Raw genomic sequence first — 115,343 nt, forward strand, 5'->3', positions numbered from 1 at the left:
TCTCCCACTCACTATCGAGAGGGTGCTGCGTTGCTGCAGACCGCAAGACATTTTCGATCGTCCGCATGCGGATCTCGATGCCCTCGGCAAAGTCAGTGGATGGATGCGCGAGACGGAAGATATATTCGACCACGATCGTCACCGCTGCTGCGATAGCCACGGAGCCAGCCAACCATAGCGTGTTCTCCAGCCGCGAGTTTACGTTGACCAGGTGGTTGTCCCACACGCTGAGGGCACCAAGGATCGCGAATCCCAAAGGTGCAGCTGTTCCATAATCTGCAATGATCCGCAGCAGGAAAAAAGACGCGAACAGGCTGATCGCGACCCACAAGAAGTGGGTCAGCGGATTACCAATCACGACCGTGACGCTGAGGACAATGTAGAGTGTGCCAATGAGGAAAGCCATCGCTATCCGGAATCCGGAGCGGAGAGTTTCGACCGGACTCTCGCGGCTGATGATGAGGGTGAAGATCGCGCCCTGGAAGCCGCCGGGAATTTGAAAAGTCATCGTGATCAGCATCACGATGGTCGCCGAGACAGTCATTCGGGCGACGACCCAGCCTCTGCCTGGGTACGGAGAGAGTTCGGCTTTAAGGAAGTTCCAAAACCACGGGCTTCCCTGTTCGGCGGCGCGCGGGGATGCATCACCCAGGGCCGCCATCGCTATTTCGCCTTATCGTAGCCGCGGATCACCACCGCGGCAGATTCGCTGAGGCGAAAAGCTTCTGACTCAGGTGCCTTGATGCGGATACGCACTGGAAAACGTGTGGCCAAGTGTACCCAGTTCAACGACCGCTGCACGTCGGGCAGCCCGTTGGAGGTAAACGTTCCGATGAGTGTTGAATCGGGCTGCACACCGAAGCCAACGCTGTCGACGATACCGTCATACCTCACTCCTGGTCTCGATAGCACGTAGACATCCGCATGCATTCCGGGTTGGATGCGATGAAGCTGGGTCTCGCGGAAGTTCGCGATCACCCACCAGACGCGTGTATCAATCAGCGTGAAGATCTGCTGACCGGTGTGCGCGTAAGCGCCCTGGGAGATATTCAAATTGGTTACGCGCGCATCAAACGGCGAGTAGATTTTGCAGTTGTCGAGATTGTATTGGGCAGTGCGAATCGCGGAGGCACGACCTTCACGCTGGGCCGTGAGCGGATCGATGGTGAGCACGCTGTGTTGCGACTGTCCGAGTTGTGCGTGGCTTTGTTCAACCACGGCCTTGGCCTGCTCGTACTGTGCCTGGGCGGATTGCACCTGGGCTTCTGCCAGGGTTAGCTGCGCGTGCTGCTGGCTTACGGCTTGTTGTTTCGAGGTGACCGCAGTCTTCGCGAGGTCGACCTGATCTACGGTCACGAATTGCCTGGCCAGCAGCGGTTCAATGCGGTGATAGTTATTGGTGGTGTAGGTGAGCTCGGCGTTGGCGTTGTCGAGTGCTGCCTTGGCGCTGGCAACATTCGCCTTGGCTTCATTCACTGCCGACGCGGCGCGATCGACATTCGCCGCAGCGCTGTCAGTATTCGCCCGTGCGGCGCCTACGGCACTCACCTGCGAAGCAATGGTCCTGCGCTGATCGACGATCTGCCCCTCCAGCGTATTCAAATCGGAGGTGGTCTTCTGTAGCGCGTACTCATAAGGCCGGGGGTCGATCTCAAACAGCAGCTCGCCCTGTTTGATGAACGCGTTGTCCTGTACAACGAGCCGCGTAATAGGGCCGTCGACCTGGGGAGCGATCCCGATATAGTTTGCGAAGACTTCGGCGTCATCGGTCCGCGGGTACCGGTTGGTCTCCGCGATGAGCAACAATGCGCTGATCACCGCAGCCGCGATGATGGCGATGCTCACAATTCGGCCGAGACGCTTGGAGGGCAGAGTTGGATCGTCTTCGGGCATCGGTTCTCCTTTCAGAGTTAGCGGAAGAACAGCAGCCACAGGGCAAACGTAAATAATGCAGCCAGGCAGGTGTACACCACGAGCAGTGGCTTCAGTTGCTGCTCCAGTTTAATGCGAACAAAGAATAATCGGACGGCAATGGTGAGCAGGATTCCTATAACTCCGCATAGCATCCACGCAGGAAAGAACGAACCGAGGAGATTGAATGTGGGAGCGCGTGAGCATCCGGCAATCAGCAGTGTGGCTGCGGGCAAACTTGCGATCACGCATGCCCCAATTGTGCGTCGGGGAGTCGGGGAATTCAATTCTGGAGTTGCGCTACGGCCCTTTTGCATGATCAAGCAGGTCTCCCGTCTGAAAGGCTAAAGCGGCGACCCCAGTCAATAACTGGGTGCGGGCGCTTACGTCGGCGGTACGCGCCGCGGCCAGGGTACGTTGCGCGGAAACCACATCAATCTGGCTGCGAACGCCGAGGTCGTACGACTGTATAGCCGCATCGTAGGACTCGCTCGCTGCGGCTAACAGCGCGGCTGCCGCTTTCTGCTGACGGAGCGCGGTCCGCGCCGTAGAGTAGGCCGCCCAGACCTGGTTCTCCACCTGATCGCGGAGCGTATCCACGTTTGCAAGCGCCTGCTTTTGGTCGGCTTTCGCCTTCGCCAGTCGACTCTCGCGCGCGAACCCATCAAACAAGTTCCAGGTGAGGCTGAGTTTTGCATCCCAGGTCTCCTGGGTCGGGGAGTAAAGCCCGGGCCCGAGATTCTGCTGTGCATACATACGTGCGAGGCCGCCGTCGCCATTGAACCTCAACGTTGGCAAGTAGGCAGTCTTTGAGGCCTTGATCTCGGCTCCGGCAGCGCGAAGTTGCTCTACTTGCTGCATCAGGTCAGGACGCTGCGCCAAGGACCGATTGATCGACGTCTCTACTGTATCGGGAAGGTCCTGCGGGATCGTCAGATTCTGGATGCTCTCGACCTGGAAGTTGTTAAGAGGCGAAATGCCAAGCGCGGTCGCCAGGTCGCCGTGCGCGATCTCCGTTGCGCCGATCGCTGCCTGCAGATCATAGTCGGCCTGGGCGGCAGCGCTGCGGGCTTCGAGTACGTCCGGCAGGGTTGCCAGACCCTCGTGAAGCCTTGCTTCTGCTGCGCTCTGCACTGTCTGGGCATTCTTCAGATTGGCTTCCTGCGCATCCTCCTGGCCCTTGCTGTTGAGCATCCGGTAGTACGCTGCCATGACCTGAAAAATAATTCTCCGGTGGGCATCGTTGAACAGAAAGTTGGCCGCTAGAAGATTGCTTCGGCTGATAGCCACCTCCTGCAATCGCCGGCCAAAGTCAAAAATCGTATAGTCGACGACCAGAACAGGAGAGAATGTCCCGCTGGTTTGGCGATAGTATTCCGGAGAGAAAAAGAGTTGGCTACGGTTCGTATCAGCGAGGGCCACGGCAGCCAGAGTCGGGTAGAGACTTGCCTTCGAGATTCCCAGCTCGGCAGCGCGGGCTTTGGCATTCTCCCACGCAACACGCGTTTCTGGATTGTTCTGTTCGGCGACGTCTATCAAGTCAGGCAACGTGTAAATCTTCGATGGGTCTGGAATAAATGCCGGCGAATGTTGCGGCGGAACAACCGGCCGCATCTCTGGCGCTCCATTCCATGGCCGGTCCGGGACCGCCGGCGCCTGTTGACCAGCGGCGAGCAGCGAGGCAGAGAATGACATGACGAAGATGAAGACATATCCATGAAAATATTTCATTTTCTAAGCCACGCTGGTGCTTCGGATCGATCCCCTGCCGCACTCTCTGCATGTCTCGAAATCCTTGCACGGTGGAGCGCTCTTTGCAAACGCAAAATGGTACGTTCGCATGAGAGACGACAAACTCCCCGAAAAGTGATCATCACGATCGCGACGTTGGATGCGGACGTGATTTCAATGGAGACTACTCGCTCACGCATGGAGATACTGCAGGCCTTCCCAGGGCGTAAGGCACGACGGACGGCGTTTTCAGAAACAAAGACCTACGGTTATGTTGATTTCTTCGACTCAAGTGCAGCCCGGGTGCGGCCTATCGCGAATTCTCCATGCCACATAAACTCTTGGGGGAGGCCTGATGTTCAAAACACTTTGCTTGTTTCTCGCGCTTACGCCGTTGCATGCTGTTGCTCAACAGCTTGCGATCACTTTTGATGACCTGCCTGCCCATGGTCCCAAGCCAGCCTCCGTCTCTCGGCTTCAGATCGCCCAATCGATACTCGACACACTGAAACAGCAGCACATGCCTCCCGTCTACGGTTTCATCAATGGTGTTCGGACAGAAGAAGCTCCTGAGACGCTTGATGTCCTTCACGCATGGCGGGCCGCTGGTGAGCCCCTCGCGAATCACACCTGGTCGCATCCTAATTTCAATGACACCTCGTCTTCGCAGTTCATCGCCAACATCGAAGCCAATCAACCGCTTCTCCGCACTCTCATGCCCGCGGCTTCAGACGACTGGCGTTGGTTTCGGTATCCCTACCTGAACGAGGGGTGACACGCTGGAAAAGCATCGCGAGGTCCGCACCTGGCTCAAAGCCAACCACTATCGCGTGGCCGAAGTCACGATGGATTTCGAAGATTATGCTTGGAACGAACCTTATGCGCGGTGTGTAGCGAAGAACGATACAGCAGCTCTGCAACAGCTCCACGATACTTACCTTTCGACCGCTGACGAATTCATCACCTATTATCGTTCCCTGTCCAAGACGGTTTACGGCCGCGATGTTCCCATGGTCTTACTCATGCACATCGGTGCCTTCGACGCTCATATGCTCCCGGAGCTTCTCGCGCTTTATCGCGCCCGAGGGTTCACCTTCGTAAGCCTCCCCGAGGCGGCGGCCGATCCTATCTATACCGAAGATTCAGATATCGCGTATAAGAATGGCGACACACTCACAGAGCAACTGGCTTTCAAGCGCGGCATTGCCCGTCCGCAGCATGAAGCTAAACCCTTCGCTCTCTTGGAGGCCCTTTGCCGCTAGTACACCCGGTCAATAAGTAGTTCTTTGAAAGCGGTATTTCGGAGACTGAGGTTGGTCCAAGGTAGAGGATTCCAAAATTTCCAGAAAATCCGCTTTTCGGGAAAGTGCCGCTGCCCGCGTAAAGCAATGTCTGGTATCGTGCTGCCCATGCTTGCTGGCGCTCATCTACTCACCACATCGTACGAGCCTCTTGCACAAGCAAGAGAGGGCGCTCACTCTGCGAATGAGGAGCAGATCCCTTCCCTCTCCTTCGACTTCGCTGACGGTCAGCTGTGACAGGTCGCGGCGACTCCAAAGTAAGAGCCACCGCGAAGACGTTTGAGGGATTGCTTACTTAGAAAAGATGGTGTCGTTGGGGATTCGCTCGGCGTTGCGCTGAAAGCGGTGCTCGGCGCGTTTGGCGCTTTCCATGCCCAGACGGTCGAGGGCGGCCTGCTTATCCTTGGGCGTCACTACCGTTTCGGGCGAGTCGTCCTGCAGGTGATTGTGCGCGGGCGAGAACGAGTTCGTGCCCGAGTTGAGGTCTTGATTGAGTGCGGTATCTTCCTTCGCCATGACTTTCCTCGCTTTCGCTTACCAAACGTAGGAGCCGCCGACGAAGAGAAAGGTTGTCAACCTTCGAGTAACTTTTTGGGCAAAGGTCGCTATAGGCTTTGATAGTGGCGCATACGGGCAGACGGGTAGGTGGCTAGAACCTTGTCGAAGACAGCGTCCCAGGAGCAATGCTGCGCGTAGGTGCGTGCGGTTTGGCGCATGGCGGCGTGGGTGATGGGATTGGTGAGTACGTCGGCAATGGCGGCGGCGAAGTCTTCGTCGATCGCGATTCGGCCGGGAACTGTGGTGCGCGCGCACCGATCGCAGCAGGTTGGCGTCGCTGAGTGGAGGATGTGGGCCGGGCCTCCGTCGGGGGTGACGATGGCGGGAACGCCGCTGGCGAGGGCTTCGAGGACTACGTTGCCGAAGGTGTCGGTGTGGGAGGGGAAGATGAGGAGGTCCATGTTGGCGTAGGCGGCGGCGAGAGCTTCGTCGCGGAGGACGCCGGGGAGTTCAGCGTTGGGGAGGGCCGCGCGGAGGTGGGATTCTTCGGCACCGTGGCCGATGATGAGCCAGCGCGGCGTGATGCCGAGGGTGCGGAGCTGGGCGTCGACTTTAGGGAGCAGGGCTACATTTTTTTCTACGGAGAGGCGGCCTACGTAGCCGAGCACGATCTCCTTGTCGTCGAGGCAGCGCGTGCGGCGAGCTGGGGTGAAGAGGTTGGTGTCGACGCCGCGTTGCATAAGGTGGCAGGGGCGTTGGGTGGTGCGATGGAGCAGAGTGCACAGCGTTGGGTTGGGGGCGTAGAGGACCTGAGCTCGGCGATAGAGATGCGTGGCGATGTGGAGCGCTGACGCTTCAACTGCGCGCTCGATGTGCGTGCCGGCGTGGCCGAGGTGGCGGGAGAGCCAGCGCATGCGGCGGGCCGCGTACTCGTGCAGATTGGTGTGCCAGCTGGCAACGAGCGGGACGTTGAGCTGGTGGGCGAAGTAGGCTCCAAAGAGGCCGAGCTCGCTGGGGCCGGTGAGGTGGATGACATCGGGTCGGAAGGCACGGACCGTGGCGGAGATGAGGTCGGAGTAGCGGAAGAAGAGTGGGTCGAAGCTGAGGTCTTTTTCGACTTGCACGGCGAGTGGGCTGCGGCCTAGCTCTAGTGCTTCGACGCAGCCTTCGGGTGGGAGAACGCGCGTGGTCTGGCCGGCGCGGACGCAGAGCATGGGGATGTCGTGGCGACGCGCGTAGGCGGTGAAGTTGCGGCTGGTGTGCGCGACGCCGTTGACCTCGTGGAAACTGTCGGGGAAGTACGCGATGCGTGGAGGGGACGGCATCGTGGAGGATGCTAACAGGCGTGGATGAAAGGACGGAGAACTGCTGCGCGCAGGGCGAAGGGATCGTCCGTTGTCAGTTGTTAGTTCTCAGTTGTTAGTTCTTAGTTGAAGCTGCTGGCTACTTCCTGCTGGCTGCTTCGGGCCTGGTTTGGGCGATGTCGGGGCCGAGGAGTTCCTGGGCGCTGGCTTCGGGGGTGTCGGGGATGGGGGCTTCGGTGCGTGGCTGCTCGATGTCGAGGTGATTGCGGGTGAGGCCTTCTTTGAGGATGGCGAAGGCTTCTTCGGGGGTGTCGGCGAACTGGAAGAGGTCGAGGTCCTTGATGCCGATCGCTCCTTTGTCGGCGAGGAGCTCGAGGTTGACTACGTTCTTCCAGTAGGACGATCCGTAGATGACGATGGTGATGGGCTTCGAGAGCTTGTGGGTCTGGTCGAGGGTGAGGAGCTCGAACATTTCGTCGAGCGTGCCGAAGCCGCCGGGGAAGACGACGAGAGCCTTCGCGAGGTAGGCGAACCAATACTTGCGCATGAAGAAGTAGTGGAAGTTGAAGTTCAGCGCGGGGGTGATGTAGGGGTTGGGCTGCTGCTCGAACGGCAGCATGATGTTGAGGCCGATGGTTTTGCCACCAGCTTCCCAGGCGCCGCGGTTGGCCGCCTCCATGATGCCGGGGCCGCCGCCGGAGGTGATGACGAAGCGGTGGCGGCGGCCCGGTAGATTCTTCGACCACTCGGTCATCATGCGGGCGAGGGAGCGGGCATCTTCGTAGTAGCGAGCCATTTCTACGGCGGCTTCGGCGCGCTTGTGGCGGAGCTCGGAGGTTTCCTCGGGATCGCGCGCGGGCTGCTCGGACTCGGGCGCGGGGGCTACGGAGCCGGTGTTGTCGAGGAGCTCTAATTCGTGCGAGGCGACGTCGAGGGCGCGGAAGCGGGCGGAGCCGAAGAAGACGACGGTGTCCTGGATGCGCTCGCGGCGGAAGCGGGCCATGGGCTCGTTGTACTCGGCCAGGATACGGAGGGAGCGGCCGTCGGGGGAGTCGAGGAAGTTGGAGTTTTCGTAGGCGAGAGGCGCGGTGGGGAGAGGCGCGGGGGTGGGGTCAGGATTTTTTTCGGGGGGCATGGGATCGCTTTCGTCAGCCGCGGAAGTCGCGGTAGTGGAGGAGTTCACTGACGCCGATCCAGACGTCGAGCAGGCCGATGCCGGAGACGAGACCGCGCACCCAGCCTTTGTTGATGATGCTCTCGAGGGCGGGGTGGGCAAGCAGCCAGCCGTTTTGGTCCCAGTAGCGGGGCGACCAGGGAAGGACTGCGAGGAGTCCGCCAATGTAGAAGCAGAAGAGGACAAGGACGATGAGGCTCATGCGCTGCAGCCAGACGGGAGCGGGCGGAGGGGCGTGGGGGGCACGAGGATCGGAGGCATCGCGGGGAGGTTTCGCGGCTTCCATCAGTAGTGGGTCCTGGTGCGCTGCCATCGTCTGAGGTTATCAGGTGCTGCGCGCACGGCGATAGCGCGCTAGTGGCGGGCGGGGGCGGCGGGGTGCGGGGAGTGGAGGTCGTTGACGATCTGCGAGACGGGTTCGTCGGCGTTGTGCATGGCGAGGCCGAACTTCACGTCGTTGCCCTTGCCGCTGATGGAGACAGGGAGCTCGAGGCCGTGGCCGTGCTTCTTGAAGAGGGGATCGAAGGGGGTAAGCAGGACGGACTTCCAGCCGGTGAGCATCTGCGAGGCCATGGCGTCGGTGCTGATGCGGCCGAGGAACTGGTAGGCGCTGCCGTTAACCAAGTAGGCTCCATGGAGCTGGGCGGTGCCGCCGGGAACCTGGTAGTGGAGCGAGGGGACGAGCAGCAGCGCGTTGCCGAGCGAGAAGTCGACGGTCATCTCGGAGGCGACTTCGGGCTTGAGGTCGCTGCCGGCGGCTTTCGAATCGCCGGCATGGCCCTGGGCACGCATGCTGAGCGAGTCGATGCGGTCCTGGAGTTGGGCGTTGGTGAACTCGACGCCCTGGATGTGAACGGTGCCGGCGAGCTGAAGCTTCTGCACGACGCGCACATTGCCAGGCGGGATGTGGAGCTTGGCGTTGAGCGTGACGTTGCCGCGCATGATGGGTGGGCTGGACTTCATGGCGAGCTGAAGGAGATCTTCGATGCGGCCGCTGGGCATGTTGACCGTGAGACTGATGTCGTGACCCTTGCCGTGGATGTTGGCGACGGTGCCCTGCGCGGTGAAGTGCGAGTGTAGCAGCGTGGCGTTGACGGGCGCGAGGGTGGTATCGCCGTTGGTGGCGTCGACGTAGGCGTGGAAGGTGGTTTCGAGCGGGACGGGGTGGTCAGAGATATCGAGCGAGAAGTTGGGAACGTTGGCGGTACCGTCGACGGTGAGGTGGTCGAGGCGACCGTTGAAATCGCCTGTGGAGGAGAGGATTCCGCCGATGCCCTTGATGGTGTTGAGGTCGGCGTTGGTGAAGGTGTAGTGCCCGTCGACAGAGGTGGAGCGGGGGTCGTCACTATGCCATGGCCCGAAGTGGCCGGTGGCGTGGATGGCGCCGACGGGCTTGGGATTGATCAGGAAGGCGTCGTAGCGCATGGGCGAGCCAGCGCCAACGACGTCGGTGAGCTTCAGGTCCTGGATGGCGAAACTGAGCGGATCCTTTGCCGGGTTGGAGTTCTCGATGACGAGGTTGACGTTCTTGCAGAAGATCTTGGCGACAGTGATCTTGATGCGCGAATTGGACGCGGTGATGTGGGGCATGTGCGCCCCACTGTGCGGCGGGATGTGGAGGTCCATGCCATCGATGTCGACGCGGGCGATGTCAGCCTTGAGATGTAAGAGCGAGTGCAGCGAGGTGTGGAAGATGAAGTGGTTGACGCTGACCATGGGCGGCGCAGGGAGGCCCTGCTTCTGCTTAAGATCCGGCTGGGTGGGGCCAGCGAGATACAAGATGCGGAGGCCGCGGCCTTCGACCTTGAGGCCGGTGGCGACGGAGACGTCGAGGGAATCGAGCTCGACGGGCGAGTGGAAGCGGTTGCTCAGAGTGCTGACGACACTGCTGCGGAGCATGGGGCCGATGTGGTGGGCGACATACTCGGCTGTGATGACGAAGGCGATCAGGAACACGCCCAAGGCGATCGCGACGGCGGCTAGCCAGCGGTTACGCGTGCGATGTTGGCGGGGAGGCTCTGTTTCGCCGAGGGTCGTGCTTGTTTCTTGCAATTTACCGGCTCCAGTCTTGGATTCGATGCGGCGAAAGGGGGAAACGTCACCCGAAGAGTTGTCAGTTCTCCGTTCTCCGTTCTCAGTTTCGGCGGGGATGAGAAAATGGGGTGATGCTTCAATTAGCTGGCGCCGGCAAACGATACGGCCACAAACTCCTCTTCGAAGATGTTAACTGGCTGGTCACGCCCAATGAGCGCACTGGCCTGGTGGGCGGCAATGGTACGGGTAAGTCTACGCTGCTGAAGATCCTGGCTGGCTTAGAGACGCTGGACTACGGGCAGCGGACGCACATCAAGGGCATGACGCTGGGATACCTCCCGCAGGATGGGCTCGCGCTGTCGGGGCGGTCGGTGTTCGACGAGTGCTTGAGCGTGTTTGACGAGCTGCGCGACATGGAGGTCGAACAGGAACAGCTGACGCATGTGCTGAGCGATGCTGATCCGAAGTCTCGGGAGTATGCGGCGGCAGCCGATCGCTACTCGGAGATTGCAGAGCTGCTGCATCACCACGACATCTATACGCTGGACTCGCAGGTGGGTGCGGTGCTGGGTGGGTTGGGATTTACGAAGGAAGATTGGGCTCGGCGGACGGAAGAGTTCTCCGGCGGCTGGCAGATGCGGATTGCGCTGGCGAAGCTACTGCTGCAGAAGCCTTCGCTGTTGCTGCTGGATGAGCCTACGAATCATTTGGATCTGGAATCGCGCAACTGGCTTGAGGATTATCTGCACAACTACGAGAACGCGTTTGTGCTGATCTCGCATGATCGCTACTTTCTCGACGTAACGGTGAACAAGACCGTTGAAGTGTGGAACAAGCGGATGCATGTGTACCACGGCAACTATGAGAAATACCAGGTGCTGAAGGAAGAGCGGCGCACGCAGTTGATGAGCGCGTACAAGAATCAGCGCGATCGGATTGAGGCGCTGGAGACATTTATCAATCGGTTTCGTGCGCAGGCGACCAAGGCCAAGCAGGTGCAGTCGCGGATTAAAGAGCTGGAGAAGATTGAGCGCATCGAGGTGCCGGAGGAAGAGGCGACGATTCACTTCAGCTTCCCGCAGCCGCCGGCGAGTGGGCGCACGGTGATCGAGGTGAACAACCTGCGGAAGGTTTATCCGACTCCCGATGGCGGGACGAAGGTGGTGCTCGACGACGTGAGCTTTACGATTGAGCGCGGCGATCGCATTGCGCTTGTGGGCGCGAATGGCGCGGGTAAATCGACCATGATCCGCATGCTGAGCGGCCTGGAAGCGCCGACGAGTGGCAAGATTCGGCTGGGACATAATGTGCTGGCGGACTATTTTGCGCAGGATCAGTACAAGGTGCTGGATGGCTCGGCGCAGATGCTCGACGACATTACGGGCAGCAACCCGAAGGTGGATGTTGTGACGCTGCGGTCGCTGTTGGGATGCTTTATGTTCAGTGGCGATGATGTGTTCAAGACGCTGGGTGTGTTGAGCGGCGGCGAACGCAATCGGTATGCGATGGCGAAGATGCTGGTGAGCCCCGCGAATTTTCTGCTGCTGGATGAGCCGACGAATCATCTCGATCTGCGCGCGAAAGATGTGCTGCTGGAGGCGATTCGCGACTTCAGCGGGACCGTGCTGTTTGTGTCGCACGATCGCTACTTTATTGACGGGCTGGCTACGCGGGTGTTCGAGGTCGAAGATCGGCGCGTGCATATCTATCCAGGCAACTATGAGGATTATTTGTTCCGCAAGCAAGGTGGGATCCCGACCAATACGGCTGAGGCGCAGAAGATGCTGACGCACGATGCCGCGACCAATGCGAAGGTGGACGCAGCTACCGGGATGTTCAAGGTGGTGGCTGCGGCGAAGGTGAAGGCGGCGGTTGAGGCGGAGGAAAGTACGCATGCGGTTGAGGGATCGCTGACTGCGGTGACGCCGGTGCCCAAATCCAATGTGAAGCGGCTGAATCCTATCAAGCTGAAGCAGCTGGAGGATCGCGTCGCGGCAATTGAGGAAGAGCTGCCGGATTTGGAGACGCGAATTCAGGCGGCGGAACAACAGCAGGGAATCTTTACGACAGCCGAGGCGGCGCAGGCGGTGGCGGCGGAACTGGATGCGCTGCGCGAACAGCACGCGGCGCGCACTGCGGAGTGGGAAGACCTGGCGACGCAGCTTGAGGAGCAAAGCATCGCATGAGCGGCGGAGCGGAAGCACTCAGCCATAGCTAGTTCTGCATAAGATAGGTGCATGCGAATACTTGTGATCGGTGCGGGAGCGGTGGGTGGCTATTTTGGCGGGCGACTGGCGGCGGCTGGGCGCGATGTGACGTTCCTGGTGCGTGAGGGTCGGGCGGAGCAGTTGCGGCGGGCGGGGCTGCAGATCTTCGATGTGTACGGCGATGTGACGGTGCCGTCTGACTCGCTGAAGTTGCTGACGGCGGAAGAGCTGAAGGCGAGGCCGGGGACGTTCGATTTGATCCTGCTGAGCACGAAGGCGTACTCGTTGGAGAGCGCGATGGTGGACTTTGCGCCGGCGGTGGGGAGCGGGACGGCGATTCTGCCGCTGCTGAATGGGATGCGGCACCTGGATATGCTGGAGGCGCGGTTTGGGGCGGAGACGGTGCTGGGCGGCGCAACGTATATCTCGGCGGACATGGATGCGGAGGGCGGCGTGCACTCCATGACACGGCTGCATGATTTGAACTTTGGCGAACGCGACAAGGCTGTTACGGAGCGGGTGCAGGCGATTGAGGACACGCTGACGGGCGCGGGGTTCGAGGTACGGCTGCGCGAGGACATTGTGGCGACGATGTGGCAGAAGTGGGTGCTGCTGGCTTCGCTGGGCGCGATCACTTGCCTGATGCGGGGGTCGATTGGCGCGGTGGCAGCGGCGCCGGGTGGCGTGGAGACGGCGCAGGCGATCATTGCGGAGTGCGTGGCGATTGCGAGTGCGAATGGATACGCTCCTCAGGATGCGGCGGCGCAGGCGACGACGGCGCAGCGGCTGGAGGAGCCCGGGTCGTCGCTCACGGCGTCGATGTATCGGGACTTGCAGAAGGGCGCGCGGGTGGAGGCGGATCAGATTCTGGGCGATCTGCTGGAGCGCGGTCGGCGGCACGGTGTGGAAGCTCCGCTGCTGCGGGCGGCGTATGCACAGTTGAGCGTGTATTCGGCGTCATTGAAAAGCTAGCGGGAAATTTTGGCGATTTTTATTGCGTGTTGGTATGCATTCTGCGCGTGAGCTTCTGCGGGTTGGTGCTGGGTGCGGAGGGCGGAATGGAAGGTTGGGTGATAATCACCTATGGCTTCTCTTTGGACACCTACCAGTTGGTCTGATCGACTTGCAGAACTTGAAGCGCGCACGAGCCCGGCGAAGGATGCGCCGTTGCGCCGCGATGTGCGTTCCTTAGGAGCGTTGTTGGGGCAGGTGTTGCGGGAGCAGCCGGGGAATGCGCTGTTTGGTGCGGTCGAGAGCCTGCGGCGTACGGCGATTGCGCGGCGCGAGGCGGATGCTAAGCAGAATGTCGATGCGGCGCAGGGACATTTGCAGCGGGCACAGGCTCTAACGCACGAGGTGGCGGCGGATGCACGGACAGCCTTCTTTCTGGCGCGGGCGTTTGCGTTTTATTTTGAACTGATTAACTTAGCCGAGACAAACCATCGCAAGCGTAGGCGGCGATCGTCGTTGCTGGAAGCGGCGGCCGAGCCACAGCGCGGAAGTTTGCGAGGGACGCTGCGACGGTTGCGGGACGCAGGGTTCTCGCGCGAGATTACGCTGGCGCTGCTGGAGCAGATCTGCATCATTCCGGTATTCACGGCGCACCCAACAGAAGTCGCTCGGCGAAGTGTGATGTTCAAGCGGAGAAGCATCTCGGATTTGCTGGAGAAGCTGGATGGGATTCCGCTTCCAGTAACAGAACTGGATGAGCTTGAAGCTGCGCTGCTGGCGGAGGTTACGGCGCTGTGGCAGACCGACGATGTGCGCCACGCGCGGCCTACCGTCCGCGATGAAGTCCAGATGGGGCTGGACTATTACGACGCGTCACTGTTTGAGACGGTGCCGGTTTTGTATGCGGAGATGGCGAGTGCGCTGGACGCGGAGTTTCCGGGGACGGAGCCTACGCAGCTGGCGGATCTGCCGGTGGTGGTTCAGTTCGGGTCGTGGATTGGGGGCGATCGGGACGGCAATCCGTTTGTCACCGCGACGACTACGGCCGAGTCGATCGCGATGTCGCGCGAGGTCGTGCACGATTATTATGTGGCGCGGCTGACGGAGCTGTTTGAGCAGTTGGCGCCGTCGACGCGGCAGGCGCCGATTTCGTCTGCGCTGCACAACCGACTCGCGGGTTCCCTCGAGGAGCTCAAGGCGGCGGGGTATGCGATGGAATTTGTGGGCGACTTCCCTACCGAGGCGGTGCGGATGCAGATTGCGTGCATGACGCTGCGGCTGGGAGGAACGCCGGCGGTATCGATGCACAAGCATTTGGCGCTGCCGCTGGAGGCGACGCTGCCGCGGTATGAGACGGCGGCAGAGTTGCTGGAGGACTTGACGTTGCTGCATGAGTCGCTCGAGGAGAATCGCGGAAAGCGGCTGGCCGAGCGGTTTGTGGATCCACTGTTGCTGGCGGTGCGGACGTTTGGGCTACATCTGCAGACGCTGGATATTCGGCAGCACGCGAAGGTGGATGCGGCGGCGCTGCGGGAGTTGAAGGCTGGTGGAGAGGTGAGTGCACAGACGTCGGAGGTGATGTCGACCTTCCGTGCGATTGCGGAGTTGAAGAAGAATCTTCCGGCGACGATTGCACAGTACGTGGTGTCGGGCGCGACGGCGGTGGAGGATGCGCTGACGGTTGTGGAGCTGGCGCGGATGGGCGGCGTGAAGGTCGAAGGTGGAACGAGCGCGAGTGGGGAGCACGATCCGGGGCTGCAGCCGGTGCTGCTGTTTGAGTCGATCGAGGATCTGCGGAATGCGCCGGTGGTGTGTCGGGCGCTGTGGACGCACGAGGCGTACAAGCCGCTGCTGGAGGCGTGGGATGGGCGGCAGGAGATGATGCTTGGCTATTCCGATTCCAACAAAGATGGCGGGATGATTACGAGCACGTGGGAGATTTGGAAGGCGCATCGCGCGCTGCACGAGGTGGCTCGAGAGTGTGGCGTGACGCTACGGCTGTTCCATGGGCGCGGAGGCACGGTGGGACGCGGTGGCGGGCCAACACATGGAGCGATCTTTGCGCAGCCGCTGGATAGCTTTACCGGGCAGCTACGGATTACAGAACAGGGCGAAGTGCTGAACTGGAAGTACTCCGACGTTGTGCTGGCTGAGCGGAATTTGGAGTTGATGATTGCTGCGGCGCTGGATGCGCTGGCGCGTCCGAGTGTCAAGCCGGGTGTGAAGCCGGTGCTGACGGGAGAGATGCTGCCGGAGTGGGAGGCGGCGCTCGATGAGCTGTCGGCGACCTCGTTTGCGTTTTATACGAAGCATCTGATGGATGATCCTGAGGTGTTCACGTACTTTGAGCAGGCAACACCGGTGGCCGAGCTGGAGCATGCGCGGATTGGGTCGCGGCCGGCGAAGCGTGCGGACGCGAGTGCGTCGGGGAAGCCGGCGGCGAAGCGAAGCCTGGCAGATCTGCGGGCGATTCCCTGGGTGTTTGGGTGGATGCAATCGCGGCACGTGGTGCCGGCGTATTTTGGCGTGGGGTATGCGCTGGAACAGTATGCGGAGAAGCACGAGGGCGGCCTCGCGCTGCTGCAGGAGATGATGCTGGGGCAGCCGCTGTTCGTGGACATTATCAAGAATGTTGAGATCGCGATGGCGAAGGCGGACTTCGGGATTGCGAAGCAGTACTCGATGCTGGTGAAGGACGAGGGCCTGCGGGAGCGAGTGTTTACGACGCTGGAGACGGAGTTCAATCGCACGCGGCGGATGGTGCTGGCGGTGGCTCAGCAGACAGAGCTGCTGGAGAGCAACCAGGTGCTGGCGCGGTCGATCCGGCTGCGCAATCCATACGTTGATCCGATGAGTTTGTTGCAGCTTGAGTTGTTGCGACGGAAACGCGCGGGCGAGCAGGGCGAAGAGCTGGATCGGGCGGTTACGGCGACGATTAATGGGATCAGCGCGGGGCTGCGGAATACGGGCTGAGGGTGGTTGCCGGCGCTACTTCTTGAGCGCGTCCTGGTAGGCGCCAACGGTGCCTTGTCCTACGTCGAGCATGCCGCTGAGGTGGGCGATGACGCGGCGTGTGGTTGGTATCGCGTCCTTGGCTGCCTCGGGCGTTACCACACCATCTTTGCTGTGGTTCGCGAGGATGGGCAGAAGCTCGAGATAGTCGTCGAGGGCTTGCTCCTCCATGGTTTGAAGCAGAGCTTGCTCCTTGTAGGCGTCGGAGAAGCGCTCGACTTCTGCGTAGTCCATTAACGTAAGTGCGCCGGTGGAGTTGGCGGTACGCCAGGCGGCGTCCTGCATGGGCGATTCGCGGAAGATGAACTCTTTATCGTCGAGGACGCCGGGCTGTGATTGGGCACGGGCTTCAAGGGTTTGCAGGACGTGCATCATTTGATGGAGCTCAGTGGTAGCTTCCGGAGCGCCGTCGCGGATCTTGGTGAGGTTGTTCTGGATCTCGCCGCGGACGAGGGTCTCGGCTTCTTCGCGCTGATGACGATGGTGCAAGGCCTCGACGCCGGCTTCGAGACCGAGCGCGATAAGCAGACCGATGGTGATGGTGAAGAGGTGCAGGAAGAAGTCACGCGTGCCGTGAATTCCGTGTTCCGGGGGATGAACGTCCAGCATGCATCGGCTCCTGGGCTTTCCGCTAGATTAGCAGCGTGGGTACGGCGATCGGAAAGACCCAGGAGCGAGCGAGGTTAATTCGATGCAGCTTGCGGCGTGATCTTGATGGCTTTGTTGTTGGAGAAGACGATGACGAGGGGGTGGCCGTTGTTATCGAATTTGACGGCGCGGTTGCCGGTGTTGTCGGAGTTGGGGACGGTGACTTCACCGAGCGACATCATGGCCTGGTTCTCGCTCATACCGAGCACGGCCTGGTGCTGATCGATGGCAGACCACATGGAGGCAGGCCAGAAGCTGTAGAGCTTGTGGGGGTCTTCGTAGAAGAAGATGTTGTCGTTGATGAAGTTGTAGCCACCGTTATCGTAGTTGCCGACGGGAGTCGCATAGAGGGTGTTGGGGTCAGAGGATTTGGGCATTGTGAAGGCGAGCAGGACGTGGCGGTTGCCGGGAGCGATGCGGACGACGGCGAGACCGGTGGCCGGAGCCTTCTGCTCGAAGACACCTTTGATGAGCAAGGGCGTGGCGCCGAGGAGGGTGCCGACGGGGTGCGCGTAGTCGACGTGATTGCCTTTGTCGGCGTAGTAGTCGAGCTGGCCGCCGGCGCTGACCCAGACGGTCTGGCCGATGAGGGCGCGCTGGTCGGCGAGTGAGTCGGGGCGCTCTTTCTTGAGGAAGACATTGTCGTCGGGGTCGACTTTGATGTCGGCGTAGGGATCTTTTTTGACCGGTACGTCTTCGTGGTTGGCCTTGTAGATGAGGCCGATGCGCACGCCGATGGCGAGCACCATGAGTGCCGTTAGGCCGAGGCCAATCTTGAGTCCCTTTTGCATGAAATTCCTCCCTTCAGACAGATTAGCTTGGTCTGGAAAAGGTTGCGAGGGAGGGGCAGGAAATCGGCTATGATCGCGTGCATACCGAAAATGAGGTCCTGCCATGCGTGTGCTTCGCGTCCTTCTGCTCGCCCCGATGATTTTGATGATGCTGCCTGCACGAGGGCAGGTCGCCGTGAAGAGCCCGACGATGCTTTCGCCAGCCGTGACTCGGTATGTGAAGGTGCCGGCGGCGGAGTGGATCGTGCTGAAGAATGTTCGCGTGATTGATGGAACGGGCGCGCCTGCGATCGAGAAGACAGACGTGGTGATTCACAATGGCAAAATCGATTCGATTGGCGTGGCTGAGAAGATTGCGCCGGGAGCGACGGTGCTGGAGTTGAACGGGCACACGGTGTTTCCGGGACTGGTGGGGATGCACGACCACATGTACAACATCGCGCGGCCGAACCTAAATGCTGCGGGCAGCTCGGAGCCGCCGTTGATGGTGCCGCAGCTGGCGTTTTCGTCGACCCACTTGTACCTGGGGGCGGGCGTGACGATGCGCACTACCGGCTCAGTGGAGCCGTACACGGATTTGAACATGCGCGATGCGATCGATAAGGGAGAGATTCCGGGGCCGCATATGGATGTGACGGGTCCGTATCTGGAGGGGTCAAAGTCGGTGTTCATCCAGATGCACAAGCTGCGCGATGCAGAGGATGCGCGCGCGACGGTGGACTTCTGGGCGAAGCAAGGCGTGACCAGTTTCAAGGCGTATATGTTCATCACGCGCGCAGAGCTGAAAGCGGCCATCGACGAGGCCCACCGACATGGGATGAAGATTACTGGACATCTGTGCGCGGTGACGTATCCCGAAGCGGCAGAGTTGGGAATCGACAACCTGGAGCATGGTTTTTTTGTGAACACGCAGCTGGATCCGGGCAAGCAGCCGGATGAGTGCCCGAACACGGTGGGTAGTCCGACGCTGCAGAAGATGACAGCGGGCGGAGAGGAGGCGAAGGCGATGATCGACTTGTTGGTGAGCCATCACGTGGCGGTGACGTCGACGCTGCCGGTGATGGAGCCCGACGATGCGACACAGGTGCACATTCAGCCGCGGGTGCTGGAGACGATGGCGGTGCCGACGCGGGAGGCGTACCTGTACACACGCAATTTGGAGCTGATGCGGGCGGCCGCGAATCCTGAGATGGCAGCGCAGAGGGCTGCGATGTTCAAGAATGGAATGGCGCTGGAGCGGGAGTTTGTGGCGGCCGGCGGCCTGCTGATGGCAGGGCCTGATCCTACCGGCGATGGTGGCGTGCTTCCGGGATATGGCGATCAGCGCGAGGTGGAATTGTTGGTGGAGGCCGGCTTCACACCGCTTGAGGCGATCAAGATTGCGACGCTGAATGGAGCGACGTTCGAGGGCCTCGCGAATTCGATTGGCAGTATTGCGCCGGGCAAGAACGCAGATTTGGTGGTTGTAGGAGGCGACCCCAGCCGGAAGATTTCCGATATTGAGAATACGGAGATTGTGTTCAAGGATGGCGTGGGATTTGACTCGCAGAAGCTGCTGGAGTCGGCGAAGGGACGGTATGGGCAGTATTGAGTTCGTGTTGCGAAGAGAGTCCCAGAGGCTAAAGCCTCTTTTTGCGGGAGTCGGGATGTCCGGGCTAAAGCCCAGACCTATCTCAGAAGCAAGAACAACGACGCTAAAGCCAGGACCTGTCTCAGAAGCGGGAACGAAGACGCCAAAGCTCGGACCTAGCTCGGAAACGGGAACAAAGACAAAGACGCACGAGGGCTGGAGCCATGGTCTAGCTGACGGGCTCCATGCTGCTGAACTGTTTTTCTAGGGCGATGAGGCTTTCGGCGGTGAGGGTGTCGGCGTGGCGGAGCGCCGGGAAGAAGATGCTCCATGAGCCCGTGACGGCGACGCTGGCGATACCGCCGATGACCACGGCGCGGACCGCTCCCCACCAGTGGGCGGTGAGGCCGCTCTCATACTCGCCGACTTCGTTGGAGACGCCGATGAAGAGCCAGTTGATGCTGGAGACGCGACCGCGCATCTCGGGCGGGGTGGCGAGTTGCAGGATGCTGGAGCGGACGACGACCGAGATCATGTCCGAGGCGCCGATAAAGATGAGCGCAATGCAGCTGAGGACGATGTTGCGGCTGAGGCCGAAGATGATCGTCGCAACACCGAAGATGCCGACGCAGACGAGCATGATTTTTCCGGCGCGACGCTTGATCGGATAGACGAGCAGGGTGAGGGAGACGACGAGGGCTCCCAGTGAGGGCATGGCGCGCAGGAGGCCGAGGCCGTTCGCGCCGGAGTGCAGGATGTCCACCGCGAAGATGGGCATGAGTGAGGCGGCGCCGCCGAGCAGTACGGCGAAGAGGTCGAGCGAGATGGAACCGAGCAGAAGCCGCGTGCCGATGACGTAGCGCAGGCCAGCGAGCATGGTGTCGACGGTGAAGCCTTTCTTTTCGGCAGAGCCGCGTGGCTTGATCACGCTGAAGAAGCAGAGGAAGGAGAGGAGGCCGAAGAGGGTGAAGGCGTAGACCAGCGGCGCTCCGTTGAAGCTGGCGAAGCGGCCGCCGAAGAGGTGCGCTAGCGGTATGGTGAAGAGCAGGCCGCCGATCATGGGACCGGTCGCGTTGGCGATTTGGAAGATGGACGCGCCCCAGGTGACAGCATTGACGAAATGCTCCTTGGGAACAAGCGAGGGAACTAGCGCGCTGGCGGCGGGGCCACTGAAGCAGCGGCCGGCGCCGATGACGAAGAGGATCGCGTAGATGAGCCAGATGTTCTGCGAGTGATGCAGCGCGAGCCACAGCAGGGCGAAGGTGGCGATTGCCTGCACGGTGTAGCAGGTGAGGATGACGGTGCGGCGGTCATAGCGGTCGGCGATATGGCCGGCGGGCAGAACGAAGAAGATTCCGGGAAGGAAGAGTGCAAGGCCTGTGTAGCCAAGAGCTAACGCCGAGTGCGTGATCTGGTAGACCTGCCAGGCGACGCCCACGGATTGGGCTTCGGCGCCCATGATGCCCATAAGGCGGGCAGTGGAGTAGAAACGGAATTCGCGCGACTCCCATGCACTGGTGGCGCTGGGAGACGGCTGGGCGGCATCGCTCATCTCTTACTATGCTGACACAGTTGGGGCGGGCAGGTGTCAACGGCGGGAGAAGCGGAAGGAGCGCTAGCGCAAGTTCAACACGCGAAACTGTTTGCCGTCGGAGAGGGCGAGGCGCAGGGGGCGGGGTGGGCCTGCGGGAGGGACGGTGACTTCGGCCCAGAGTTCGTCACCGGGAGCTAGCGGGAAGGGCGCCTGCGCGTGCTCCGCGATGAAGAACTCAGTGAAACCGGAGAGGATCGCGGCCTCGCAGGGTTGACCGGCGGCGAGGGTGAGCGTAGTGGCGGGGGCGGGGTCCTTTGGGTCGGCGAGGACAGCGGATAGCTTGCCGTTCTTTGCGACGGGAAGAACGTTCCAGGTCTCGGCGCTAATGGGACCCCATCCGTGCAGGGTGTTGCCGAAAGTTTTCGTGGGCGCTGTGGGGGGAAGATTGCAGGCGTCGGCGCGGAGGGTCAGCGCGAGATAGCGGCCGCGGATGGGCTGGTTGGGATCGAACTGCACGGTGCGCGTCCAGACCTGAGGACAGGTGTGGCGTTCCCAGGCATACTTTGCCGCGATGCTGAGGACGAGCGCAAGCTGCACGGCGAGAACCATGAGGCCTTTGGTGCGGGTAGTCATGCGGTCACCTCGGGCGCGGTCATTTTGGAGAGGAGGTTGCGCCGAACGCGCTCCAGCAACCAGCCACCTAGGAGAAAGACGACGCCGAGGCCGATCAGGCCGAGTGAGCGGCCGAGCTTATCCATGAGGCTGGAGAAGTAGAACCAGCCGACAGTGATGGCGAAGACGGCGATGCCGTAGTTGGCGATGGCGCGAGAGGATTCGCGAACTCCCCAGGCGGCGAGGATGATCGCGACGAGGGCGACGAGAGCGTAGGCGAAGAGGCTGGGCTCGTCGTGCGTAAATGCCTGGCGCGAGAATTCGTTCTGATCGTGAACGGTGGTTTGCAGCCACGGGAGAGCGAAGACCATGACAAAGATCGCGAGGCCGGGGATGATGCTGCGGCGCTCCCACATCCAGCCAAGGGCAAGCATCACCAGCATGAAAGCGATGGCGCCGAAACGAAAACGGAATGGAAGCGTTGAGTGCGGTTGCAGCCACCCGTCGCGCCAGCCTTCGGTCAAGATCTCGGTGGTCACAATCAGCGCGATCGCGGAAACAGCAAAGAGCACACCGAAGACGGCCTGCTTACGCGAGTGCAGGAAGGCTGTGAGATAAACGATCGCTACCATGGCAATCATGCGCTCGAGATAGACATCCTGGCCGGCGTAGACGCTGGCGCGGTACGTCCACTCGGAGATAAGCCACGCCGGAGCGAGGAGCATGAAGCAGATCTGTTGAAACTGGTCGCGCAGCCACCACCAGCCGGCTGCCGCGCAGAGCGCCCACAGCAGGATGGCGGCGGGCCAGTGCTCCTGCATATTGAAAATCTGGCCGACCATCGCGATGGCCGCGCCGGCAGCGATGGTGCCGACGCCGTGCAGAGCGGTGGCCATGGCGGGAAATTTCTGTGCCGCGAAAATGGCTCCGAGGTGGAGGATGGTGAGCATGGCGACCACCAGGGCGAGGCGCTCGTTGGGCGAGACCTGGTCCCAATGCGCGGCGACGAAGAGTAACACGCCGGCGCTTAGAAGAATGCCGCCGAGGATCACGGCGATGAGGACCTGCCAGCGCTGGCCGCTTGGTTTTTCTTCGGCTTGCTCGAAGGCGCGAATTCGCTCGACGGTGGGCGCATCGATGAGGCCGGCCGAGCTCCATCGGGTTAGCTGCTGCTGCCAAGTCAACATGGTGATTTGCGGAAGTACATCACGCGGCGAGCAAACGCGCAACGAAAATCGGTGCTGGCTGCGCGGAATGGTTATCATGGCCAGAATGAGTGCACCGGATCGAGATACGCTGGGGAGTTTGTTGACGGAGGCGCGGAATCCTGCGAGTGAGCATTTGGATACGCTGCCGACGCTGGAGATGCTGGCGCTGATCAACGCCGAAGACGCGAAGGTTGCGGGCGCGGTGCAGGCGGAGTTGCCGGCGATTGCGAAGGCTGTCGATGCGATTGCGGAGCGGTTTCGGCGGGGCGGGCGGCTGTTTTATATCGGCGCGGGGACCAGTGGGCGGCTGGGGGTGCTGGACGCGAGTGAGTGTCCGCCTACGTTTTCTGTGAGCGCGGATCTGGTGCAGGGGTTGATTGCTGGCGGAGATTTGGCGCTGCGGCTGTCGAGTGAACATTCGGAGGATTCGCGTGAGGCGGGGGCGGGTGATCTTATGGCTGCCGGGTTCGCTGAAGGCGACACGCTCGTGGGCATTGCAGCCAGTGGGCGAACGCCGTATGTGCTGGGGGCGATGGAGTACGCGAAGAGCCTCGGCGCGCTGACGGTGGGGTTGAGTTGTGTGCCGGGATCGTTCGTCGCGAAAGCTGCGGACATTGCGATTACGCCGGCGACAGGGGCAGAGGTGCTGATGGGGAGCACGCGAATGAAGGCGGGGACGGCGACGAAGCTAGTGCTGAATATGTTGTCGACGGGCGTGATGGTGCGAACGGGCGCGACGTTTGGCAACCTGATGGTGAATATGCGGCCTACGAATGCCAAGCTGGTGGATCGCGCGGAGAGGATTATCGCTGTGGCGGTGGGCTGCGACGCGGGGACGGCGGCGCGATTGCTGGCGGAGTCGGGAAACGATGTGAAGGTGGCGATTGTGATGGGGAAGCTGGGCGTGGGGCGCGAGGTGGCTGTGGAGCGGCTGGCGAAGGCCGGAGGTATCCTCGCGGATGCGCTTGCTGCGAATAATTCATAAGGCCGTTCATGATGGAGCAACAAGCCGGGGTTAGGGTGGGGGGCATGCGAACCTACTTTTCCCAAACGTATCTGAGGGTGCTTGGACGCAGGGCGCTGCTTGGTTTGGCTTTCGTGGTGATTGCCAAGCTGGCTGTTGCGTAGCTCGCGCTGACAAGCGCCGCCGGCCACGGGAGCAGACGCTAGCTGAAGAGGGTGTGCTTGCGAGGCATCTCGATGCCTAGATGTTCGTAGGCGAGGCGGGTGGCGACGCGGCCGCGGGGGGTGCGGTCGAGGAAGCCGATCTGGATGAGGAAGGGTTCGTAGACTTCTTCGAGGGCGTCCTGCTCTTCGGCGAGGGCGGCGGCGAGGGTGTTGAGGCCTACGGGGCCACCATCATATTTCTCGATGATGGTGCGGAGCAGGCGGCGATCGAGCTCGTCGAATCCGTGGGCGTCGACTTCTAACATTTCCAGGGCAGCGACGGCGGTAGGGCGGTCGATCCTGCCGGCGGCGCGGACTTCGGCGAAGTCGCGGACACGGCGGAGCAGGCGGTTGGCGATGCGGGGTGTGCCGCGGGAGCGGACAGCGATTTCGGCGGCGCCGTCGCGGTCGATAGGGACGCCGAGAACTTCGGCAGAGCGTTCGACGACCCAGCGGAGTTCGTCGTCTGTGTAGAACTCCAGGCGGAGGAGGATGCCGAAGCGCGAGCGTAATGGTGAGGACAACAGGCCTGGACGCGTTGTTGCCGCGACGAAAGTGAAGGGGTCGATGCGCATGACGTGGGTGCGGGCCGATGGGCCGGTGCCGATCATGATGTCGAGCTGATAGTCCTCGAGGGCGGTGTAGAGCTTCTCTTCCATGACGGGCTGGAGTCGGTGAATCTCGTCGAGGAAGAGAACTTGTTTGGGCTTGAGGTTGGTGAGGATGGCGGCCATGTCGCCCTGGACCTGGAGGGCGGGGCCGGAGGTCTGCTGAAATCCCACGTCCAGTTCGTTAGCAATGATGGTGGCGAGCGTGGTTTTGCCGAGGCCGGGAGGTCCAAAGAGGAGGACGTGGTCGAGGGCCTCACCGCGCGACTTGGCGGCCTCGAGGGCGATGGCGAGCTGCTCCTTGGCTTTGGTTTGGCCGATGAATTCGGCGAGGCGCTTGGGGCGCAGTTTGAGCTCAACCGCATCATCGTCGTCGACGCGGCCGGCGGAGACCAGGCGGTCGGCCTCGGTGCTGCGGGGCGCGGTGGTGCCGAGGCCAATTTTTCGTTTTTGCTCGAAGTCCATCCTGAGGCGAGGATAAGGCGAAGCGGACGTTGAAGCAATCTGTGGAAGGAAGTGCGGGGAGTTTTCGTGGGGGCTGATACGAAAGGCGCGGCGAAGGCGAGGGTATCTTGCGAAGTTGCGGCGGCTAAAGGCGGGATGTGCGCGTCTATAGTGGGCATGCACCTTAACGCATTTGGATGGCGGCCGCTGAGGAACCGGATTCCGGGAGAGCTCATGTCCGTATCTTCACGATCGCATCTGGGGCTGGCGGCGGCGCTGCTGGCGGGCTCGATGAGTGGGGCTGCGCAGCAAAACGAGTCGCGGCAGGTTAGTCAGCCGACTTCCGCACCGCAGGCGGCGCAACCGGCAAATTCGTCCGTGCTGCATGCGCGCACCGGACCTCCGACTCGGACGATTCACCTGGATGTGGTGGTGACAAATAAGCCAGGGCAGCCGGTCGCGGGGCTGGAGCAAAAAGACTTTACGGTGATGGATGACAAGACGCAGCGCGAGATTACGTCGTTCGAGGCGGTCGATGAGCGGAAGCAGCCAGTGACGGCGATCCTCCTGATCGATGCAGTGAATACGGGGTATACCGAGATTTCGGAGGAGCGCATCGAGATCGACAAATTCTTAAGGGCCAATGGCGGGAAATTGGCGCTGCCGATATCGCTGGCGGTGTTCGGCGACCAGGGGATCAAGATGCAGGGGGGATATAGCCGCGATGGCAACGTGCTGGCGGACGCTTTGGCAAAGTACACGATCAGCCTGCGGGAGATTGGCCGGTCGGCGGGGTTCCAAGGAGCCGCGGAGCGCCTGAATGACTCGTTGAAGGCGATCCGAATCCTGGCGGCGTATATGTCGCAGCGACCGGGCCGGAAGATCATTTTGTGGGTGTCGCCGGGCTGGCCGCTGCTGTCCGGGCCGGGGGTGAACCTGACGGAGAATCAGCGGACCCAGATCTTCAACGAAATCACCTTCTTGTCCACGACCTTGCGCGAGGCGCAGACCTCGGTGTATGCGATCAACCCTTTGGGGGTTGGAGAATCAGTTGGCCAAGCATTTTATTATGAGCAATTTACAGCGCCCGCAAAGAAGCCGTCGGATGTAAATATGGGAAACCTGGCGGTGCAGGTGATCGCAAAGGAAACGGGTGGGCTGGTACTCAACAGCACCGGCGTTGCAGCGTTATTGGAGGAGTCGGTGGCGGATAACGTCGCATACTATCGGCTGTCGTTTGAGCCACCACCAACGGAGAAACGAGATGTGTATCACTCCTTGAAAGTGACGGTGGCGAAGCCAGGTCTAACTGTAGCCACCAGCACCGGCTACTATGCTGAGCCGTAAATTTTGGTTGCCTGGGACTGGGGCAATGGCTCAAAAAAACACCTGTGGCAAAAACAACATATGGCTTGCGTCTTGAGGCGAAGAAGTTGCGTCTCACTGATGCGTAACCGTTTTGTCATGTTGAACGAGCGGGGAAAGTTAGTGTGCGGGCCGGCGGGATGCTGCTCTGCGGTTGGTTAAGGGACGAACTCAAATTTTGGTCAGGGTGAGCGTCGACTCTCAGGCGCACACCGGATGGGAAGTCATTGATGAAGCGCCTGATTTCGATATGTCTTACGGTATTTTGCTGTGCCTGCCTGATGCTCGCAACGGAACGCCGTGCGATGGCCTATGTCGATCCAGGTTCGGGGCTGCTGGCGCTGCAGTCGATCGGATCCATACTGGCGGCGGCGGGATTTTTTATGAGACGGCGTATTATGGGGCTATTCAACAAAAAGAAGCCCCTTGCGAGCGCAGAGCCGCGCTTGGTTAATTCGCGTTTGGCGGGGCGGAAAGAAGATTCTCGTAACGCAGCATGACCAATGGGACGCCTACAGCCACATTCCGTGACCCCGCCGGATCTCTAAGACTGGAAGGCGATTTCGCCATCCGCACCATCCATCCTGAAGCCCGCGACCAGGTGATGGAGTTTGTCACTTCGCAGTTCTGTAACCAATTGCAGGACCGCGGGGACATGGTCGCCATCACGATTAAGGAAACGCCGGCGGGGCTGCAGCTGCTGCATCCGAGGGTTCCGGTGCCGACGTATCCGTGGGAGTGGACGCCTTCGCAGTGGCTGGCGGCCGCGGAATTGACGCTATCACTGTGCTCAGAGGCTCTCAACGAAGGTTGGGTTCTGAAGGATGCAACACCTCTGAATATTCTGTTTGTGGGTTCTCGGCCAGTGCTGGTGGACGTGCTGTCGTTTGAGCGGTGGGACCCGGCGCCGAAAGAATATCCCTCGCACATCTGGCTGGCGTATGGGCAGTATGTTCGCACGTTTTTGCTGCCGCTGTTGATGAACCGGCTGCTGAGTTGGCCGCTGGAACTATCGCTGTTCAAGCGCGATGGATATGAGCCGGTGGAACTGTATAAGGCGTTGAGCTGGCGGCAGCGGCTTTCGTCCGAGGCGTTCTGGCCGGTGACGCTGGCGGCTCGTTTGGACGCGAAGAGCGAGCAGAAACCGGCGGTAAAGACGCCACCGCAGCACAAGTCTCCAGAGCTGGCGCTGCATCTGCTGAGGCGGACGCTCGAGAATCTGCGCAAGCAGACGCGTCGAGCGATGCCGGAGTATGCAGGCTCGGAGTGGTCAAACTATACGGCGACGCTTACGCACTACTCGGCGCAGGAGAGCGCGCAGAAACTCGACTGGGTACGCAACGTGCTGGAGGAGCTGAAGCCGACGCGCGTGCTGGATATCGGAGCAAACACAGGAGTATTCAGCGCGCTCGCTGCGGAGCACGGAGCGCAAGTGGTTGCGTTGGAGCGCGATGCAGCGGCAGCCGAAAGCCTGTATCGGATGACCTGCAAGAGCCAGCTATCGATCCAGACAATTCATGCGGACCTGGCGCGGCCGACGCCGGCGGCGGGCTGGGAGAACCACGAGACCAGCAGCCTGCTTCACCGGCTGGAAGCGAAGTCAGACGTGGTGCTGATGCTGGCAGTAATCCATCATTTGATTTTGATGGAGCAGATTCCGATCAGCGCGATTCTGGATTTAGCGCACAAGCTGACGTCGCAAACCCTGGTGCTGGAATGGGTACCGGTGTCCGACCCGATGTACCAGAGCTTGATGCGCGGTCGGGACGCGCTGTACGGCTCACTGAGCGAAGCCGACCTGTTGACGGCGTGCGAAGGCCGCTTTCAAACGCTTCGCAGACAGCCCCTGGAGAATGGTCGTATTCTATTTCTCTTCGCAAAAGAATAATGGCGAGAGAGTAATTTAAACTAGCGCGCCATGGTTTGGGATAGAGCAGAGACACGCCTGGAGCCTTCGCGCACCGAGACATTGAAAAGGACAAGATGCTGAAGAAGCTCGGCCAGTGCCTCGGCCTCGCCTCCATGTTGCTGGTCACGAGCTACGGCGACTTGCTGGGCGGCGGATATGACGTCCGCATGCATGTGCCGTTTGGACTGCACGGAATCGCGTGGGCGCAGCTGACGGACATTGTTTTGCTGGGGCTGTTGTTGTTCGCGGTGATTGGCCCCCTCTCGCGCGCGCGGGCGTATCCGTGGGTGCAGTTGTTGCTGACCATCGCGGTGCCACCTTATCTGATCCTGCTCACACGCTCGGAGATTTCCCTTGCTGTGACCAAAAACCTGGTTCTGCTGCTTGCCATCGTCTGGACGGCATTTGTGCTGTTGCTGTGGATCAGGTTCAAGGACGCGTATGGCAAGCTGATGCGCGTGGGCGAGTTCGTTGCGGCTTTCTTTACGGTGTTCTGCCTTTGCAGCATTCTTCAATTGCTTTGGATTCTTCGATGGAAGCCTGGGCCGCACCAACAGACCGCGGGGTGGGCGACGACACAGCCGGCGCGCGAACATCCGCGACTGGTGTGGATTGTCTTTGACGAACTCTCGCATGACCAGGTGTATGAAGATCGCGCGGATGGCCTGGCGCTGCCGAACTTCGATGCCCTGCGCAATGAGAGCACGGTGTATACGGATGTGCAGCCGATCGGCGACCAGACGGTGAAGATCCTGCCGTCACTGCTTAGTGGCCATGTGATTGATCGTTTCAAGTTTACTTTCGACAATCGCTTGCGGGTGCATGATCGCGGCACGCACGGCTACACGCAGCTGACGGGGACGGAGACGGTGTTTGCGGATGCGCAGAAGAACGGTTGGCGCACGGCGGCGGTGGGCTGGTACAACCCGTACTGCAGTGTCTATGCGAATAGCATCGACGACTGTTACTGGATGAACCTCGACCGGATGGATGGCCCGATGGCGCAGGATGCGAGCTTCTGGAGCAACGTGTGGTCACCGCTGAAGCAGGCGGGACTGCAGATCGTGTGGCCCGCGCGCGCGGACGAGAATATCTGTACGTACGGGGTGCGGCAGCGGACGAAGACCTATGTGGATTTGGAAGAGCATGCCGCGCAGGTGCTAAAGAGCGACCAGGCTGACTTCATCTTTCTGCACCTGCCTGTACCGCATAGTCCGGCGATCTGGAACCGCGCGCGTGGTGACTATGCGCAGAGGTGCGGAGGTTCGTACCTCGACGGCCTGGCCCTGGCTGACCGGGAATTGGGGACCATCGAGGCGACGCTGAAGAGCTCCCCGCGCTGGAAGGATACGACGCTGATCGTGGAAGGCGACCACTCGTGGCGGCTATGGCTGTGGGACGATCAGCCGGGATGGACGGCTGAAGATCGCGAAGCGTCGCAGGCGGGATTTGATTCGCGGCCGGCGGTGATTGTGCATCATGCCGGCCAGACGCAGGCGAACGAGAACACCACGCCGTGGAGCCTGATCAACGTGCATGCGGTAGTTGAACAGGTGCTCCACGGCGGGGCGGGACGATAGCTGCTTTAGTACTTGAAACGATAGCGAAACTCCCCGTAGATCTGTCGCGGGTCGTTCCAGTGAAATCCGCCGAAGGTCAAGCTGTTATCCAAAAGTACGCGGACATTTGCCACATTCAGCGCGTTCACAGAGAGAGTGTATTTCTTCGCGAACGTCTTGCCGACGGCAAGATCGAAGGTGGTATGGCTGGGCAGATACGGTCCGGGATACTGCGCCTGCGGCGTTCCATATTGGCCGTTGACGAAACCCGATCCGTAATAGACATTGGTCGACGCGGTGACCTTTCCGGGAAGAATGCCGTCGAAGCCCACGTTCAACGTATTTCGCTGATCGTGGTCAACCGGTGCGAGTCCCGGCGGATCGAACGGACATGCCGACGTGACCGGAGCCGGACAGATGAGACCTCCCGTGATCGGCGACGTCGCTTGCGCAATCTGGTTGGCATACGCAAGATGGAACTGGCCATGATGGAAGACATCGGGAGAGTGCAGGTTCAGGCTCCATCCCTGGATCAGCGCATACGACCAGGTGATCGGCCAGAAGATATTCGACTCGCCAATGTTGTTGTGGTCCAGCCAGTTCTCCGCCCTAGTCTGATAGTTGTTGATGTTGAGAGTCCAGTTGCGGTACGGGATCGTTACGCCGTATTGCCATTGGATATCGCGCTCACCATGCAGAGGAGCGAACGCAAGATTCTGGCCGTTTGCCAGGTCGAGCAGAGGTCCGGTGGCCGTGACTAGAGGCGGCGCCTGATAGTAGTACCCATAGAAGCCGGTGAAGACCCAGTTCAGGCGCGGGATGCGAAGAGCAGCACCGAAACGTGGATCGGTGGCAGTCTCAGAGATCGTCGCGTTGAACTGCGTTGCGCGGAAGCCCGTGATCAACGTGAACCAGGGAGTGATCTTGAATTTGTCGTTTACGAATTCAGCGACGACACCGCCGTTGACAACGATCGAAGACGCCGGGACGTTGGGTGTACCGTCCGTGAACACATTGTTGAAGTAGTTGTATTGGTGCTGGCCAAACCCATAGAGGCCGGCCTGGAGATCGTTCTTCCAGAAGGTCCTATGGAGAGCGGCCTGCGTTCCCGCATAGCTCGCGTTCTGATCGACGGTCGAGATCACGGGAGTATCGTTTGGACCGCCCTGATAGTCGGCGCCGTTGTAGTGGTAGAAAGGCGAAACCGTGAGCAGGGTCTTTGGATCAAAGGTGTGGATCCACGAAAACGTGACATAGCCGTCGGGCTCACGCTCGGCGTCACGCAGGCCGCTCGATGGATAGACCTGGTTTCCGATTGAGTTGGGATCGGGGTCGATGGGGATCTGGTAATAATCCTGGCGCAACGACGTGACCACCCGATATTGATTTTTGGAATCAGGATTGAAGATGAACGACGCGAATCCGCCGTAGCCGTTCACCGCATCATGAACCACCTGCGGAATAGGGGTCTGGAGACCGTAGTTGCTGCGGTTCCCATTCAGGCTCGCATAGTAGGCAAAGCGCTGCGTGTGTCCTCCGCAACTAATTTGATCATCCGTCTGATAAAAATTTCCAGCCGTGATGACGAGGTCGCATTCCCTGTTGCGTTCGAAACCTGTTCGTGGCACAACGTTGAAGACGCCGTAGGTGCGATCCCCATAATCCGCGTCGTAGCTGCCGCTGTAGACCTCGAGCGTATCGATATCTCGAGGGGCGATCTGCGGGCCCAGGTTAGTGGCGATATTGGTGTTGGGAATCGGGACGCCATCGATCAGCCATTCGACCTGGTGGCCACCCATCATGTGCAGCATGTCGTGCGTCATGTACGTCGCAGGCACATAATCCGTGATCATTTCCATGCCGTTGGTGCGGTCTGCTCCCGGAGTTTGTTGAATATCTATGCGGCTCAACATCGTGGTGGGTGTAACGCTATCGGTCGACACCTGGCCCGAAGTTCCTGGCACCACCACGCTCTCGTTCATGCCCGCGATCGACAAGGGGAAATGGAGAACGGGGCTGGTGTCGGACTGAACCATGACGTCCTGGCTCATTTGCTGGAACCCGTTCGCTGAAACCGTGACGGTGTAATTTCCGATGGGCACGGAGGTGAAGACAAACTCGCCGTTCGCGTTGGTTTGCGCCGAGCGCGTGAACGCTGAGTTTTGCGCTTTCAGCGTAAGCTGAGCCCCCTGGATGGGGCGATGCTGTGGGTCGTGAACGATGCCCTGCACCGTGCCGAAGATGGAGGCCCATGCGAACGTGGCGGGAAGGAGGAACACAAAGAGACTGAGGAATAGGCGACGCGCGAGATGCGACCGTCGATGCAGCACAAAGGGGTACATGGAGATTTTCCTGGGTCACGCGAACGTAACGATTTGCGGCACTTAAGAGAGCACGGCGGAGACTCGCAGCTGCAGTACAGCAGGAGATTCGCGACGCGTACGAGTGCTAGGCGAGGACCGAGGGAGGGCCGCGTTTTTGGCGGGAGCGATCGAAGGAGATGCGGCGCAGGCACTCGGTTTGCGCAGCGGGTGAAGGCTCATGAAGCGAGAATGCGGCTTGCGTTGGAGCAGCGCCGAGGGTGAGGGTCTGCAGATGCGTCGCGCCGAGCGAGCGCTGGCGGTAGGGGCACTGCTGGGGCTTTGCGTTGATGCGAGTCGATCCGTCGGGTTCGTGCAAGAGCAGCGCGCGAGCTTCCGGAGACATCTCGCAGTGATGTTGTGCGCCGCGGCGGCAGCAGGCAGGCAGCGTTGATTGTCCCATCGCGCCGGTGGTGAGCGCGGGGGCAAAGCTGGGGAACAGGGTCGCCCAGAACAACAGGATGGATAAGAGGCGTCGCTGCATGGCCTACGAGTTTTATTTTCGCATGCCGGCGTTTCAGGGGTGCAATACGAGCAGGAGGCTGGCGTGTGGCGGGAGATCCGCGGAGGCGCCGCTCTGCACGCCTAGCTCCTTCCCTGCCCAGACGTCGTGGACGTTCCAGTGGTGATTGCCGAGTGTGGGGCTGAGATCCGCGAAGGTACCCCTCAAATTCATCGGGGCATCGCTGGTATTGAAGAGGGCAAGGGCGATCCGGCTACCGGGAAGGTCGGCCTGCCAGACGATGAAGTCTTCGCGTTTTAGAAGCTGAAAGCTCTTCGTTGCAATTTGATTAATTTCGATGAGATCGCGGTTGGTGAGCAGCGCGAGCGTGGGCTCGTCGAGCAGCGTGAGATTGGCGCCGACGATCAGCGGGCTGCGCGTGATGGACCACAAGGTCAGCTCGGTACGCTGCTCGTCGGAGGATAGATGCGAGGTGCGTGCCTTGCCCCAGCCGGGTTCGGGACGTAGCTCGCCGATGGGAAGCATGTCGGCGTCAGGCCAGTTGCCGGGTCGCGCGTACGGGGCCCACGCAGCGAGTCGGGCGAACTGGTCCTTCGTACCTTGCGGGAATGTCTTGCCCGGCGCGGCGGCCCATACATCCCACTCGTCATCAGCGATGCGCCACATGTTGGCGAGTCGCGCGACGTCTGATGCATGCGCGAGCGCGGTGGGGCCGGGCGAGAGGCTGAGTACGATGGGCCGGCCGGTCTTCTGGATCGCGCGATGAATCATCTCGATCTCATCCAGCTTGAAGGGGTGGTCGGCGATGCAATCAACCTTGAGCAGATCGACGCCCCAGGAGGCGTACTGGCGCAGCAGCGAGTCGTACCAAGCCTGGCCGGCAGCGTTGTCGCGAACACCCCAGTTGGTGGGATCCCAGGGGCAGGCATCCGTCAAATCAGCGGCGTCCTGCGCGTGAAAGCTGCTGCCTTCAATCGGCAGATTGCGTTCGACAGCCGCGCGCGGAATGCCGCGCACAATGTGGATGCCGAACTTGAGGCCTTGCGCGTGAACCCACGCGCCGAGAGCTGTGAAGCTGGTCGATTCGATCGTGGCTGAAAGTTTGTGCGTGGCATCAGCGGGGCTGGTTAGTGGGGTAGGCGAGCCCGGCGCGATGGCTGACGGAAAGCGCGCGGGGACGGGGACATAGCGGCCGTAGGGGTCGATGGCATAGTGCAGCTTGTCGGGGGCGGGACGGTCGCTGGGGTTCTCGAAGAACCAGCCTTCATCGATGACGGCGTAGTTCCAGCCGAAGGGAAGAAGCTTGTCGCGGAGCACGTCGACATTCGCGCGGAACTGGGGCTCGGTGATGGTGAGTCCGTAAGCGTCCCAGCTGTTCCATCCCATGGGTGGGGTGGGAGCTACGCTTGACTGCGGCTGCTGCGCTGCTGCGAGCATCGAGAACATTCCTGCAAATGCGATCCAACGGACGAAGAGCCTCATGGGGTCGACGATAGCATTTTGCGGGCACCGCGCGCATGTACCGTTAGGTGAGCTGGACCAGGACGGCGCTGAGTGCGGGCACGTAGCAGGAGAGTTGCGTGCCATTGAGCGTGAGCGAGTAGGACGTGCCCGGCTCGAAAGCGCCGTTGGTGGCAACCGTTGCGCCTTGGATGGTGATGCTGGAGAGCGCGGCCAGACTGGGCATGCTGGCGCCGGCGGAGAGCTGGGTCATCTGCTGCAGGGTTGCGCTGGACATGGCCTGCGGCAGAACGATGCTGAGGTCGAGGTTTTCCGTTTCATCCTTGTTGACCAGCAGAACGCTCATGCCGTCTGCGGTCTGGAGCGCATAGGCGGTCACGTTCAACATGCCAGCCGAGAGCTGCGTACTAAGCAGGCTTCCCGTGCCGGCCATGGCAGCGAGCAGTGCGCCATAGAAGACTGGCTGCGGTCCGAGGACGATGCCGTTATTGTCCGTAATAGCGGTGGCTGCTTGTTGGCCGCCGCACTGGAGGTTGACGCCAGCGGCGCCCGCGAGGGCAGTTTGAAAGATGGTGTCGATGACCCAGAGCGCGGATGCGTAGCTGTTGCTGACGCCCGGTGCGCCGCCGTCGTCGTAAGAGCTGAGCGCGTCGATGCGGAAGGGTACGTCGATGGATTGCGCGCCGTAGTGCAGCATCAGGAGTTCGGTGGAGAGCGCCGCGTCGGGGCTGACCAGGTCGTCGACGCTGGCATTGGATGCCGGACCGCGAGTGTGGTGCTGGGTGAGCAAGTTAATCTCGTCGCTGGTGACGTATTCGCCGAACGGCAGCGTCCAGGTGTCGAGATTGCTGCCGGCGGCGGGGCCGCAAAGGTGCGCGCCGGGCGTCACGGCGACGATGGCCGAGCGGTACTGCTGCCAGAGAGCCTCGAAGATCTCTACCGACCAATTATTGGGGTAGAAGCTGCTGCCGTAGGTTTCGCATTCGTTGCCGAGTTCGACGCCGAGCAGCATGGAGCCAAGCTTCTGCGCGACGTAGGCGACTTCTGCCGCAGCGAGCGCCGGGGTCGTGGCGCCCGTGGCCGAGCCGCCGAGGTTGATGCCGTAGATGCAGCTCCAACCCGTGGCGCCAAGGAAGGATGCAAGCGCGTCGACGTCCGGGGGTGCCACCTGGCCGGGAGTGTGGCCGGGGCCGTCGGCGGTCCACACGCTTTGATCAACGGATGCGCCGCCAATACGAAGGACGCCCGGGCCGAGGCGCTGGAAGAGACCAGGCAGATTGCTGTCGGTGAATATCGGCGTGAGCAGAGACTGCTTTTCGTAGGCCAGGCCGAGGAAGCCGGGGTCGAACGAGCCTGCGGCGGTGGAGGAGATGGTCAGGGAGGCGGAGGTAATCGCGCCGATCGGCAGCGGTTGCGTAACCGGAACGGGAGGTTGCAGGGGCGGCGTTGGAGGCGGCGGCGCTGGAGGCGTTGCGGGCGGGGTTGTGGGCTGCGGCGGCGCAGGCGGCGCAGGCGGCGCGCCGTTCGAGGAGCTTATCGAGCGGACCAGCGCGGCGCCGCAGCCGGTAAGGACGGAGCTGGCGGCGACGGCAGCGAAGCCGTGGAGGAGCTGACGCCGCGAGAGAGCGCGGGTTGAGAACCTTGGGTTGAGGGTGCGCGGAGCCATCTGAATTCTCCTGCGGCTGTGCGTTTCCACAGACCAGCTACGGCAAAGTCTAAGGACGGGTCTCTAATCGTGGGTAACTTCTAACTCACCAAGAGGCGTGTAGCAGAACCGACCACAACCGTGAGAGTTTTCTAATACTTCGAGGCAAACACGGGGGCTTCGTGGCGGGAGGTTTTCTTTCGTGGCGCAGCGAGATTGGGCACGCGGGCGCGGGACTCTGTATCCTGAGAAAAGGCTGATTCGTGCGTAGCGAGTGCAAGGAAGCCAGACACCTTAAGGACCCGCAATGCCGCTTTACGAATACGAATGCAGTGCCTGCCATCGCCGCACCGAGAAGATCCAGAAGTATTCTGACGCTGAACTGACCGTTTGCCCGCACTGTAGCGGACCGCTGGAACGGACCATCACGGCGGCGGCGATCTCGTTCAAGGGCGGCGGGTGGTACAAGGACGGATACGCTTCGGCGAAGCCGGCGGCTTCGGGCGAAGGCTCGGCTAGCGAATCTGGCAGCGGCTCGGACAACGGCGGTTCCAGCAGTAATGTTGACAGCTCTGCCACGTTGTCCGCGAGCGCTGGCGACGGGGCAAAGTCCAGCAGCGACGCCAAATCGAGCGAGAGCGCGAAACCCGCAGAGAGTCCGAAGCCGGCAGCAGCGAGCCCCGTCCCTGCATCCTCTGGCGCCGCTAAAGACTAACCGCACGCTGCCGATAGATGCAGTGTTGTGTCCGGTGCACGACTGTTAACCGACTTGCTGATAGCGGATTAGCTTCTGCTCCGCGCAATTACACAACGTTTATCGGATTGATTTATCATCCACCCATGAAGCTCTCTCGTTCGCTCCGCAAAATCGGCGACCACATCGAGGACTCTGTCGATCGCGTGACCGACGACGGGAGTTCGTTCTTGCGCAATGTCGGCTGGATATCGGCGGGCATCGCGACGCTGGCAATCGGTGTTGTAATCGGGCGCGAACTCCGTCAGCGCTACAAGTTCAATCGCCGGACGCCGTATGACTTTTATGCGCATTCCGGTGATCAGGCGCAGGATGTCGAGTTTGGCGTAGGAATCTAAGCGAAAAATCCCCCTGACTTAGGGCTCGAAGCTGTGCTCATCGCCAGATTTCCGACAGACGTCCTTTCCTGACGCCGACGGCGATCGCCGGGCATCTAACTGGATGTATCGTTGCTTATGGCCCTCTCCCTGCCTAACCTCGCCGAACCCGAGCACGCTGCGTCAGCGATGGTGTCTGCGGCACTGCACGCGGAATGCGGCGAGGCGCTGAGGTTGCGCGATGGTCATGGCCGCGCGCTCACCGACTTGCGGCTATCGGTAACCGACCGCTGCAACTATCGCTGTGTGTACTGCCGGACCGGCAACGAGGGCGCGCAATTTACAGAGCTGCCGATTGCGACCTATGCGCGGATACTGCGAATATTTGTTTCGTTGGGGATCGAGAAGATTCGGCTGACCGGCGGCGAGCCGCTGCTGCGCGAAGGATTGCTGGATCTGATTCGAGAGACGGCAGAGATGCGACCGGCGTTCTCGGACGCTCCACTGGACATTGCGATGACCACCAACGGGCATCTGCTGGCGCCGATGGCTCGGAAGCTGAAGGCCGCCGGGCTTACCCGAATCACGGTCAGCATGGATGCGGTGGACCCAGAGACGTTTACGCGGATCACACGGGTTCCGGGCAGCTTTGAGCGGGTGCGCGACGGAATTCGCGCGGCGCAGGATGCAGGCCTGGGGCCAGTGAAGGTCAACTGCGTGCTGCTGCGTGGATTTAACGATTCCCAGATTGAAGCGTTCGCTGAATTTTCACGGAACGAGAACGTGATCGTGCGGTTCATTGAGTGCATGCCGCTGGAGGAAGACCGTACCTGGTCTCCGGCAACGGTGGTGCCGATGAAAGAGATTCTTGCGCGGCTGAATGCGGTGCGGCCCGTGGTGGCGCTGCCGGCGAATCATTTGTCGGAGACAGCGCGGCGGTTCACCTTCGACGACGGCGTGGGAGAGATTGGCATCATTGCGCCGGTGTCTGAGGCATTTTGCGGACACTGCAGCCGGGTGCGGGTGACGTCGGACGGCAAGCTCCGGACCTGCTTGTTCTCACAGTCGGATCACGATCTCGCGGGACACATGCTGCGCGGAGCAAAGGACGTTGAGATGGAGAGCCGGATTCGCGATATCGTCCAGCACAAGGAAGCTCGGCATCACATTGGTGAGCCGGGATTTCTCAAACCGTCGCGCAGCATGGTGCACATCGGCGGCTGATCAACGCGGGTGAGCGTGATCCCATGAGAGTCGCTCTGTCGGGCCGAACATGGAAATCAAACGTTTTCTCAGCTATGCTAGAGAACCGCTTGGACTTCGTTGAGTTGCAGCGGGAGGTTAAGGGCAGACGCTGCAAAGGGCAGAACCGCTCGGAAGGGGTAAGCGGCAACACTTGCCGTAGATCATGAGCGACCAACGTAAGGGCGATCGGCGACAGCTGGCCTCCATCGACTCGCGCCAGATGGATAGCCTGCGTGTGTTCCACGAGGTGGCGCGCGCGCTGACGTCGAACCTGAAGCTTGACTCGCTGCTGCGCTCCATCATGGCGAAGATGGAGGAGTTTTTCGGACCCGAACACTGGTCGCTGTTGATGGTGGATGAAGAGACCGGCGAGCTCTACTATGCGCTGTCGACGGGGCTGGATGATTCCATGCTGAGCGATCTGCGGCTGAAGCCAGGGGAAGGTATCGCGGGCTATGTGGCCGCCACGGGCAATCCCCTGGTGGTGGCCGACATCAGTGCCGATCCTGACTGGTCTCGGTATGCCAAGGCCCATCCGGAGTTAAATCTGCGCTCGATCGCCTGCCTTCCAATTCGCCATGGCGACCGCACACTGGGCGTGCTTCAGCTTAACAACAGCAAACTGGACCTGCTGCCCGAATCATCGATCGCGTTCCTTCGGGTGCTATGCGACTACGCGGCGATTGCGCTGGAGAATGCCCGGCGCGTGAAACTGATCCATCACCTGAGCATCACTGACGACTGCACGGGACTGTACAACGCCCGGCACCTGTACACGCTCCTGGAGCAGGAGATCACCGACCACGTCTCGAAGAGCGCATTCCGCGTTGTTACGATCATGAAGCCGCACTTCAGCCTGCTGTTTTTGGATCTGGATTATTTCAAGCGGGTGAATGACCGGCATGGTCACCTGGTAGGATCGCGGCTGCTGGCCGAAGTGGGCAACCTGTTGAAGCGACTGCTGGGTCCGGATCACGCGGCGTTTCGGTATGGCGGCGATGAGTTTGTGGCAATCCTGCGCGGACTCGACAAACCGGCGGCAACTGAGTTCTCGCGCCGAGTGCTTGAACAGCTCTCGCAGACACGCTTTCTTACCGGCGAAGGACTTTCGCTCTCCATCACCGCGAGCCTCGGGCTGGCTACGTTTCCGCAGGACGGGAACACGTTGCACGAGTTAATTCGTTCAGCCGACACGATGATGTACATGGCGAAGGACAATGGCCGCAACCAGTTAATGATCGCCGACAGCACAGCCCCCGGACCTCATCCCTCGCCAGGAATCTCGCGGCACGTCTAAGCGGTTACAGTGGAGTGTGCCCCCATTCCAACAGGCCGGTGAAGTCCCAAAACGCGTGGATGGCCCCAGGCTCTTCCGCAAGATTGCCTGGCGGCTGATCCCGTACCTCTTCCTGCTCTACATTCTTGCCTACCTGGATCGCGTGAACGTGGGCTTTGCCGCGCTGCAGATGAAGCATGATCTGCGCCTCAGCAACACGGTCTACGGAACGGGGGCGGGCATCTTCTTTCTGGGCTCTGCGCTCTTCGATCTGCCCAGCAACCTGATGCTGGTGAAGGTGGGGCCGCGACGCTGGATTGCGCGCATCATGATCAGCTGGGGCGTGATCGCGACCTGCATGATGTTCGTGCGCGGGCCGGTTTCGTTTTACGTGCTTCGGTTTCTACTGGGCGTCTGCGAGGCGGGATTCTTCCCCGGCATGATCCTGTACCTCACGTACTGGTTTCCTTCGCGTCAACGTGCGGGCGCGATTGCGAAGTTTATGACCGCGACGTCTATCGCCGGCGTGGTGGGAGCACCGATCTCGGGATGGCTGCTGAACCTTGACGGCTTCTCGCGGCTGCACGGCTGGCAGTGGCTGTTTCTCGTTGAGGGCATTCCCAGCTTTGTGATGGGCTTCAGCGTCCTCTACCTGCTGAAGGACAAACCCGATGATGCGAACTGGCTGACCCACGAAGAGAAGCTGTGGCTGGACGCAGAACTGGAGCAGGACCAACAGGCCAGCGGCGCCGCGGAGAAGCACAACCTGATCGACGCCTTCCGCGAGCCGATGATCTGGCTGCTCGCCGCGATTTGTTTTGTCGACCAGGTGGGCGTCTACACCGTGAACCTATGGATGCCGCTGATCCTGACCAGTTTTCTGCATGGCACGGCGGCGGCTAGCTCCACGCTCTCGGCTGCGGACACTAGCCGCATTGCAACCTACTCGACGATTCCTTACTTCGCGGCGGCCATCTTCACCGTGGCCGTCGGGTATAGCAGCGACCGCAGCGGCGAGCGTCGCTGGCATATTGCCGGCTGCCTGATTCTGAGCGCGATCGGCTTTGCGTGGGCGGGCACGACGCACTCGCTGGTAGCGGCGCTGATGGGGTTTACGCTGGCGGCGGTCGGATATTGGAGCATCATGGGGCCGTTCTGGGCGCTGCCCACGAGCATGCTGGGCGGGCGCGCAGCAGCCGGCGGCGTGGCTATCATCATGATGATCTCGGGCGCGGGAGGATTCGTGGGACCGTATCTTACGGGGCGGCTGCGCGATCTCACGCACGGCTTCTCTGGTGGCCTGTACACGATTGCCGCGTTGACACTAGTGGCTGCCGCGATGTGTGCTCTGCTGCCGCGGCGGCCCGTCCGTGAGTAAGACACAACGCTAGGACATGCCGATGATCTCGCCATCCTCATCGACATCGATGTCGAGTGCGCGAGAGACCTTGGGCAGGCCTGGCATGAGCATCATGGAGCCGGCGATGACCACAAGAAATCCTGCGCCGGCGGAGAGCGCGACGTCGGTTACGTGCAGCGTCCAGCCAGTGGGCGCGCCCATACGCTTGGGATCGTCGGAGAGCGAGTACTGTGTCTTCGCGATGCAGACGGGCAGGTGGCCAAAGCCCCAGCGCTCGAAGCGAGCGAGATTCTGCCGCGCGCCTTCGCTGAGTTCGATGCCGTCGGCACCGTAGACCGAGCGCGCCACCTTCGTGATCTTGTCGATCGCGGAATCACCGGGTGCATAGGTTGTGGTGGGCTCAACATCTGGATTCGCGTCAATGACCTCAACGATTTTGTTCGCCAGGTCGACCGCACCCTCGCCGCCTTTCGCAAACGCCTCAGACAGCGCGAAGGACGCGCCGTGGTCCTCGCAGAACTGGTGCAAGGTTTCGAGTTCTGCAAAAGTGTCGTTGGGAAAGCGATTGATGGCGACGACCACGGGCAGATGAAATCCGCGCACGATCGCGATGTGCTTTTCGAGGTGGGCGAAACCGCGCTCTAGATCTCCCTCGCCCTGGTTGCGCAGGCTCTGCACCGTAGTTACGAGCACGGCGACGGACGGCTTGATGCCGGACGTCGGCATTACGAGATCCATGTACTTTTCGAAGCCGAGATCGGAGGCAAAACCAGTTTCGTTCACAACGTAGTCGGCGAGTCGTAGCCCGATCTCGTGCGAGATGACCGAGCTGGTTCCGTGCGCGATGTTGGCGAAGGGCCCGCAATGCACCATCGCCGGTGTGCCTTCTGTAGTCTGCGCGAGGTTGGGCAGAATGGCTTCGCTGAGCAGCGCCAGCATGGGTCCAGTCGCGCGCAGGTCGGCCGCAGTCACAGGCTCGCCCTTACGGTTTTGGCCGATCACGATGCGCGCGATGCGGCGCCGCAAATCGTCGCGACCCGAAGCCAGCGAGAGGATCGCCATGATCTCCGATGCAGCCGTGATGAGAAAGCTGGCAGCACGATTGCTGCCGTCGCGCTGGCGTTTGTCGGGAGCCGTAACGCTTACGACGATGTTGCGCAGCGCGCGATCGTTCATGTCCACCGCGCGTGGCCAGGTGACCGCGTCGGGATCGAGGTCGAGCTCGTTGCCATGGAAGAGATGCGAATCGATCAACGCGGAGAGCAGGCTGTGCGCCGAGGTGATGGCGTGGAAGTCACCGTGGAAGTGCAGGTTGATCTTTTCGGCCGGCTCAATCTGCGAGCTACCCCCGCCGGCAGCGCCCCCCTTCATGCCGAAGACGGGACCAAGCGATGGCTCGCGGGAGGTGATGATGGCAGTCCTGCCAATCTTCTCCAGGCCCTGCACGAGGCCGATGGACGTAACCGTTTTACCCTCGCCGGACGCGGTTGGCGAAGTCGCGGTGACCAGGATCAGCTTGCCGCGACGATCGCCGCGAGGGCTTTGCTTGAGCAATTCGAGGCTGAGTTTGGCGCTGACGGGCGTGCGTCGTTCATAGAGGTCGTCCGTCAGGTTGAGTTTGGCGGCGACGGCTTCAATGGGCAGCAGATTCTTCTTCAAGAGGTCCTCAGGGGAATCCGCGCCGCAGACTACAGACAGTCTCCGCGCGGGCTTCGACACACTCCAGCATATATTCCGGCGCGAGGAAAACCGATGCCGGCGCAGGCGAAGGGTTGCGGATTAGAACTTCTGAGACTTCAGCCATTCGCGAAAGGCAGGTCCGACGCCATCGTGTTTGATGGCGAAATCGACGGTTGCCTTGAGGAATCCAAGCTTGTCGCCTGCGTCGTACCGCTGGCCAACGTAATGAAATCCGTAGACTTGCTCAAACTGCAGCAGCGCCTTGATGGCGTCGGTAAGTTGCAGTTCCCCACCCTCCCCCGGGGTAAGCTGCTCAATCATCTCGAAGATCTTGGGGGTGAGAATATAGCGGCCGATGATCGCATTCTGACTTGGCGCTTCCTGCGGCTTCGGCTTTTCCACCAGGTTTTTTACGGCGACTAGCCGCGGATTCGTGGGATGGTCGGTGCAGTCGAGGCAGCCATACATCGAAATCGCATCGCCCTCGACAACTTCGGTGCCAAGGACGGTGGATTGGGTCTCGTCGAAGGCTCCAACCATCTGGGCCAGGCATCCGCCTTCGGCATCCACGATGTCATCGGGCAGGATCACGGCGAACGGTTCATCGCCAACCAACTGCTTCGCCATCAGCACAGCGTGGCCGAGACCGAGCGGTTCGGGTTGGCGGACATAACTGATGCGCGCCAGCTTGGAAACGGCACACGTAATCTTCAGCAGATCCGCACGACCTTTCGCCCGCAATGCAGCCTCAAGCTCAGGCGAGCGATCGAAGTGATCCTCCATCGTCGTCTTACCACGACCGGTGACGATGATGACGTCGGTGCAGCCTGCGGCGACGGCCTCCTCCACGGCGTATTGGATCAGAGGCTTGTCGACGAGCGGAAGCATCTCCTTCGGAGTCGCCTTGGTGGCGGGTAGGAAGCGAGTGCCGAAACCGGCTGCGGGAATAACTGCCTTGCGGATTTTTTGCGGAATCATTGAACTCGATGTCTCTCTACTGTTTTACCTCTTCAGTATCGTCAGGTCGAGAGCCGAGCATGAACGCACGCAGAGGGAGGGTCGTGGTACAAACCAGAAGGACCGGAGGAAAACGGGATGCTCTGGCTCAGATGGCGAAATGATTCTGACAGGTTGCCGCGCGGCCTGCAAGGCACATGAGTATGCAATCGATTGCGCGGGGGAACTTCGTCATCCGCACACCAGTGCTGGGCTTTGGCTGCTCCGCCGTGATGGGACGTGTGGGCCGAAAAGCCTCGCTGGCGGCGCTCGCGGCGGCGTATGACGCCGGTGTCATCTTCTATGACACGGCGCGCTCCTATGGATACGGAGAATCGGAGGGCCTGCTCGGAGAGTTCCTTCGCGGCCGCCGCGATCAGGTGTTGCTGTCCACCAAATTCGGTATTCGGCCGGCCGCCGCGAGCCCCCTGAAGCGGGTCCTGAAGCCGGTGGCGCGCATGCTACTGCAGGTTGTTCCGGGCGCTCGCAAAACGATGCAAGGACAGCTCGCCTCCATGTCATCTGCCGGACACTTCAGCGTGGACGCATTGCATCAGAGCCTGCACGAAAGCCTGCGCGCACTGCGCACAGATTACGTCGACTTCCTCTTCCTGCATGAGGCGCCCGCGAGCGTTCTTCAGCAGGACGATTTGTTCACCGCGCTTAGGAAGCTGGTGGACGCGGGCAAGATTCGACGCTTCGGCATCGCCTCGCAGCCGGAGGTGATCGAGGCCGCGATCACGGGTCGTGTACTGGGACTTCAGGCCGTGCAGTTTCCCTGCAACCTCTTCAATATGAGTCTGGCGGAGAAGTGGCAGCGAGCGGCCGGTGATGTCCTCGCCGTCGCCAACCATCCCTTTGGCGGCGCCGCTGGTATCGCAGCGAGCAAGGCGCTACTGTCCCAGCTTGCGAGCGCTCCAGGCACACCCGCGACGCTGCGCGAGAAGCTTCTTCCAATGGACGGTGCGGTGCTCGCGGATTTTGTGTTGAACGCGATCACCCGCGACACCGGTATGCACGTGGTGGTGCCGTCGATGCTGCGGCTGGACCATCTGCGCGCAAATGTCGCAGCGATGGAACACAGCCGCTTCAGCTCAGAGGAAATCCGCTGGCTGCGTGGCGCGATCACCGGATCGACGGCGGACCGTGGGCTTGAGTACTAGAGCACCGGGCTGTCGTTATGCAGCATCGCCTTGCGGATCACCTTGACGGGAGCAAATCCCTGGCGCATGAAGTCGTCGTGGAAGTGCTGGAGATTGAAGGCAGCGCCCTCTTTCTTCTGCACGTCGGAACGCAGCTTCAGGATCTCCAGCTTCCCCAGCGTGTAGTAGAGATAGAGCGCATCCGCTGTACCTCGTTTGGTTTCGACTTCCGCGATGGGCCGCGCCTGGTAGCCTTCCTTGACGAAGAAATCTTCCGCCTCGGGAATCGTGAACGCTCCGCCAACGCCGGTGTGCATGCGGATACCGGCGACGAAGCGCGCATCGCGCAGCAGCGCATCCTGCAGCTGTCCGAGTCGAATCAACTCGGCCTCGCGTTCGGTCGCTGCTCCTGCGCCCGGCTGTCCATAACCCTCATCGAGCATCATCTGCTCGCAGTAGTGCGCCCAGCCTTCGATGTTGGTATTCGAGCCCAGCACCTTGCGGATGGTCGACGGAAACTGCGGCGTCCAGAGGAACTGAACGTAGTGTCCGGGATAAGCCTCGTGCACGCTGGTCGAAACGATGGTGCCCATGTTGAAGGCGGCCATGTATTCAGATGTGCGCTGCGCCGACCAACTCGGTTCCGGCAGCGTCACGTTGAAGTAAGCCTTGTTGGAGTTGGTCTCGAACGGTCCGGGAGGATCCATCGACGCTTGTGTGGTGGCGCGCATGAACGGCGGTGTCTCTTCCAGCGTAGGCTGCACGTCACTGGGAATGGTGATGATGTGATGCGTGCGAATGAAGCCGATCTCCGAATCGAAGCGGTCGCGGAAGGCTTGCAACAGTTTGTCCGGCGCCGGGTGCATCGTCGCCAGCTCGGCCAGCTCCTGCTGCGGCGTCTTCGTGGGATCGATTTCCTTTGCGACCCGAGCGAACTCCGCCTGGTTCTTGTGCAGATCGTCATAGCCAATCTGCAGCAGGCGATCGAGCGGAATCTCGACCATCTCGTTATACGCAAGCGCCTTGGAGAACGTGTCCGCGCCATAGCGGAAGTCGCCATTCGAGCGCGGCAGCAGATCGGTCTTCATCCACGCGGCATAGCTCTTCAACGCATCAATGACAGCAGCGTTGCTCTTCGCGAAGTCCACCTTGGCTTGCGGATCGGTTGCGGAGGCAAAGGCGCTTGGCACATCCTTTTGGAAAAAACTGACGTCGTCGTCAATCTGCTCCAGCGCAATCTCGGCGTAAATGTGTGGCGGATTCTTCAGGTTCGCGCGCGCATACTCGAGTGCCTGCGGAATCTGCTTCTCGCGGTCGATCGCAGCGCGGAGGCGCACATCTACCGAAGCGTACGGTCGCTCCATGATCACGAAGATCGAGTTGGTCACGCCGCTCGAATACTGATCGGGATTCTTTTCCCAGCCGCGAACGACTTCCAGCTGGAGGAGCTGCCCGCGCACATTGTTTAGCAGAATCTGGTAGTCGGCGGCCGGCTGGGCATCGAGCGCGCTCGGGTCAATCTTCTCGAGCTTCTTCTCAAAGTCATGCAGAACCACGACTTCACGCTGCACGCCCGCAGCCGAGTAATCCTCCAGCTGCGAGTCGTACTGATGCAGGCCGGCTGCGGTACCTTCGGTCGGCGCAAATTTGAAGAGAATGTTCTCGAAGTATTGGCCGCTGAGATAGTCGAACGTCTGGTTGCCACCGTCGGCCGCGAGGTTCTGCGCGTGTGGTCGAGGGGTAGCCATAAGGGTGGCGAGAAGAGGAAGGGCAAGGAAGCGACGAAAATTCATGATGGGCAAAGTGTAGCGCAGATTGCCGTCCCTTTACTCAGGATTCAGTCGCTAGGACAGCGCAGCATTCTGCGTGCGCAGCATCTCCAGCAGTTCGCGTGTCTCGGCCAACACGACGTCCGCTTGCGCGCTCGTGAGCGGCCAGCGCAGCGTTCCCTGCGGTGTGAGCTGCGCCCCATTCTTCGCGTTGCGCGCCACCAGCTTCATCAGCGCGCCCACATTGATGCCCTTGCCGTCTTCCTGCGGCGCGGCGTGCAACTTATCGCTGAAGGTGATGTACAGCATCTCGCGCATGGGCCGCAATTTGCCCGCCTGCGCTGCGGGCGCGTTCGCCGGCCGTGCGGCAGCCGTCTCGCGCAGAGCCACGGTCGCGTTGGTGACTGGGCGATTCGCCGCAGCACGCGTGGAGAACTGCAGGTTTGCCGTCTGCGGAAGCTGCCCGTGACGCCCCGCAAGCGGCGGTCGCGTTGGCTGCGCCGTCGACCAACTCCCAAAGCTCGGCTTCTGCACATTCGGTCTCACCGGAGGGGCTGCGGCTTTCTTTGGCTCTTCAATCAGCGTCCGCTTGCGCTCAATCTGTGCGATGCCCAGAAGCTCGCAGGTCAACCGAATCTCGCCAGCGATGAGCAAATGCAGCACGCTGTCCGGCGGCTGGCCGTAGCGATCTTCGAGCTCCGCGCGCACCTCGGTGAGGGCACTCATCGACTCCGCACCGGCGATGCGCTTGTACATCCGCAGCCGCTGGCCCTCCTCGGGAATATACGTGTCGTCGATGCGCAGCGAGATGCCGAGGTTCACCGTCACCTGAGGCCGCTCCTCCTGGCCCTCACCCTTGAGCCGGCTCACTGCTTCCTCAAGCATGGTCGTATACATCTCGAAGCCGATCGCCTCGATATGTCCCGACTGCTCGCCGCCCAGCATATTGCCAGCGCCGCGCAGTTCGAGGTCGAGCGCCGCAATTTTGAAGCCCGCGCCGAGGTCGGAAAACTCCTTCAAAGCCGCTAGCCTGCGCCGCGCGATCTCGGTTAACTGCTGCTCCGGCGGAATTAATAAGTACGCGTAAGCGCGACGATTCGACCGCCCAACGCGCCCGCGCAGCTGGTACAGCTCACTCAATCCATGACGGTCCGCGCGGTTGATGATGATGGTGTTTGCGCGCGGAATATCCAGGCCGTTCTCGATGATCGACGTCGCGCAGAGCACGTCATACTCTCCATCCATGAAGGCAAGCATGGTCCGTTCCAGCTCGGCTTCGGGCATCTGCCCATGCCCCACGACGACGCGTGCCTGCGGGACGAGTTCGCGAATCTTCGCGGCCAATTCATAGATTGTCTCTACGCGATTGTGCACGAAGTACACCTGGCCGCCGCGCTCTAGTTCAACCTCCACCGCAGTCCGAATTAGCTTCTCGTCGAACTTTGCAACGATCGTCTGAATGGCCATGCGATCTTTGGGCGGCGTCTCGATGACACTCATGTCACGTAGCCCCACCAGCGACATGTGCAACGTGCGAGGTATCGGCGTCGCGCTCATACTCAACACATCAATCGCCGCGCGCATCTGCTTCAGCCGCTCTTTATGGCGGACACCGAAACGCTGCTCTTCGTCGACCACCAGCAATCCGAGGTCCTGAAATTTCAACCCCTGCGATAGCAGCGCATGGGTGCCGATGAGGATGTCGACCTTGCCCTGCTCGGTGCGCTCGAGGATCTCTTTCTTCTCCTTGGCGGTGCGGAAGCGTGAGAGCATCTCGACCACGACGGGGAACTTGCTGAATCGGCGTTTGAAGCTTTCGAAATGCTGGAAACAGAGGACGGTCGTAGGCGTAAGCACCGCAACCTGCTTGCCGTCCTGCACCGCCTTGAAGGCCGCGCGCATGGCAACTTCGGTCTTGCCGTAACCAACGTCACCGCACAGTAGACGGTCCATCGGCTGGGTCGATTCCATGTCCGCCTTGATGTCGGCAATCGCTGTGATCTGGTCGTCGGTCTCGTTGAAATCGAAGGCGTCCTCGAACTCACGCTGCATGTTGTTGTCGGCAGAAAACGCCGTGCCTACCGCAGCTTTGCGTTGCGCGTAGAGCTTCAGCAGCTCCTCGGCCATGTCCTGCATGGCCTTCTTGACGCGCGCCTTCGTCTTCGCCCAGGCAGGATTTCCAAGCCGATTCAACTGCGGCGCCGGCCCTGTCTCGGTCGAGCGATACTTCTGGATCAAGTCCAACCGCGTCAGCGGAATATACAGCTTTGCTTCTTCCGCGAATGTCAGAATCATCAGCTCGAGATCGGACCCATCCGGCTGCTCGATCGTGCGAAGCCCGTCATACCGCGCTATGCCGTGTTCAACATGCACCACGAAGTCGCCAACCGCGAGATCGCGAAAATCCGAAACGAAGGCAGCCGTCTTTGATTTCCGCCGCGCGGGCCGCGCCATTACATCCGCGTCGTCGTTGATGTCGTTCGCGCCAATGACGATTACCTGGCGCGCCGTCCTGCGGTCGAGGTCCAACACCTGCACGCCATTGGCAATCGCCGCGCGCACAATCACTGGCGTGCTGAGGTCGCCCGCCATATAACTCGATTCCGAGTACACGGTCGTGGATCCACCCTGATCGATCCGCGAGCCGATGCGGTAAGCCACGCCGTACTCCTGCATCAAGCCGGCGAGCCGCTCGACTTCGCCTTGGTTCGGTGCCGCAATCAACACCCGCGCATCGCTCTGCACTAGAACTTTCAGCTGATCGATGAGCGCCGGGATCGATCCGTGAAAGCGCATGGTGGGCCGCGTGGCGAACTCAATTTCGCTGGCATCGCTGCGGTCACCCTCGAGCACGTCTACAGCACCTAATTGATCGAGCTCGAAGCCGTTGTACGCGCGGATGCTGTCCTGCAATTCCCAGGGTGACAGATACAGATCCTCGATGCGCACCAGCGATCCAATGCCTGATCGCTCATGGCGCTGCTCGAGCTTGTCCCACCAGCGCTCACCCTGGTTCTGCACCATCGCAGGCTCTTCAATCAGCACCCGAGTCTGCGCGCCCATCAATTCCAGCAGCGACGATTTCGCTCCGGCAACAGCGGCATAAAACTCCCATCCGGGAAAGATAGTCGCCTCGCCCGTGCGCGAAGCCGCGTGCGACACGTGATTCACCAACTCGGCGGGCGTCTCTCCACCTTCGAGCTCCGCGCCGGCAGTTCCGCTGCGGGTAAGTCGCGCGTTGATGGCACTCAGTAGAGCTTCTGTCGCGGGCGTCTCGGTCAAAGGCAGCAGCAGCACCTCATCCACAGCCGAGCTCGATCGCTGCGTCTCAGGATCGAAGCGTCGCATCGACTCAATTTCGTCGCCGAAGAAGTCGACCCGCACCGGCCGCTCCATCTCCGGCCCGTACACATCGAGAATGCCGCCGCGCATCGATACCTGCCCCGGCATCTCCACCACATCCACCCGCGTGTATCCGACGGAGAGCAAGTGTTCTACCAGCATGTCGGGCAGATGCTCTTCGCCGACGCGCAGACGGAGCGCGAGCGCCGCATAATAGTCGCGCGAGAAGAGCCGCATGCACGCCGCCTCGACGGGCGCGATGACCAGCTTCGCAGATCCGCTGGCGAGCTTCCACAGCGCCGACGCGCGCTGCTCCTGGATCTCGCTGTGCGGCGAAAGATTTTCGAACGGAAGCACATCGTGCGCCGGCAGACGCAGCACCTCGTCGGCATCCAGCGCCCCAGTCAACTCGCATGCCGCGAGCACCGTCGCGTGCAGCGCCTCGGCTGCCTTGTTGTCCGATACCAGGATCAGCATCGACGCATGCGCGCCCTGCGCCGATTGCGCGGCGCGGACGAAGTACGGGACGTAAAGGGCGCGTGCGGTCGCGGTCAATCTGGACACACGTCTCCGACCCGTGCCGCCCGCCAGGTGGCGACGCGCACGCTCAAAGGCGTCGGAGTGCTCCAGGTCCGCCATCAGTTCGCGGACGAAGGGAAGAATCATGCAGATTTTATTTTACGGCCTACTCGTAAATATCGCGGATTTATAGCAGTCTAGAGCCCTGACTCTGTGGCTCGGGCCTCAAACCCTTCGCATCCGTCGCATGCCAATCGAGATCCTTGATGGCAATGGTCTGCGCGAGTTGGCTATTGATCCGGATAAAGAATCGCGGCGAAGTGATCATCTTGGCCACTCCTTGCAGCGCGGCGGCTCTCCATGATCGCCGCCGCACGATCAGGTCCGTCACCTCTTCCCGTACGAATGAGTTCCTAATCGAGTGGGCCGAACCCCCGTAATAGACCAGCGTCTTAGTCCCCAGGCCTACCTCGTACTCCAGAAAATAGGACCGCATCGCGGTTCCGATAGAGAGCTTCTCGTAGCCCGCCGTATTCATCTGCCAATAGACGACGGTCACGCCGCCTTGCCGCCATCCACCCATCAAGCCCAGCCATCTCCCTTGACCACTCTGCAAACCCAGCAGGAACCCACCCGGCAGCTTGCAGGAACTCTCAAACTGGTGTCGAAAGTCACTGAACGAAATCCGGTTGAGCGCCCCCGCATTCAGCCCCTCCAACTCTCGTTCATGTACCAGCCCTTTAGCATCAGCGACAAACTCACATGCCATCGTCGCCTCCACTCGCCGACGATAGTAGGCGAGGTTGCGACGCGTCAATTTACCCAGCTTCGCCAGCGTGGCCTTCAGTGTTGGTTCAAGCGGTAGAGCCATTTCCACTGGCCGTGTCCGCCACGCCCACCGTATTGGTTCACTCGACGCCGGTGCCAGCTTGCTCGTCGATTGCGCTGTGTGGCCATAGGAGATCAGCACAATCTGCGCGCCATGCTTCAGCAAAGCATCTGCTGCCATCGAGGCCATGGCCGCGCGCTCGGCCTCAGGTGCTATGACGGTGCGAAAGCCTGCCCAATCGTCGGTCGAGAAGGCCCCGGTTGGCATTCCCAGGACGCGGTACTCGAACAGCAGCACGGCAGCATGTACCTCTTCGAGCCGCAGCGAAGAAGTCCCCGCGCCGGACTTCATCATCAAGACGAGGTAGGGATGTTTCCCCTTGAAGCTGGAAGCGGCCAGAAAGTAGCCGAGCCAATTCATGGCTCCAGCCTGATCACAACGTTCGGCCAGACTCTCGAGCAGTGAGGATTGCGCCAGAACATCTGCGTGTCCACTCAGCACCAGCACTTGAAACAAATCGGGGCTCCCAAAAACAGTGCGTGGCGGGCCATCATCCGCCGAACGAAATGTCGCCTAGAGACCCGATGTTACACGATGAACGCGCCGTAATGTTCGGTGGGGAAGCTTCGCCGATGCAGCCGCGATCGAGTTTTCGCGTCTCCCGCCAAACTGCTCTCCTCGCCGGTTCACCTGCTGGCCGGCACCCCACGTGGCTCTCGGCCGCTATACTGTCGTCGGAGGTGTTATGCCTTATCTCAAGACTTCCCGCGTTCCGGTTACGGATGGCGTCAAAAAGGGCTCGTCGCGCACCACACCTGTACGCATGCCGCCTCCCGTGAAGATTCCGCCCAGCACTCCAGCACCAGCGCAGACCAATTCCGCGAGATGATCTATGCCCACCAGCGTCATCGCTCTGCAGATTCTGCTCATCCTTCTTCCCGGATTCGCAGCAGCCTACATCGTGCAGATGCTCGCGCTCCGTGGCCCGCAGACTGACTTCGATAAAGTCATTGAATCCTGTCTTTACAGCGTCCTCATCTACGGCTGCTTCGTCTTCTTCACCCACGGCTTCCTTCCCTTCGACATCCTTGCCGCTCGGGCTCCGGCAACCGAAGCCACCATCCTCTGGCACCGCAAGGCGCTGCTTGGCCTCGGCGGCATCACGCTCGTCGTCGCCCTGCTGGCCGCCGTGTATGTGAACTACGACGGCAACCGGATCTTCCGAAAATTCAAGATCACCGAGCGCACCGCGCGGCGCTCCATCTGGAACGACATCTTCCAGGGCGAGGCCAGCAATAACCAACTCGTCCAGATCGAGCTCGAGGGCAATCGCAGCCTCATGGGCGTGTTGACCTACTACTCCGACGCCGCCGAAGACTGCTCGCTCTTCGTCGAGCAGGCGCGGTGGATTGCCGCCGACGGCACCATCGAGATCGTCCCCGGCCTCGGTGTCCTGCTCACCAAGTGCTCCAATATCAAGAGCATCTCGTTCCTCGACGAGCCCCCCATCGAGCCCCCGGGCGAACCGGCCGCTGACATTGAGAATGGGGACGGCGACGGAAGTACGCCGGCCGCGCCAATTGCTACACTCGATTAACGCCATGTCCGCAGCCCTTGCCCTCTCGCCGGAAGTCCTTGCCAAATATCAGCCCGTCATCGGCCTGGAGGTCCACGTCCAGCTGCTGACCAAGACTAAGGCCTTCTGCGGCTGCAAAAACGAATACGGTGGCGAGCCCAACACCCACGTCTGCCCCGTCTGCCTCGGCCTGCCCGGCGCGCTGCCTTTTCTGAACAAGCAGGCCGTAGAGTTCGCAGTCCTCGCCGCCAAAGCCATCGGCTGCGAGATCCGCGAGACCAGCATCTTTTCGCGTAAGAATTATTTTTATCCAGACAGCCCGAAGGGCTACCAGATTTCGCAGTTCGACAAGCCCATCGCCGAGCACGGGGTGATCGTCGTCCCCGACGCAACCGGCGCGCCCAAACGCATCGGCGTCACCCGCCTGCATATGGAAGAGGACGCCGGCAAGAGCCTCCACGACGGCTTTCCCGACTCCGCCACCCGCACCTACATCGACCTCAACCGCTGCGGCACGCCGCTGATCGAGATCGTCTCCGAGCCTGACTTGCGCACCCCTGACGAAGCATTTGAATATCTAACGAAGCTCAAGGAAATCCTGCTCTACACCGGCGTCTCCGACTGCAACATGGAAGAAGGTTCCCTGCGCTGCGACGCGAACGTGAGCGTCATGCTGAAGGGCGCCGCGCAGTACGGCACCAAGGCCGAAGTCAAAAACGTAAACTCCTTCCGCTACATCCGCGCCGCACTGGAGTATGAGATCGAGCGCCAGATCGGCGTGCTTGAAGACGGCGGCCGCGTCATCCAGGAGTCGCGCCTCTGGAACAACGGCGAAGGCCGCACCTACTCCATGCGCAGCAAAGAGCAGGCCCACGACTACCGCTACTTCCCCGAGCCCGACCTTCCACCGCTGGTCGTCGGCGCCGAGTGGCAGAAGCAAATCCTCGCGGCCATGCCCGAGCTCCCCGAAGCCCGCCGCGCGCGCCTGGTCGCTGACTACGGCCTCAGCGCGCAGGACGCCGCTACCCTCACCACCGACCGCGAGCTCGGCGACTTCTTCGAGTCCGCCGCGAAGTCCGCCAAATCCCCCAAGCGCGTCGCCTCGATCCTGCTCAGCGAGATCACCATGCGCCTCCGCGCCGCCGGCATCGAGCTCGGCCAGTCCCCCGTCACCCTCGACGGCCTGGTCCTCGCCGCCGACCTCGCCGAAGCCGGAGAGATCTCCTCCAAGCAGCTCAAACAACTTCTCGACACCTGCTTCACCGAAGGCCGCGACTTCCCCTTCGTCTACGACCGCGACAAGCCGCAACAGATTTCCGACACCTCCGCCATCGAAGCCATGATCGACGAAGTGATCGCGGCGAACCCAGCGCAGGTCGCTCAATTCAAAGGCGGCAAACGCACGGTCGCGGCGTTCTTCGTAGGCCAGGTCATGCGCGTCTCAAAGGGCCAAGCCAACCCAGCCCTCCTCAACGAACTAGTAGTGAAGAAGCTCGACGCCTGATGCAGCTAGCGGGAAAGCTCCCGACTAATCCGCTTTAACACTGTCCTGTCGACCCCTCGCCATGATCTAATGACGCGGTGAAACTCTGCGCCCTTTTCTTCGCTCTGGTCAGCACCGGCATCGCAATAGCGCAAGCTCCGGCACCATCTTTCCCCGGCGACGGCACCGGCGCCTACGCCACCCACCACTACCGCGACCTCTTCGCCGAAGCCGGCCACGCCCCTGCCGACACGCAAGCCAAAATCGACCGCGCCTTCCAGCAACTCTTCCACGGCGACGCCCTCACCGAGCGCGTCTACTTCGAAGCCGGCAGCAACGCCAACGGCCCGCTCGCCTACATGACCGACTGGGCGAACAATGACGCCCGCACCGAAGGCATGAGCTACGGCATGATGATCGCCGTGCAGCTCGGCCACAAGCGCGAGTTCGACGCGCTCTGGAACTGGTCCAACACCTTCATGCTCATCACCGACCCGAAGAACCCGAACAACGGCTACTTCGCCTGGTCGATGGCCACCGACGGCACCCCGCGTTCCACCGGCCCCGCGCCCGACGGCGAAGAGTACTACGCCATGGCGCTGCTCTTCGCCGCCCGCCGCTGGCCCGGAGGCCACGGCCTATACGACTACCAGGCGCAGGCCAACCGCATCCTCCACCTCATGCGCCACCACGCAGTCGAGACCGCCACCGGCCCCTTCCGCATCCACCCTGACGATCCCCCCTTCACTTTCGATCCCGCCAAACTCACCAGCCCGAACATCACCGAGCGCAAGCAAGCCGAGACCAATCTCGCGCTCGAACTGAAAGGCGAAGGCAAGACGCTGCCTCCCGCTCCCCAATGGCCCCGCCATCCCGATCGCCCCGAAACCAGCGGCCCCATGCTCGACGAAGCCCACACCATGGTCAAGTTCGTTCCCGGCCCCTACGGCAACTTCACCGACGCCAGCTATCACCTTCCCGCCTTCTACGAGCTCTTCGCCCGCTGGGGCCCGCCCGAAGATCGCGACTTCTGGCTACACGCCGCCGACGTCAGCCGCGAACTCTTCGTCCGCGTCACCAACCCCACCACGGGCCTCGCGCCCGACCGCAGCAACTTCGACTTCTCGCAGATGATGGAGCGCGACGGCAAGCCGGTCCCATTCAGCTACGACTCCTGGCGCACCGCAAGCAACTGGTCCGTCGACGCGAGCTGGTGGCACAAGGACCAGCGTCAGACCACGCTCTCCGATCACATCCAGGCCTTCTTGATCGGCCAGGGAATCTCCACGTTTGTAGACCGCTACACCCTCGACGGCAAGCCGCTCGCCGTCCGCCACTCAACTGGCATGCTCGCCGCCACCACCGTCGCCGGCCTCGCCGCAACACCCGGCGCCAACGAGAAAGCGTTCATCGACGAGCTCTGGCGCACGCCGATCCCCAACGGCGACCAGCGCTACTTCGACGGCATGCTCTACCTCATGAGCTTCCTCCACGCCAGCGGGAACTTCCGCATGTCGGACTGGCAGCTCGGCACTCACTGATTCACATCGCCGAGTTCCTTCCGCACGCCCGCTTAGCGTCTAATCTCTGCATGCGCCCAACTCGCAAGCTCGCGCTCCTCTGCCTCCTCTTCGCGGCCTCTGGATGTCGTCGCACCTACGTCGTCCCGCAGACGCCGATGCCTCCCAACACCATCCTTCTGTCTCAGATGATGCGGCAGCTCTCCTCGCAACCCGGCTTCACCAACAAGCTACTCGACCAACTCGACAAGGGTGGCAAGTCGGGGCCCGCATTCCTGACACCCAAGCTCATCGATGAGCTTCGCAAGCGCATCCTCGGCTCCGACTGGCAGGGCCTCGATCGCTTTCCCGGCTGGACCATGCGCGCGATCAACCCCACCGTCCGCGTCGTCGGCCACATCGCCGGCAAAGACCAGAAGCTCGAAGACGCCTCCGCCGTCCACCCCGGCGCTCCACTTTCCGCAGCCCAGGCCAAGCAGTATCTCGACCTCGGCCCCTACGCGCTCGACAAAGCCGAAACCGTCTCGCTCGATCAATCCTCCACCCTGCCACCCTTCACCACCGACGGCATCGTCACCTCGCTCGGCGCAGGCGTCACCCGAGGGGACGGCCCCAACGGCCTCGCACCTGAGCACGCCGAATCGCAGCGCCTGGCCGACGTGCTCAACCGCCTCGCGGCCAACAAGCTCGAAGGCGCGCAACCGTTAACCATCACCAGCGGCGACCACTCTTCCACCACGCCCGAGCAGCTTCTCGCCGCACTCGCCGACGAGGGCTACACCATCACGGTCGACGATGCGCGATACTTCGCCAACTTCGCGCATCTGCACTTCAACGACGAGGACGTCATGGCGCCTTTCTGGGTCGACTCCCAGATCATCATCCCGCACTCCGGCGGCCGCCACCTCCTCGTCCCCGTCTCCCACGCCGAATATGAGTGGCACATTCATCCTTCCAACAGCAGTGCCCCCCACATCAACGCCGACATCTCCTACTACTTCGGCATCGATGGCAAATCCGAGTGGCGCACCATGGACACTCTTGACCAGCCCTGGGTGCTCGAGCGCAACGCCCACGAATACACCGGCGCACAAGCCATCGAAGTCACACGCCTGACAGGCTTGATGACTCTCGCCTACCTGCACCTACATGCCGCGCACCCCACCCTTCCCTTCAGCGGCTACTACGCGCTCGGCGTCTGCCAGGACGGCGTCTCCGCCATCGAGCGCAAACTCACCGGCAACGTCACTCTATTCCCCAACACCGCCGACGCTGCCTTCTTCAACGACTCCCGCGATGCCGAGATCAATACCCTCATCGCTGCCATCCCGAAGGATCGCGACGGCGCTGCCCCAGGCCCCGAGCGCATCTTCGGATCGCTGCCCGTAGCTCCCGGCGCCGATCCCGCGAACGCCTTCAACGCTGTCACCATCCCCGGCCTCGCCGCCGACCTCAACCTCACCTACATCGCATGGCGCAATGGAGACCTGAGCCACGCGAATGGCCACGTGTTTTACATAGCGCTCGGCATCGGCCTGCTCATCGCCTTCTACATCATTCTGCGCAAACCGCGCTCCTCCTGATGCAACGAAGTTTGCGCGCACACCCTCAAACTTGTCGGGAGGTTTCACCCAATGGCAACCAAAAAGGCAACCAAGAAGTCCGCAACAAAAAAGTCATCCACCAAGAAGGCAGCAGCTAAGAAGTCTCCGGCAAAGAAGTCTGCAACGAAGAAGACCGCGAGCAAGAAGTCTTCGGCGAAGAAGTCCGGACGCAAGTACAGCTCCGGAGTTGGCAAGCAGGTCAAGACCGAGATGCACGAGATGCATCAGGGCAAGCTGAAGAGCGGTGGCAGCGGCAAGAAAGTGACCAACCCGAAGCAGGCCATCGCGATCGCATTGTCCGAAGCCCGCAAGAAGGGTGAGAAGGTTCCGCCGAACCCAAACGAGTAAACGAAAAATCGGGCGGCTGCATCTCTGCGGCCGCCCACTCAAAAATTCCCTGGCTACGAAACTCGGTTACTGGTCTGCATCCGCATGCGCCCGGATCACGTGCGGACCGCGAAGCTGTGCGACCTCGCGCCGCGATGAAGGCATCTCCGGCGCGTACGAGCGGTACACGCTGATATGGAAGCAGGCCTGCTGAAACTCCTCTTCCACGTCAACCTTCCCAACCTGCATCAGTGGCCGCAAATACGTACGCATCCACGCAATTTCCTCGGTGTTCATATCGCGCTTGCCGAAGTCGATCGCTTCGCCGGTCAAATGTGGCGACGCCATCTCCCCGCCGATGCCCGCGGCATTTCCATTCACGCGCCGAAGCCGCAGTTGATACGCCACGGTGCGTACCGCCGAGTTCACCTGCAGCGGCTGATGAAACCGCAAATAGTATGAGCGCGCAATGTCTGCCGCGAACCGCACCGTCCACGGCCGCGCGCAGCGCCGATCGCCCGCCAGCTCAGCATTCACATGCAGGCTCGTGCTCTCGGGAAAGTCCACCAGCATCCGCTCGGTGCGCATGCGACGAAGGTCGTCGTCATCCTGAATGCGGCTGAGACCTTCTTCATCCGCGATCAAATTCTGATGCACAAGAATCTCGCGCGTGCCACGCATCGGCGGTGGAACCACCAGCCGTCCATACCGATAGAGGCCAGGCAACACCACAGGCTCCCCTGCCTCTTGGGCAAGCTCTTCGCGCGTCGCTAGCGGCATCCCGCCGTTGGCAACGGTGGTCGTCGACCGCGGCTCGGTGCGTGCCGTCGTAGTCAGCGGCGCGCCGACCAGGTCAGATGCAGCGCTGGGTTGTAGCGGCGCTGGCTCACGTGGCCCAGTGGCTGCCTCCACGCTGGCTGTCACAACCGGTAGCCCGGAGCCACTCGATGTTGCCGCCGCTGGCAGGCTCTCATCCCCGTCTGGATGCGCCACGCCATTGGCATAAACTCCAGAGGCCGCGACGTGTGCCGACGCGCTTGCAGAATTTCTGCCCGAGGACGCCGCCTTGGCAGGCGAGTCACCCGCGTGCGCGTTCGTCCCTGCAACAACGTCCATACGGTCGCTGCCAGCATGTCGTTCGCCTCGCGCACGACGGCTGCTCGCTCGATGCATGGATGGCGGCGCCGACTGCTCGTCGCGTGCGGAATGTCTCTCGCCAGATCTCCCCTTGCGCGAGGAGGCAGACGCTTTCACTGGCTCAAATTTAGGGGCTCGGCCGCGCGCCCTCCGACTGCTCTCAACGGAAACCCCGTGCGCTGTCGTTCGTCCGGCACGGGTACCGGTCGCACTTGCGCGGGCTTTTGTACGATGCGTTACGAAGTGCGCAGTGGTGTAGCGAGGCGTGATGCGTCGAGCATGCGGCGTATAGGTCTTCGCCAGTGCTTGACTGACCGCGCAGAACATCGCGAACGCTATCACTACGCTCCACACGGTAATCCACATCGCTGTGCGCGCAGCCTTCGTCGCGCGTGCGCCGTCTTCCGTTGGGACGTGGCCCCACTGCGTCATCATCATTTCAAGTTTTTAAGGTGGCCGCGAAGCCGCCGAGCTTTTTCAGCCTATCCCCAAGACCCTCGCAGCGGTAGTACCGATTCGGATGCTCGCCTAGCTAACCACCACCACACTTGATACTTGGAGAAGGCGATTTTTCCTGCTTGGGCGATCCGCCAGCGTCCCGTACCATTGAAAGCGTCACGGAGATTCGATTCATGCCTCGCAACCAGCCCGCCGCTGATTGGCTTCAAACGTTCCACCTTCCTCTCTACCGCAGCATGATCGCACTCTCGTTGGGTGCTCTCTCACTCGCAGCGGCCGCTATCCTGTGGCAACCACGCATTGTCGCAGCACAAACACAACCTGCCCCTGACTCAGTCGCTTTCTACACGCAACGCGTCCAGCCCATCTTCGAGAATCACTGCTATGGCTGCCACGGCGGCACTAATCATCGCGGCCACTTCAGCCTCGCCACACGCGCCGGCCTGCTGAAGGGAGGCATGGACGGCAGCGTCGTCGTTCCCGGAAACGCATCCCAGTCTCTGCTGCTCAAATTAATTCGCCACGAAGGTCCTGCAGACGACCCGATGCCGATGCCGCCACCCCCGCGTCACAAACTCTCCGACGCAGACATCGCCACCATCACGCAATGGATTCAGGCTGGCATGGCGATGCCCCCTGACCCGCCTAAACACTAAAAACTAATACGTGCGCGGGTACATCCGCGACATGCGATCGTGCCATCCCAGGCCGTCGCTGTCCAGCGCCATCCACACCAGGCCCAGGCCCAGCGGGCATGCAGCCAACGCAGTCGAGATCAGCCTGCGCCGAATCGCCTTGCGCGACGGGCTGTTCTCCCGATACGTGCAGAAGGCCATCCGCAGCAGGCGCATTCCCGGCGTCACATCATTCAACGTGAAGAACAGCAGTTGATAGATCACCGCAAAGAACAGAAAGAGGCCTGCGACAACTCCGCCCAGCAGCGGTCGCGGCATGGGTTGCAGCGTAGGCCCTGCAATCTCAACCAGCATCGCCGCGAAACCCGCAAGTCCAGCGGCCACACAAAGCCCATCGATCGTGGCGGCCAACACTCGCCGCACGACGGGTGCTGCGTAGATCTCCTGATCCAGCTGCAACTGCGCCTCAAGCTGCCGCGAGATTGTGCGCGGTTCAGCCGAGGCCCCTGCCCCCAGCATCATTCCCTGCCACTCCGGCGCCTCCGCGAGTACGCCAACCTCCGGCTCGGCAGAGATCTGTTCCGACTCCACCTCGAAGATGCGCAGCTGCGGCTCCGGTGTCCCCTCGGCGAGCAGCGGACCCTCCGCCAATCGTGGCCGAGCCTTACGTGATGCGACCAGCTCGCGTGGAAATTCGATGATGTTGCCGGGAATCGATTGCGTCTCCAGCACCAGGTCAGGGAACTCCGGCGCCAACCGAAACTCAATCTCCTCATCCAGTTCGGCGAGTTCTTCTGCCGCACCCTGGGTTCGCGGCGACGGCACGCGACGGGTCTCGCTGCGCGGCATCCACTCTGCGTCTTCCGGTAGCCGAACCTGCAAATCCGCCGGCGAGAAATCGGAACTCAACTCCGCGCGCATTTTTCTCCTGCCGCGCTGGCTCTCTGCGTCCTTCATTTCGCTGCGCGCCGGGATCTCTTCTCCAGGCTCAATAATCTCCAGCACCGGCAGCTCACCGAATAACGTCTCCGGGCCACCACTCAAAGCCGGCTCGCTCCATTGCTCAAGCTCGTCCAGCAATTGCCGCTGCGCAGCGGCGACAGCCTTTGCATTGCGCGCGGCAACTTCGGCCTCTGCCTCCGCCCTCTCAATGGCGCGCCGCGCCTCGATAGCGAGAAACTCTTTATAGCTCAAGCTCTGTTGATACCGAGCTGCGACGGCTTCGCGGACACGCGAGACGTCGGGATGGCCTTCCGCGCGGGCAGCCTCGCGACGCGCCCGTAGCCGGATCGCCGCCTGGGCCTCCGCCTGTTCGCGACGCTCCTGAACCTCGCGACTCTCCACCGGGGCATGGCGGCTGCGATGCGCTGCCAAACGTTCCGCTGCCAACTGCTTCAGCGCGGCGCCTCCGTCCGTCTCTGCCGGTTGATCCGTCTTGGAGGTTTCATCGCGTTGCGCCGCACTGCTCATAATCAATTCTTCCTTACGTCTACAGCCCAAATTGCCGAATCTAAACCAGCGGCGGTCGGGAATCGTCTAATCTCAAGACAGTGGACGGTCTCATCCAAGCTTACGGCATCAGCAATCCCAGCGGTCACGCCAGTCATCCCAGCGGTCGCACCAGGCATCGTTTCCGGTTGTCTGGAAAGGTACTTCGTCTCATCCCTCTGTTCATAAGTACCATCCTCCTCGCCGTGGGTCACCAACATCTGCGTGCGCAGGACGTAACCCCCGAGGAACCCCCCACAGCTTCAGTCCCAAATCAGAACGTGCTACCCGGCACGGCGGCCACGGCCCAGATCCCGCAAGCTCCCAGTCCCCAGACTCCCGACACCCAGACTCCCGACCTCTCCACCATCCCGCATGCGTCTCCGCTGCCGCCCGACCAGCCGCCCGAGCTGGCTACGATCGATAGCGATAATCCGCAGACCCGCAACGGTGAGATTGGTTTCGCCTCAGGCAACGTGGTTGTCACGTACGGCGACCACGTTCTGCGCGCCGACTCGATCACTTACGATCACGCCACCGATATCGTCACCGCCGAAGGCAATGTAGAGCTCACCGGCGGCAAGAACGATGAACACATCATCGCCTCGCGGGGTATCTACAACCTGCGCACACAAACCGGCCGCTTCTTCCAGGTGCACGGCTCGGTCGGCCTGTTTCGCGGCACCCCGGAGCCAACCTTCAAACCCACCAACGCGGGCATCGCCACGCCCAACAGCACCTCGCGCACGCCCGCCTATCAAACCTCGAACCCCTTCGTCTTCCAGGGCCGCCTGGTCGTCAAAACCGGGCCGACCGATTACACCATCTACGATGGCTCGGTCACCAGCTGCCTTCTGCCGCACCCTGACTGGCAGCTCTACGCTGGCAGGATTGCCCTCAACAGCGGCAAGGCAAAGGCCTCCAAGTCGACCTTCAAACTGCTCGGCCTGCCTTTGTTTTTCTTCCCCTACGTCACGCATCCGGTGGACAATCAACAGCGCCAGTCCGGCCTGTTGATCCCTGAATTCGGCTACTCGAGCGCCAGCAAGGATACCGGCTCCAAGGGCGTCACCATCGGCGAACAACTTTACCTCGTGCTCGGCCGCTCCGCCGATCTCACCGTTGGCTCCATCTATTATTCGCTGCGCGGCTTCGCAGAAAACGGCACCTTCCGCTACAAAGGCTTCGCCGACAACTTCCTCAACGTCCACTTTTCCGCCCTGCAGGATCGCGGCTTCTACTCGCCTGGCGTCAACGCCGCAGGCCAGCCCGTGACCGTCTTCAACAACCAGGGCGGTGTAGACATCACCTCAAGCTTCCGCCGTCAGCTCACGCCCAACGTCCGCGTCGTCGCCGACGCCGAGTATCTCAGCTCCTTCATCTATCGCGAGGTCTTCACCTCCAACTTCAACCAGGCCGTCAGTACCGACGTCACCTCCATCCTGTATCTCATGCAGCAGAAGCAAGGTTTCTCCTTCGACGCCCGCGTGGATCGCTACGAGGGCCTTAAAGTCGTGCAGACCGACTTCAGTCCTTCCGCTGAAGTGAAGATCTATCACGTACCTTCGATCGACTTCACTGGCATGGACCATCCCATCCCCGGAACGCCTCTGCTTTGGAGCGTGACTGCCTCCACCGCCGGCCTCAAACGAGTAGAACCGGACTTCGCGACTGCCGGCCTCACCTGGCGTCTCGATCTGCGTCCGGAGATCTCGCTTCCCCTGCACTTCGATGGCTGGCACATTTTGGCCAGCGCCGCCGTGCGCGAGACCGCCTACTCTCGCTCCCGGGACGCCCCGTACGGCAACAATGCCACACCCATCCAAAGCGACCAGGGCCTGAACCGAGCCGACCTCGACTTCATCGTAGACGTACGGCCGCCGGTACTCGAGCGCACGTTCACTGTCCCCGAGCGCTGGCGGCGCATTTTCGGCGATGAGATTCGCCACACCATCGAGCCCGCCATCACCTATCGCGACACCCGCGGCATCAATAACTTCCTCAGCGTCCTGCGCTTCGACGACGTCGACCTGGCCAGCGATACCGACGAGCTGCAGTACGGCATCACCCAGCACCTCTACTTCAAGCCCCACCCCAAGGCTCCCGAGAAGCCCAAGCCCGGCTGCCCGGCCAAGCCCGCCATTCCCACCATCTCGGGCACCGAAACCGACACCGACACCGAAACGGCGGCCGTCGACACGCTCGATCCCGATGAGCGCGCCACCACCGACGCCAACGGAATCCCGAACGCCTCTGCTACCGCGCCCGACCAGCCGCTGCGCACGCATCCGCGCAAGCCTGATCCCTGCGCGCCTGCCCCGTCTATTCCGCGGCAGCAGGAGTGGTTCAGCTGGATCCTTACCCAGAAGACCTTCTTCAATCCCACCTTTGGCGGCGCCGTCATCAACATGCGGCGCAACATCTTCGAAACTACCCTGGACTTCTCCGGCATCGCCTTCCTCACCCAGCCGCGCAACATCTCGCCGCTCAAATCCCGCATGCGCTTCCGCACCTCCAGCCATGCAGACATCGAGTGGGATTTCGATTACGACACCGGCGCCAAGAAATTCCTCAGTTCCAACACCTACCTCGATCTCCACGAAGGCCGCATCTTCGGCGGCTTCTCCTACGCGCTTCTCAACGCCCCAGGCAAAACCTACTCCGAGGTCATCAACACCACCACCAACCAGATCACCGGCATCACCAGCTCCGCCATCGCCGACTTCTCCCAGATGCGCATCCTCTTCGGCTACGGCAAACCCAGTGAACCCGGCGTCTCCGCCGCAGTCTCCGCCGGCATCGACCTGAACTACGGCAGTGCGCAGTACATCACCGTGCAGACCAACTACAACTGGAACTGCTGCGGCCTGTCAGTGGAGTACCGCAAGTACGATCTCGGCACGATCCGAGATGAAGGCGCCTACAGCTTCAACTTCACCCTCGCCAACATCGGCACCGCCGGCAACCTCCGCCGCGCCGCCAGCCTCTTCTAGCCACGACGGCTAACCACTAGCCTCTGCGATAATCAAAGGTATTGTGCTTATCTCCAGCCGTCTGGCCACTCTCGTCCTCGCCTCATTCCTCGCTTCCTTTGGTTGCCATGCCCAGGCCCCAACCAAAACCCCGGTCGCAACCAAGCTCGAAACCGGCGCCACCCTCCCCCCCGCCGTCGCCTATCGCGTAGAGATCCTGCTCCGCGGCAAGGCCCAGCTGCCCCCCGCGTCCACCATCAGCATCGGTCCCGTCGAGCCTTCGGACGTCGCCGGCTTCCATACCATCAACGTCACCGTTACAGCCGCAGACAAGAGCTCCCACCCCATCAAGTTCCTGCTCTCCGACGATGGCAAGACCGTCGCCCAGTTCATCAAGTACGACATCTCCGCCGACCCCCGCACCATCGTCTCTGACGCCGGCCGTCCCTCGCGCGGCGGCCCCGCCTCCGCCCCCGTCGTCATCGTTAACTTCGACGACCTCGAGTGCCCCTTCTGCGCCCGCTTCCACGACAGCCTCTTCCCCGCCATCACCCAGCGCTACGGCGATAAGGTCCACATCGTCTACAAGGACTTCCCCCTCGATCAGCATCCCTGGGCCATGCGTGCCTCTGTCGACGTGAACTGCCTCGCCGCGCAGTCGCCCACCGGCTACTGGAATCTTGTCGACTACATCCATCACAACGGCGAAGACATCGGCTCCGACCCCAACGCCAAACCCGATGATCCCAACACCAAGCCCGACGCGCCCAAGCACACCCTCGACCGCGCCAACGCCCAGCTCGATAAGCTAACCCGCGAGCAGGGCGCACAGCAGAAGGTAGACGCCGCCAAGCTCGACGCCTGCATCGCCAAGCAGGACACCTCCGCCATCGAAGCCTCCAAACAACTCGGCACCACCCTCAACATCGAATCAACGCCCACCTACTTCATCAACGGCGAGAAGTACGAAGGCGCACTCCCCCTCGAATACGTCTTCGGCCAGATCGACGACGCCCTGCGCGCCCAAGGAACGACACCACCTCCACCCTACGTAGCCCCCGCACCCCCAGCGGAGCCCGCGACACCCGCCCCCACAAAGTAGCTGAGTCCCAACGACGTGTGCCCCGGGTCCGGAACTTCGGACCCGGACCTCGTTAAGCCACAATCTCCTCCGTCACCAAGCGAAGCCTCTCGCCGTCCGCGCAGGACCGCAGGACCCTCAGGTAATCTATCTGAACCGCCGTTACCCGGAGCCGCCGCACGCATGGATGTCCACGTCCCTCATGAACCCATCAACACGTGGCGCGACTTCGCCCTCCATCTCGTCGTCGTCACCATTGGCCTGCTCATCGCACTCTCTCTGGAAGCGCTGGTGGAGCGCATTCACCAGCGCCACCTCCTCCACACTGCGGAGACGAACCTTCGCGTAGAGCTGCAGAACAATCACGATCTTCTCGCCGGCGACGAGCAGCAACTCGACCGCACCGAAGCCGAGCTCCATCATGACGTCGCTCTGCTCATCGCCCGCAAATCCAACCCCGCCCTAGCCGACACGCTCGACTCCAGTTGGCATTGGGACAGCATGGAAGACTCTGCCTGGAACACCGCCCGCGACTCCGGCGCCCTCGCCCTGATGCCCTACGACACCACCCAGGCCTGGTCCGGCATCTACGGCCAGCAGGGCGCCGTCAACGACCAGTCCCGGGTCTACATCCTCGACATGTACCGCGCCGCCGCTCCCACCAAGGGCCGCACCTTCGCCGAACTCTCCCCCGCGGAGCTCGACCAGATGATCGCCGGTACGCAGCAGGCCATCGTCGACCTCGACCTTCTCCGCGACCTTTGCAAGTCGCTCGACGTCATCTACCAGCACACCGGGAATCTCTAGCCCCCAAGGAGCCTGCTCAATGGATGTCCACGCCCCGCACGAACCTATCCGCACTTGGCGCGACATCGCGCTCCACCTCGGCATTGTCACCGTCGGCCTCTTCATCGCCCTTTCCCTCGAAGCCTTCGTCGAGCACCTGCACAACCGCCATCTCGTCGCGGAAGCCCGCGCCAACATCCGCGAAGAGCTGCAGATCAATCACGACGCTGCGCAGAAAAACATCGGCCTCGTGCAGCAGAATATCGATACCATCAAGGCCAACATCGATACCATTCACCTGCTGCAAACCCACCCCAAAGACTTCCACGGCTCCATCACCAACAGCATGTCTTTCGACTCGCTGAACGACGCCGCCTGGCGTACCGCCCGCGATACCGGCGCTCTCAGTTTCATGCCCTATAAAGAAATCCAGCGCTACTCCGACCTCTACATGCTCGAAGCCCTCGTCAACCAGAAAGCCATCACCGCCGGCGAGCAAAGCTTCAGCGCCAGCATCCCCACCCTCATGGGCTACGACATCGACAAGATTCCCGCCGACGAATACACCCAGATGCTCCGCGACAACGCCGCCACCGCAATCGATCTCCTCACCCTCAAACAATTCCTCATCCAGCTCGACCAGGCCTACGTGGATGAACTAAAACACTAACCAAACGCAAGCACCAGCCCGGGCCCCGCACCCTCAGTTCGCTAAGGAGCCCACGTTGCTAGACGTCCACCCACCCCCACCAAACCACCCACACCTGGCGCGATTTCTTCATCCACATCGCGACCATCTGCATTGGTCTCCTCATCGCAGTTGGCCTCGAGCAGTCCATCGAAGTCCTGCACCGCCATCACGAGCGCGTCGCTCTCCCGTCCGACCTGCGCACCGAGGCCGTCAGTAACCGCGAGATCATCGCCCACGATCTCAACATGCACGCCCTCGAACCCTGGTTCGCACAAGCCATCCAGGCTGCCGACACCGCCGTCCCGACCCAGGGCAAGGTCCGCCTCATGCTCTCGCCGTCCCCTTGCCTTCCAGGCTCCGTGGGCACCTCGAAGATGCGTTACTTCGCCCCATCCCAGGCTGTCTGGACGACCGCCAAAGAGTCTGCCCTCGTCACCCTTCTACCCGTCGAGCAGGCACGCATGTATGCGCGCCTGGCGCATAACTACGAGCTCCTCGGAGACGCTCACGAGGAAGTCTACCGCCATTGCAGCGACATCTCCGCCATGCAATCGCGCTTTGCTCGTCCCACCCCCGGCAGCCCCTCGCTCACCTGAACCATGACGCCCGCGCAAGCCGACCGCTTCGCCCAAACCGTCTCCGACACACGTAACGCGATCTAGGGCCTGTGCTTTCGCCTGCGCTGGTCCGACGTCTACGAAGAGGCACTCGTCGACGGCGAGGTCAGAGCCGACGAGCGCATGATGAAGGTCGACCAGGAACGTTTCGAAGACCCCTCCACTCCCTGATCCGGTCGGAGGCTACTGACTTGGGCCGAGTGACACGAAGTCGCCCGCCGTCCGTGCAAGACCTGTCAAGCCCCCCAACACCCCATAAACCGCCAGAACCCCTATGAACACTGGTGATTTATATTTTCAAAACCTGGCATAGTTACCCCATCCAATCCTTTAAAATAGAAGTAGCGCAGAAACCGACAGACAGCTCCCGCTCTTGCCGCCCCTAACTCCTTTGAAAGGGGTACTTTGCCTGCAACCCTCCTGAATGCATTACTTTAGAGGAGGCATTTGCTCCTGGAGGGGGGATACTTTCGCGCCTAACCGCCCTGTTTGGACTACTTTGCGGAGAAAGTATGACTTATAGGGGGTGGGGGGTACCTCCACGGCCCCCGGAGGACTGAGAACTGAGAACTGAGAACTGAGAACTGAGAACTGACAAAGCTCACCCCAGAAACATTCGCGCCCGCCATCAACAAAGTGGTTGATACGAATTCCGAAAGGTACACTAGGAGGGTTGCGCGCATGCGCGCCAAATTCGCCTTGGAGCTGTCTTGAAGATCGTTCTCGCAGAAAAAGTCTCGCCCGCCACGCTCGCTATCTTGCAGAAAGAGCAGGGATGGAATGTCGTTACGGCTGACCAGATTGCGCCCGGCGGTTTGGCCGCCGAACTAGCTGATGCGGATGCCCTGATAGTCCGCTCCGCTGTACAAGCAGACGCAACTCTTCTCGCATCGGCTCCCAAACTCCGCATCATCGGCCGCGCCGGCGTTGGCGTCGACAACATCGATGCAGCCGAGGCCACGCGCCGCGGCATCGTCGTCATGAACACGCCCGGAGCCAACGCCGTCGCCGTCGCCGAGCTCACCCTCGGCCTCATGATCTCCATGTGCCGTGCGATTCCACGGGCCAATGCTTCTATGCATCAAGCCAAGTGGGATAAGAAATCCTTGCAAGGCTCCGAGCTTCGCGGCAAAACTCTCGGCATCATCGGCCTTGGCCGCATTGGCCTCGAAGTCGCGCGCCGCGCCCAGGCTTTCGGCATGGACGTCATCGGCTACGATCCGTTCATCGCGCCCGTCATCGCGCGCGAAAACCACGTCGCACTGCTCTCGCTCGACGAGGTTCTCTCCGGCTCCGACTTCCTCTCGCTGCACGTCGGTCTAACACCACAGACCGAAGGCCTCATCAACCAGAAGTCGATCGCGCAGATGAAGAAGGGCGTCCGCATCATCAACTGCGCACGCGGCGAACTCATCGTCGATGAAGCTCTCGCCGAAGCCGTCAAGTCCGGCCACGTAGCCGGCGCGGCGCTCGACGTCTTCCGCCACGAGCCCCTCAAGGACTCGCCCTACTTCGGCATCGATAACGTCCTTCTAAGCCCGCACATCGCCGGCTCGACCGACGAAGCCCAGGAAGCCATTGGCATCCAGCTCGCCAACCAGGTCCGCGACTACCTCAAGCTCGGTGTCGTGCAGAACGCCGTCAACGTCGCCTCGCTCACCGAAGAGGAGTACGCCGAAGTCTCGCCTTACATCGAGATGGCCGCGCGCCTCGGCCAGCTGCTCGGCCACGCCAGCGGCTCCGGCACTCCCAACACCGCTCTAGGCCACGTGGAAAGCATCTCCCTGACCTACAACGGCCGTCTCGCCGCCCTCAAGACCGACATGATCCGCAACGCGGCCGTCGCCGGCGTGCTCCACGGAGCCGACGGCGTCAACCGCATCAACGCCGCCGCGGCGGCTGCCGAGCGCGGCATCCGCGTCCAAGAGGATAAGCGCGAGCAGATCTCCGGCGGCACCGGCGCCACGCTCCGCCTCACCCTGCACTGGACCCGCAAGGCGACAGGCGGCCACACCGAAAGCGGCTCGGAAAGCGGTACCTGGACCGGCCTCGCCACCGTCCTCCACGGCCAGTCCCCGCGCCTGCTCAGCTACGATGGCATCGACATCGAGGCCGAGCTGGCCGGCACCCTGGTCATCATCCGCAACCAGGATGTACCCGGCGTCATCGGTCGCATCGGCACCATCCTCGGCGAGGCCAAGCTCAACATCGCCAGCTTCGCTCTCGGCCGCGCAAAACCGGGCCAACCCGTAAATTCCTCTTCGCGTGTTCCAGAAGGACACGCCCTTGCCGTCGTACAGCTCGATATCCCACAAACCGACGGTTCCACCTCAACCTCTCCCGAGCTCGAGCAGGCCCTGGCCGCCCTGCGCAAGGTCGACGCGATTACCAGCGTCCGCACCGTCGAACTCGGTAAGTTGTAAACTTATAAGACTGTGGCCTCTACTCCACAGCTCCAGGAATCCTCCCCGATGCCTAAGTCTGTTCGCACGTTTAGTATTTTTATCGCGTCCTCGCTCGTCCTCATCGCCGGCTGCCACAAGGGCCCGCAGCAAGGCGTCGTCGCCACCGTCAACGGTCACCCCATCTTCCAGACCGATGTGGACAAAGCCTACACGAACCAGCTGGCCACCAACCCTCAACAGCAGGTGCCGACGCCTGACCAGGCTGACTCGCTGCGACTCAACATCATTCACGCGCAGATTCTCGAAGCCATCCTCGATCAGCGCGCCGCCAAACAGGGTCTGACGGCAACCGATGCCGAGGTCGAGGCGAAGCTGGCCGAGATGAAGGCTCCCTACACCGAGGAGCAGTTCCAGGCCAAGCTGAAGACCGCGAACCTCACGCTCGATGAACTGAAGCGTGAGATCCGCCGCAACCTTACCCAGGAAAAGCTGCTGAACAAGGAGATCAACTCCCGCATCACCGTCACCGATTTGGATGTGAGGAACTACTACGACGCTCACAAGGCTGATTTCAACCTTATCGAGCCCGCGTATCATCTCGCCCAAATTATCGTCACCGATCAGGGCAACGCTCAGTCCGGCAACCTGCAGAACAATAAGGCCACCAGCGCCGAGGATGCCCGCAAAAAGATCCAGGCCATCAAGACCCGCATCGACTCCGGCGAGGATTTCGGCGAGCTGGCTGCAAACTTCTCGGAGGACACAGGAAACAACCAGAACGGCGGAGACATGGGCTTTCTTCCCGAGTCGCAGCTAAAGAGCCTCCCCGTCGTCTACGCCGCGATTACCAAGCTCAACGCTGGCCAGACCACCGACATCATCCCGAAGGTTGACCCGACCACTCACAAGCCCGTGGCCTACGCCATCTTCAAACTGATCAGCAAGGATGCTGCCGGACAGCGTCAGTACGACGACCCGCGTGTGCAGCAGAGCATTCGTCAGCAGCTTCACGAGAGCCGCGCCCAGCTGCTGCAGGCTGCATACCGCGAGATGTTGATTGACCAGGCCAAGGTGGAGAACTTCTTCGCCGAGCAGGTCTTCAAACGGGGCGCACAGTAATACAAACCGGAGAACAGCCCAAGTGAATCTGACGATACCGACACGCCGAGCGTGGCTTTCTCTGTGCTCTCTCCTCGTTCTCTATCCAATTGTGGCGGGCTGCAAGCCCACCACGCCACCACCGATGCCTCTGAGCCAGCTCAACGCGCAACAGATGCGCGGCCACGCTATCTTTCAAGCCAGCTGTTCGCAGTGTCACGACGATCGCGACTCGGATGCTCTGCACGGTCCGTCAATGCTCGGCGTCTTCAAGCAGCAGTACCTGCCCAGCGGAGCTCCGGCCAACGATGACCGCGTCCGCGTCGTCATTCTTGAGGGCCACGGAATGATGCCGGCGATCAATCTCGACTCGCAGGACACCCAGGACCTGATCGCGTACCTGCATACGCTGTAGAGCGGATCCATGACCACAGACGATCCTCAAACGCCAATCGCATCCTCTCCCACGCCGGCACAGGACACCGACTTTGCCACGCGACATCTCCCGGGCACGCCTGCTGGCGAAGTCAAGGGCATGCTTCCCGGCATGGCGTTCATTGGGATGTACATGCTGCTGCTGGCCATGCTGAACGCCTTCGCGGCGCTGCATGGCATCTATGGCAACGGTCTGCCGCGCTATGGCCTCTTTGGTATCTGCACCTTAATGGTGATTGGCGTCTTCGGCTTCCTTCGCTTAAGGCGCTGGGGCTGGGCCATTGTTGCTGCAGGCTTTCTTCTGCTCGCGGCCGGTGATTTCTATCTCTACGCGCACCAGCATGTAGGATTTCTGCTGATCCGGGCGCTCTTCAGCATCGTCTTCTTCCTCTACCTCAGCCGCACCGAGGTCCGTGAACGACTCCGCTGAGCGCGAGGACGCTCACCGCATTCGTTTACCGGTCTCGACAGCGTCGTCAGCGTCCCATCCTCAAGACGGTAGGTCCTTTTCCCAGCAATCCTCGCCCTTGTTCGGGTCTCTGCGAAGTTCGAAGTGGAGGCCTGCGTCCAGAACCACGGGCGAAAGCAGAACGGCGACGGACGCAAAGGCAAGCAGGAGGTCGGGGATCATAGTTGGTCTATCGACAGTGGGTGAGCAGACCTCAGTTCTGTCCAAAAGCGAGACAGCCGCCACCGACCGTCGCCGCAACCACTCGCCCGCTGAAACCATCTACAATAAAGGTTCAGATGGCTCCGCTCCTTCAACCCGGCGCGCAATTCGACGCTCAGTCCGATGCGCTGATCCAGATCGACCTCTCCCCACGCAAACCCGCTCCCAAGCCCTCATGGCTAAAGGCGCGTGCCCCCATGGGCGAGACCTTCCACAATCTCAAGAAGCTGGCCCGCGACCTCAACCTCCACACCGTCTGCGAAAGCGCCCACTGCCCCAACATCGGCGAGTGCTGGAACCATAAGACTGCCACCTTCATGATGCTCGGCAACCTTTGCACGCGGCGCTGCGGCTTCTGCGCCGTCCCCAAGGGCAAGCCCGAGCCCATTGACCACGAAGAGCCCGCTCGCGTCGCCTACGCCATTGCCCAGCTTGGCCTCGCCCACGCCGTCATCACCAGCGTTAATCGCGACGACGACAACCTCGGCGCCGCCCGAGCCTTCGTCAACGTCATCGCCGAGATCCGCCGCCAGGCACCCGGCTGCCGCGTCGAAGTCCTCACCCCCGACTTTCAGGGCGTTCCTGAAGCCCGCCGCATGGTCGTCGCTGCTCGCCCCGAGATCCTCAACCACAACATTGAGACCGTCCCGCGCCTCTACCGCGTCGCGAAATCCGGTGGCCGCTATGAGCGCAGCCTGGAGTTTCTCGACGAAGCGAAGCGCGAGTCATCCGCCCACACCCTCGGCCCCATCGTCACCAAGACCGGCATCATCGTCGGCATGGGCGAAGAAATGCACGAGCTCCTCGGCGTCTTCCGCGACCTCGCCGACCGCAAAGTCGATATCCTCACCATCGGCCAATACCTCCGCCCCTCACGCGACCATCTCCCCATGTCCCGCTTCTACACCCCGGACGAGTTCGCCTTCCTCAAGCACGAGGCCCTGCAGATGGGTTTCCGCCACGTAGAGTCCGGCCCCCTCGTCCGCAGCAGCTACCACGCCCACGAGCAGGCCCAGTCCACCGGCCTCGCGTAGTCTCCTACCCGACCTCCAGCCCACCGGTAGCCCCATAGACCTCACCCGTCACATAGCTGGACTCCTGCCCAGCCAGCAACACATACAGCGGAGCCATCTCCACCGGCTGCCCCGGCCGCTTCATCGGCGTCTCCGATCCGAACGCCGGAATCTTTTTATCCGGCTGCCCACCGCTGGTCTGTAACGGAGTCCAAACCGGCCCCGGCGCCACGCAATTCACCCGAATCCCGTCCACCGCAACCTGCCGCGCCAGCGCCCGCGTGAATGCCAGAATCGCCGCCTTAGTCGGTGCATAATCCAGCAGCGACGGGCTCGGATGCGTAGCCTGGATCGACGCCGTCGTGACAATCGTGCCACCCTTCGGCATCAATTTCAATGCTTCCTGGCATAGCCACATCAGCGCAAACACGTTCACCTCGTACGTCTCTTCCATCTGCTTCGTCGTGAGGTCCGCAATCTTATCGACAGCGTGCTGCTTGCCCGCAACGCACGCCAGCACATCCAGCCCACCCAACTTTTTGTGCGCGTCTTTGACCAGCTTGCGCGCAAACTTCTCGTTGCTGATGTCCCCCGGCAGTGCCACAGCCTTCCGCCCCTCAGCCTCGATCAGCGCGATCACTTCCTTCGCGTCCTTCTCTTCGCTCGGTAGATAATTGATTGCGACATCCGCGCCCTCGCGCGCAAATGCAATCGCCGCCGCACGCCCAATCCCCGAGTCACCGCCAGTCACCAGCGCTTTCCGATTAGGCAGCCGCCCACTACCGCGATAGCTCGTCTCGCCGCAGTCCGGCTTGGGAGTCATCTTCGCCTCGAGCCCTGGAACACGCTGCGGCTGATGCTTGAACTTGGGTTGCGGATACTGCTTCGTCGGGTCCTGCAGAGTATACAAATCTTTCGCCACGATTCCTCCAACGCTTGCATTTCAAGCGTGCAGGATGAGATGCGTTTCGCTCCTCAGTCGGCAGCCGTTGCTCGCACCTTCGCCACCTCGACCAGTGTCGAATAAAAGGTTGCCCCGCCACCAATATCCGTCAGCCGCTCGCTCGTCAGCGCATTCACATTTGCGCCATCCTGGCTCAGCTTCTGCCAGTCCAGCCGCGCCGCCACTACACCGGGGGGCACCGTTTCTCCCACTCTCGCGGTCAGCGTAATTCGTCCCCGCCTGTTCCACACCGACACGCCATCGCCAGACGTGACACCTCGCGCCGCAGCATCGCTCGGATGCATCTCCAGCAGCCCCGCCGTCTTTCGCTCCATCAGCCGATGTCCCGGCAGATTCGCAAACGTCGAGTTCATAAAGTTATCCGCCTTGCGCGGCAGAAATTCGAGTGGAAACTTGCCGGCACCCTCGGACCCGTTGCGCGACTCGCTCGGCGCCACCCAAACCGGCACCGGCGCCAACTTCGCGCGTCCGCCTGCCAACTTGAACCATGTGGGCGTGCTGAACGGTAGGCTTTCCCCTCGCTTATCCTTCGGCAAAGTGAGTGCCACATGCCCCTCGACTTCCAACCGTTCCTTCGTCACCTCCGCAAAAAACGGATGCTCAGTCTCGAGTGCCTGCACGATCAACTCCTCTTCGCGATCCTCAAACTCCTCCTCACCCGGAAACATCCGCTGACCCAACTCGCCGAAGAGCCACACATTTGACCGTGCCTCCCCCAGCGGCACAATCGCCTGCTGCGAGATCTGCGCGAACAGGTGTCCGTACGCTCCCATTACATCCTTGTGCTCAAGGAACGTCGTCGCCGGCAACACCACATCCGCATAGTCGGTCGTGTCAGTAAAGAACTGCTCATGCACCACCGTAAACAAATCCTCGCGCCGCAAACCCTCGAGCACTCGCTCCGAATCCGGCGCAACCGTCGCCGCGTTGCAGTTGTACACAAACAGCGCCCTCACCTTTGGATTATCCTTCGCCTTGCTGCCCAACTCCGTCAACGCCGAACCAAGCTCCGACATATTGACTACCCGCGCTGCCCTTCCCAGAGGACTCGCCTGCATCAGCTCCGGCATGCGAAGCTTCGTCTCATTGAACGGAAACGCTCCACTCACGGACAGCAATAATCCGCCGCCGCGCTGCTTCCAGGCGCCCGTAATCAACGGCAGCATCGCCACCGCGCGCACCGCAGTGCCGCCATTCTCACTGCGCTGAATTCCATAATTCAACCGAATCGCCGCCGCTCCGCGCCCATCTCTTCCCGCCTGCCCGTAAGTTTTCGCCAGCCGCTCAATCGCCTCCGCGGCGATACCGGTCACCTCCGCCGCCCGCTTCGGCGAGTGCTCCTCGCGCAACGCATGCGCGCGCAACACCTCTGCACCCTCCGTGCACTCGCGCAAATATTCGGCGTCGTCGTAGCCATCACGAAACAGGACATGCATCATCGCGAGCGCCAGCAGTCCATCGGTCCCCGGTCGAATCGCCAAATGCTCATCCGCCAACGCCGCCGTGCGCGTTCGATACGGATCGATCACGACCAACCGAGCGCCCTTGCGTCGTGCCTCTTCAATGAATGGCCACAGATGGATATTGTTTCCATGGATGTTCGCGCCCCACGCGATGATCAATCCAGCCTGCGCAAAATCCTGCGGCGCCGTCCCTAGCCGCACTCCATACACCTGCTTGAGTGCCTCTCCCCCAGCGCTCGCGCAAATCGTTCGATCCAGCTGCGACGCACCTAGCCGATGGAAAAAACGTCGATCCATCGATCCATACCCCAACTGCCCAATGGTTCCCGCATAACTGTAGGGCAGCACGCTCTCCGGCCCAAACTCGGCAGCCATGTCGTTCAGCTTTCGGGCCACAAATTCCAACGCCTCGCCCCACGAAATCCGCTCAAAGGCCTCAGCCTCGGACCCCTTGGGTAACGGCCCCTTGGGCACTCCAGCTTTTCGCCGCATCGGATACAACAACCGCTCTGGCGAGTACACCCGGTCCAGGTACCGCGCCACCTTCCCACACAAAAATCCCCGCGTCACCGGATGCGCCGGATCGCCCTGCACCTTTGTTGCGCGTCCTGTCAGCGTATCTACCGTTACCAACACACCGCACGAATCCGGACAGTCATGCGTACACACGGCATGCACCGTCTTCGTCTCCGCCGAGGAGTTTTCACTCTTCGAAAACTCTTTGTTTGCATGCGGCTCAGGCATAGTTATATTGTAGGCGTCGCCCGTTATATTCGGCCCCGTTTCCTTTCTGAGCCCTGCTCACGTAGCGCCTTTTGCGTCCAAGCCTTTTGCCCTTTGGAGAGTCCATGAACCGCCTAGCCCTCGTCCTCCTTCTCTGCATACCCGTCGGTGCAGCCGCACAGGCTGCCCCATCGCCTGAAACCCAGGCGGTCATCACCGTACTCAACAAATCCGTCGATGACTGGAATCGTGGCGACATCGATGCCTTTGCCACCAGTTATAAGAACTCGCCCGACATCATCTTCATGGGTCGCACCATCCAGCACGGCTACGCGCAGATGCTTGCACGCTACAAAGCCGCCTACCCTGCGCCTGCCGCCATGGGCACGCTGAGCTTCACGCAACTCGCCGTGCAGCCGCTCGACGCCCGCTTCGCTACTGTCACGGGAAGCTTTCACCTTGAGCGGACCGCAGCCGGCGGTGGCAACGCCGACGGCTACTTCCTCCTAGTCGTTGAATCTACGCCGGCCGGGTGGAAGATCATTCGCGACTCCACCACCGTCATCCCTCCAACAACCAAGTAGCTCCCTGCGGTACCCTTATTTCAGGAGCCGCATGCCCCCCACACCCCTGCTCGAAGCCCGCGAGCTCGTCAAAGACTTCGGCTCCACACACGTCATCCACGGCGTCTCCTTCGACATCATGCGCGGCGAAACCCTCGGCCTTGTCGGCGAGTCCGGCTCTGGTAAGAGCACCATCGCCCGCCTCCTGCTGCGTCTCATCGAGCCCACCAGCGGCAGCGTCCTCTTTCACGACGCAGCCGAGTCCACACCTCGCACCTATGATCTACTGCAACTGAATCTCCGCGAGATGCGCCGCCTCCGACGCCGTCTTTCTATCGTCTTCCAGGATCCCTACGCCGCGCTCAATCCACGAATGTCCGTGCGTCAGATCCTATCCGAGCCCTTCGTCATCCACCACGAACAACCACCGCAAGGAAGCGGCAGCTATGCAAGAAATCTAGACACGCGCCTCCACGAACTTCTCGTAGAGGTCGGCCTTGACGCCTCCGCTCTCCGCCGCTATCCCCACGAGTTCTCCGGCGGCCAGCGTCAGCGCATCAACATCGCGCGCGCCATTGCGCTCCGCCCCGAGCTCCTTGTCCTCGATGAACCCGTCACCGCACTCGATGTCTCGGTCGGTGCGCAGGTCATCAACCTGCTGAGCGACCTCCAGCAGCGCTACGGACTCACCTATCTCTTCATCTCGCATTCTATGCCGCTGGTGCGTTACCTCTGCCACCGCGTCGCCGTCATGCAGCACGGTCGCATCGTCGAAACCGGCACCTGGAGCGAGGTCTGCGACCATCCCCGCGAACCCTACACCCAGCAGCTCTTGGCCGCTACTCCCGAGCTCCCCGCACTCGACCTGACGCGCACGAGCTAGGCTCCTGCGACTCCCTGTTTCTTCGCCTCCGCGTCACAAACATTCCGCAGATAATCCCACGAGTACAGCCCCGCCTCGTGCCCATCATTCCACTTGAACCGCACCGCATAGTTTCCCACCGGTGTCACCTCCACCGGACGCGGGGGCGCCTCATACATTGGCAACAATGACGCGGGTTTCGGCTTCACCAGGCCCGGCGCACGTCCCTCCTTCTCTCGCTCTTCGTGGCACGTTGCACAAGGACAAGCCGCACGCAGCCACGCAAAGTTCCACGAGCTCCGGTGACCGTCCTTCCACTCGATCACCACACCCGTCCCGCCGCTCTTATCCACCTTTACCTTCGCCGGACGAATCGCGTCGCCCGTGAGTTTCGGGCGCTCTTCGCCGCGCGCCTCGTCCTGGCTGACAATTCGAATCCCTTCGTGGCTCATCTTGTTTTCCTCATCCCTGCGCCTGCTTCCAGAAAAAGTATCCCGCGATCGCGACCCCGGTCACAACCACAAACGCGCGCAGGACGTCGCCGTTCACACGCCTCGCGAAGCGCGCGCCTACCCATCCGCCGAACGCCGCAAATACCATCGACACCAGGCAGTAGTGCCACACGATCGCTCCCTGAAAGATGAACGTAATGATCGCGCAGAGATTCGAGAGCATCGCCGCCACTACCTTCAGCGCATTCAACGAATGCATCTCTTCCATCCCAAACAGCGCGAGGATCGTCATCACCAGGAATCCCGCGCCCGCGCCAAAGTAGCCAATATAAAAGCACACCGGAAACAGCGCGCAGGCTAGCGGAATCCGCGGGATATATGGCTCTACATCCTCGCGCGTGGCTCGCCTCCGAAGCCACTTCGATATGGGTCCGCTAATCCCAAAGATCATCGTCCCCACTAGAATCAGCCACGGAATTAAATGCAGAAAAGTTCGCTGCGCGGTATGCAGCAGCACCTCCGCTCCACACACGCCGCCCAGGACTGAGGTAATCGCGACCGTCGGCAGCAGATCCCTGCGCACATCCCCGCGCAGCGTCGCCACCGATGTCACCTGCCCCGGCCATAGCGCGACCGTATTCGTTGCGTTGGCCTGCACCGGAAGCACGCCCATCCCCAACATTGCCGGAAACGAAAGAAACGATCCTCCTCCAGCCATCGCATTCATCACGCCCGCGATCGTCGAAGCAACGACCAGCCAGATGTAGTTCAGATGTGGGATGTGGTCGAAAAACATGCTCTCTTCATTGTATTCGCCGGTCGGCTTGACCCTGATGACTTACCAATCGACAGCGTTTAGCCTAGACCAGCCAGCTGCAGCGCCCGATCCGCCGTCTCCGCGACCAATAAAATCCCTCGATTCCCCCGCAGCATTCCCTCGCGATCGCAAACATCCAGGAAGGCCAGCATGGAGTCGTAGAAACCGGCCACGTTCAACAGCACCACTGGCTTCGAATGGATCTTCAACGTCTGCCACGCCAGCACCTCAAACATCTCCTCGAAGGTGCCGTACCCGCCCGGAAGAATAATGAAGGCATCGGCCCGCTCCGCCATCAGCGCTTTCCGCGTGTGCATGGTGCTGGTCACATGCAGCTCGCTTACGCCATCATGCGCGACCTCCAAATCCACCAGCACATGCGGAATGACTCCCACTACGTACCCGCCAGCAGCGAGCGCACCATCGGCCACAGCACCCATCAGGCCCGTCTTGCCGCCCCCATAAATCAGCCCAATGCCACGCTCCGCCAGGGTACGCCCCAGGTCGTCCGCGGCCGCCGCATACTCCGGTCTCGCCCCACTCGCGGACGCGCAAAACACCGCCACGCTCTTCTTTCCGATCTGCTCATGCATGCACTCAGAATACAACTGCGCTCGCGGTATCATGACCTCGCACGCATTTCGCTCTCGGGAAAACATCATGAGCCTTCGACACCTCTGCCTCGCACTCGTCACCACCCTTCTCGCCACCGCTGCCTTCGAATCCTCCGCGTGCGCTCAAGAGAAAGGCCAACCCGGCCACTTCGACTTCTACCTCATGAACCTGTCCTGGTCGCCCGAATTCTGCTCCATACAGGGCACCTCGCCCGAATGCGCAGCGCATCCCGGCTTCATCCTCCATGGCCTCTGGACGCAAAATAACGACAGCACCTACCCGGTCTTCTGCAGCGAAGAACCCGCCCCCGCCAATCTGGCACAGAACCTCGACGTCACGCCCGATCTCGCACTCCTCCACCACGAGTGGGACAAGCACGGAACCTGCTCCGGCGTAGGCCCGCAGCGATTCTTTGCCATGGAGCATCAGGCCTTCCACTCGCTCAAGATTCCACCGCAGTTCGAGCACATCGATCACGAGATCAGCCTGACACCCAACGCGATCCTCAACCTCTTCGCGCAAGCGAATCCGGAGTTTCCGCGAGGGAGCATCCTACTCAGTTGCGGACGAAACCATCTGACCGCCATCGAAGCCTGTTTCAGCAAGGATCTCAAGCCCATCGTCTGCCAGGGCCTGCGCAGCTGCCGCGCCAACTCGGTAAAGATTACGCCACCAGCGTCAGCCCAGTAGCGCGGCCCCGTAAAACACATCGGCCTCACCCAAAGGTGAGGCCAACTATGCTTCCGAAGACTTTCGACGATTTACCACATGCCCCATGCGCGGCTAATGTAGTCCGTCAGCGTCATCGTAATCAACACGATAAAAAGGAAGAACCCGGAACCAATGGTCATCTTGATCAGCCGCGACTGGTAGGCCGCATGCATGAAGAACAGAATAACGATCACTGCTTTGAAGCAAGCAATCCCAAGCGCGATCACAGGATTCGCCCAATCCAGGTCGACATACGCCGCGCCCACCGTGATGCCAGTGAACAGGAGCAGGGTAGCGAAGACATAGGTGTATTGCAGCGGCGTCACGATGTGATGCTGCGCGTGCTCAGGGTTCGTCACATTGCTCGGATCGTTCGCGTCGGTATGGATCTCGTGGGCCATCGTGTTTCCTTCGTTGTCAGCTTGCAGACGTTTAGTGGAGCGGGTGCCGATTGATCAAATAGAGTAGCGGGAACAAAAACAACCAGACAATGTCGACGAAATGCCAATAGAGCCCAAAGTTTTCTATAGGCGCCACGTAGCCTGAACTGAAGTCTCCGCGATGTGCTCTCCACGTCAACCAGAACAGAAGAACGATTCCGATGATCATGTGTACGGCATGCATTCCGGTCATCGCGAAGTACAGGAAGAAGAAGATCTGCGTCTTCTGGGCCATGTCCGGAGCCAGCGGCTCTTCCTTGATTCCGTAACCAGCTGGGTTGGTAAACATCGAGATATTGAAGCTGTCCCCAGGAATGTGGTGCAGCTCGTACTTCTCGTGATACTCGTCGTACTTAACCCCAAGGAAGATCAAGCCGAAGAAGGTTGTAAGTACCAACATGAGCACCAGAAGGCTCTTCCTGCGCATCTCGGCTGCCCACACGCCAACCGCCATGCAGAAGCCGGAAGAGATGAGCACCACGGTGTTGAATGCTCCCAGCGGTACGCTCAGCTGATTCGAAGCCGCTGCAAAGGCCGGATAATACCAGTTGCGATAAAGCAGGTACGCAAAGAACAAGCCGCCGAAGAACATGATTTCGGTCAGCAGGAACAGCCACATGCCAAAGCTTCCAGCCTCGCGCTGTTGCTCCTCGGTCTCAAAATGATGCCGGTGCTGCGGCAGCGCCACGTGGTCGTGCTCGGCGTGGACATCGGCGTGATCGGTAGTCGCGAGTGCGCTATCCAACGGTCGTCACCTCGTTTTTCGTCTTGTTCTCGAGCCACTCATAGTCGTACGCTTCGTGGTCCATGATCGGAATCTCGATAAAGTTTTCGGTCAGCGGCGGCGACTGGATCTGCCACTCAAGCCCCGTAGCCTGCCAGGGATTATTGCCAGCAATCGCTCCGTACTTCAGCGACCAGGCCAAGTAGAGCATCGGCAGCATGTAGCCAACGCCGAGCACCGTAGCGCCTGCAGTCGACAGTACGTTAAGCACCTGGAACTCCGGCGGATACGCATGATAGCGCCGCGGCATGCCGAGGTAGCCAAGAATAAACTGCGGGAGGAACGTCAGGTTGAAGCCGATGAACGTAGTCACCGCGGCCAGCTTCGAGAGCGACTCCGGATACATGCGCCCCGTCATCTTCGGCCACCAGAAATGCACGCCCGCAAGGAACGCCATCAACATGCCGCCGACCATCACAAAGTGGAAGTGGGCAACAATGAAGTACGTCTCGGTGAGGTGAATGTCCATTCCCAGCGAGCCAAGAAACACGCCCGTCAGACCGCCGATCGTGAAAAGTCCCATGAAGCCGAACGCATACAGCATTGGCGTCTCGAACGTAATGGATCCCTTCTGCAGCGTGAACGCCCAGTTGAAGATCTTGATCGCCGAAGGTACCGCGACCAGCATGGTAAGAAGCGAGAAAACGAGCGCGGAATAGTTGGAGACACCCATGATGAACATGTGGTGTTCCCACACAAAGAAGCCGAACAGCGCAATCGCAACCGAACTAAATGCGACAGCCGTATATCCAAAGACGCGCTTTCGACTGAAGGTCGAAATCACCTCGGAGATCACACCCATGCCCGGAAGAATCATGATGTACACGGCCGGATGCGAGTAGAACCAAAACAAATGCTGGAAGAGCAGTGGATCGCCGCCCTTTGCGGGATCGAAGACACCGATACCGAACAACCGTTCCAGCGCAACCAGCACCAGCGTGATCGCCAGCACCGGCGTTCCCAACACCATCAGCAAGGACGCCGCATAGTGTGACCACACAAACAGCGGCATGCGGAACCACGTCATCCCCGGGCAGCGCATGCGATGGATCGTGACGATGAAGTTCAGCCCCGTAAAGATTGAACTGAAACCCGCAATGAAAATCGCCGTCGCCGCCGTAATTACGTGCGTGTTCAGATAATGCGTCGAGAGCGGTGTAGTAAATGTCCAGCCGGTATCAACGCCACCCAGCACCAGCGCGCCCAGCGTCAGACCACCGCCAACCAGGTACAGGTACCAGCTCAACAAATTAATCTTCGGGAACGCAAGGTCTTTCGCGCCCAGCATGATCGGTATCAGAAAGTTCCCCAGCGTCGCCGGCACCGACGGCACCAGGAACAGGAACACCATGATGATGCCGTGCATGGTGAAGAATTTGTTGTACGTATCCGCGGCCACCAGGTCCGGCTGCGGCGTAAGCAGTTCCAAACGAATCAGGCCCGCGAACGCTCCACCGATAAAGAAGAAGAATGTGATCGAGATCAGATACAGAATCGCGATACGCTTGTGGTCACCCGTCAGCAGCCAACTCAACAAGCCGTGCTCATTGTTGATGTAGTTGCGCTTGGGAATCTGCGCCGTGCTCTGGTCGGGCAGAGAGACGATGGTATTACCGATCGCAGCACTCATGGCTTCACCGTTTCCGTTGTGCCCTCTGAGGGCGTTGTTGGAGCTGCTTCCCCGCTTGTAGCTGTGACGAGTGTCTGCTGCACGCGGTAGTTCGATTGCATATTCTTGATAAATTCCACGAGGTCGATCAAACCGTCTTCGCTAATCTGGCCTTGATACGTCGGCATGATCGGCGCAAAGCCCGCAGTCACATGTTCCGACGGGTTCAAAATGGCGTTGCGCAGATAGGCATCATCCACCAGAATTTGCCGTCCGTCGGTCAGCGTCAGCTTGGAACCATAGACGCCTGCGAGGCTTGGTCCCCGTGCCGCCGCGGTGCCGTTGTGGCAGGAGTTGCAGCCCATGCTCGCAAACAAACGTTCGCCATTTTGCGCCAGGCTCTGACCGGAGTTCGACTGCTCGAGCCACTTCTTATAATCCCCGGGAGTCATCACCGTGACTTCGCCGATCATGCCGGAGTGCTGTGTGCCGCAATACTGCGTGCAGAACAGGTGATAGGTTCCCACCTGCGTCGCCTCAAACCACACCGTCGAATAGCGTCCAGGAATCACTTCGCGCTTAATGCGAAAGTCAGGAATCGAGAAGCTGTGGAACACATCTTGCGAAATCATCGTTAGCTGGATCGGCTTGCCCGTTGGAACATGCAGGGCATTAATCTCATGCTGGCCGCCCGGATGCTCCGCCTTCCACATCCACTGCTTGCCCACGATATAGATGTTCATCGCGTTCGTCGGTGGATCATAGATGCGGAAATAAAGCAGCGCGCCCCACACGAACGTAACCAGGAATATTGCGAGTGGAATAATCGTCCACGTTGCTTCGAGCAGCGTCGATCCTTCAATCTGGGTCGCGACCGGATTCTTCTCGCGCCGATAACGAACCGAGAAGACGAGCAGCAGGATTGCTACAAACGTCGTCCCGAAAATCGTCATCGCCACCAGGAAGAAGTACAGCGCATCGACATACGGCGCAATGCCGCTCGCCTCCGCCGGAAACAGCGCCGAAGCGTGCAGCCAATGAACTAGAAATTGCCACAGTACTGGACTAAGTCCCATCGTTTAGCCTTTATCCATTTCACCGGACTTTTTTTTGCCCGGCTGAGGTATGTCTTGTTCGCGCGCAAGCTGGATATCGCGTCGAAACATTAAAAAGATGAAGCCGCCCAGCGACGCTACCGTAACAATACCGCCTAGCTGTACGACACGCACAACCATCAGGGAATGCTTGTCGGTCTGCGGATCGTAGCGGTAGCAGTACGTCAGAATGTTCGCAACACGCGATCCGATTCGGTTTCCCGAAGCGTCGACGAGGCCCAGCAGTACGTCCTTCGGCGAGTACTCCACACCCAGGTAGTACTGCGCCAGCCTGCCCTGCGGCGTCGCGATCTCAATCGAACTCGCGTGCGCATACTGTGTCAGCCGGCCGTCCGGTCCCGGTACCCGCACATACCCAAAGCCCACGGTCTTTGTTACGGCATTAATTGCCGGTTCCTGACCGGTCAGATAGTGCCAGCCGGCAGCAGTCTCCGGATGACCATAGCGGCGCAAGTAGAAGGCCTTCTTCTCCGCAGCCAGCTTCGGCGTCTCCGTCGGATCGATGCTGATGATGACAATCTGAAAGTCTTTCCCCGGCACAAGGTGCACCATCTCGAGCGCGCTGGTGAGCCCGTCCATCTCCTCCGAACACAACATCGGGCAGTTGTAATAAACCGTCGTCAGCACCACGGGATGCTTGCCGTCGAAGTACTTCGCCAGCGTCACCGGCTTACCCTCGTCGTCGACGAACGGCGCATCGAGCGGCAGTTGCGAATTCAAGTGCTGCGTGACCTGTACCTTGCTCAACACCGTCGGAAGCTGGTCATTCAGATTCTCGCCCTCGGTCTTCTCGCCAGTAGCGGAGACCTGCGCATGTCCCTGCAGCGGCATGGCCATTAAACCAAGCGCGAGGGTCAACCCCATCAGGGTTTTCATGCTGCGAGTTGTGCATCCTGCGATCACGCTTTCCTGCTCTCCTGAAATCCAGTCCTACTGCTTGCCCTCAGCATGGTTGTATTCGTTCTTCTCTTCGCGAGCTTCGATAGTCTGAAGCTCATAACCCGTCCGCGCGAAGCCATCAGTCAGCGGAGCCGTCACCATGGGCGTATGCTCGCCAGCCATCAATGCCGTTGCCTGCTCTTGCTTCGTCGCCTGCGGCAGCCCGCGCTGAAGGATCAACTGCATCGCGCGATCGATTGGAATGCGAATCGCACCCGCAGGCAGATCCTGCGAGCTGCTGTTGTAGTTCAGCAGCAGATCTTCGCGCGCGTGGAGGTCGGCAAGATCCTGGTTGCCGTCGTCGGTCTCAAGCCGCGGCGTCGGAAATACCTGGGTCATCTGCGATAGTTGACGCTGCTCCATAACGGCATTCGAGGTTAGGTCTTCGCGCTTCTCGCCGCGTGGCGTTGCTCCCAGTGTCACCGGCTGCGAGTGCCACTTGTCCGGCTCGCCATCGTGCTTCACCAGCGCGTAGTTGATCGCCTTGCCCATTGCGAAGCAGAAAAAGAAGAAGATAATGACGAAGCCCGACAAGCCCGCAAGGAACGTAATGATGCCGCCAATGCTGACATCCTCCGTCTCGTAGCCCGGGTGTTCGCTATCGTGCTTGGGCGAAGAGTGCGCCTGCACTCCCTCTGGCTGCCCCATGTCGTGTCCCTCAGTGTGCATGTTCAGGCTCCAAAAGCTCTTCTGTGTGCGGATCGTTCACGTTGATCAGCGGCCGCTTCTTCAGCTCGGTCAGATAGAACCACATCCAGACCGCAACCACGGAGATCGGCACGGTCACGTACGCCAAAATTCCAACGTTGCCTGCAATGTGCAGGTTGCTCGCAGCGTCCTTGAAGTTCGGCTCGATCAGCCAGAACATATCGATCAACCGAGCCACCAGCATGAAGCTGCATAGCCAGATCATCTTGTGCTTCGAGCGCTTGATGTCGCGCGACAGCAGCAGGCAGAACGGAATGATCCAGTGGCAGATCACATCCAGCGAGCAAATCACCCACCATCCGCCATGGATACGGTGCAGATACCAGGGAATCTCGTCGGGCACATTGCCGGACCAGATAATCAGAAACTCCGCGAACGTAAGGTAGATGTTCAGCATCGTAAAAGCGAATGCCAGCTTGCCCAGATCGTGCTGCTCGGTGATCCGTAACATCGTCTTCATCGGCTCATAGCGCGAGAGCAGCACCAGCGTCAGAATGCCGAGCGCCAACACCCCATATCCCTGCGCCACCAGAAACTGCAGCCCATACACCGACGAGTACCACGTCACGTCCAGCGATTTCACGAACAAGATTACGAAGTCGGTCATGAGAATGACGTACAGCAAAATCGACGGTCCCGAAAGATTCTCAAACCGCGTCCGCCACTTGTCGAAGCTCGCCAGCGTGCCTGCCGTGGGATCCTGGTCTCGCTGCACAGACCAGTGGTTCAAAATTGTGATCACCAACGCCATAAAGCCGAGCACGATCACCGCCTGCACCACGGCGCCAGTTGGGTTGAGCATCGCCTGCTTGGAGTTGGCCGTCAACTGCTGTTCCTGCGTCATGAAGCCGTTCTTATACGCCCACAACGTTGCCGATGCATTCGGGTACTTCGCCCACTGATACAGGTGCTTCATCAGCAGCAGTACCGGTAGAAGCATGACGATAATCACCCAGATAGTGCGCGTCATCGCTTCCAGCGGGCGCCGAAGGATCTGCCCCCACTTACCGCCCGACACATACTGCACCATCAGAAATGCCAGCGCTCCGCCAACAAAGTTGAAGCACGTCATAAAGCCCATCAGGTACGCGCGCAGCAGGTGCTCGCGGCCGCCTGGAACAAATAAAAAGACCAGCGAGATCAAGCCGAAGGCGACCGCCACAATCGCCGCGCGCGTGCGCCACGTCAAGACGACGTCGGGTGCTGCCAGGACAGCAGGCAGCGTGCGCGGACCGTGGTGTGCGTGTCCCAGCGTCAAATCCGCTCCGTGATGTTCGTTTGCCATTTCCATGCGTCAGTCGCCTTCAATCCTGTAATTACAAATCCCAATTCCTGAAACCAAGTTCTGCCTTAGTACGGCTTGCCGTAAGGCGTGCCGTTCGAAACCGGGGCGGTGGGTTCACCGCCAGAGTCCCGCTGGCCTGAATTTTGTGTCGCGCCCTGTCCATAGTGCGCGCCGGCGCCCGATGGAGGCGTTCCCATCGGCTGTCCAGGGATCCCGTTATCCTGGTTGTTCGGCGTGCCGTAGATTGCGGTCGAAGGCAGCCCCCATGGATCCGCAAAGCCGTTCGGCATGCCAAGGTCATGCGCGATCGCGTGCAGATCCTCAACGTGCGCGCTCCCTGCGACATCACTCGGCTTAGCATCCTGGCTCAACTGCAGCGCACGAATATACGCAGCCACAGCCCAGCGATCTTCCGGTGTGAGCTGTGCCGAATAATCAGGCATCGCTCCATAACCGTTCGTCATCACCGCAAAGAAATGGCCCAGCGGCGCGTTGCGCAGACGGTCCGTATGGAAGTTGCCCGCCGGACGATAGCCGCGCTGCACAATCATTCCCTCGCCATTGCCCACCCGCGAGTGGCACGGCGTGCAATAGATGTTGTACCGCTCCTGGCCGCGCTGCAGCGTTGCTGCATTCAGTGGAATCGGCAGGCCATCGCCTTCTTTGCCGTCACTGATACCGGTGTAGAGGTACGTGTCCTCATCCATCTGATTTCGCGCCACGGTGTTTTCCACCTGGGGACGCGCCGACCGGCCATCCGCGAAAAACGATGTCCCGCGTTGAGGAATAAACTTCGGCTGATTCTGCATGTCCTGCCGGCAGCCAGCCAGCACCAGCGCCGCCGCCATCGCACTCGCAGCAACGCTTGCACGCACCACCCGCCCGCATCTCATATCTCGCATCTCGTATCTCACTAGTGGTCGACCTCCACAACGGAGACCGGCGAAAACTGCTCCAGAAATACCCGCGTCGCAACCGGCTCAAACCGTGGGTCATTCGACTCCAGACACAAAAAGAACTTATCCGTCGTTGCTCCACTCGCAAAGTTTGGCGCATTGAACAGCGGATGATACAGCTGCGGCAATCCATTCAGCGCAATCATGCCAAACGCCGCCGAGAGGCCAGCAAACAAAATCGAAAAAAAAAAAAAACAACGGCATCGCGCGAATGTTCAGCGGATAGCCCCACACGTTGACCCAAATCTCGAGCAGCGCTCCCGTCGTCAATCCGCACAGCCCGCCCAGCAGACATAGCAATGGAACGCGCGTTTTGTGGAACCGCAGCGCCTCCGCAGCTTGCTCTACCGGATACGGCGTGTAGCACTCCATGCGGCGATAGCCCGCACGGTGCGCCATCTCCGTCGCATGCACCAACTCACTCGGCGTATTGAACTCGGCCAGCAGGCCGTACACTCCCTCGCGCGGCGGCATTAGAGCGCCTCCTGTGTAACAACTTCGGCATCAGCGCCACCAGGACGTACCTTCGTCTGCGGCAGCATCATCCGTATCTCCGACATCGGAATCATCGGCGCCAGCCGGGCAAACAGCAGGAACAGCGTGGTAAACAATCCCCACGTTCCAATGAACAGCATGTAATCCCACTTGGTCGCACGATACGTGCCCCAGCTCGACGGCAGGTAGTCGCGATACAAGCTCGTCACAACGATGACGAACCGCTCGAACCACATACCAATATTCACCACGAACGATAGGAAGAAGAGGTAGCCAACGTTCACGCGCAGCTTCCGGCTCCATAGCGTCGTCAGCGGAATCGCAATGTTGGTCAAGATGAGAATCCAGTACGCCCAGCCCATCGGCCCGAACATACGGTTCCACATCATGAAGAACTCCCAGTGGCTCGCCGAGTACCAGCTCATGAACACTTCCATGCCGTACCCATAAGCCACAATCGAACCCGTCGCCAACATGACCTTCGCCATATTATCCAGATGCCGCAGCGTTACGAGATCCTCAAGGTGATAGAACTTGCGGATCGGAATCGCCAGCGTCAGCACCATGGCGAAGCCCGAATACACGGCACCAGCCACAAAGTAAGGCGGGAAAATCGTCGTGTGCCAACCAGCCATGGCCGCGACCGCAAAGTCGAAGCTGATGGTCGTGTGCACAGAAAGCACCAGCGGCGTACTCAACCCCGCCAGCAGCAGCGATGCCGACTCATAGCGAATCCAGTGCCGCGTCGATCCACGCCAGCCGAGCGACAGAATTCCGTACACATACTTCGCCAGCGGCAGCTTCGCGCGATCCCTCAGCGTGCCCAAATCCGGAACCATACCGATGTACCAGAACACCACCGAAATCGTCGCGTACGTCGACACCGCAAACACGTCCCAGGCCAGCGGGCTGCGGAATTGCGGCCACACGTTCATCGAGTTCGGATACGGCAGCAGCCAGTAGCCCAGCCATGGACGCCCGATGTGCAGCAGCGGGAACATGCCTGCGCAGACCACGGCAAAGATCGTCATCGCTTCCGCAAATCTATTAATCGAGTTGCGCCAGGTCTGCTTGAACAGCAGCAAAATCGCCGAGATCAGCGTGCCTGCGTGGCCGATACCAATCCACCAGACGAAGTTGATGATCGCAAATCCCCATGCTCCCGGGATCGTAATGCCCCAGATCCCGACGCCCTTCAGCACCAGCCACGTCACCGCAATCACAACACCCAACGCGACCGTCGCAGCCAGGAACAAGCCGCCCATCCACGCGACCGGTGTGTTCGACGTCAAGACGATGCCGGCAATCTTCTGCGTCACACTCTTGAACGTGTGTCCCGGCGCGATGACCGCGTACTCGCCGGTACGCGGGTCAGTCATCGGGTCAACGATTTCGGGTACGGGTCCCTTGGTAGCCATTAGGCAAGCTCCGCATTCGGGTTGATGACGCCAGCGGTATACGTTGTTCGCGGGCGGTAGTTCAGATCTGCAAGCACCTGGTAGTCGCGCTCTTCGGCCTTGCGTTGCACCACGCGCGACTTCGGATCATTCAAGTTGCCGAAGACGATTGCATCGGTCGGGCACGCCTGCTGGCACGCCGTCAAAATCTCTCCATCCTCAATCGCGCGATTGTTCTTATCGGCCTCAATCTTCACCGCCTCGATGCGCTGGATGCAGTAGCTGCACTTCTCCATCACACCGCGCGACCGCACCGACACATCCGGATTGCGCATGAACTTCAAGCTCTCCGTGTCGTAATCGGAGTACAGCAGGAAGTTAAACCGGCGCACCTTGTACGGGCAATTATTCGAGCAATACCTCGTCCCAACGCAACGGTTATAAACCATCGTGTTGATGCCTTCAGGCGTGTGTACCGTCGCGCCCACCGGGCAAACCTGTTCGCAGCCCGCGCTCTCGCAGTGCTGGCAGAGCATCGGCTGAAAGTGTGCCGACGGCGCATGCAGATCGCCTTCAAAATACGTATCGATGCGCATCCATTGCATGATGCGGCCAATCTTCACCTGCTCGCGACCGACGACCGCAATGTTGTTCTCCGCATAGCAGCTCACCACGCACGCGTTGCAGCCCACGCAGGAGTTCAGATCAATCGACATCCCCCACTTGTTCTGCAGCACCTTGCCCGCGCTGACCTCTTCGATATGGTCATAACGCCAGTTGTCCGGCCAGAAACTCTCCTCGTGAGGAACTGCTTCGCCTTGCGGGTTATATCCAACCTTGTTCACCAGCGTGCCATTCGAATCCTTCGTGCCCGTGTGAGCGAAGTCAGGATTCTTCATCGCCTCTTCGTAGGTCGCGTAGCGGATGATCGATCGCTCCATCGCCTCGTGTCCCGCCAGCGAGTACGTGCCATCCTTGTCCGACAACGGATGCTCGAGATCGCGCTGCGCATACGCCCCGCGATGTTCGATGTTATGCACCTTCGTGACGCACAGATCGTACGTTCCGTGACCGCGCGCGATCGTCAAACCACTGGCAGAGAGTGGCCCATCGGTCGTCCGCAGTGAATACGCATTGAACCCGACACCAGCGGCCACACGTCCGGCTTCCGCACGCCGGCCCGATCCCAGCTGCACCGTCACCACATCGTTCGGATGTCCAGGCGACATCAGCACCGGCGTAATAATCTTGCGGCCGTTGAGCGTCAGCTCAATCGCCTCATTCTCCTCAATGCCCAGCTTGCCCATCAGGTCCATGTTCATGAGCGCGGCGTTATCCCAGCTCATGCTCGTCACCTGACGAGGCAGCTCCTGCAGCCAGCCATTATTCGCATAGCGGCCGTCATACACCGAAGAATCTGGCTTGAAGCTGATTTCGATCCCGGTGCCCGCCGTCGCTGGAGTTGTCGTTCCGCCCTTCGGCGCGCCCAGCGTCTTCGGCGTAAACGCCGTGTTCGCAACCCAGCCATCATGCAGCGCCTTGCGCCACGCCAGTTCGAATGGAGTGTTGGCGGCAGCCAGACCCAGCGCAGCCTTCGACGCTTGATCCGGAGACACGCTCGTCGCGCCCTTCGCCGCACCCGCCGCCGGAGCAGCAGCACTTGTTGCCGCCGCACCTCCGCCCGTCAGATACGTCTTCGCATTCGCCAGCACCACGTCGTATGCGCTCACCGAAGGATCCAGCAGCGTCTGCAACACGTCATGCGCGCTCTTGCCCGCATACAGCGGCTCAATCATCGGCTGCACAATCGAGATCGTCCCGTCATACGCACGCGCGTCCGACCAGCTCTCCAGGTAATGCGCCTTGTTGATGTGCCACGTCGAGTAGAAGCCCGTCTCATCGACATGCGAACCCAGGTGCACCGAGTTCGGCACCTTATTGAACGCAACCTCAAACGCCAGGTCTACCGGAGCGTTGTACAGCGGGTTGACGCCCAGCATCACCAGCCACTGCACCTTGCCCGCGTTCATGTCCGCAACCAGCGCCTTCAGGTCCGATACATGCTCGCTCGGCATCGGCACCACTGTCTCCGTGTAGAAGACCGTCTTGCCAACCGCTCCCTGCGATCCATTCACCGTCAGCGCGGCCGCGTGCGCCGCCTGCGAGCTTCCCGGCCCAACGATGACCGCAAACCGTCCACCCGATTTCTTGATGTCCGCTGTGACAGCAGCCAGAAACTTCTGTGCCTCAGGATTGCTCAGCGTCGAGTTTCCACCCGTCAGCGCATTCGCAAATTGGTCAATCTCGCTAGGCTTCAGCGCCAACCGGTGCTCCGCCTTGAAGCCCGTCACCGTCGGCGCAGTCTCTACGACGTACAGCCGGTTCATCGGCTTATCTTTATCGAACCGGTGCCGCTCCGCCCACGCAGCCGACATCGGCAGGAATCCCGGGAACCCAATCCCACCAAGGAAATCCGCGTCGAGCGCGAGAATTACATCCGCATCCTCGAGCTTGTATTGCGTGTCGTAATAATCACCAAACGCAGCCTTCGACGCAGCGCGTCCCGCATCCTGGTTCACCGGCTCATACTGCACCAGCTTCGCCTGCGGATACTTCGCCTGCACCGCTTTCCACTGCCCGGCCAGCGTTGGCGACGTGACGGTCTCGGACAGGAACACCACGCCCTCACCCGTCTTCGTCCCAGCAACCGCCTTCGCAAACTGCTCCTGGAATTCATTGAAGCCCGCCTGCTCGCCGCGGAAGCGCGGGAACTGCGAACGGTCGGGATCATACAAATCCAGCAACGACGCCTGCGTAAATCCGTCCGACTTACCCTTCACAATCGGGTGTTCCGGATTGCCCTCAAGCTTGATCGGCCTGAACGCATCCGACTTCACCAGCACCGGGATCGCGCCTGTCGGAAACGGATGCGCCGTAGCAAAGAACATCGGCTTGCCCAGCACCAAATCTTCCGGCTGCTTCACGTACGGAAAGATCTGCTCATCCGGCTGCTTGGTGCAACCCGCCAACCCCGCCAACGCAAAACTCGCGCCCATCACCTTCAGGAATCCACGCCGCGAAACAGAATCGACCCACTCACCGGCCGAAGCCTGCCGAGGAAACTCCTCCTGCATCAACTCCTGAAACGCCGGCGTATCGGCCAACTCATCCAGGCTCTTCCAATAGCGCTTACCGCTCTTGCCGTCGAGCTTCGCCCGCACCTCGGCCAAAGTCATCTTCGCCGGCGCAATCGCCGTCACCACCTGCGCCTGTTTCTCTCCTGCCATCGCCTGCTCGATTTCCATTCGTGTCTCGTTCATCGGTGGCACACCTCACAGCTGGACAGCTCGTTGGCCGTGCGAATGTGGTACTGCTTCATCAAATAATGTCCCAGCTCTTCCTGGCTGGTGAACTTCACGTAATTGATCGGCATGGGAATAACTGGAGCGTTCGCGACCGTCTGTACGCCGCCGGGCCCGGTGGGAATCCCAACCGGATTCGTCATTTGCGCCAGGTGCGGATTGTTTGACGCCGGATCGCTGTTCACGCATCCCAGCTGCTGTGCCGTCGGCCCCGACGTTCCGTTCGGTGCGCACCACACCGGCTTGTCCGTCGAAGGCGCGGCCCACGCCATGTTGTAGATCTCGGAGGTCGGCCGCAAATTCACCGAAGGATTGCGATGGCAGTTCAAACACCACTCCATCTGCAGCGAATTCTGCTCATACATCAGCGGCATCTCGTCCACGCGTCCATGACAACTCGCGCAGCCAATGCCCTTGTTCACATGAATCTCATGATTGAAATACACAAAGTCCGGCAGGTCATGCACCTTGATCCACTGCAACGACGCCCCTGTCGCCCAGCTCTGCCGCACCGGCTCCAACAACTGCGCATTCGTCCAGATCTGCGAATGGCAATTCATACAAGTCTTCGTCGGCGGGATGCCCGCGTACGAGCTCTTCTCCACCGACACATGACAATACTGACACTGCAGCCCCAGCCCTTCGACATGGTGCTTGTGGCTGAAAGGTACCGGCTGGTCCGGACGCTGTCCTTGCCTGGTCACCCACGGCGACCGCTGCAAGCTGTTCAGCGTCACCCCGAGTGCGATGACAATCAAGCCCGACAGCACCAGGCTTGCGCGAGCCAGGGCATTTGAGCTGCGGTCAAATACTTGCGCCATGAATCCGTTCCTGCTTCCTCTGCGTCAGAAAACCACTGTTGAGGTTGATGACTTCGTCTTTGCGGGTGGGCTACTGCGACTCATATCGGCCGAGATTTGTACTGCCTGCGGCCACTAGTTTTTTCAAAATTTGAGTATAGCAGCCGCAAATAAAAGATGTGACCTCTATCACTTCACGTCGATCAGAACTGAGCAAATTTGGTCGCTTATCGATCAAACATTGCGCCCCATCCAAGTTTTTCTTATCCTTTCTTACCCCACGCACACCCCCCGCACCTACTTCATAACGTCCTCCCTCGCGCAGAAGTTTCATCACACTCCCTCGTTTCGTCCCACCCACCCGCGCTCTCGCCTATCATTCTCCACATGCCCCGCCGCACCGGTCCCACCCGCAAGCTCCCCTATGATCCCGTCGAGGCTGCCGCCGCCCTCTCCGCCGCCGACCCCAAACTCGCCCGGCTCATTGACCGCGCCGGCCCCCCAACGTTTCGCCTCGCCGCCAACCAGTCCCCCTTCGAAGCCCTCACCGAATCCATCATCTATCAGCAGCTTCACGGCAAAGCCGCCGCCGCCATCCACGCCCGCCTGATCGCCGGCTTCCAGCCAATGCCCACACTCTCGCCCATCCACCCCACTCCCCAGCAGATCCTTGACGCCCCCACCCAGGAACTCCGCGCTGCCGGCCTTTCCGCCAACAAGACCCTCGCCCTCCGCGACCTCGCCGCCAAAACCCTCGACGGCACCGTCCCCACCCTGGCCCGCATTCGCCGCATGTCCGACCAGGCCATCATCGACCACCTCACCCAGGTCAGGGGCATCGGCAAGTGGACCGTCGAGATGATGCTCATCTTCCGCCTCGGCCGCCCCGACGTCTTTCCCACCACCGACTACGGCGTCCGAAAAGGCTTCGCCCTCACCTTCCAGGGCCTCAAGCCCTCCGCCAAGGTCACCCCAGACCTCTTACCGAAGCCCGACGTCATGGAGCGCCGCGCAAAGAAATGGATTCCCTGGCGCTCCGTCGCCAGCTGGTACCTCTGGCGGGCCTGCGACCTCGCCGCAGGCAAGCCGCAGCAACCGGAATAACATCCCCCACCGTACCCCCGCACCTTCAAGCCTCAACTGTTTAGTTTCATAGGCGATAATGGGGTCAACCTATGCAGCGAGTCGCCTCAAAGAGCCTTGTCCGCATCGCCGCGTCCCTAACCCTTCTCATCCTGCTCCTGCTGGCCGGCAGTGAGCTGATCAAGGGCCTGGGCCCGCCCGACCAGGTGGACTTCAGAGTGTACCTCACGGCTGCCGAGCTGGTTCGCGAGCACAAGGGCGTCCAAATCTACAGTGACGCCGACACCGGCCAGAACCCCCAGATGCGTTTCGCCACCCCGGGCAGCACATTCCAGCAGACAGCCGCGAGTATCGGCATCCCTCAAGTACGCCTCTACGTCTATCCGCCCACCCTCGCCGACCTGCTCGTCCCCTTTACCTTCCTCTCGCTGCAACAAGCCAGCGACGCATGGCTCGCCTTCAATATTCTGGCCATCCTTGGCGCCGCCATGCTGCTCACATGGATGCTCTACGACTCTGTCTTTCACGTAGCCTGCATCGGTTTCTTCATCGGCATCCTATGTTTCCGCGCCAACGGATGGGCCTTTGGCCAGGGCCAGATCTCGAGCGTCCTGCTCCTGCTTTGGACCGCCGGCATCACCTGCTACGTCAAGGGGTTCAAGCGCACGTCTGCAGCTGCCTTCGCGCTCGCGACCGCCATCAAGCTCACGCCGCTGCTCGTGCTTCTCCCCTTCCTCGTCTGGCGCGAAAGTCGCTGGGTCCGCTGGTTTGCCCTCTCGCTCGCCGTCATCTGCGTCATCCTCTGCCTGGTCAACGGCCCTCAGTCCCTGCTCGACTACACGCTGCACGTCATGCCCCCGATGTCCGCCGGATTCATCTCGGCCTCCAACGTCTCCCTGCCCTCAGGCTTGCAGCAGCTCTACCTCGGCCTTACCGGCAAAGACTTCACCGCGGAAAACGCGTTCATTCCACACGCAGTCATCTTCGGTTCCAAGCTCATCGCCGGTGTCATCATGCTCCTCACCCTTATCGGCATCTACCGGCTTGGGCCCCTTCGCTCCATCATGGACCGCGCGAAGATTCTCGCGCTCATCGCCCTCCTCTCGCTCTACTGTTCCCCTGTCGCCTGGCGCAGCGCCTACGGCATCGTCTTTCTCGCAGCCTTCTTCCTTTGGAAGGAAGCCTTCGACCGCGGCATTTCTACGCTCGAGCTACTGCTGCTGGTCCTTTGCACCCTCGAGTTCAGCTTCTTCTTCGACACCCTCTTTCTCCGTTTCACACACGGAGTCCTCCTGTCCGCGACAGCGCTCCTCGCCCCTGCCTCCGGCTGCCTGCTGATCTTCTACACGCTCCGCAAGATGCGCCTGTCCGAGCATCCTCCGCACTCCATCCCCATCGTTCACTCGCTCCACCCGCAGCTCCACGAAAGCGCCTGACCAAACCAGCACACCTGCCTTCCGCGGGACGCATCACGGGAACGCACATAACAGAGGGGGTTCTTTGCACGTTATCCGGAGATTCCGCATCCACGCCATCTTCTGCGCCCTGGCCGTACTCCTCTGCGAGCTCATCAGCCATCCATTCGCCGAAATGGGCATCTCCGACGACGGTCCCTACGTCGTGATGGCCCACACCCTCGCCGCCACCGGCCACATCCTCTACACGGGCTGGGCCGCACCGATGCTTGTCTGGCAGCTCATCCTCGCCGCCGCCTTCGTCAAGCTCTTCGGCTTCTCCTACTCCGCCGTCCGCATGAGCACCATCCTCATTGCTATCGTCATGGCCTTCGTCCTGCAGCGAATACTAGTTCGCGCCAACATCTCCGAGCGCAATGCCACATTCGGCACTCTCGCCCTCGTACTCTCGCCCCTCTACCTCGTCCTCTCCGCTACCTTCCTTACCGACATCACCGGCCTCTTCGCCATCGTCATCTGTCTCTACGGCTGCCTGCGCGCACTGCAATCCGCAACTGATCGTAGTGCCATCGCCTGGCTCGTCTTCGCCGTGATCACGAACGCCATCTTCGGAACCTCCCGTCAGATCGCATGGCTCGGCATTCTCGTTATGCTGCCGTCCACCCTCTGGCTGCTTCGCTCGCGCCGCCGAGTGTTCATCGCCGGAGCCATCACCACACTCGGCGGTGTTCTCTTCATCGCCGTTTGCCTGCAATGGCTCAAACACCAGCCTTATTCCATACCAGAGCACCTGCTTCCCACCGTCTTTCCCGTCGCGCATACCCTGGGCGAATTCGTTCACACCCTCCTCGACATCCCGTTCCTTCTTCTCCCTCTCTTCGCGCTTTTTCTTCCCCAGATCCGCAAGAGCCGACCACGCGTCCTCGCAATCATCACCGCCATCTCACTGGTTTATCTCCTACTCGCCTTTCACTTGCGCTATACGCATCCAGACTTCCTGCTCGAGCCAACTGCAGGCGCTCGCGGCGGGTGGGTCGGCATTCACGGCATTCATGAGGGAACAGACTTGCAGGGCACCCCTCCCCTCTTCCTTCACACCGGCCTGCAAATCCTGATCACCATCGTCTCCATCGGAGGCCTCCTCGGCCTTTTCGCATCCTTTACCCACTCGCGTACCTCGGAGCTGCCTTCCCCCACTGACTCTCACCCCGGTGTGTCCTGGAAGCAACTCGCCATCCTTCTCGGTCCATACACGCTTGCCTACACCGTGCTTCTCATACCTCGCGCCACGAACCTGCTCTTTGACCGCTACATGTTGAGTCCACTGGTCGTCATCGTGCTTTGTCTTGTCCGTTACTACCAGGACAAGATCAATCCGCGCGTTCCCATCGTTGGCGTTCTGCTCGTCGGGGTCATGGCGGCTTTCGGCGTCGTCCTCACCCACAACACATTTGCCTTCTATCGTGCCCGTGTAGCTCTCGCCGCCGAACTCCATTCCGCCGGCATTCCCGATACCTCAGTCGACAACGGCTGGGAACACAATTTCGACGTCGAGCTTCAGCACTCGAATCACATCAACGAAGAAGAGATTGTGCTCCCCGCCGGTGCGTATATCCCAACGCCACCACCGCCGCCCAGCGCCTGCCACGCCTTCTGGTACGACTACACGCCACACATCCATCCTCTCTACGGCATCTCCTTCGATCCCAACGCCTGCTATGGTCCCGCATCCTTCGCACCGATGCACTACTCCCGTTGGTTGACGCGCACGCCAGGCACGCTCTACGTCGTCCGCTACACACCACCTTCCCATCCATGACCGGTTGCTATCCTGTAAGCGCGATGCAGCCCTCCCACATCGCTTGATCCGCGCAAACCTTCAACCTTGCCAGGAGGCTCATTGCAACTCGTCCGCAGGTTCCGCATCCCAGCTTTGTTCTGCGCCCTCTGCGTGCTGGTCTGCGAACTCGTCAGCCGTCCCTACGCCAACATGGGTATCTCCGACGACGGCCCCTACATCCTCATGGCACAGACCCTCGCCTCCACCGGACATATCATCTACAACGGGTGGGCGGCAGCCATGATTGGCTGGCAACTCTACATCGGCGCTGTTTTCATCAAGCTCTTCGGCTTCTCCTTCACCGCCGTGCGTATGAGCACGCTCTTAGTCTCCCTGGTAACCGCCTTCCTTCTCCAGCGCAGCCTGGTTCGTTGCGGCATCACTGAACGAAATGCAACCGTCGCCACTCTCGCCTTGGCGCTCTCTCCGCTCTACCTCTTACTTTCAGTCACCTACATGAGCGACATCTTTGGCCTCTTCGCCATGCTCATCTGTCTTTATGGCTGCCTCCGCGCCCTTCAGGCGACCACAGCCCGCGCCGCCATCCTCTGGCTTTGTTTCGCTGTCGCGACCAACGCAGTCCTTGGAACCGCACGTCAGATCGCATGGCTCGGCGTTCTCGTCATGGTCCCATCCACTCTCTGGGTGCTTCGTTCCCAGCGCCGCGTCGTGATCGCAGGATCCACCGCCACTCTAGCCGGGGCTCTCTTCATCTTTGCCTGCATGCAATGGCTCAAGCGACAGCCCTACATCCTTCCACCACAACCCCTCCCAGCCCATTTCTCGCTCGGCAGCAGCCTTCTGACGCTGACGGACTTCTTTCTCGCCATTCCTTTCCTTCTGCTTCCCATCGTCGCCCTCTTCCTCCCCAGCCTTCGCAAGAACCGCCCTGCGGTCATCGCTCTCGTCGCGCTTGTCCTCCTTGGCTATCTATTTCTTGGTATCTACCCGAGCCATTTGCGTGGAAATTTTCCGCTGGAACCAACCATGGGTGGTGGAGGTAATTGGATCGGCGTGCATGGAATCCACGAAGGTCATCAGCTCCACGGAAATCCACCCCTCTTTCTCAACGTACCTGCGCAGGCCTTGATCACCATCATCTCTTTAGGTGGCTTGCTGGCCGTTCTGATTTCCCTGCTGCATTTTTATAGGCTGCACCGTGATCGCACCATGCCCTCCGTGCAATCCGCCCAGGAAGCTTCGTGGAAACAACTCGGCATACTGCTTGTGCCCTTCGCCCTCGCGTACACAGCTCTTCTGATTCCACGCACAGCGACGGGCTGGATCTACGATCGCTACACGTTGGAACTAGGCTTGGTCGCCCTGATCTGTCTGGTCCGCTATTACCAGGAGCAGATTCAACCGCGCATTCCGCTTCTGGGCATCGCCCTGGTTGCGACGATGGCCGTCGTCGGCGTAGCCATCACGCACAATCATTTTTCGCTGTATCGCGCTCGCGTCGCCCTCGCCGCCGAGCTCCATGCCAACGGAATCCCTGACACGTCGATAGACAACGGCTTCGAGCAGAATTTCATTGTTGAACTCAAGTCCGCTGACCACATCAATGACCAAACCATCGTGTTCCCCTCCACTGCCTATGTCCCCACACCTCCTCTTCCCGCCGGCACTTGTACGATGTTCTGGCACGATAAGACCCCCCACATCAATCCAATCTACGGCGTCTCGTTCGACCCCAATGCCTGCTACGGACCCGCACCCTTCGTTCCCGTCCACTACACCCGCTGGCTAGCATCCAGCCCCGAAGCGCTCTACGTGATCCGCTATACCCCACCCAACAAACCTTAACTTCCGCCGCGCTCAGCCTGCCTTTTGCTATCCTGAGGTAGTTTCGCAACCCTCCCGCAACGCCAAACACCGCTGCCTAACGACTCAGGTAACAATGCAGATCGTTCGTAAGTACCGCATCCCAGCTCTCTCCTGCGCGCTCGCCGTTCTCCTTTGTGAGCTCATCGCCCGTCCCTTTGCGGATATGGGCATCTGCGACGACGGCCCCTACATCCTCATGGCGCAAAATCTCGCCAAGACCGGCCATGTCGTCTACAACGGCTGGGGAGCCCCAATGCTGTCCTGGCAGCTCTATCTTGGCGCAGCGCTCATCAAGCTCTTCGGCTTCTCCTTCACTACCGTCCGCTGCAGCACCCTGTTGGTCGCCATCGTCATGGCCTTTGTTTTACAGCGCACTCTCGTCCGCGCCGGCATCTCAGAGGGCAACGCCACCATCGGCACACTCACCCTCGTCCTCTCACCCCTTTACCTCATGCTCTCCGTCACCTACATGAGCGACATCTTTGGCCTCTTCGCCATTGTCCTCTGCCTCTACACCTGTCTTCGGGCTCTCCAATCTTCCTCCGACCGCTCCGCGATTCTCTGGCTCTGCTTCGCGGTCGCCACCAACGCTCTGGTCGGCACCTCTCGCCAGATCGCTTGGCTCGGCATTCTCGTCATGGTTCCCTGCGCCCTCTGGCTCCTCCGCTCCCGCCGTCGCGTCTTCCTCACCGGGGCAGCTGCCAACCTCGCTGGAGTTCTCTTCATCCTCGCCTGCATGCGATGGCTCAAGCACCAGCCCTACTCGATTCCAGAACAGTTGTTCCCCAGCGCGTTCTCAGTCTCACGCAGTTTCTTAGAACTGCTCCATACCTTTCTGGATGTTCCTTTCCTTCTGCTCCCCGTAATGGTCTTGTTCATTCCAGAAATTCGCAACAGTCGTCCGCGCGTCCTCATCGCGCTACTCCTCGGATACCTTCTCGTAGGTGTCCACCCGCATCATCCCCATGATGTCTTCCTGCTTGAGCCAACCCAGGGGAACTGGGTCACGGTTTATGGGCTCTTCTCGCCACTCACACATGGCACACCTCCTATCTTCCTCAACCCCGGCGTGCAGGTATTGTTGACCATCGCATCGTTTGGCGGCTTGGCGGGATTGATAGCATCCTTGGTCAGAACTCGCCGTACGCAACCCACCGTGGGTTCCTCACCCGGGACAACCTGGAAGCAGATTTACGTGCTCCTCGCACCGTTTACTGTCGCGTACACCCTTCTTCTGGTACCCCGGTCCTCGGAAGAATTTGGTGTGCTCGATCGCTATGCCCTCGCGCTCCTCGTAGTTGCTCTGCTCTGCATGGTTCGTTACTATCAGGACCGCATCCGGCCGCAACTTCCCTTCGCAGCCTTCATACTGATCGCCATCATGGCGGCTTACGGCACAGTCGCCACGCATAACACCTTCGCGCTCTACCGCGCTCGCGTAGCCCTCGCCGCCGAGATTCAATCCACTGGCGTCCCCGACACCTCCGTCGACAACGGCTGGGAATACAACTTCGACGTCGAACTCCGACACGCCAGCCACATTAACTTCCCAACCATCGTGGTCCCATCGGGCACCTATGCCCCGACCCCTCCCCCGTCACTCTCCGCAGACTGTCAAATGTGGTGGTACGACTACACTCCCCACATCCGCCCCCTTTATGGCGCCTCCTTCGACCCCAATGCCTGCTACGGTCCCGCTCCCTTCGCCCCCGTCCACTACTCTCGATGGCCCGGCCTCGCCCCCGGCACCCTCTACCTGGTCCGCTACACCGATCCGTCCGCTCATTGATTCGTACGCTCGTTGCTATCCTCAATCCATGAGGCCGGTTACGCGAACGCCACCTTGTACTGAATGCACGCCCGACACCACCCTTGCCGGAGGCTGATTGCAACTCTGTCGCAAATTCCGCATACCGGCTCTCTTCTGTGCTTTAGCCGTCCTTGCCTGCGAACTCATCGCCCGTCCCTTCACCACAATGGGTGTCGTCGACGACGGCCCCTATATCCTCATGACGCGCAATCTCGCCTCCACCGGTCACCTCGTCTACAACGGCTGGCCGGCGGCCATGCTCGGCCTGCAACTTTATCTCGGCGCAGCCTTCATCAAACTCTTCGGCTTCTCCTTCACCACCGTGCGCATGAGCACCTTGTTCATCGCCGTGCTTACAGCCTTCTTTCTACAGCGCACCCTCGTCCGTTCCGGCATCACCGAGCGCAACGCTACCATCGGCACCCTCGCTCTCGTTCTCTCCCCTCTGTACTGCATCCTCTCGGTCACGTTTATGACCGATATCTTCGGCCTCTTCGCCATCGTCGTCTGCCTCTACGGCTGCCTTCGAGCTCTGCAATCCACGTCTGACCGCTCCGCCATCCTATGGCTCTGCTTCGCCGTCGTCACCAACGCTCTCGTCGGTACCTCGCGCCAGATCGCATGGCTTGGCATCCTCGTGATGGCCCCCTCCACCCTCTGGCTGCTCCGCTCCCGCCGTCGCGTCCTACTTTCCGGAACCGTCGTCACCCTCGCCGGAGTTCTCTTCATCCTGGCCTGCGTGTATTGGTTTCGCGACCAGGCTTACATCCAGCCAGAGCATCTGCTCCCCGACGTATTTCCCCTTCCGCACATTCTCTGGGAGCTCATCTATAGCGTCCTGGACGCAGCTTTCCTTCTGCTTCCCATCGTCGCCCTGTTCCTCGCCGAAGTCCGCAGGACACGCCTTCTCGCCCTCGCCATCACCGCTGTATGCCTCCTCGGCTACATCTTTATTGCAATCCACCCCAGCCATCTGCGCGGCACCTTCCCACTCGAACCCATTCCCAAGGAGATAGGTGAATGGGTCAACGTTGACGCGATCTTTCAATTCCTCCTCATCAAGGGAGAGCCGCCGCATTATCTCCACACCGGCATGCAAATCTTGCTGACCCTCGTCTCATTCGGCGGCCTGCTCGGCCTCTTCGCCTCATTCTTCCGCCCCCGGCTCGCACATCCCTCCATGGATGTCCCCTCGTCCCTCACATGGAAGCAGCTTGCCCTTCTCCTCCTGCCATTCTCGATCGCATACACGCTTCTACTCGTCCCCCGAGCAGCAACCACCGGCATCCATGACCGCTATCTGCTTGGCCTGCTCGTCGTAGCTCTTATCTTTCTCGTCCGCTACTACCAGGAGCGCGTACACGATCGCCTGCCCGTGGCCAGCATGGTTCTGGTCGCACTCGTCGCCATCTACAGCATCGCCGTCGTGCATAACTTCTTTTCGTTCTATCGCGCCCGCGTCGCCCTGGCCTCCGAGCTCCGCGCCGCCGGCGTTCCTGACACCTCCGTCAACAACGGATGGGAGTACAACTTCGTCGTCGAGCTCCAACACGCGCCCTACCTCAACGATTCAAGAATTGTGCTGCCCGCCAACGCCTATGTCCCCCAGCCTCCCTTACCAGCAGGCACCTGTCCCATGATCTGGTACGAAAAGACTCCCCACATCCACCCGCTCTACGGCGTCTCCTTCGATCCCGACGCCTGCTACGGTCCCGCCCCCTTCGCCCCTGTCCACTACTCTCGCTGGCCCTACAGCACTCCCGGCACCCTCTACGTCGTCCGCTACGTGCCAGCCGCCAAGCCCTGACCCCCGCTCCCGCCCTTGCTATCCTTAGTAGGCGATGTCAGCAACACGAAAATCAGCCTCAACGACCGCTGCACCCCAACGTTATCTCTGCGTCCACGGCCACTTCTACCAGCCGCCGCGCGAGAACCCCTGGCTCGAAACGGTCGAGCTCCAGGAATCCGCCGCGCCCTACCACGACTGGAACGAGCGCATTACCTCCGAGTGCTATGCCCCCAACGGCGCCTCCCGTATCGTCAACGACGAGCACCAGATCATCCGCATCGTCAACAACTACGCGCGCATGAGCTTCAACTTCGGACCCACCCTGCTCAGCTGGCTTGAAGACTTCGCTCCCCGCACCTACCGCATGATCCAGGAGGCCGACCAGGCCAGCGCGACGCTCTACTCCAACCACGGCTCCGCTCTCGCCCAGGTCTACAACCACATCATCATGCCGCTCGCTTCCGAGCGCGACGCCCGCACCCAAATCCGTTGGGGCATTGCCGACTTCGAACACCGCTTCGGCCGCAAGCCCGAAGGCATGTGGCTTGCCGAAACCGCTGTCTCCCGCTCCGTCTTGGATCTCCTCGCCCAGGAACGCATCCGGTTCACCGTCCTCGCTCCCCACCAGGCCGCCCGCGTCCGCAAGCTCTCCACCGCAGATCCCGTTGCCTCGGGTCCGGATTCTCGAACCCAAGATCTTGCCCTCAAGGATCAACCTGCCGATTCCGAATGGATCGAAACCCCCGACGCCTCCGTTGATCCCACCCAACCCTATCTCGTCAAGCTCGACAACGGACGCTCGATCGCCGTCTTCTTCTACGACGGCCCGCCCTCCCGCGCCATCGCCTTCGAAGGTCTCCTCAACGACGGCGAAACCTTTGCCCGCCGTCTCCTCTCCAACTTCGATCCCGACAAGCCAGCCACCGAACCCCAGCTAGTCCACGTTGCCACCGACGGCGAATCCTACGGACACCATCACAAACACGGCGAGATGGCCCTCAGCTACGCCCTCAACTACATCAAGGACAACAACCTCGCGCGCCTCACCAACTACGGCGAGTTCCTCGAAAAATTCCCCCCTACCTGGGAGGCCGAGGTCGTCGACAACACCTCCTGGTCCTGCGTCCACGGCGTCGAGCGTTGGCGCACCGACTGCGGCTGCAACAGTGGCAAGCCCGACTGGAATCAACGCTGGCGCACCCCTCTTCGCGAAGCCCTCGACTTCCTCCGCGATCGCACCGCACCCCTCGCCGAAGCTGTCGCCAAGCCTTTCCTCAAAAATCTCTGGGCCGCTCGCGACGCCTACATCCACGTAATCCTCGATCGCTCCTCCGACAATCTCGACCGCTTCTTCGCAGCCCACGCCACCCGCACCCTCACCGCCGCAGAACGCATCACCGTCTTCGAACTCCTCGAGCTCGAGCGCCACACCCAGCTCATGTACACCTCCTGCGGCTGGTTCTTCGACGACATCTCCGGCATCGAAACCGTCCAGATCATCGCCTACGCCGGTCGCGTCATCCAGCTGGCCGCCAAGCTTTTTACTGATCCCGCCCTCTTCGGAACCGCCGCCCGTCCGGGAGCCCCGTATCTCGATCCTGAGATGCGGGAGACCGCCGCCACTCTCGAAGCCGACTTCCTCGAGATCCTCGCCCGCGCCGAGAGCAACGATCCCGATGCCGGCACCGGCGCCGACGTCTACCGCCGCTTCGTCAACGCCGGCCGCCTCGACCTCGAAAGCGTCGGCGCCCACTACGCCATCAGCTCCATGTTCCGCAGCTATCCCGATGCCGGCAACATCTTCTGCTTCGACGTCAATCGCCACTCCTACGACGTCATCACCTCCGGCCGCGGCCGCTTCGCCGTCGGCCGCGCTACCCTCTGCTCCCGCATCACCGAAGAGTGCGAGGACATCTGTTTCGCGGTCCTACACCTCGGCGATCAGAACCTCTCCGCCGCCGTAAGACGCTACACCCCGCAGGATGCCGCAGCCTGGGAAACCTTCATCACCAACGCCCGAAACTCCATCCGCCACGCCAATCTTCCCGAGCTCATTCGCTTCATCGACGGATACTTCGACAGCACCCTCTACTCCCTCACCTCGCTCTTCGCCGACGAGCAGCACCGCATCCTGCAGAGCATCCTCAACCAGACTCTTTCCGAGGTCGAAGGCTCGCTCATCCGCATCTACAACGAGCACGCGACCCTGCTCGACTTCCTCGCCGACGCCAACGTCGCCGCACCCCCGGCCCTTGCTCTCACCGCCGGCTTCGCCATCAATGCCAGCCTCCGCCGTGCCCTCGAAGCCGAAACTTTCGACTCCGCCGAGATCGCTCGCCTGTTGCGCCGCGCCGAAGTCGATCATGTCACTCTCGACAACGACCTCCTCAGCTACACCGCTGACAAGCGTATGAAGCGTGCGATGGTTCGCCTTGAAGCCGCCGCAGAACAGCAGGCGCCGCAGAACCTTGCCGTCCTCTACGAAACCCTCGCCATCGCCGAGTCCCTCCGTACCCTCCCCATGGAGGTCAACCTCTGGCAAGCGCAGAACATCTGGAACGACCTCCTCCGCCGCTCCGACGCCACCTATTGGTCACGCGAGTGGCGTGACGGCTTCCGCAAAGTAGGCCTTGCCCTCAAAATCTCCGTTGACGACCTCGTCGTCGACCTAAGCGTCCGCACCCTCTAGCCGCGCCCTAGCCCGCAACATCGTCATCTCGACCGAAGCATCGCGCCGTTGTCTTTGTGATGCGCAGTGGAGAGACCCCTGTATTGGTCTTTGCCTTTGCCCTCGCTTTTCTTTCTGTCATTCCCTCTGGGAATCTGCTTCTTCTTTACACTCATCTACTGCGCCGGCTTCTGCAAAACCTCACCCAGCCCCACCGGCTTCCCAAAATCCGGAACCCCATCCTTCCCCCACGTGAACTTCTGAATCCGCGGCGACCGCATCCCTCCGCACCCCTGTCCCGCCTCTGGATTCGCGTGATAGATAATCCAGTCCTGCTTCCCATTTGGCGACATGAAGAACCCATTATGCCCCGGCGAGTACGCATGCGCCGCCGCATCCGTGCTCAGCAGCGGATGATCAATCTTCGTCCAGCTCTTCGCATCCAACGCATCCGCATGGCTATCCGCCTCCAGCGCACCCAGCGAGTAAAAGTCCGTCCAGCACCCCGACGCCGAGTACACAATAAACATCTTCTTCCCATGCGCCAAAAACTCCGGCCCCTCATTCACATTCACATGCCGCCCCGGCAGGTCGCCATGCTTCTCCCACTCATACGTTGGCTCCGAAATCAGCGTGCGTGGCGAATCAATCGTCTGCGGATCCTTCATATGCGCAATAAACAAATCCTGCTCGCCGTCCGTCGCGCCTTTCCATCCCGACCACACCAAATAATGCTGCCCCCGTAGCTCAAACGTCGTTGCATCAATCGCCCACCGATCTGTTGCGTCGCCAACCTTCCCCAGCAGCGTCCACGTCCCCTGCATCGGATCGTCGTTGTCGTTCTCCACCACGAAGATCCTGTGCCCCGAGTTCTCTCCCGCGTCCGCGGCAAAATAAATAAACCACTTCTTTCCCCACCGATGCAGCTCTGGCGCCCACACCTCTTTCGACCACGCATGCCCCGGCTCCGGCGTCCACACCGCCTTCACCTCCGCATGGCGCAAATCCGTAATGTCCGCCGTCTTCCGCAGCGTCAGGTTCCGCCCCTCTGAATTCGAGTAGTAGTAGAACCCCTTCCAATACACCACCCAAGGATCGGGCCCGCGCTCCAGCACCGGATTCGTAAACGTGTCCGCCTTGGCTGAAGCCGCAGCCGCCGCAGTCTCTTGAGCACTCGTTTGTGCCACACCCAACGACACACCACCAACCACCAGCGCCAACACCATCCATCCCATCTTCATCGGGCCAAATCTCCTGAAAGCCATTCTAAGGACATCTGCGCCCGGCCCGCAGCCCTCTAATTTCCAGCCTTCCCGGGCGCCGGCCACACCGGACTTGCCAACTGAATCGTCATCATCGGCCCCTCGGCATACAGCGGCCCCACCTCTCGAGCGAACGTCGGCGCCTTTCCGCGAATCACCCAAACCTGAATATTCGGCGGCGCTTTCCCCACCAGCGGCGCAATCAACCCAATGGCTCCCCCCAGCACAATCTTGATCTCGTAATGCGTCGCCTTCGTCGCTACATCGACGATCGAACAATTCTCTTCGCCGAGATTTGTGATCACCAGCTTTACCACGCGCGGCTTAGGTGCCATCACCACCATCTCCACCGTCGTCCCCTGCTGCGCCGCCTGCATGTTCTGCACCACTACCGGAATCAGTCCGTTCGCCAGGTCCTCTGGCAGAGTCATGTGATCGGTCTTTACCTCTTCCTTCCCATCCTTATCCGTCGACCGCACCGTCACGTTGCCGCTCGCTGTATCGATCAACACATCCATCGGATGAGGAAACGATGGCCCCTTCTGCACATGATGATCGCTGATTAAATGAAACGTCCGACGCTGCGTGTACACAGTCGTCTCATCGTCGACGGAACCGTCCTTAAAGTGAAAAATTGTCTCCGCCGTAATCCTGCCGCCGCGCACAAACTGCAGGCTATCTCCCGAAGCCACCACGCTCCCGCCCTCGGAACGGAGCTCCAGAAATCCGTGGAAACTCCCCTGCACATACCGCACTGGCATCTCATCGGCCTGCGCTCTCGGCATCCACCCAAACAGCAGCAAAATAATCAATGACCACGCAGTCAGACATTGCGCGAAGGAGCGCAACTTCCGCGCAACAAAAAGTGAGGGTTGCTCAGCAGGACATAAGCATGGTGCGGACAAACGGTTCATGTCATCTCCATCTACAGGCGACGCAGCCTCGATGCACCTCAAGATCGCCTGCCAGAGATGCCTCCCACCGCGTACGCGCCTCAAGGTAGATGGCACTCTTCACCCCATACGTTGCACCATGCAGCACTCCAGCCCTGCGAAGCCCCCCGCGGTCCGCGTAGGACCTCGCCGCCCGCGCAGGATCGGGTTTATCCTTGCCACTAGCCCGCCAGCGTCCACCGCCTGCCGCGGAGAAGGTCGCGTCCCTTGGCCCGAATGCCGCCCCAAATGTCGCCCGAACCGCCGCCTACGCCCGAATCCCGCCACGCGAAGCCTCTCGCCATCCGCGCAGGACTCGGCCGCCACATCTTCGGACTCGGCATCATGGCCCTTGGCCTGGTCGGGCTGGTTTGGGGCGACTTCATCACCGGTCAACCCGTGCCCAATGACTTTCCCCACCGGATCGCCCTGGCCTACATCGTCGCTGCCTTCCTTCTCTGCACCGGGATCATCATGCAGTGGCGCCGCTCTGCGTCCGTCGGCGCCGCCGCCCTCGCGGCGTACTACCTCGTCATCGTCATCATCGTCATGCACGGCCCCGTACTGCTCGCCCGCTTCAAGGAGTACGGTGTCTACGAAGGTCTCGCCGAGCAGTTTGCCATCGCCGCTGCCGCCCTCATCGTCTACGCCACGACAGCCCGCATCCCAGCGCCACTTGCCGCACGCCTCACCCTCATCGGCCAACTGACCTTAGGCCTTTGCGCGCTCATCTTCGGCGGAGCCCACTTCGTCTATATGAACTTCACCGCCCCGCTCGTTCCCAAATGGCTGCCGCCCTCGCAGGTCTTCTGGGGATATCTGACCGGAGTCGCTTTCATCCTCGCAGGCCTCGCTCTCCTTTCGCGGATCCAGGCCCGCCTCGCCGCCAACCTCCTCACCGCCATGCTGGCGTCCTTCACCCTCCTGGTCCACCTTCGGATGTTGTTCACCGATCACAAACTCAAGTTCAATTGGACAGAACTCGCCATCAATCTCGCCATCCTCGGCGCCGCCTGGATCGTAGCCGACTCGTTCGCCAGTCCCAACCCGCACCACACCTGACCTTCGCTGTCCAGGCAGCACCTAACATGCACACCCTCGTCCAACCCCTGCAGCTTCCTAACCAAGGAAAGAGAATTCCCATTTCGGGATCGCCCAATTATTTTGACGGACGGTGATTTCGGTCACATGAACATGCATGTGCAATTTTGTACATTGAATGAACAGACGGGCTACGCTGAGTTCGATATGCCCAGAGTCGATGCCGTCGCCAGCACGTGGGGCGGCATACCTTTTCCACCAACCCCCACACATCAAATCCCCCCAGCCAGTCGGACCGTCATAAGTCCGAGCCTAACCATCGCGATCTGAATACTTTGGGCCAAAATTACCAGGGCGGGGCCTTGCCAGACCCATTACCCCTAAGTCGGACACCCGCCACCCCAATGGACCCACGGCGTCGCTCTATCCCTTCCAAAAGGTGATCACCAGACCGCCCGCCACAATCAGGCATCCGCCTACCCAAATCGGAGGGGTAGGCGATTGCTGAAACCGCACCTTCGCCACCACCTGCGCCACCACGAAGAACAGCGCCACATACGCTCCCAACAGCTTGCCAAAGTCCCACTGCGGCAAGTTCACGCTCCATCCGTACAGTCCCAGCACCGCGACGCCCGCCACAAACCACATCGCTCGCTGCGCACCCGACGAGCGATACAGCCCCGACTGAAAAAACGAATCCCCCAGCACCTCCAGCGATGCTGCCACCACCAGCACCACAAACGCTCCCAACGGCGAAGACACTATCTGATTCAGCACGCTCTTCATCGCACCCTCTCCTTACCCGCAAACGATTTCGAATTTGTTCGAGTCTACTAGACCGCCTCACCCGGCCAATGGCGAACCCCAGCCTCCTATTCCGGACTGCGTTACAAATACAGATACACTGGTGACTCACACCAACCACACGCAAGCCAGAGAAACTATCCCTAAGCCACAGGAGCTGCCCGTGATGTTGATCGGCTATCTATTAATGGTCTCCGGTTGGTTGCTGGTCCTGGCGTCCCTCTTCCTGCTTGCCGGCTTCGGACAGCGCTTCACCTTCGTCGTCGCCGGCCTGCTCGTCGAGCTCCTCGGTCTCACCCTCACCGCTCTCCGCTATCGCTCCCTGCAAAGAGGCCCCGAATGACCCCTGACCTCTGCCTCGTCTGCATCCTCCTCATCCCGCTCGCGGCAACCGGTCTCGCCCTCATCCATCAGGGCCTCGGTCGCTCCCGCAGCGCAGCGCACGCCATGCTCGCCACGCTCTGCTCCCTGGCCATCGCCGCCGTCGTCTTCGTCCTCTTAGGCTCCTCCTGGATGGGCTTCTCCGGAGGCCTGGCTCACACCTTCCACCTCGCCGGCAAATCCATCGACTGGCTGGGCGCGGAGCCACTCTTCGCCACCGGCTTGGCCTCCAACCCCACGCATAGCCTCTACCCAGCGTTCGTGCTCGCATTTGGCATCTTCGCCGCAGGTCTCGCCTCTCTCATCCCGATCAGCGCCGGCACTGACCGTTGGCGTCTCGCAGCCATCTGCGCAGCCAGCGCCCTCTTCGCCGCCATCATCTTCCCCGTCTTCGCTCATTGGGTATGGAGCAACGGCTGGCTCGCCCAACTCACCCCGCTCTTCGGCCTCCCTGCCTTCGCCGACCTCGGCGGAGCCGCAGTCCTCAACGTCCTCGGCGGTCTCGCCGCTCTCTCCGTAGCGTGGATTCTCGGCCCTCGCCAGGGCAAGTACGCCGACCGCATCGCCACCGCCATTCCCGGACACAACATCGTGCAAGTCCTCTTCGGCTGCATCCTCGCGCTCATCGGCTGGATCGGTCTCGACTGCGCCGCAGCCATCCTCTTCTACCGCATCACCTACGCACAGATACTGCTCACGGTCATCAACGCCGTACTCTCCGCCTCCACCGGCTGTCTAGCCGCGGTCGTCACCACCCAGCTACGCTACCGCAAGCCCGACGCCTCCCTTAGCGCCAATGGCTGGATCGCCGGCCTCGTCGCTGGTTCTGCCGGCTGCGGACTTCTCTCTCCCCTCGCGACGATCTTCATCGGCCTCATCGCCGGCACGCTCGTCACCCTGCTCGTCGAAACCCTAGAGCCGCGCCTCTTCATCGACGACCCCGGCGGCGCCATCTCCGTCCACCTCGGCGCTGGCCTGTGGGGCATTCTCGCGTTTGGCTTTTTCGCCCCAACCACCGGCCCCCGCCCAGCCCTCATCCTCACGCAGCTCATCGGAATCGCAACGCTGCTGGGCGTGATGTTCCCCCTCATCCACGTCCTTCATCGGCTACTCAACAAGTTCATCCCTTTCCGCGTAGACGCCGACGGCGACTGGCAGGGCATGGATGTTCGCGAGCTAGGCGCAGGCGCCTACCCAGAGTTCGTCGTTCACGCCGACGAGTTCGTCCCACGCTGACCACGTCCCGACCACCGCCTCATCCCCGCATCAATGGTGCCGTGAAACAAACAGCAGCAACCCAAACAGCAGCGCCGGAATCAGCGCCAACCCCGCATACAAAAGCATTCGCCGCCGCTCCGGCGATCGCCGCGTCCTCCACCGCTCCGCATCCGGTCGCGCAGCCACTCCCACCTCGTCCTGGTGCTGCAGATCGTGTGCCATCTCGCGCGCACTGGCATACCGGTTCTTCGGCTCGCGCTCCATCGCGCGATACACAATCTCCTGCAGCTGCGGCGAAATCGACGGTTCCAGCTCTCTCGGCGGCACAGGTTGATTCAGCAGCCGATCATTCATCACTGCAAATGGATTCGGCCCCGAAAACGGCACCACCCCGGTCAGCATCTCGTACAACATTACTCCCAGCGCATAGATGTCACTGCGCGAATCGCCCCGTTTGCCTCGCACCTGCTCCGGAGAAATGTAGTCGGGCGTCCCCATGCTCTGCGAAAAGTGCGCAAACGTAAGCCGCCGAGCACCCGCGCTCGCAGCAATTCCGAAGTCGATCAGGTGTATCCCGTCCGCATCATCCACCATGATGTTCTCAGGCTTCAGATCGCGATGCGCCACACCATTTGCGTGAACGTGGTCCAACGCGTCGCAGATCCCGACCATCAACTTCACCGCCCGCTCCACCGGCAGCTTCTTTTTCTCGTTTAATATCTGGCGTAGCAGCCGGCCATCCAGCCATTCCATCACCATATAAATCTGGGTGCGCTCAGGATTCGCAAAGACCTTCATCACACCCGGATGATCGATGCGAGTGCCAATCTCCTCTTCGCGCCGAAAGCGATCGAACATCGTCGGATCGCTCTCCACCTCGGGATGAGGCACCTTAATCGCAACCTGCAGCCCACTCTTCAGGTCGCGCGCGCGAAACACCGTCGCCATGCCGCTAGTCGCAACAATATCCTCCAGCTCATAGCCATCGAGCGTGTCGCCGGGACGAAGTGTAAGATTCGGCGCGATCATCTATAGCAACCTGTACGGCCGTCCACGATAAAGCCCCATCCGTTCTATCGCCTTTACACGAATCAACTGCACGCTGACGTTATCTTGGCCACCTGCCTCATTGGCCGCCGCCACCAGCGCATCCGCCGCTTTCTCCAGATCGCTGTTGCGCAGAATGATCTGCAGGATCGCAGTGTCCGGCACGTATCCATACAACCCATCCGTGCAAAGCAACAACACATCGCCCGGCAGAATATTTACCGTGAGGGTGTCCGCAGCGACAAACAACTCATTGCCCAAAGACCGCGTCAATACATGCCGTCCGTCGTGCGCGGCAGCCTCTTCCTTGGTGAGAATCCCGAGCCTCACCTGCTCAGCCGCCATCGTATGGTCCCGCGTCAGCTGCGTCCCATTACCGTTGCGAAACAGGTAGCAGCGCGAATCACCAACATGTGACACAACCGCCGAGTCGAACCGCAGCGCACACGCAACAAACGTCGTTCCCATGCGCGCACCCCGCAGCGCGGTCGCCAGCCCCGCGTCATACACCGCAGCATTGGCCTCCTGCACCAGCCGCGGCAGCAACGAGACATGCATCACACCTTTAGGAATCTTGCGGAAACCCTCAAGCGCCGTCATCACGGCAAGAGCCGAAGCAACCTCGCCCTGTTCATGGCCGCCCATCCCATCGGCCGTCGCGAAAAACCAACCCTGCGACTGCACCTGCGCCGGTCCCATGGGCAGCACATGGCCGAGCGCATCTTCGTTGTTCGACCGCACCTTTCCCGGGTCGGTTCGTTCTGCGAATTCAAGATCGAGCATAAGAGAGTCTATACGCCAGTCAGAATCAGGAAACCCAACCCCGCGCCATCAGTCTACGCCGAAGTCGGCCGCGATTCGATCAGCGCCGATTTCCCTGATGCTTTGCCCATCTTCAGGAAATGGAAGCTGCCATAAATTCCCCAAACCGCCGCAATGCTGAGCGCCAGCAGCGGCTCCATCTTCGTGCCATAGCCCATGAACGGTCCCACAAGGTAAAAGCCCATGCATGCAAGATTTGCGCACAACCCGAACAGCGGAATCGCCAGGTGCCGCACTGCATTGAACTTCGGATGCTTATGATACGCAACCATGCAAAGCGTGCAACTTAGGGCATACAGCAGAAACGTGCCAAAATTCGAAGCCAAGGTCACCGTCAAAAGACTGTTCGGCAGAGCCGCCATCTTATCGTGAGTCGTATAGCCGAAGCTTGAAAAAATCCCATGCGGAATCGCCGAAATCGCTGCCGCCGAAGGTGCTCCTCCATCGCCAAAAACTATCGCCACCGCGATACATCCGATCACAGCAGAAATCGCCGCCAAACTCCACACCGCCCGATGCGGCGTCAGGTTGTTCTTGTGCAGCAAACCAAAGCGATTAGAAACCTCCTGGTCCTTGCCCATCGCATAGGTTACGCGCGCGCCCGTATTCATGCACGAGAGCGTCGTCCCAATCAGCGCCAGCACCACCGTCGCCGCCTCCGCAAGCATGAACGTGCGCCCATGTCCTTGCCCGAACAGCGCGTCCCCGACCATCACCATCATGTCGCCAATCGGCGCCGCCGATCCCATCGCGCTCTGCATCGTGTATCCGCTATTCAAAAAATAGTTCGCAGCAAAATACTCAAAGCAATAGAACAACACCCCCTGCACCAGCAGCGACGTGATCACCGCAATGGGCACATCTCGCTTCGCATTCTTCGCTTCCCCTCCCATCGAGGTCACCGACTCAAATCCCACCAGGATCAGAATCGCAACCGTAGCCTGAATGAACACCCAGCTCCAACGATGCGGACTCACCACCGACTTCGCATCGCCATGGGTAAGAAAGTTTCCCGCCGCGTCGTGCCCCGGATAGCTGACGCGATATGGAACCGGTTTGCCACGCGCATCCAGCTGCGGCTGCGGCACTCCATTCGCGTCGCGCACAATCGTGTCTGTCGAGACCCCACCCACCATCGCCGTCGTAGTCTTGAACTCGTAGGTGTACGCTTCACCGCTCGTCGAATCAAATTGGAAAGCCACCGACCCTGGAGGATGATTCATCCGGTACCCAAGCGCCAGCACACCAAAGATCATCAACGCCGTAATCTGAATAACGTTGATGCCCAGATTAATTGCCGTCGAAGCATTCGCCCCGCGATACGCGATGTACGCGACGGCAAAGGAGAAAACCACCGCCACGCCCATCATGAACAGCATTCCAGGATTCGACGCGCTCATGAAATTCGGATATAGCGTTCCCACCAGGTACCCGCACACGATACCCATCGTCCCCACCATCACCCCTGGATAGATCCAGTAATAAAGATGAGACGCCCACCCCACGATGAACTTAGAGATGCGCGCATATTTCCAGGCGCGCTCACGGTTTAGAAACGCCTGCTCCGCAAAATAATACGAACTCCCGGTTCCTGGATAAAGCTTCGCCATCTCTGCATAACAAACCGCAGTGGAGAGACAAAGCAGCAGCG

Annotated in this window: 96 protein-coding genes and 1 pseudogene (2 of these 97 only partly in view); 46 read left to right on the plus strand and 51 right to left on the minus strand. The window is 60.8% G+C overall.

Annotated features, from left to right (window positions below; genetic code table 11):
• The 4 genes in view from GSQ80_RS00320 to GSQ80_RS00335 are tightly spaced (at most 17 nt apart) and all read right to left on the minus strand, a layout consistent with a single transcriptional unit that may run on beyond the window.
• On the minus strand, positions 1-661 hold the 5' end (the start) of the coding sequence (locus tag GSQ80_RS00320; protein WP_158785524.1) for an FUSC family protein. The gene continues 1,550 nt to the left of window position 1, outside the view; the window shows 661 of its 2,211 coding nt (coding positions 1-661); its start codon is at positions 659-661; its stop codon lies off the left edge, out of view.
• 2 nt (positions 662-663) lie between these two features.
• The gene (locus tag GSQ80_RS00325) at positions 664-1,893 is read right to left on the minus strand and encodes a biotin/lipoyl-binding protein (RefSeq protein WP_158785525.1); all 1,230 of its coding nucleotides are present in this window, start codon (positions 1,891-1,893) and stop codon (positions 664-666) included.
• A 17-nt stretch (positions 1,894-1,910) separates the two neighbouring features.
• Positions 1,911-2,228: a YtcA family lipoprotein gene (locus GSQ80_RS00330; protein ID WP_158785629.1), complete on the minus strand. Its 318-nt coding sequence runs from the start codon at positions 2,226-2,228 to the stop codon at positions 1,911-1,913.
• Positions 2,212-3,642, minus strand: a complete 1,431-nt coding sequence (locus GSQ80_RS00335) for a TolC family protein (protein ID WP_174241284.1) — start codon at positions 3,640-3,642, stop codon at positions 2,212-2,214. The genes GSQ80_RS00330 and GSQ80_RS00335 overlap by 17 nt, the downstream gene beginning before the upstream one ends.
• Positions 3,643-3,997: 355 nt before the next feature.
• On the opposite strand from GSQ80_RS00335, the gene GSQ80_RS00340 reads away from it, so the two are divergent.
• Together GSQ80_RS00340 and GSQ80_RS00345 are read left to right on the plus strand one after the other, a co-directional pair.
• Positions 3,998-4,417, plus strand: a complete 420-nt coding sequence (locus tag GSQ80_RS00340; protein WP_158785526.1) for a polysaccharide deacetylase family protein — start codon at positions 3,998-4,000, stop codon at positions 4,415-4,417.
• 70 nt (positions 4,418-4,487) lie between these two features.
• On the plus strand, positions 4,488-4,904 hold the full coding sequence (locus tag GSQ80_RS00345) for a hypothetical protein (RefSeq protein WP_158785527.1): 417 nt from the start codon (positions 4,488-4,490) through the stop codon (positions 4,902-4,904).
• Between the two features lie 330 nt (positions 4,905-5,234).
• On the opposite strand, the gene GSQ80_RS00350 is transcribed toward GSQ80_RS00345, so the two are convergent.
• The 5 genes from GSQ80_RS00350 to GSQ80_RS00370 all read right to left on the minus strand — a co-directional run bounded on the left by GSQ80_RS00350 (position 5,235) and on the right by GSQ80_RS00370 (position 9,971).
• On the minus strand, positions 5,235-5,459 hold the full coding sequence (locus GSQ80_RS00350; RefSeq protein WP_158785528.1) for a hypothetical protein: 225 nt from the start codon (positions 5,457-5,459) through the stop codon (positions 5,235-5,237).
• 89 nt (positions 5,460-5,548) lie between these two features.
• Positions 5,549-6,766 carry a glycosyltransferase gene (locus GSQ80_RS00355; RefSeq protein WP_158785529.1) on the minus strand — a complete coding sequence of 406 codons (1,218 nt, stop codon included), beginning with the start codon at positions 6,764-6,766 and terminating at the stop codon, positions 5,549-5,551.
• Between the two features lie 118 nt (positions 6,767-6,884).
• Complete coding sequence (locus tag GSQ80_RS00360) at positions 6,885-7,880, minus strand: TIGR00730 family Rossman fold protein (RefSeq protein WP_158785530.1); 996 nt, start codon at positions 7,878-7,880, stop codon at positions 6,885-6,887.
• 13 nt (positions 7,881-7,893) lie between these two features.
• Positions 7,894-8,232: a hypothetical protein gene (locus tag GSQ80_RS00365; RefSeq protein ID WP_254059368.1), complete on the minus strand. Its 339-nt coding sequence runs from the start codon at positions 8,230-8,232 to the stop codon at positions 7,894-7,896.
• 41 nt (positions 8,233-8,273) lie between these two features.
• Positions 8,274-9,971 (minus strand): hypothetical protein, encoded by a 1,698-nt coding sequence (locus GSQ80_RS00370; RefSeq protein ID WP_158785531.1) that lies wholly within the window; start codon positions 9,969-9,971, stop codon positions 8,274-8,276.
• Positions 9,972-10,084: 113 nt separating this feature from the next.
• Between GSQ80_RS00370 and GSQ80_RS00375 the strand changes: the two genes are divergently transcribed.
• The 3 genes from GSQ80_RS00375 (at position 10,085) to GSQ80_RS00385 (ending at position 16,084) form a co-directional block, all read left to right on the plus strand.
• On the plus strand, positions 10,085-12,139 hold the full coding sequence (locus tag GSQ80_RS00375; protein ID WP_158785632.1) for an ABC-F family ATP-binding cassette domain-containing protein: 2,055 nt from the start codon (positions 10,085-10,087) through the stop codon (positions 12,137-12,139).
• A gap of 51 nt (positions 12,140-12,190) precedes the next feature.
• Positions 12,191-13,132, plus strand: coding sequence for a ketopantoate reductase family protein (locus GSQ80_RS00380; RefSeq protein ID WP_158785532.1), 942 nt, complete (start codon positions 12,191-12,193; stop codon positions 13,130-13,132).
• 111 nt (positions 13,133-13,243) lie between these two features.
• Positions 13,244-16,084, plus strand: a complete 2,841-nt coding sequence (locus GSQ80_RS00385; RefSeq protein ID WP_158785533.1) for a phosphoenolpyruvate carboxylase — start codon at positions 13,244-13,246, stop codon at positions 16,082-16,084.
• Positions 16,085-16,099: 15 nt separating this feature from the next.
• Here the strand turns inward: GSQ80_RS00385 and GSQ80_RS00390 are convergent, their stop codons facing one another.
• Together GSQ80_RS00390 and GSQ80_RS00395 are read right to left on the minus strand one after the other, a co-directional pair.
• Positions 16,100-16,732 carry a hypothetical protein gene (locus tag GSQ80_RS00390; RefSeq protein ID WP_158785534.1) on the minus strand — a complete coding sequence of 211 codons (633 nt, stop codon included), beginning with the start codon at positions 16,730-16,732 and terminating at the stop codon, positions 16,100-16,102.
• Between the two features lie 74 nt (positions 16,733-16,806).
• Positions 16,807-17,562 carry a hypothetical protein gene (locus tag GSQ80_RS00395; RefSeq protein WP_158785535.1) on the minus strand — a complete coding sequence of 252 codons (756 nt, stop codon included), beginning with the start codon at positions 17,560-17,562 and terminating at the stop codon, positions 16,807-16,809.
• A 103-nt stretch (positions 17,563-17,665) separates the two neighbouring features.
• On the opposite strand from GSQ80_RS00395, the gene GSQ80_RS00400 reads away from it, so the two are divergent.
• Complete coding sequence (locus tag GSQ80_RS00400; RefSeq protein ID WP_254059369.1) at positions 17,666-19,153, plus strand: amidohydrolase family protein; 1,488 nt, start codon at positions 17,666-17,668, stop codon at positions 19,151-19,153.
• Positions 19,154-19,361: 208 nt separating this feature from the next.
• Here GSQ80_RS00400 and GSQ80_RS00405 read toward each other — a convergent pair whose 3' ends face one another.
• From GSQ80_RS00405 to GSQ80_RS00415, 3 genes are all read right to left on the minus strand, one after another.
• Positions 19,362-20,684 (minus strand): MFS transporter, encoded by a 1,323-nt coding sequence (locus tag GSQ80_RS00405; protein WP_158785536.1) that lies wholly within the window; start codon positions 20,682-20,684, stop codon positions 19,362-19,364.
• Between the two features lie 63 nt (positions 20,685-20,747).
• Entirely contained in the window at positions 20,748-21,299 is a 552-nt protein-coding gene (locus tag GSQ80_RS00410) for a hypothetical protein (protein WP_158785537.1), read from the minus strand.
• Positions 21,296-22,465, minus strand: a complete 1,170-nt coding sequence (locus GSQ80_RS00415) for a DUF2157 domain-containing protein (RefSeq protein ID WP_158785538.1) — start codon at positions 22,463-22,465, stop codon at positions 21,296-21,298. Before GSQ80_RS00415 ends, GSQ80_RS00410 begins: the two co-directional genes overlap by 4 nt.
• Positions 22,466-22,541: 76 nt before the next feature.
• On the opposite strand from GSQ80_RS00415, the gene murQ reads away from it, so the two are divergent.
• Positions 22,542-23,471 carry an N-acetylmuramic acid 6-phosphate etherase gene (gene murQ / locus GSQ80_RS00420; RefSeq protein WP_158785539.1) on the plus strand — a complete coding sequence of 310 codons (930 nt, stop codon included), beginning with the start codon at positions 22,542-22,544 and terminating at the stop codon, positions 23,469-23,471.
• A 181-nt stretch (positions 23,472-23,652) separates the two neighbouring features.
• Here murQ and ruvB read toward each other — a convergent pair whose 3' ends face one another.
• On the minus strand, positions 23,653-24,726 hold the full coding sequence (gene ruvB, locus GSQ80_RS00425) for a Holliday junction branch migration DNA helicase RuvB (protein ID WP_158785540.1): 1,074 nt from the start codon (positions 24,724-24,726) through the stop codon (positions 23,653-23,655).
• A 213-nt stretch (positions 24,727-24,939) separates the two neighbouring features.
• On the opposite strand from ruvB, the gene GSQ80_RS00430 reads away from it, so the two are divergent.
• The 4 genes from GSQ80_RS00430 (at position 24,940) to GSQ80_RS00445 (ending at position 29,559) form a co-directional block, all read left to right on the plus strand.
• Positions 24,940-26,052, plus strand: coding sequence for a VWA domain-containing protein (locus tag GSQ80_RS00430; RefSeq protein WP_158785541.1), 1,113 nt, complete (start codon positions 24,940-24,942; stop codon positions 26,050-26,052).
• A 248-nt stretch (positions 26,053-26,300) separates the two neighbouring features.
• Positions 26,301-26,570: a hypothetical protein gene (locus tag GSQ80_RS00435; RefSeq protein ID WP_216850066.1), complete on the plus strand. Its 270-nt coding sequence runs from the start codon at positions 26,301-26,303 to the stop codon at positions 26,568-26,570.
• On the plus strand, positions 26,567-27,958 hold the full coding sequence (locus tag GSQ80_RS00440) for a bifunctional 2-polyprenyl-6-hydroxyphenol methylase/3-demethylubiquinol 3-O-methyltransferase UbiG (RefSeq protein WP_158785542.1): 1,392 nt from the start codon (positions 26,567-26,569) through the stop codon (positions 27,956-27,958). The genes GSQ80_RS00435 and GSQ80_RS00440 overlap by 4 nt, the downstream gene beginning before the upstream one ends.
• 95 nt (positions 27,959-28,053) lie before the next feature.
• Positions 28,054-29,559 carry a sulfatase-like hydrolase/transferase gene (locus tag GSQ80_RS00445; RefSeq protein WP_158785543.1) on the plus strand — a complete coding sequence of 502 codons (1,506 nt, stop codon included), beginning with the start codon at positions 28,054-28,056 and terminating at the stop codon, positions 29,557-29,559.
• Positions 29,560-29,564: 5 nt separating this feature from the next.
• On the opposite strand, the gene GSQ80_RS00450 is transcribed toward GSQ80_RS00445, so the two are convergent.
• The 4 genes from GSQ80_RS00450 to GSQ80_RS00465 form a co-directional block, all read right to left on the minus strand.
• On the minus strand, positions 29,565-31,880 hold the full coding sequence (locus tag GSQ80_RS00450; protein WP_158785544.1) for a TonB-dependent receptor: 2,316 nt from the start codon (positions 31,878-31,880) through the stop codon (positions 29,565-29,567).
• 106 nt (positions 31,881-31,986) lie between these two features.
• Positions 31,987-32,382: a hypothetical protein gene (locus GSQ80_RS00455; protein WP_158785545.1), complete on the minus strand. Its 396-nt coding sequence runs from the start codon at positions 32,380-32,382 to the stop codon at positions 31,987-31,989.
• A 33-nt stretch (positions 32,383-32,415) separates the two neighbouring features.
• Positions 32,416-33,798 (minus strand): glycoside hydrolase family 27 protein, encoded by a 1,383-nt coding sequence (locus tag GSQ80_RS00460; RefSeq protein WP_158785546.1) that lies wholly within the window; start codon positions 33,796-33,798, stop codon positions 32,416-32,418.
• Between the two features lie 88 nt (positions 33,799-33,886).
• The gene (locus GSQ80_RS00465) at positions 33,887-35,488 is read right to left on the minus strand and encodes a hypothetical protein (protein ID WP_158785547.1); all 1,602 of its coding nucleotides are present in this window, start codon (positions 35,486-35,488) and stop codon (positions 33,887-33,889) included.
• Between the two features lie 286 nt (positions 35,489-35,774).
• On the opposite strand from GSQ80_RS00465, the gene GSQ80_RS00470 reads away from it, so the two are divergent.
• The 5 genes from GSQ80_RS00470 (at position 35,775) to GSQ80_RS00490 (ending at position 40,437) form a co-directional block, all read left to right on the plus strand.
• The gene (locus GSQ80_RS00470) at positions 35,775-36,182 is read left to right on the plus strand and encodes an FmdB family zinc ribbon protein (protein ID WP_158785548.1); all 408 of its coding nucleotides are present in this window, start codon (positions 35,775-35,777) and stop codon (positions 36,180-36,182) included.
• A 125-nt stretch (positions 36,183-36,307) separates the two neighbouring features.
• Positions 36,308-36,559: a hypothetical protein gene (locus GSQ80_RS00475; protein WP_158785549.1), complete on the plus strand. Its 252-nt coding sequence runs from the start codon at positions 36,308-36,310 to the stop codon at positions 36,557-36,559.
• Positions 36,560-36,727: 168 nt separating this feature from the next.
• The gene (gene moaA / locus GSQ80_RS00480) at positions 36,728-37,762 is read left to right on the plus strand and encodes a GTP 3',8-cyclase MoaA (RefSeq protein ID WP_158785634.1); all 1,035 of its coding nucleotides are present in this window, start codon (positions 36,728-36,730) and stop codon (positions 37,760-37,762) included.
• Positions 37,763-37,946: 184 nt separating this feature from the next.
• Positions 37,947-39,080 (plus strand): sensor domain-containing diguanylate cyclase, encoded by a 1,134-nt coding sequence (locus GSQ80_RS00485; RefSeq protein ID WP_158785550.1) that lies wholly within the window; start codon positions 37,947-37,949, stop codon positions 39,078-39,080.
• Positions 39,081-39,096: 16 nt separating this feature from the next.
• A complete protein-coding gene (locus tag GSQ80_RS00490; protein ID WP_158785551.1) occupies positions 39,097-40,437 on the plus strand; it encodes an MFS transporter in 1,341 nt (446 codons plus the stop codon).
• A gap of 9 nt (positions 40,438-40,446) precedes the next feature.
• Here the strand turns inward: GSQ80_RS00490 and GSQ80_RS00495 are convergent, their stop codons facing one another.
• On the minus strand, positions 40,447-42,078 hold the full coding sequence (locus tag GSQ80_RS00495; protein WP_158785552.1) for a formate--tetrahydrofolate ligase: 1,632 nt from the start codon (positions 42,076-42,078) through the stop codon (positions 40,447-40,449).
• 120 nt (positions 42,079-42,198) lie between these two features.
• Complete coding sequence (galU, locus tag GSQ80_RS00500) at positions 42,199-43,077, minus strand: UTP--glucose-1-phosphate uridylyltransferase GalU (protein WP_158785553.1); 879 nt, start codon at positions 43,075-43,077, stop codon at positions 42,199-42,201.
• Between the two features lie 176 nt (positions 43,078-43,253).
• Between galU and GSQ80_RS00505 the strand changes: the two genes are divergently transcribed.
• A complete protein-coding gene (locus GSQ80_RS00505) occupies positions 43,254-44,258 on the plus strand; it encodes an aldo/keto reductase (protein WP_158785554.1) in 1,005 nt (334 codons plus the stop codon).
• On the opposite strand, the gene GSQ80_RS00510 is transcribed toward GSQ80_RS00505, so the two are convergent.
• From GSQ80_RS00510 to GSQ80_RS00520, 3 genes are read right to left on the minus strand one after another with little or no spacing between them, the layout of a single operon-like run.
• Positions 44,255-46,030, minus strand: coding sequence for a DUF885 domain-containing protein (locus GSQ80_RS00510; protein WP_254059370.1), 1,776 nt, complete (start codon positions 46,028-46,030; stop codon positions 44,255-44,257). The two genes, GSQ80_RS00505 and GSQ80_RS00510, sit on opposite strands and share 4 nt — an antisense overlap.
• Before the next feature lie 51 nt (positions 46,031-46,081).
• Entirely contained in the window at positions 46,082-50,014 is a 3,933-nt protein-coding gene (mfd, locus tag GSQ80_RS00515) for a transcription-repair coupling factor (protein ID WP_158785556.1), read from the minus strand.
• A gap of 40 nt (positions 50,015-50,054) precedes the next feature.
• Complete coding sequence (locus GSQ80_RS00520) at positions 50,055-51,212, minus strand: hypothetical protein (protein WP_158785557.1); 1,158 nt, start codon at positions 51,210-51,212, stop codon at positions 50,055-50,057.
• 376 nt (positions 51,213-51,588) lie between these two features.
• Here GSQ80_RS00520 and GSQ80_RS00525 point away from each other — a divergent pair, with 376 nt between their 5' ends.
• From GSQ80_RS00525 to GSQ80_RS00545, 5 genes are all read left to right on the plus strand, one after another.
• On the plus strand, positions 51,589-52,293 hold the full coding sequence (locus GSQ80_RS00525) for a DUF6338 family protein (protein WP_158785558.1): 705 nt from the start codon (positions 51,589-51,591) through the stop codon (positions 52,291-52,293).
• A 4-nt stretch (positions 52,294-52,297) separates the two neighbouring features.
• On the plus strand, positions 52,298-53,776 hold the full coding sequence (gene gatB, locus GSQ80_RS00530) for an Asp-tRNA(Asn)/Glu-tRNA(Gln) amidotransferase subunit GatB (RefSeq protein WP_158785559.1): 1,479 nt from the start codon (positions 52,298-52,300) through the stop codon (positions 53,774-53,776).
• Positions 53,777-53,853: 77 nt separating this feature from the next.
• Entirely contained in the window at positions 53,854-55,296 is a 1,443-nt protein-coding gene (locus tag GSQ80_RS00535) for a glycosyl hydrolase family 8 (protein ID WP_158785560.1), read from the plus strand.
• Positions 55,297-55,346: 50 nt separating this feature from the next.
• Complete coding sequence (locus GSQ80_RS00540; RefSeq protein ID WP_216850071.1) at positions 55,347-56,858, plus strand: hypothetical protein; 1,512 nt, start codon at positions 55,347-55,349, stop codon at positions 56,856-56,858.
• A 51-nt stretch (positions 56,859-56,909) separates the two neighbouring features.
• The gene (locus GSQ80_RS00545; protein ID WP_158785561.1) at positions 56,910-57,227 is read left to right on the plus strand and encodes a DUF6496 domain-containing protein; all 318 of its coding nucleotides are present in this window, start codon (positions 56,910-56,912) and stop codon (positions 57,225-57,227) included.
• Between the two features lie 66 nt (positions 57,228-57,293).
• Here GSQ80_RS00545 and GSQ80_RS00550 read toward each other — a convergent pair whose 3' ends face one another.
• Positions 57,294-58,322 carry a DUF5715 family protein gene (locus GSQ80_RS00550; RefSeq protein WP_158785562.1) on the minus strand — a complete coding sequence of 343 codons (1,029 nt, stop codon included), beginning with the start codon at positions 58,320-58,322 and terminating at the stop codon, positions 57,294-57,296.
• 653 nt (positions 58,323-58,975) lie between these two features.
• Here GSQ80_RS00550 and GSQ80_RS00555 point away from each other — a divergent pair.
• Entirely contained in the window at positions 58,976-59,458 is a 483-nt protein-coding gene (locus GSQ80_RS00555) for a c-type cytochrome domain-containing protein (RefSeq protein WP_254059371.1), read from the plus strand.
• Between the two features lie 3 nt (positions 59,459-59,461).
• Here GSQ80_RS00555 and GSQ80_RS00560 read toward each other — a convergent pair whose 3' ends face one another.
• Positions 59,462-60,907 carry an RDD family protein gene (locus GSQ80_RS00560; protein ID WP_158785563.1) on the minus strand — a complete coding sequence of 482 codons (1,446 nt, stop codon included), beginning with the start codon at positions 60,905-60,907 and terminating at the stop codon, positions 59,462-59,464.
• Positions 60,908-61,074: 167 nt separating this feature from the next.
• Here GSQ80_RS00560 and GSQ80_RS00565 point away from each other — a divergent pair, with 167 nt between their 5' ends.
• The 4 genes from GSQ80_RS00565 (at position 61,075) to GSQ80_RS00580 (ending at position 66,434) form a co-directional block, all read left to right on the plus strand.
• Positions 61,075-63,918 carry an LPS-assembly protein LptD gene (locus GSQ80_RS00565; protein WP_158785564.1) on the plus strand — a complete coding sequence of 948 codons (2,844 nt, stop codon included), beginning with the start codon at positions 61,075-61,077 and terminating at the stop codon, positions 63,916-63,918.
• Between the two features lie 43 nt (positions 63,919-63,961).
• Positions 63,962-64,999, plus strand: a complete 1,038-nt coding sequence (locus GSQ80_RS00570) for a thioredoxin domain-containing protein (RefSeq protein ID WP_158785565.1) — start codon at positions 63,962-63,964, stop codon at positions 64,997-64,999.
• Between the two features lie 162 nt (positions 65,000-65,161).
• Positions 65,162-65,785 carry a hypothetical protein gene (locus tag GSQ80_RS00575; RefSeq protein ID WP_158785566.1) on the plus strand — a complete coding sequence of 208 codons (624 nt, stop codon included), beginning with the start codon at positions 65,162-65,164 and terminating at the stop codon, positions 65,783-65,785.
• Between the two features lie 19 nt (positions 65,786-65,804).
• Complete coding sequence (locus tag GSQ80_RS00580) at positions 65,805-66,434, plus strand: hypothetical protein (RefSeq protein WP_158785567.1); 630 nt, start codon at positions 65,805-65,807, stop codon at positions 66,432-66,434.
• Between the two features lie 41 nt (positions 66,435-66,475).
• Here GSQ80_RS00580 and GSQ80_RS00585 read toward each other — a convergent pair whose 3' ends face one another.
• Positions 66,476-66,706: a hypothetical protein gene (locus GSQ80_RS00585; RefSeq protein WP_158785568.1), complete on the minus strand. Its 231-nt coding sequence runs from the start codon at positions 66,704-66,706 to the stop codon at positions 66,476-66,478.
• Here GSQ80_RS00585 and GSQ80_RS00590 point away from each other — a divergent pair.
• The 6 genes from GSQ80_RS00590 to lipA all read left to right on the plus strand — a co-directional run bounded on the left by GSQ80_RS00590 (position 66,701) and on the right by lipA (position 72,714).
• Positions 66,701-67,051, plus strand: a complete 351-nt coding sequence (locus GSQ80_RS00590; RefSeq protein WP_158785569.1) for a hypothetical protein — start codon at positions 66,701-66,703, stop codon at positions 67,049-67,051. The two genes, GSQ80_RS00585 and GSQ80_RS00590, sit on opposite strands and share 6 nt — an antisense overlap.
• A 731-nt stretch (positions 67,052-67,782) precedes the next feature.
• On the plus strand, positions 67,783-69,495 hold the full coding sequence (gene serA / locus GSQ80_RS00595; RefSeq protein WP_158785570.1) for a phosphoglycerate dehydrogenase: 1,713 nt from the start codon (positions 67,783-67,785) through the stop codon (positions 69,493-69,495).
• A 48-nt stretch (positions 69,496-69,543) separates the two neighbouring features.
• Positions 69,544-70,596, plus strand: coding sequence for a SurA N-terminal domain-containing protein (locus GSQ80_RS00600; protein ID WP_158785571.1), 1,053 nt, complete (start codon positions 69,544-69,546; stop codon positions 70,594-70,596).
• A gap of 22 nt (positions 70,597-70,618) precedes the next feature.
• Entirely contained in the window at positions 70,619-70,990 is a 372-nt protein-coding gene (locus GSQ80_RS00605; protein ID WP_254059372.1) for a cytochrome c, read from the plus strand.
• Positions 70,991-70,999: 9 nt separating this feature from the next.
• Positions 71,000-71,440, plus strand: a complete 441-nt coding sequence (locus GSQ80_RS00610; protein WP_158785572.1) for a hypothetical protein — start codon at positions 71,000-71,002, stop codon at positions 71,438-71,440.
• 317 nt (positions 71,441-71,757) lie between these two features.
• Entirely contained in the window at positions 71,758-72,714 is a 957-nt protein-coding gene (lipA, locus tag GSQ80_RS00615) for a lipoyl synthase (RefSeq protein WP_158785573.1), read from the plus strand.
• A 4-nt stretch (positions 72,715-72,718) separates the two neighbouring features.
• Here lipA and GSQ80_RS00620 read toward each other — a convergent pair whose 3' ends face one another.
• Together GSQ80_RS00620 and GSQ80_RS00625 are read right to left on the minus strand one after the other, a co-directional pair.
• Positions 72,719-73,615 carry an SDR family oxidoreductase gene (locus GSQ80_RS00620; protein WP_305794637.1) on the minus strand — a complete coding sequence of 299 codons (897 nt, stop codon included), beginning with the start codon at positions 73,613-73,615 and terminating at the stop codon, positions 72,719-72,721.
• Positions 73,616-73,668: 53 nt separating this feature from the next.
• Positions 73,669-75,864, minus strand: coding sequence for a molybdopterin-dependent oxidoreductase (locus tag GSQ80_RS00625; RefSeq protein ID WP_158785574.1), 2,196 nt, complete (start codon positions 75,862-75,864; stop codon positions 73,669-73,671).
• Between the two features lie 104 nt (positions 75,865-75,968).
• Between GSQ80_RS00625 and GSQ80_RS00630 the strand changes: the two genes are divergently transcribed.
• Together GSQ80_RS00630 and GSQ80_RS00635 are read left to right on the plus strand one after the other, a co-directional pair.
• Positions 75,969-76,427 (plus strand): DUF4440 domain-containing protein, encoded by a 459-nt coding sequence (locus GSQ80_RS00630; RefSeq protein WP_158785575.1) that lies wholly within the window; start codon positions 75,969-75,971, stop codon positions 76,425-76,427.
• Between the two features lie 31 nt (positions 76,428-76,458).
• On the plus strand, positions 76,459-77,289 hold the full coding sequence (locus tag GSQ80_RS00635; protein WP_158785576.1) for an ATP-binding cassette domain-containing protein: 831 nt from the start codon (positions 76,459-76,461) through the stop codon (positions 77,287-77,289).
• On the opposite strand, the gene GSQ80_RS00640 is transcribed toward GSQ80_RS00635, so the two are convergent.
• From GSQ80_RS00640 to GSQ80_RS00650, 3 genes are read right to left on the minus strand one after another with little or no spacing between them, the layout of a single operon-like run.
• Positions 77,286-77,720, minus strand: a complete 435-nt coding sequence (locus GSQ80_RS00640; protein WP_158785577.1) for a DUF971 domain-containing protein — start codon at positions 77,718-77,720, stop codon at positions 77,286-77,288. The two genes, GSQ80_RS00635 and GSQ80_RS00640, sit on opposite strands and share 4 nt — an antisense overlap.
• A gap of 10 nt (positions 77,721-77,730) precedes the next feature.
• Positions 77,731-78,516: a sulfite exporter TauE/SafE family protein gene (locus GSQ80_RS00645; protein WP_158785578.1), complete on the minus strand. Its 786-nt coding sequence runs from the start codon at positions 78,514-78,516 to the stop codon at positions 77,731-77,733.
• A 59-nt stretch (positions 78,517-78,575) separates the two neighbouring features.
• Positions 78,576-79,130, minus strand: coding sequence for a TIGR00730 family Rossman fold protein (locus tag GSQ80_RS00650; RefSeq protein WP_158785579.1), 555 nt, complete (start codon positions 79,128-79,130; stop codon positions 78,576-78,578).
• 67 nt (positions 79,131-79,197) lie between these two features.
• Here GSQ80_RS00650 and GSQ80_RS00655 point away from each other — a divergent pair, with 67 nt between their 5' ends.
• A complete protein-coding gene (locus GSQ80_RS00655; RefSeq protein ID WP_158785580.1) occupies positions 79,198-79,842 on the plus strand; it encodes a ribonuclease T in 645 nt (214 codons plus the stop codon).
• A 71-nt stretch (positions 79,843-79,913) separates the two neighbouring features.
• On the opposite strand, the gene GSQ80_RS00660 is transcribed toward GSQ80_RS00655, so the two are convergent.
• The 13 genes and pseudogenes from GSQ80_RS00660 to GSQ80_RS00720 all read right to left on the minus strand — a co-directional run bounded on the left by GSQ80_RS00660 (position 79,914) and on the right by GSQ80_RS00720 (position 94,087).
• A complete protein-coding gene (locus GSQ80_RS00660) occupies positions 79,914-80,264 on the minus strand; it encodes a cytochrome C oxidase subunit IV family protein (RefSeq protein ID WP_158785581.1) in 351 nt (116 codons plus the stop codon).
• A gap of 31 nt (positions 80,265-80,295) precedes the next feature.
• Complete coding sequence (locus tag GSQ80_RS00665) at positions 80,296-81,048, minus strand: cytochrome c oxidase subunit 3 family protein (RefSeq protein WP_158785582.1); 753 nt, start codon at positions 81,046-81,048, stop codon at positions 80,296-80,298.
• Entirely contained in the window at positions 81,041-82,717 is a 1,677-nt protein-coding gene (locus GSQ80_RS00670; RefSeq protein WP_158785583.1) for a cbb3-type cytochrome c oxidase subunit I, read from the minus strand. Before GSQ80_RS00670 ends, GSQ80_RS00665 begins: the two co-directional genes overlap by 8 nt.
• Positions 82,714-83,772 (minus strand): cytochrome c oxidase subunit II, encoded by a 1,059-nt coding sequence (gene coxB / locus GSQ80_RS00675; RefSeq protein WP_158785584.1) that lies wholly within the window; start codon positions 83,770-83,772, stop codon positions 82,714-82,716. Before coxB ends, GSQ80_RS00670 begins: the two co-directional genes overlap by 4 nt.
• Positions 83,773-83,775: 3 nt before the next feature.
• Positions 83,776-84,687, minus strand: coding sequence for an SCO family protein (locus tag GSQ80_RS00680; protein ID WP_158785585.1), 912 nt, complete (start codon positions 84,685-84,687; stop codon positions 83,776-83,778).
• A 54-nt stretch (positions 84,688-84,741) separates the two neighbouring features.
• Positions 84,742-85,419: a hypothetical protein gene (locus GSQ80_RS00685; protein ID WP_158785586.1), complete on the minus strand. Its 678-nt coding sequence runs from the start codon at positions 85,417-85,419 to the stop codon at positions 84,742-84,744.
• Positions 85,409-86,749: a hypothetical protein gene (locus GSQ80_RS00690; protein WP_158785587.1), complete on the minus strand. Its 1,341-nt coding sequence runs from the start codon at positions 86,747-86,749 to the stop codon at positions 85,409-85,411. Before GSQ80_RS00690 ends, GSQ80_RS00685 begins: the two co-directional genes overlap by 11 nt.
• Positions 86,750-86,808: 59 nt before the next feature.
• A complete protein-coding gene (locus tag GSQ80_RS00695) occupies positions 86,809-87,645 on the minus strand; it encodes a cytochrome c (RefSeq protein WP_254059373.1) in 837 nt (278 codons plus the stop codon).
• An 11-nt stretch (positions 87,646-87,656) separates the two neighbouring features.
• Positions 87,657-88,173 (minus strand): annotated as a pseudogene (locus tag GSQ80_RS00700) (DUF3341 domain-containing protein).
• Positions 88,173-89,612, minus strand: coding sequence for an NrfD/PsrC family molybdoenzyme membrane anchor subunit (nrfD, locus tag GSQ80_RS00705; RefSeq protein ID WP_158785588.1), 1,440 nt, complete (start codon positions 89,610-89,612; stop codon positions 88,173-88,175). The pseudogene GSQ80_RS00700 and the gene nrfD overlap by 1 nt, the downstream one beginning before the upstream one ends.
• Complete coding sequence (locus tag GSQ80_RS00710; RefSeq protein ID WP_158785589.1) at positions 89,612-92,911, minus strand: TAT-variant-translocated molybdopterin oxidoreductase; 3,300 nt, start codon at positions 92,909-92,911, stop codon at positions 89,612-89,614. The genes nrfD and GSQ80_RS00710 overlap by 1 nt, the downstream gene beginning before the upstream one ends.
• Positions 92,908-93,774 carry a cytochrome c3 family protein gene (locus GSQ80_RS00715; RefSeq protein ID WP_158785590.1) on the minus strand — a complete coding sequence of 289 codons (867 nt, stop codon included), beginning with the start codon at positions 93,772-93,774 and terminating at the stop codon, positions 92,908-92,910. The genes GSQ80_RS00710 and GSQ80_RS00715 overlap by 4 nt, the downstream gene beginning before the upstream one ends.
• 70 nt (positions 93,775-93,844) lie before the next feature.
• Entirely contained in the window at positions 93,845-94,087 is a 243-nt protein-coding gene (locus GSQ80_RS00720) for a hypothetical protein (RefSeq protein ID WP_158785591.1), read from the minus strand.
• Between the two features lie 53 nt (positions 94,088-94,140).
• On the opposite strand from GSQ80_RS00720, the gene GSQ80_RS00725 reads away from it, so the two are divergent.
• The 7 genes from GSQ80_RS00725 (at position 94,141) to GSQ80_RS00755 (ending at position 106,206) form a co-directional block, all read left to right on the plus strand.
• Positions 94,141-94,857: a DNA-3-methyladenine glycosylase gene (locus GSQ80_RS00725; RefSeq protein ID WP_158785592.1), complete on the plus strand. Its 717-nt coding sequence runs from the start codon at positions 94,141-94,143 to the stop codon at positions 94,855-94,857.
• Positions 94,858-94,928: 71 nt separating this feature from the next.
• Positions 94,929-96,272 (plus strand): glycosyltransferase family 87 protein, encoded by a 1,344-nt coding sequence (locus GSQ80_RS00730; RefSeq protein WP_158785593.1) that lies wholly within the window; start codon positions 94,929-94,931, stop codon positions 96,270-96,272.
• 64 nt (positions 96,273-96,336) lie between these two features.
• Positions 96,337-98,070, plus strand: coding sequence for a glycosyltransferase family 39 protein (locus GSQ80_RS00735; RefSeq protein ID WP_158785594.1), 1,734 nt, complete (start codon positions 96,337-96,339; stop codon positions 98,068-98,070).
• Between the two features lie 81 nt (positions 98,071-98,151).
• Positions 98,152-99,897: a glycosyltransferase family 39 protein gene (locus tag GSQ80_RS00740; RefSeq protein WP_158785595.1), complete on the plus strand. Its 1,746-nt coding sequence runs from the start codon at positions 98,152-98,154 to the stop codon at positions 99,895-99,897.
• Positions 99,898-99,991: 94 nt separating this feature from the next.
• Complete coding sequence (locus GSQ80_RS00745; RefSeq protein WP_158785596.1) at positions 99,992-101,707, plus strand: glycosyltransferase family 39 protein; 1,716 nt, start codon at positions 99,992-99,994, stop codon at positions 101,705-101,707.
• 97 nt (positions 101,708-101,804) lie between these two features.
• Positions 101,805-103,535, plus strand: coding sequence for a glycosyltransferase family 39 protein (locus GSQ80_RS00750; protein ID WP_158785597.1), 1,731 nt, complete (start codon positions 101,805-101,807; stop codon positions 103,533-103,535).
• A 34-nt stretch (positions 103,536-103,569) separates the two neighbouring features.
• Positions 103,570-106,206, plus strand: a complete 2,637-nt coding sequence (locus GSQ80_RS00755; RefSeq protein ID WP_158785598.1) for a DUF3536 domain-containing protein — start codon at positions 103,570-103,572, stop codon at positions 106,204-106,206.
• A gap of 155 nt (positions 106,207-106,361) precedes the next feature.
• Here the strand turns inward: GSQ80_RS00755 and GSQ80_RS00760 are convergent, their stop codons facing one another.
• Both GSQ80_RS00760 and GSQ80_RS00765 read right to left on the minus strand, forming a co-directional pair.
• Positions 106,362-107,426: a family 43 glycosylhydrolase gene (locus tag GSQ80_RS00760; RefSeq protein ID WP_254059374.1), complete on the minus strand. Its 1,065-nt coding sequence runs from the start codon at positions 107,424-107,426 to the stop codon at positions 106,362-106,364.
• Positions 107,427-107,482: 56 nt separating this feature from the next.
• Positions 107,483-108,361 (minus strand): hypothetical protein, encoded by an 879-nt coding sequence (locus GSQ80_RS00765; RefSeq protein ID WP_158785599.1) that lies wholly within the window; start codon positions 108,359-108,361, stop codon positions 107,483-107,485.
• A gap of 267 nt (positions 108,362-108,628) precedes the next feature.
• Here GSQ80_RS00765 and GSQ80_RS00770 point away from each other — a divergent pair, with 267 nt between their 5' ends.
• The gene (locus GSQ80_RS00770; RefSeq protein WP_158785600.1) at positions 108,629-109,441 is read left to right on the plus strand and encodes a hypothetical protein; all 813 of its coding nucleotides are present in this window, start codon (positions 108,629-108,631) and stop codon (positions 109,439-109,441) included.
• Positions 109,442-109,843: 402 nt separating this feature from the next.
• Here the strand turns inward: GSQ80_RS00770 and GSQ80_RS00775 are convergent, their stop codons facing one another.
• The gene (locus GSQ80_RS00775; protein ID WP_158785601.1) at positions 109,844-110,206 is read right to left on the minus strand and encodes a hypothetical protein; all 363 of its coding nucleotides are present in this window, start codon (positions 110,204-110,206) and stop codon (positions 109,844-109,846) included.
• Between the two features lie 184 nt (positions 110,207-110,390).
• Between GSQ80_RS00775 and GSQ80_RS00780 the strand changes: the two genes are divergently transcribed.
• Together GSQ80_RS00780 and GSQ80_RS00785 are read left to right on the plus strand one after the other, a co-directional pair.
• Positions 110,391-110,567, plus strand: coding sequence for a hypothetical protein (locus GSQ80_RS00780; protein WP_158785602.1), 177 nt, complete (start codon positions 110,391-110,393; stop codon positions 110,565-110,567).
• The gene (locus tag GSQ80_RS00785) at positions 110,564-111,841 is read left to right on the plus strand and encodes an ammonium transporter (protein WP_158785603.1); all 1,278 of its coding nucleotides are present in this window, start codon (positions 110,564-110,566) and stop codon (positions 111,839-111,841) included. Before GSQ80_RS00780 ends, GSQ80_RS00785 begins: the two co-directional genes overlap by 4 nt.
• Before the next feature lie 30 nt (positions 111,842-111,871).
• Here the strand turns inward: GSQ80_RS00785 and GSQ80_RS00790 are convergent, their stop codons facing one another.
• The 3 genes in view from GSQ80_RS00790 to GSQ80_RS00800 are tightly spaced (at most 53 nt apart) and all read right to left on the minus strand, a layout consistent with a single transcriptional unit that may run on beyond the window.
• A complete protein-coding gene (locus GSQ80_RS00790) occupies positions 111,872-112,852 on the minus strand; it encodes a serine/threonine-protein kinase (protein ID WP_158785604.1) in 981 nt (326 codons plus the stop codon).
• Complete coding sequence (locus GSQ80_RS00795; protein ID WP_158785605.1) at positions 112,853-113,653, minus strand: PP2C family serine/threonine-protein phosphatase; 801 nt, start codon at positions 113,651-113,653, stop codon at positions 112,853-112,855.
• 53 nt (positions 113,654-113,706) lie between these two features.
• Positions 113,707-115,343 carry the 3' portion of an APC family permease gene (locus GSQ80_RS00800; RefSeq protein ID WP_158785606.1) on the minus strand. Its footprint extends 166 nt past the window's final position, so the window shows 1,637 of its 1,803 coding nt (coding positions 167-1,803); its start codon lies beyond the right edge, outside the window; its stop codon occupies positions 113,707-113,709.

The sequence above is a fragment of the Granulicella sp. L46 genome (genome assembly GCF_009765785.1).
Taxonomy (GTDB): domain Bacteria; phylum Acidobacteriota; class Terriglobia; order Terriglobales; family Acidobacteriaceae; genus Granulicella.

Bases quoted from the DNA above. Each gene is read 5' to 3' on its own strand.
- GSQ80_RS00600 (WP_158785571.1), top strand. From the start codon at position 69,544: ATGCCTAAGTCTGTTCGCACGTTTAGTATTTTTATCGCGTCCTCGCTC.
- GSQ80_RS00350 (WP_158785528.1), bottom strand. From the start codon at position 5,459: ATGGCGAAGGAAGATACCGCACTCAATCAAGACCTCAACTCGGGCACG.
- GSQ80_RS00685 (WP_158785586.1), bottom strand. From the start codon at position 85,419: ATGCACACTGAGGGACACGACATGGGGCAGCCAGAGGGAGTGCAGGCG.
- GSQ80_RS00795 (WP_158785605.1), bottom strand. From the start codon at position 113,653: ATGCTCGATCTTGAATTCGCAGAACGAACCGACCCGGGAAAGGTGCGG.
- GSQ80_RS00765 (WP_158785599.1), bottom strand. From the start codon at position 108,361: ATGAACCGTTTGTCCGCACCATGCTTATGTCCTGCTGAGCAACCCTCA.
- GSQ80_RS00475 (WP_158785549.1), top strand. From the start codon at position 36,308: ATGAAGCTCTCTCGTTCGCTCCGCAAAATCGGCGACCACATCGAGGAC.
- GSQ80_RS00445 (WP_158785543.1), top strand. From the start codon at position 28,054: ATGCTGAAGAAGCTCGGCCAGTGCCTCGGCCTCGCCTCCATGTTGCTG.
- moaA (WP_158785634.1), top strand. From the start codon at position 36,728: ATGGTGTCTGCGGCACTGCACGCGGAATGCGGCGAGGCGCTGAGGTTG.
- GSQ80_RS00610 (WP_158785572.1), top strand. From the start codon at position 71,000: ATGACCACAGACGATCCTCAAACGCCAATCGCATCCTCTCCCACGCCG.
- GSQ80_RS00755 (WP_158785598.1), top strand. From the start codon at position 103,570: ATGTCAGCAACACGAAAATCAGCCTCAACGACCGCTGCACCCCAACGT.
- gatB (WP_158785559.1), top strand. From the start codon at position 52,298: ATGTCCGCAGCCCTTGCCCTCTCGCCGGAAGTCCTTGCCAAATATCAG.
- GSQ80_RS00485 (WP_158785550.1), top strand. From the start codon at position 37,947: ATGAGCGACCAACGTAAGGGCGATCGGCGACAGCTGGCCTCCATCGAC.
- GSQ80_RS00375 (WP_158785632.1), top strand. From the start codon at position 10,085: ATGCTTCAATTAGCTGGCGCCGGCAAACGATACGGCCACAAACTCCTC.
- GSQ80_RS00645 (WP_158785578.1), bottom strand. From the start codon at position 78,516: ATGTTTTTCGACCACATCCCACATCTGAACTACATCTGGCTGGTCGTT.
- galU (WP_158785553.1), bottom strand. From the start codon at position 43,077: ATGATTCCGCAAAAAATCCGCAAGGCAGTTATTCCCGCAGCCGGTTTC.
- GSQ80_RS00390 (WP_158785534.1), bottom strand. From the start codon at position 16,732: ATGCTGGACGTTCATCCCCCGGAACACGGAATTCACGGCACGCGTGAC.
- GSQ80_RS00560 (WP_158785563.1), bottom strand. From the start codon at position 60,907: ATGAGCAGTGCGGCGCAACGCGATGAAACCTCCAAGACGGATCAACCG.
- GSQ80_RS00760 (WP_254059374.1), bottom strand. From the start codon at position 107,426: ATGAAGATGGGATGGATGGTGTTGGCGCTGGTGGTTGGTGGTGTGTCG.
- GSQ80_RS00405 (WP_158785536.1), bottom strand. From the start codon at position 20,684: ATGAGCGATGCCGCCCAGCCGTCTCCCAGCGCCACCAGTGCATGGGAG.
- murQ (WP_158785539.1), top strand. From the start codon at position 22,542: ATGGCCAGAATGAGTGCACCGGATCGAGATACGCTGGGGAGTTTGTTG.
- GSQ80_RS00770 (WP_158785600.1), top strand. From the start codon at position 108,629: ATGTCGCCCGAACCGCCGCCTACGCCCGAATCCCGCCACGCGAAGCCT.
- GSQ80_RS00540 (WP_216850071.1), top strand. From the start codon at position 55,347: ATGCGCCCAACTCGCAAGCTCGCGCTCCTCTGCCTCCTCTTCGCGGCC.
- ruvB (WP_158785540.1), bottom strand. From the start codon at position 24,726: ATGGACTTCGAGCAAAAACGAAAAATTGGCCTCGGCACCACCGCGCCC.
- GSQ80_RS00590 (WP_158785569.1), top strand. From the start codon at position 66,701: ATGCACGCCCTCGAACCCTGGTTCGCACAAGCCATCCAGGCTGCCGAC.
- GSQ80_RS00330 (WP_158785629.1), bottom strand. From the start codon at position 2,228: ATGCAAAAGGGCCGTAGCGCAACTCCAGAATTGAATTCCCCGACTCCC.
- GSQ80_RS00575 (WP_158785566.1), top strand. From the start codon at position 65,162: ATGGATGTCCACGTCCCTCATGAACCCATCAACACGTGGCGCGACTTC.
- GSQ80_RS00720 (WP_158785591.1), bottom strand. From the start codon at position 94,087: ATGAAACTTCTGCGCGAGGGAGGACGTTATGAAGTAGGTGCGGGGGGT.
- GSQ80_RS00630 (WP_158785575.1), top strand. From the start codon at position 75,969: ATGAACCGCCTAGCCCTCGTCCTCCTTCTCTGCATACCCGTCGGTGCA.
- GSQ80_RS00335 (WP_174241284.1), bottom strand. From the start codon at position 3,642: ATGAAATATTTTCATGGATATGTCTTCATCTTCGTCATGTCATTCTCT.
- GSQ80_RS00635 (WP_158785576.1), top strand. From the start codon at position 76,459: ATGCCCCCCACACCCCTGCTCGAAGCCCGCGAGCTCGTCAAAGACTTC.
- GSQ80_RS00410 (WP_158785537.1), bottom strand. From the start codon at position 21,299: ATGACTACCCGCACCAAAGGCCTCATGGTTCTCGCCGTGCAGCTTGCG.
- GSQ80_RS00660 (WP_158785581.1), bottom strand. From the start codon at position 80,264: ATGGCCCACGAGATCCATACCGACGCGAACGATCCGAGCAATGTGACG.
- GSQ80_RS00725 (WP_158785592.1), top strand. From the start codon at position 94,141: ATGCCCCGCCGCACCGGTCCCACCCGCAAGCTCCCCTATGATCCCGTC.
- GSQ80_RS00385 (WP_158785533.1), top strand. From the start codon at position 13,244: ATGGCTTCTCTTTGGACACCTACCAGTTGGTCTGATCGACTTGCAGAA.
- GSQ80_RS00440 (WP_158785542.1), top strand. From the start codon at position 26,567: ATGACCAATGGGACGCCTACAGCCACATTCCGTGACCCCGCCGGATCT.
- GSQ80_RS00455 (WP_158785545.1), bottom strand. From the start codon at position 32,382: ATGCAGCGACGCCTCTTATCCATCCTGTTGTTCTGGGCGACCCTGTTC.
- GSQ80_RS00730 (WP_158785593.1), top strand. From the start codon at position 94,929: ATGCAGCGAGTCGCCTCAAAGAGCCTTGTCCGCATCGCCGCGTCCCTA.
- lipA (WP_158785573.1), top strand. From the start codon at position 71,758: ATGGCTCCGCTCCTTCAACCCGGCGCGCAATTCGACGCTCAGTCCGAT.
- GSQ80_RS00715 (WP_158785590.1), bottom strand. From the start codon at position 93,774: ATGGCGCAAGTATTTGACCGCAGCTCAAATGCCCTGGCTCGCGCAAGC.
- GSQ80_RS00360 (WP_158785530.1), bottom strand. From the start codon at position 7,880: ATGCCCCCCGAAAAAAATCCTGACCCCACCCCCGCGCCTCTCCCCACC.
- GSQ80_RS00650 (WP_158785579.1), bottom strand. From the start codon at position 79,130: ATGCATGAGCAGATCGGAAAGAAGAGCGTGGCGGTGTTTTGCGCGTCC.
- nrfD (WP_158785588.1), bottom strand. From the start codon at position 89,612: ATGGCTACCAAGGGACCCGTACCCGAAATCGTTGACCCGATGACTGAC.
- GSQ80_RS00550 (WP_158785562.1), bottom strand. From the start codon at position 58,322: ATGGACGTTGTTGCAGGGACGAACGCGCACGCGGGTGACTCGCCTGCC.
- GSQ80_RS00345 (WP_158785527.1), top strand. From the start codon at position 4,488: ATGGATTTCGAAGATTATGCTTGGAACGAACCTTATGCGCGGTGTGTA.
- GSQ80_RS00680 (WP_158785585.1), bottom strand. From the start codon at position 84,687: ATGAAAACCCTGATGGGGTTGACCCTCGCGCTTGGTTTAATGGCCATG.
- GSQ80_RS00380 (WP_158785532.1), top strand. From the start codon at position 12,191: ATGCGAATACTTGTGATCGGTGCGGGAGCGGTGGGTGGCTATTTTGGC.
- GSQ80_RS00745 (WP_158785596.1), top strand. From the start codon at position 99,992: ATGCAGATCGTTCGTAAGTACCGCATCCCAGCTCTCTCCTGCGCGCTC.
- GSQ80_RS00690 (WP_158785587.1), bottom strand. From the start codon at position 86,749: ATGGAAATGGCAAACGAACATCACGGAGCGGATTTGACGCTGGGACAC.
- GSQ80_RS00545 (WP_158785561.1), top strand. From the start codon at position 56,910: ATGGCAACCAAAAAGGCAACCAAGAAGTCCGCAACAAAAAAGTCATCC.
- GSQ80_RS00325 (WP_158785525.1), bottom strand. From the start codon at position 1,893: ATGCCCGAAGACGATCCAACTCTGCCCTCCAAGCGTCTCGGCCGAATT.
- GSQ80_RS00470 (WP_158785548.1), top strand. From the start codon at position 35,775: ATGCCGCTTTACGAATACGAATGCAGTGCCTGCCATCGCCGCACCGAG.
- GSQ80_RS00525 (WP_158785558.1), top strand. From the start codon at position 51,589: ATGCCCACCAGCGTCATCGCTCTGCAGATTCTGCTCATCCTTCTTCCC.
- GSQ80_RS00710 (WP_158785589.1), bottom strand. From the start codon at position 92,911: ATGAACGAGACACGAATGGAAATCGAGCAGGCGATGGCAGGAGAGAAA.
- GSQ80_RS00365 (WP_254059368.1), bottom strand. From the start codon at position 8,232: ATGGCAGCGCACCAGGACCCACTACTGATGGAAGCCGCGAAACCTCCC.
- coxB (WP_158785584.1), bottom strand. From the start codon at position 83,772: ATGGGACTTAGTCCAGTACTGTGGCAATTTCTAGTTCATTGGCTGCAC.
- mfd (WP_158785556.1), bottom strand. From the start codon at position 50,014: ATGATTCTTCCCTTCGTCCGCGAACTGATGGCGGACCTGGAGCACTCC.
- GSQ80_RS00465 (WP_158785547.1), bottom strand. From the start codon at position 35,488: ATGGCTCCGCGCACCCTCAACCCAAGGTTCTCAACCCGCGCTCTCTCG.
- GSQ80_RS00415 (WP_158785538.1), bottom strand. From the start codon at position 22,465: ATGTTGACTTGGCAGCAGCAGCTAACCCGATGGAGCTCGGCCGGCCTC.
- GSQ80_RS00790 (WP_158785604.1), bottom strand. From the start codon at position 112,852: ATGATCGCGCCGAATCTTACACTTCGTCCCGGCGACACGCTCGATGGC.
- GSQ80_RS00695 (WP_254059373.1), bottom strand. From the start codon at position 87,645: ATGCGAGATATGAGATGCGGGCGGGTGGTGCGTGCAAGCGTTGCTGCG.
- GSQ80_RS00510 (WP_254059370.1), bottom strand. From the start codon at position 46,030: ATGAATTTTCGTCGCTTCCTTGCCCTTCCTCTTCTCGCCACCCTTATG.
- GSQ80_RS00355 (WP_158785529.1), bottom strand. From the start codon at position 6,766: ATGCCGTCCCCTCCACGCATCGCGTACTTCCCCGACAGTTTCCACGAG.
- GSQ80_RS00340 (WP_158785526.1), top strand. From the start codon at position 3,998: ATGTTCAAAACACTTTGCTTGTTTCTCGCGCTTACGCCGTTGCATGCT.
- GSQ80_RS00655 (WP_158785580.1), top strand. From the start codon at position 79,198: ATGAGCCTTCGACACCTCTGCCTCGCACTCGTCACCACCCTTCTCGCC.
- GSQ80_RS00775 (WP_158785601.1), bottom strand. From the start codon at position 110,206: ATGAAGAGCGTGCTGAATCAGATAGTGTCTTCGCCGTTGGGAGCGTTT.
- GSQ80_RS00670 (WP_158785583.1), bottom strand. From the start codon at position 82,717: ATGAGTGCTGCGATCGGTAATACCATCGTCTCTCTGCCCGACCAGAGC.
- GSQ80_RS00785 (WP_158785603.1), top strand. From the start codon at position 110,564: ATGACCCCTGACCTCTGCCTCGTCTGCATCCTCCTCATCCCGCTCGCG.
- GSQ80_RS00435 (WP_216850066.1), top strand. From the start codon at position 26,301: ATGAAGCGCCTGATTTCGATATGTCTTACGGTATTTTGCTGTGCCTGC.
- GSQ80_RS00780 (WP_158785602.1), top strand. From the start codon at position 110,391: ATGTTGATCGGCTATCTATTAATGGTCTCCGGTTGGTTGCTGGTCCTG.
- GSQ80_RS00400 (WP_254059369.1), top strand. From the start codon at position 17,666: ATGCGTGTGCTTCGCGTCCTTCTGCTCGCCCCGATGATTTTGATGATG.
- GSQ80_RS00395 (WP_158785535.1), bottom strand. From the start codon at position 17,562: ATGCAAAAGGGACTCAAGATTGGCCTCGGCCTAACGGCACTCATGGTG.
- GSQ80_RS00555 (WP_254059371.1), top strand. From the start codon at position 58,976: ATGCCTCGCAACCAGCCCGCCGCTGATTGGCTTCAAACGTTCCACCTT.
- GSQ80_RS00580 (WP_158785567.1), top strand. From the start codon at position 65,805: ATGGATGTCCACGCCCCGCACGAACCTATCCGCACTTGGCGCGACATC.
- GSQ80_RS00640 (WP_158785577.1), bottom strand. From the start codon at position 77,720: ATGAGCCACGAAGGGATTCGAATTGTCAGCCAGGACGAGGCGCGCGGC.
- GSQ80_RS00430 (WP_158785541.1), top strand. From the start codon at position 24,940: ATGTCCGTATCTTCACGATCGCATCTGGGGCTGGCGGCGGCGCTGCTG.
- GSQ80_RS00460 (WP_158785546.1), bottom strand. From the start codon at position 33,798: ATGCTCGCAGCAGCGCAGCAGCCGCAGTCAAGCGTAGCTCCCACCCCA.
- GSQ80_RS00505 (WP_158785554.1), top strand. From the start codon at position 43,254: ATGAGTATGCAATCGATTGCGCGGGGGAACTTCGTCATCCGCACACCA.
- GSQ80_RS00450 (WP_158785544.1), bottom strand. From the start codon at position 31,880: ATGTACCCCTTTGTGCTGCATCGACGGTCGCATCTCGCGCGTCGCCTA.
- GSQ80_RS00625 (WP_158785574.1), bottom strand. From the start codon at position 75,864: ATGCCTGAGCCGCATGCAAACAAAGAGTTTTCGAAGAGTGAAAACTCC.